Annotated in this window: 106 protein-coding genes and 1 riboswitch (1 of these 107 cut by a window edge); of the genes, 50 read left to right on the top strand and 56 right to left on the bottom strand. The window is 66.4% G+C overall.

Going from position 1 to position 112,852, the window contains the following annotated elements; translation table 11 throughout:
- The 4 genes from G568_RS0109635 to G568_RS0109620 all read left to right on the top strand — a co-directional run.
- Nucleotides 1-1,080: the 3' portion of an aminotransferase gene (locus G568_RS0109635; RefSeq protein ID WP_026757831.1), read on the top strand. It extends 132 nt beyond the left edge of the window; 1,080 of the gene's 1,212 nt are visible here — the last part of the coding sequence; the start codon falls outside the window, past its left edge; it ends in the stop codon at nucleotides 1,078-1,080.
- 47 nt (nucleotides 1,081-1,127) lie between these two features.
- Complete coding sequence (locus G568_RS0109630) at nucleotides 1,128-2,975, top strand: peptidyl-prolyl cis-trans isomerase (RefSeq protein WP_026757830.1); 1,848 nt, start codon at nucleotides 1,128-1,130, stop codon at nucleotides 2,973-2,975.
- Between the two features lie 12 nt (nucleotides 2,976-2,987).
- On the top strand, nucleotides 2,988-4,499 hold the full coding sequence (gene trpE, locus G568_RS0109625; protein ID WP_026757829.1) for an anthranilate synthase component I: 1,512 nt from the start codon (nucleotides 2,988-2,990) through the stop codon (nucleotides 4,497-4,499).
- A gap of 102 nt (nucleotides 4,500-4,601) precedes the next feature.
- A complete protein-coding gene (locus G568_RS0109620; protein ID WP_026757828.1) occupies nucleotides 4,602-5,156 on the top strand; it encodes a pseudouridine synthase in 555 nt (184 codons plus the stop codon).
- Between the two features lie 12 nt (nucleotides 5,157-5,168).
- Here G568_RS0109620 and G568_RS0109615 read toward each other — a convergent pair whose 3' ends face one another.
- Nucleotides 5,169-6,692, bottom strand: a complete 1,524-nt coding sequence (locus G568_RS0109615; RefSeq protein WP_157084361.1) for a divergent polysaccharide deacteylase family protein — start codon at nucleotides 6,690-6,692, stop codon at nucleotides 5,169-5,171.
- A gap of 154 nt (nucleotides 6,693-6,846) precedes the next feature.
- On the opposite strand from G568_RS0109615, the gene G568_RS0109610 reads away from it, so the two are divergent.
- From G568_RS0109610 to lexA, 6 genes are all read left to right on the top strand, one after another.
- Nucleotides 6,847-7,428, top strand: coding sequence for an anthranilate synthase component II (locus tag G568_RS0109610; protein WP_026757826.1), 582 nt, complete (start codon nucleotides 6,847-6,849; stop codon nucleotides 7,426-7,428).
- A complete protein-coding gene (gene trpD / locus G568_RS0109605; protein WP_026757825.1) occupies nucleotides 7,425-8,447 on the top strand; it encodes an anthranilate phosphoribosyltransferase in 1,023 nt (340 codons plus the stop codon). Before G568_RS0109610 ends, trpD begins: the two co-directional genes overlap by 4 nt.
- Nucleotides 8,444-9,256 (top strand): indole-3-glycerol phosphate synthase TrpC, encoded by an 813-nt coding sequence (gene trpC / locus G568_RS0109600; RefSeq protein ID WP_026757824.1) that lies wholly within the window; start codon nucleotides 8,444-8,446, stop codon nucleotides 9,254-9,256. Before trpD ends, trpC begins: the two co-directional genes overlap by 4 nt.
- Complete coding sequence (moaC, locus tag G568_RS0109595; RefSeq protein ID WP_026757823.1) at nucleotides 9,256-9,732, top strand: cyclic pyranopterin monophosphate synthase MoaC; 477 nt, start codon at nucleotides 9,256-9,258, stop codon at nucleotides 9,730-9,732. The genes trpC and moaC overlap by 1 nt, the downstream gene beginning before the upstream one ends.
- A complete protein-coding gene (locus G568_RS0109590) occupies nucleotides 9,729-10,901 on the top strand; it encodes a molybdopterin molybdotransferase MoeA (protein WP_026757822.1) in 1,173 nt (390 codons plus the stop codon). Before moaC ends, G568_RS0109590 begins: the two co-directional genes overlap by 4 nt.
- 81 nt (nucleotides 10,902-10,982) lie before the next feature.
- The gene (gene lexA, locus G568_RS0109585) at nucleotides 10,983-11,687 is read left to right on the top strand and encodes a transcriptional repressor LexA (protein WP_026757821.1); all 705 of its coding nucleotides are present in this window, start codon (nucleotides 10,983-10,985) and stop codon (nucleotides 11,685-11,687) included.
- Here lexA and G568_RS0109580 read toward each other — a convergent pair.
- The gene (locus tag G568_RS0109580; RefSeq protein WP_026757820.1) at nucleotides 11,681-13,705 is read right to left on the bottom strand and encodes a ComEC/Rec2 family competence protein; all 2,025 of its coding nucleotides are present in this window, start codon (nucleotides 13,703-13,705) and stop codon (nucleotides 11,681-11,683) included. The genes lexA and G568_RS0109580 overlap by 7 nt on opposite strands.
- Nucleotides 13,706-13,785: 80 nt before the next feature.
- On the opposite strand from G568_RS0109580, the gene gltX reads away from it, so the two are divergent.
- Nucleotides 13,786-15,186: a glutamate--tRNA ligase gene (gltX, locus tag G568_RS0109575; RefSeq protein WP_026757819.1), complete on the top strand. Its 1,401-nt coding sequence runs from the start codon at nucleotides 13,786-13,788 to the stop codon at nucleotides 15,184-15,186.
- Nucleotides 15,187-15,330: 144 nt separating this feature from the next.
- Nucleotides 15,331-16,626: a citrate synthase gene (gene gltA, locus G568_RS0109570; RefSeq protein ID WP_026757818.1), complete on the top strand. Its 1,296-nt coding sequence runs from the start codon at nucleotides 15,331-15,333 to the stop codon at nucleotides 16,624-16,626.
- 45 nt (nucleotides 16,627-16,671) lie between these two features.
- On the opposite strand, the gene G568_RS0109565 is transcribed toward gltA, so the two are convergent.
- From G568_RS0109565 to G568_RS0109515, 11 genes are all read right to left on the bottom strand, one after another.
- Nucleotides 16,672-17,382 (bottom strand): hypothetical protein, encoded by a 711-nt coding sequence (locus G568_RS0109565; protein WP_169576951.1) that lies wholly within the window; start codon nucleotides 17,380-17,382, stop codon nucleotides 16,672-16,674.
- 131 nt (nucleotides 17,383-17,513) lie between these two features.
- The gene (locus G568_RS0109560) at nucleotides 17,514-18,290 is read right to left on the bottom strand and encodes an enoyl-CoA hydratase-related protein (protein ID WP_026757816.1); all 777 of its coding nucleotides are present in this window, start codon (nucleotides 18,288-18,290) and stop codon (nucleotides 17,514-17,516) included.
- Between the two features lie 71 nt (nucleotides 18,291-18,361).
- Complete coding sequence (locus tag G568_RS0109555; RefSeq protein WP_026757815.1) at nucleotides 18,362-18,826, bottom strand: cytochrome c-type biogenesis protein; 465 nt, start codon at nucleotides 18,824-18,826, stop codon at nucleotides 18,362-18,364.
- Entirely contained in the window at nucleotides 18,823-20,796 is a 1,974-nt protein-coding gene (locus G568_RS0109550; RefSeq protein WP_026757814.1) for a heme lyase CcmF/NrfE family subunit, read from the bottom strand. Before G568_RS0109550 ends, G568_RS0109555 begins: the two co-directional genes overlap by 4 nt.
- A 75-nt stretch (nucleotides 20,797-20,871) precedes the next feature.
- Nucleotides 20,872-21,444 carry a holin family protein gene (locus G568_RS0109545; protein WP_026757813.1) on the bottom strand — a complete coding sequence of 191 codons (573 nt, stop codon included), beginning with the start codon at nucleotides 21,442-21,444 and terminating at the stop codon, nucleotides 20,872-20,874.
- Nucleotides 21,435-22,046 carry a holin-associated N-acetylmuramidase gene (locus tag G568_RS0109540; RefSeq protein ID WP_026757812.1) on the bottom strand — a complete coding sequence of 204 codons (612 nt, stop codon included), beginning with the start codon at nucleotides 22,044-22,046 and terminating at the stop codon, nucleotides 21,435-21,437. Before G568_RS0109540 ends, G568_RS0109545 begins: the two co-directional genes overlap by 10 nt.
- A gap of 86 nt (nucleotides 22,047-22,132) precedes the next feature.
- Entirely contained in the window at nucleotides 22,133-22,579 is a 447-nt protein-coding gene (ccmE, locus tag G568_RS0109535; protein WP_026757811.1) for a cytochrome c maturation protein CcmE, read from the bottom strand.
- A gap of 15 nt (nucleotides 22,580-22,594) precedes the next feature.
- Nucleotides 22,595-23,623, bottom strand: coding sequence for an N-acetyl-gamma-glutamyl-phosphate reductase (gene argC, locus G568_RS0109530; RefSeq protein WP_026757810.1), 1,029 nt, complete (start codon nucleotides 23,621-23,623; stop codon nucleotides 22,595-22,597).
- Nucleotides 23,624-23,712: 89 nt separating this feature from the next.
- Nucleotides 23,713-24,528 (bottom strand): glutamate racemase, encoded by an 816-nt coding sequence (locus G568_RS0109525; RefSeq protein ID WP_026757809.1) that lies wholly within the window; start codon nucleotides 24,526-24,528, stop codon nucleotides 23,713-23,715.
- A 22-nt stretch (nucleotides 24,529-24,550) separates the two neighbouring features.
- Nucleotides 24,551-25,459, bottom strand: a complete 909-nt coding sequence (locus G568_RS0109520; RefSeq protein WP_051202901.1) for a lysophospholipid acyltransferase family protein — start codon at nucleotides 25,457-25,459, stop codon at nucleotides 24,551-24,553.
- A gap of 345 nt (nucleotides 25,460-25,804) precedes the next feature.
- The gene (locus tag G568_RS0109515; protein WP_026757807.1) at nucleotides 25,805-29,230 is read right to left on the bottom strand and encodes an indolepyruvate ferredoxin oxidoreductase family protein; all 3,426 of its coding nucleotides are present in this window, start codon (nucleotides 29,228-29,230) and stop codon (nucleotides 25,805-25,807) included.
- A 169-nt stretch (nucleotides 29,231-29,399) separates the two neighbouring features.
- Between G568_RS0109515 and G568_RS0109510 the strand changes: the two genes are divergently transcribed.
- The gene (locus G568_RS0109510; RefSeq protein ID WP_026757806.1) at nucleotides 29,400-30,305 is read left to right on the top strand and encodes a LysR family transcriptional regulator; all 906 of its coding nucleotides are present in this window, start codon (nucleotides 29,400-29,402) and stop codon (nucleotides 30,303-30,305) included.
- A 215-nt stretch (nucleotides 30,306-30,520) separates the two neighbouring features.
- On the opposite strand, the gene G568_RS0109505 is transcribed toward G568_RS0109510, so the two are convergent.
- On the bottom strand, nucleotides 30,521-31,657 hold the full coding sequence (locus G568_RS0109505) for a M24 family metallopeptidase (protein ID WP_026757805.1): 1,137 nt from the start codon (nucleotides 31,655-31,657) through the stop codon (nucleotides 30,521-30,523).
- Nucleotides 31,657-32,676, bottom strand: a complete 1,020-nt coding sequence (locus G568_RS0109500; RefSeq protein WP_026757804.1) for a pyridoxal-phosphate dependent enzyme — start codon at nucleotides 32,674-32,676, stop codon at nucleotides 31,657-31,659. The genes G568_RS0109505 and G568_RS0109500 overlap by 1 nt, the downstream gene beginning before the upstream one ends.
- Before the next feature lie 365 nt (nucleotides 32,677-33,041).
- Here G568_RS0109500 and purL point away from each other — a divergent pair, with 365 nt between their 5' ends.
- The 6 genes from purL (at nucleotide 33,042) to G568_RS0109470 (ending at nucleotide 38,359) form a co-directional block, all read left to right on the top strand.
- A complete protein-coding gene (gene purL / locus G568_RS0109495) occupies nucleotides 33,042-35,201 on the top strand; it encodes a phosphoribosylformylglycinamidine synthase subunit PurL (RefSeq protein WP_026757803.1) in 2,160 nt (719 codons plus the stop codon).
- 61 nt (nucleotides 35,202-35,262) lie between these two features.
- Nucleotides 35,263-35,505, top strand: a complete 243-nt coding sequence (locus G568_RS0109490) for a BolA/IbaG family iron-sulfur metabolism protein (protein ID WP_026757802.1) — start codon at nucleotides 35,263-35,265, stop codon at nucleotides 35,503-35,505.
- A gap of 15 nt (nucleotides 35,506-35,520) precedes the next feature.
- Nucleotides 35,521-35,802 carry a hypothetical protein gene (locus G568_RS0109485; protein ID WP_026757801.1) on the top strand — a complete coding sequence of 94 codons (282 nt, stop codon included), beginning with the start codon at nucleotides 35,521-35,523 and terminating at the stop codon, nucleotides 35,800-35,802.
- 33 nt (nucleotides 35,803-35,835) lie between these two features.
- Nucleotides 35,836-36,201, top strand: coding sequence for a Grx4 family monothiol glutaredoxin (gene grxD / locus G568_RS0109480; RefSeq protein ID WP_026757800.1), 366 nt, complete (start codon nucleotides 35,836-35,838; stop codon nucleotides 36,199-36,201).
- 233 nt (nucleotides 36,202-36,434) lie between these two features.
- Entirely contained in the window at nucleotides 36,435-37,850 is a 1,416-nt protein-coding gene (locus tag G568_RS0109475; RefSeq protein ID WP_026757799.1) for a TrkH family potassium uptake protein, read from the top strand.
- Between the two features lie 44 nt (nucleotides 37,851-37,894).
- A complete protein-coding gene (locus G568_RS0109470) occupies nucleotides 37,895-38,359 on the top strand; it encodes a pyridoxamine 5'-phosphate oxidase family protein (protein WP_026757798.1) in 465 nt (154 codons plus the stop codon).
- A gap of 57 nt (nucleotides 38,360-38,416) precedes the next feature.
- Here the strand turns inward: G568_RS0109470 and G568_RS0109465 are convergent, their stop codons facing one another.
- Together G568_RS0109465 and G568_RS0109460 are read right to left on the bottom strand one after the other, a co-directional pair.
- A complete protein-coding gene (locus G568_RS0109465; protein ID WP_026757797.1) occupies nucleotides 38,417-38,812 on the bottom strand; it encodes a cell division protein ZapA in 396 nt (131 codons plus the stop codon).
- On the bottom strand, nucleotides 38,812-39,324 hold the full coding sequence (locus tag G568_RS0109460) for a hypothetical protein (RefSeq protein WP_026757796.1): 513 nt from the start codon (nucleotides 39,322-39,324) through the stop codon (nucleotides 38,812-38,814). Before G568_RS0109460 ends, G568_RS0109465 begins: the two co-directional genes overlap by 1 nt.
- A 192-nt stretch (nucleotides 39,325-39,516) precedes the next feature.
- On the opposite strand from G568_RS0109460, the gene tkt reads away from it, so the two are divergent.
- Complete coding sequence (gene tkt / locus G568_RS0109455) at nucleotides 39,517-41,535, top strand: transketolase (protein WP_026757795.1); 2,019 nt, start codon at nucleotides 39,517-39,519, stop codon at nucleotides 41,533-41,535.
- A gap of 486 nt (nucleotides 41,536-42,021) precedes the next feature.
- On the opposite strand, the gene scpB is transcribed toward tkt, so the two are convergent.
- The 6 genes from scpB to G568_RS0109425 all read right to left on the bottom strand — a co-directional run bounded on the left by scpB (nucleotide 42,022) and on the right by G568_RS0109425 (nucleotide 48,650).
- Nucleotides 42,022-42,699, bottom strand: a complete 678-nt coding sequence (gene scpB, locus G568_RS0109450; protein WP_026757794.1) for an SMC-Scp complex subunit ScpB — start codon at nucleotides 42,697-42,699, stop codon at nucleotides 42,022-42,024.
- A 4-nt stretch (nucleotides 42,700-42,703) separates the two neighbouring features.
- Complete coding sequence (locus G568_RS0109445; protein ID WP_026757793.1) at nucleotides 42,704-43,501, bottom strand: segregation and condensation protein A; 798 nt, start codon at nucleotides 43,499-43,501, stop codon at nucleotides 42,704-42,706.
- Nucleotides 43,494-44,501 (bottom strand): beta-N-acetylhexosaminidase, encoded by a 1,008-nt coding sequence (gene nagZ, locus G568_RS0109440; protein ID WP_037373963.1) that lies wholly within the window; start codon nucleotides 44,499-44,501, stop codon nucleotides 43,494-43,496. The genes G568_RS0109445 and nagZ overlap by 8 nt, the downstream gene beginning before the upstream one ends.
- Nucleotides 44,498-45,439, bottom strand: coding sequence for an SPOR domain-containing protein (locus G568_RS20690; protein ID WP_026757791.1), 942 nt, complete (start codon nucleotides 45,437-45,439; stop codon nucleotides 44,498-44,500). Before G568_RS20690 ends, nagZ begins: the two co-directional genes overlap by 4 nt.
- Nucleotides 45,440-45,519: 80 nt before the next feature.
- Nucleotides 45,520-47,265, bottom strand: a complete 1,746-nt coding sequence (gene argS / locus G568_RS0109430; RefSeq protein ID WP_026757790.1) for an arginine--tRNA ligase — start codon at nucleotides 47,263-47,265, stop codon at nucleotides 45,520-45,522.
- 218 nt (nucleotides 47,266-47,483) lie between these two features.
- The gene (locus tag G568_RS0109425; protein ID WP_026757789.1) at nucleotides 47,484-48,650 is read right to left on the bottom strand and encodes a deoxyguanosinetriphosphate triphosphohydrolase; all 1,167 of its coding nucleotides are present in this window, start codon (nucleotides 48,648-48,650) and stop codon (nucleotides 47,484-47,486) included.
- A gap of 79 nt (nucleotides 48,651-48,729) precedes the next feature.
- Here G568_RS0109425 and G568_RS0109420 point away from each other — a divergent pair, with 79 nt between their 5' ends.
- From G568_RS0109420 to G568_RS0109410, 3 genes are all read left to right on the top strand, one after another.
- Entirely contained in the window at nucleotides 48,730-49,053 is a 324-nt protein-coding gene (locus tag G568_RS0109420) for a HesB/IscA family protein (RefSeq protein WP_026757788.1), read from the top strand.
- A gap of 77 nt (nucleotides 49,054-49,130) precedes the next feature.
- Entirely contained in the window at nucleotides 49,131-49,910 is a 780-nt protein-coding gene (gene xth, locus G568_RS0109415) for an exodeoxyribonuclease III (protein ID WP_026757787.1), read from the top strand.
- 48 nt (nucleotides 49,911-49,958) lie between these two features.
- Nucleotides 49,959-50,453, top strand: coding sequence for a DUF2244 domain-containing protein (locus G568_RS0109410; protein ID WP_026757786.1), 495 nt, complete (start codon nucleotides 49,959-49,961; stop codon nucleotides 50,451-50,453).
- Nucleotides 50,454-50,633: 180 nt separating this feature from the next.
- Here the strand turns inward: G568_RS0109410 and G568_RS0109405 are convergent, their stop codons facing one another.
- Nucleotides 50,634-51,092: a GatB/YqeY domain-containing protein gene (locus G568_RS0109405; RefSeq protein WP_026757785.1), complete on the bottom strand. Its 459-nt coding sequence runs from the start codon at nucleotides 51,090-51,092 to the stop codon at nucleotides 50,634-50,636.
- A 201-nt stretch (nucleotides 51,093-51,293) separates the two neighbouring features.
- Here G568_RS0109405 and carA point away from each other — a divergent pair, with 201 nt between their 5' ends.
- Together carA and G568_RS18630 are read left to right on the top strand one after the other, a co-directional pair.
- The gene (gene carA / locus G568_RS0109400) at nucleotides 51,294-52,454 is read left to right on the top strand and encodes a glutamine-hydrolyzing carbamoyl-phosphate synthase small subunit (protein WP_026757784.1); all 1,161 of its coding nucleotides are present in this window, start codon (nucleotides 51,294-51,296) and stop codon (nucleotides 52,452-52,454) included.
- Nucleotides 52,455-52,634: 180 nt separating this feature from the next.
- A complete protein-coding gene (locus G568_RS18630) occupies nucleotides 52,635-54,542 on the top strand; it encodes a glycosyltransferase (protein ID WP_245582924.1) in 1,908 nt (635 codons plus the stop codon).
- Here the strand turns inward: G568_RS18630 and G568_RS0109390 are convergent.
- Nucleotides 54,476-55,129: a GntR family transcriptional regulator gene (locus tag G568_RS0109390; protein ID WP_026757783.1), complete on the bottom strand. Its 654-nt coding sequence runs from the start codon at nucleotides 55,127-55,129 to the stop codon at nucleotides 54,476-54,478. The two genes, G568_RS18630 and G568_RS0109390, sit on opposite strands and share 67 nt — an antisense overlap.
- Nucleotides 55,130-55,277: 148 nt before the next feature.
- Between G568_RS0109390 and G568_RS0109385 the strand changes: the two genes are divergently transcribed.
- The 3 genes from G568_RS0109385 (at nucleotide 55,278) to G568_RS0109375 (ending at nucleotide 57,590) form a co-directional block, all read left to right on the top strand.
- Nucleotides 55,278-55,922: a pyrimidine 5'-nucleotidase gene (locus tag G568_RS0109385; protein WP_026757782.1), complete on the top strand. Its 645-nt coding sequence runs from the start codon at nucleotides 55,278-55,280 to the stop codon at nucleotides 55,920-55,922.
- A 123-nt stretch (nucleotides 55,923-56,045) separates the two neighbouring features.
- The gene (locus G568_RS18625) at nucleotides 56,046-56,294 is read left to right on the top strand and encodes a hypothetical protein (protein ID WP_037373962.1); all 249 of its coding nucleotides are present in this window, start codon (nucleotides 56,046-56,048) and stop codon (nucleotides 56,292-56,294) included.
- Between the two features lie 93 nt (nucleotides 56,295-56,387).
- Nucleotides 56,388-57,590 carry a UbiH/UbiF family hydroxylase gene (locus tag G568_RS0109375; protein ID WP_026757781.1) on the top strand — a complete coding sequence of 401 codons (1,203 nt, stop codon included), beginning with the start codon at nucleotides 56,388-56,390 and terminating at the stop codon, nucleotides 57,588-57,590.
- Between the two features lie 91 nt (nucleotides 57,591-57,681).
- Here G568_RS0109375 and G568_RS0109370 read toward each other — a convergent pair whose 3' ends face one another.
- Together G568_RS0109370 and G568_RS0109365 are read right to left on the bottom strand one after the other, a co-directional pair.
- Nucleotides 57,682-58,140 (bottom strand): Lrp/AsnC family transcriptional regulator, encoded by a 459-nt coding sequence (locus G568_RS0109370; protein WP_026757780.1) that lies wholly within the window; start codon nucleotides 58,138-58,140, stop codon nucleotides 57,682-57,684.
- The gene (locus G568_RS0109365; RefSeq protein WP_026757779.1) at nucleotides 58,137-58,592 is read right to left on the bottom strand and encodes an Lrp/AsnC family transcriptional regulator; all 456 of its coding nucleotides are present in this window, start codon (nucleotides 58,590-58,592) and stop codon (nucleotides 58,137-58,139) included. Before G568_RS0109365 ends, G568_RS0109370 begins: the two co-directional genes overlap by 4 nt.
- Nucleotides 58,593-58,738: 146 nt before the next feature.
- Here G568_RS0109365 and ilvC point away from each other — a divergent pair, with 146 nt between their 5' ends.
- Together ilvC and G568_RS0109355 are read left to right on the top strand one after the other, a co-directional pair.
- Nucleotides 58,739-59,761 (top strand): ketol-acid reductoisomerase, encoded by a 1,023-nt coding sequence (gene ilvC, locus G568_RS0109360; protein WP_026757778.1) that lies wholly within the window; start codon nucleotides 58,739-58,741, stop codon nucleotides 59,759-59,761.
- A 172-nt stretch (nucleotides 59,762-59,933) separates the two neighbouring features.
- Nucleotides 59,934-60,866 (top strand): DMT family transporter, encoded by a 933-nt coding sequence (locus tag G568_RS0109355; protein ID WP_026757777.1) that lies wholly within the window; start codon nucleotides 59,934-59,936, stop codon nucleotides 60,864-60,866.
- On the opposite strand, the gene folP is transcribed toward G568_RS0109355, so the two are convergent.
- The 7 genes from folP to G568_RS0109320 all read right to left on the bottom strand — a co-directional run bounded on the left by folP (nucleotide 60,823) and on the right by G568_RS0109320 (nucleotide 70,115).
- Nucleotides 60,823-61,842 carry a dihydropteroate synthase gene (gene folP, locus G568_RS0109350; protein ID WP_026757776.1) on the bottom strand — a complete coding sequence of 340 codons (1,020 nt, stop codon included), beginning with the start codon at nucleotides 61,840-61,842 and terminating at the stop codon, nucleotides 60,823-60,825. The genes G568_RS0109355 and folP overlap by 44 nt on opposite strands.
- 29 nt (nucleotides 61,843-61,871) lie before the next feature.
- Nucleotides 61,872-62,795: a dihydroneopterin aldolase gene (locus G568_RS0109345; protein WP_026757775.1), complete on the bottom strand. Its 924-nt coding sequence runs from the start codon at nucleotides 62,793-62,795 to the stop codon at nucleotides 61,872-61,874.
- A 149-nt stretch (nucleotides 62,796-62,944) separates the two neighbouring features.
- Nucleotides 62,945-63,568 carry a cell wall hydrolase gene (locus G568_RS0109340; RefSeq protein WP_026757774.1) on the bottom strand — a complete coding sequence of 208 codons (624 nt, stop codon included), beginning with the start codon at nucleotides 63,566-63,568 and terminating at the stop codon, nucleotides 62,945-62,947.
- Between the two features lie 156 nt (nucleotides 63,569-63,724).
- Nucleotides 63,725-66,238 (bottom strand): putative PEP-binding protein, encoded by a 2,514-nt coding sequence (locus tag G568_RS0109335; RefSeq protein ID WP_245582926.1) that lies wholly within the window; start codon nucleotides 66,236-66,238, stop codon nucleotides 63,725-63,727.
- 207 nt (nucleotides 66,239-66,445) lie between these two features.
- On the bottom strand, nucleotides 66,446-68,605 hold the full coding sequence (gene glyS, locus G568_RS0109330; RefSeq protein WP_425423404.1) for a glycine--tRNA ligase subunit beta: 2,160 nt from the start codon (nucleotides 68,603-68,605) through the stop codon (nucleotides 66,446-66,448).
- 53 nt (nucleotides 68,606-68,658) lie between these two features.
- On the bottom strand, nucleotides 68,659-69,189 hold the full coding sequence (locus tag G568_RS0109325) for a DUF6446 family protein (protein ID WP_026757771.1): 531 nt from the start codon (nucleotides 69,187-69,189) through the stop codon (nucleotides 68,659-68,661).
- Nucleotides 69,186-70,115 (bottom strand): glycine--tRNA ligase subunit alpha, encoded by a 930-nt coding sequence (locus G568_RS0109320; protein WP_026757770.1) that lies wholly within the window; start codon nucleotides 70,113-70,115, stop codon nucleotides 69,186-69,188. Before G568_RS0109320 ends, G568_RS0109325 begins: the two co-directional genes overlap by 4 nt.
- Nucleotides 70,116-70,306: 191 nt before the next feature.
- Between G568_RS0109320 and G568_RS0109315 the strand changes: the two genes are divergently transcribed.
- The 3 genes from G568_RS0109315 (at nucleotide 70,307) to G568_RS0109305 (ending at nucleotide 73,890) form a co-directional block, all read left to right on the top strand.
- Nucleotides 70,307-72,115 (top strand): serine protease, encoded by a 1,809-nt coding sequence (locus tag G568_RS0109315; RefSeq protein ID WP_026757769.1) that lies wholly within the window; start codon nucleotides 70,307-70,309, stop codon nucleotides 72,113-72,115.
- 172 nt (nucleotides 72,116-72,287) lie between these two features.
- Nucleotides 72,288-73,472 carry a signal recognition particle-docking protein FtsY gene (ftsY, locus tag G568_RS0109310; protein ID WP_026757768.1) on the top strand — a complete coding sequence of 395 codons (1,185 nt, stop codon included), beginning with the start codon at nucleotides 72,288-72,290 and terminating at the stop codon, nucleotides 73,470-73,472.
- Nucleotides 73,465-73,890 carry a hypothetical protein gene (locus tag G568_RS0109305; protein WP_026757767.1) on the top strand — a complete coding sequence of 142 codons (426 nt, stop codon included), beginning with the start codon at nucleotides 73,465-73,467 and terminating at the stop codon, nucleotides 73,888-73,890. The genes ftsY and G568_RS0109305 overlap by 8 nt, the downstream gene beginning before the upstream one ends.
- A 70-nt stretch (nucleotides 73,891-73,960) precedes the next feature.
- On the opposite strand, the gene G568_RS0109300 is transcribed toward G568_RS0109305, so the two are convergent.
- Entirely contained in the window at nucleotides 73,961-74,440 is a 480-nt protein-coding gene (locus G568_RS0109300) for an MgtC/SapB family protein (protein WP_245582923.1), read from the bottom strand.
- Between the two features lie 66 nt (nucleotides 74,441-74,506).
- On the opposite strand from G568_RS0109300, the gene G568_RS0109295 reads away from it, so the two are divergent.
- The gene (locus G568_RS0109295; protein ID WP_026757765.1) at nucleotides 74,507-75,415 is read left to right on the top strand and encodes an EamA family transporter; all 909 of its coding nucleotides are present in this window, start codon (nucleotides 74,507-74,509) and stop codon (nucleotides 75,413-75,415) included.
- 15 nt (nucleotides 75,416-75,430) lie between these two features.
- Nucleotides 75,431-76,042 (top strand): inner membrane-spanning protein YciB, encoded by a 612-nt coding sequence (locus G568_RS0109290; protein ID WP_026757764.1) that lies wholly within the window; start codon nucleotides 75,431-75,433, stop codon nucleotides 76,040-76,042.
- A 6-nt stretch (nucleotides 76,043-76,048) separates the two neighbouring features.
- Here the strand turns inward: G568_RS0109290 and G568_RS0109285 are convergent, their stop codons facing one another.
- Nucleotides 76,049-76,756 (bottom strand): glutathione S-transferase N-terminal domain-containing protein, encoded by a 708-nt coding sequence (locus G568_RS0109285; RefSeq protein WP_026757763.1) that lies wholly within the window; start codon nucleotides 76,754-76,756, stop codon nucleotides 76,049-76,051.
- Between the two features lie 129 nt (nucleotides 76,757-76,885).
- Nucleotides 76,886-76,963, top strand: a riboswitch (SAM riboswitch).
- Nucleotides 76,964-77,040: 77 nt separating this feature from the next.
- Between G568_RS0109285 and metZ the strand changes: the two genes are divergently transcribed.
- From metZ to G568_RS0109255, 5 genes are all read left to right on the top strand, one after another.
- Nucleotides 77,041-78,234 carry an O-succinylhomoserine sulfhydrylase gene (gene metZ, locus G568_RS0109280; RefSeq protein ID WP_026757762.1) on the top strand — a complete coding sequence of 398 codons (1,194 nt, stop codon included), beginning with the start codon at nucleotides 77,041-77,043 and terminating at the stop codon, nucleotides 78,232-78,234.
- Between the two features lie 95 nt (nucleotides 78,235-78,329).
- Nucleotides 78,330-79,439: a GTP cyclohydrolase FolE2 gene (folE2, locus tag G568_RS0109275; RefSeq protein ID WP_026757761.1), complete on the top strand. Its 1,110-nt coding sequence runs from the start codon at nucleotides 78,330-78,332 to the stop codon at nucleotides 79,437-79,439.
- Between the two features lie 440 nt (nucleotides 79,440-79,879).
- Nucleotides 79,880-80,107, top strand: coding sequence for a hypothetical protein (locus tag G568_RS0109265; protein ID WP_026757760.1), 228 nt, complete (start codon nucleotides 79,880-79,882; stop codon nucleotides 80,105-80,107).
- Nucleotides 80,108-80,257: 150 nt separating this feature from the next.
- A complete protein-coding gene (locus G568_RS0109260; protein ID WP_026757759.1) occupies nucleotides 80,258-80,656 on the top strand; it encodes a hypothetical protein in 399 nt (132 codons plus the stop codon).
- 31 nt (nucleotides 80,657-80,687) lie between these two features.
- Nucleotides 80,688-81,716, top strand: a complete 1,029-nt coding sequence (locus G568_RS0109255; protein ID WP_026757758.1) for an alkane 1-monooxygenase — start codon at nucleotides 80,688-80,690, stop codon at nucleotides 81,714-81,716.
- A 1-nt stretch (nucleotide 81,717) separates the two neighbouring features.
- Here G568_RS0109255 and G568_RS0109250 read toward each other — a convergent pair whose 3' ends face one another.
- Genes G568_RS0109250 through yajC form a run of 5 tightly spaced genes read right to left on the bottom strand, consistent with a single transcriptional unit; the run spans nucleotide 81,718 to nucleotide 85,793 of the window.
- Nucleotides 81,718-82,083 (bottom strand): Mth938-like domain-containing protein, encoded by a 366-nt coding sequence (locus tag G568_RS0109250; protein WP_026757757.1) that lies wholly within the window; start codon nucleotides 82,081-82,083, stop codon nucleotides 81,718-81,720.
- An 18-nt stretch (nucleotides 82,084-82,101) separates the two neighbouring features.
- The gene (locus tag G568_RS0109245) at nucleotides 82,102-82,863 is read right to left on the bottom strand and encodes a sulfite exporter TauE/SafE family protein (RefSeq protein WP_026757756.1); all 762 of its coding nucleotides are present in this window, start codon (nucleotides 82,861-82,863) and stop codon (nucleotides 82,102-82,104) included.
- Entirely contained in the window at nucleotides 82,856-83,824 is a 969-nt protein-coding gene (gene secF / locus G568_RS0109240; protein ID WP_026757755.1) for a protein translocase subunit SecF, read from the bottom strand. Before secF ends, G568_RS0109245 begins: the two co-directional genes overlap by 8 nt.
- 1 nt (nucleotide 83,825) lies before the next feature.
- Nucleotides 83,826-85,490 carry a protein translocase subunit SecD gene (gene secD / locus G568_RS0109235; RefSeq protein ID WP_026757754.1) on the bottom strand — a complete coding sequence of 555 codons (1,665 nt, stop codon included), beginning with the start codon at nucleotides 85,488-85,490 and terminating at the stop codon, nucleotides 83,826-83,828.
- Nucleotides 85,491-85,511: 21 nt separating this feature from the next.
- A complete protein-coding gene (gene yajC / locus G568_RS0109230; protein ID WP_026757753.1) occupies nucleotides 85,512-85,793 on the bottom strand; it encodes a preprotein translocase subunit YajC in 282 nt (93 codons plus the stop codon).
- 499 nt (nucleotides 85,794-86,292) lie between these two features.
- On the opposite strand from yajC, the gene serS reads away from it, so the two are divergent.
- Both serS and G568_RS0109220 read left to right on the top strand, forming a co-directional pair.
- Nucleotides 86,293-87,585: a serine--tRNA ligase gene (gene serS / locus G568_RS0109225; protein WP_026757752.1), complete on the top strand. Its 1,293-nt coding sequence runs from the start codon at nucleotides 86,293-86,295 to the stop codon at nucleotides 87,583-87,585.
- An 81-nt stretch (nucleotides 87,586-87,666) separates the two neighbouring features.
- Nucleotides 87,667-88,413, top strand: a complete 747-nt coding sequence (locus G568_RS0109220; RefSeq protein WP_051202900.1) for a tryptophan-rich sensory protein — start codon at nucleotides 87,667-87,669, stop codon at nucleotides 88,411-88,413.
- A 59-nt stretch (nucleotides 88,414-88,472) separates the two neighbouring features.
- On the opposite strand, the gene G568_RS0109215 is transcribed toward G568_RS0109220, so the two are convergent.
- Both G568_RS0109215 and G568_RS0109210 read right to left on the bottom strand, forming a co-directional pair.
- The gene (locus G568_RS0109215) at nucleotides 88,473-89,369 is read right to left on the bottom strand and encodes a DMT family transporter (RefSeq protein ID WP_026757750.1); all 897 of its coding nucleotides are present in this window, start codon (nucleotides 89,367-89,369) and stop codon (nucleotides 88,473-88,475) included.
- Between the two features lie 286 nt (nucleotides 89,370-89,655).
- Nucleotides 89,656-90,309 (bottom strand): DUF2238 domain-containing protein, encoded by a 654-nt coding sequence (locus tag G568_RS0109210; protein WP_026757749.1) that lies wholly within the window; start codon nucleotides 90,307-90,309, stop codon nucleotides 89,656-89,658.
- A gap of 29 nt (nucleotides 90,310-90,338) precedes the next feature.
- Here G568_RS0109210 and G568_RS0109205 point away from each other — a divergent pair, with 29 nt between their 5' ends.
- Nucleotides 90,339-91,040, top strand: a complete 702-nt coding sequence (locus G568_RS0109205; RefSeq protein WP_026757748.1) for an endonuclease/exonuclease/phosphatase family protein — start codon at nucleotides 90,339-90,341, stop codon at nucleotides 91,038-91,040.
- 266 nt (nucleotides 91,041-91,306) lie between these two features.
- Here the strand turns inward: G568_RS0109205 and G568_RS18620 are convergent, their stop codons facing one another.
- Nucleotides 91,307-92,566 (bottom strand): DEAD/DEAH box helicase, encoded by a 1,260-nt coding sequence (locus G568_RS18620; protein ID WP_037373968.1) that lies wholly within the window; start codon nucleotides 92,564-92,566, stop codon nucleotides 91,307-91,309.
- A gap of 389 nt (nucleotides 92,567-92,955) precedes the next feature.
- Here G568_RS18620 and G568_RS0109195 point away from each other — a divergent pair, with 389 nt between their 5' ends.
- Entirely contained in the window at nucleotides 92,956-93,369 is a 414-nt protein-coding gene (locus G568_RS0109195) for a Fur family transcriptional regulator (protein WP_026757747.1), read from the top strand.
- Nucleotides 93,370-93,533: 164 nt separating this feature from the next.
- Here the strand turns inward: G568_RS0109195 and G568_RS0109190 are convergent, their stop codons facing one another.
- Complete coding sequence (locus tag G568_RS0109190; protein ID WP_026757746.1) at nucleotides 93,534-95,348, bottom strand: ABCB family ABC transporter ATP-binding protein/permease; 1,815 nt, start codon at nucleotides 95,346-95,348, stop codon at nucleotides 93,534-93,536.
- 90 nt (nucleotides 95,349-95,438) lie between these two features.
- Nucleotides 95,439-97,295, bottom strand: a complete 1,857-nt coding sequence (locus G568_RS18615; RefSeq protein WP_037373956.1) for a LysM peptidoglycan-binding domain-containing protein — start codon at nucleotides 97,293-97,295, stop codon at nucleotides 95,439-95,441.
- 103 nt (nucleotides 97,296-97,398) lie between these two features.
- Here G568_RS18615 and G568_RS0109180 point away from each other — a divergent pair, with 103 nt between their 5' ends.
- Nucleotides 97,399-97,995 carry an LOG family protein gene (locus G568_RS0109180; protein WP_026757745.1) on the top strand — a complete coding sequence of 199 codons (597 nt, stop codon included), beginning with the start codon at nucleotides 97,399-97,401 and terminating at the stop codon, nucleotides 97,993-97,995.
- On the opposite strand, the gene rarD is transcribed toward G568_RS0109180, so the two are convergent.
- From rarD to G568_RS0109145, 7 genes are all read right to left on the bottom strand, one after another.
- Nucleotides 97,911-98,837: an EamA family transporter RarD gene (gene rarD / locus G568_RS0109175; protein WP_026757744.1), complete on the bottom strand. Its 927-nt coding sequence runs from the start codon at nucleotides 98,835-98,837 to the stop codon at nucleotides 97,911-97,913. The genes G568_RS0109180 and rarD overlap by 85 nt on opposite strands.
- Nucleotides 98,838-98,929: 92 nt before the next feature.
- Nucleotides 98,930-99,388: a host attachment family protein gene (locus tag G568_RS0109170; RefSeq protein WP_310701859.1), complete on the bottom strand. Its 459-nt coding sequence runs from the start codon at nucleotides 99,386-99,388 to the stop codon at nucleotides 98,930-98,932.
- Between the two features lie 245 nt (nucleotides 99,389-99,633).
- Entirely contained in the window at nucleotides 99,634-100,233 is a 600-nt protein-coding gene (locus G568_RS0109165; RefSeq protein ID WP_026757742.1) for a superoxide dismutase, read from the bottom strand.
- 127 nt (nucleotides 100,234-100,360) lie between these two features.
- Complete coding sequence (locus G568_RS0109160) at nucleotides 100,361-100,942, bottom strand: sarcosine oxidase subunit gamma (protein WP_026757741.1); 582 nt, start codon at nucleotides 100,940-100,942, stop codon at nucleotides 100,361-100,363.
- The gene (locus G568_RS0109155) at nucleotides 100,935-103,955 is read right to left on the bottom strand and encodes a sarcosine oxidase subunit alpha family protein (RefSeq protein WP_026757740.1); all 3,021 of its coding nucleotides are present in this window, start codon (nucleotides 103,953-103,955) and stop codon (nucleotides 100,935-100,937) included. Before G568_RS0109155 ends, G568_RS0109160 begins: the two co-directional genes overlap by 8 nt.
- An 85-nt stretch (nucleotides 103,956-104,040) precedes the next feature.
- Entirely contained in the window at nucleotides 104,041-104,382 is a 342-nt protein-coding gene (locus tag G568_RS0109150; protein WP_026757739.1) for a sarcosine oxidase subunit delta, read from the bottom strand.
- A 73-nt stretch (nucleotides 104,383-104,455) separates the two neighbouring features.
- Nucleotides 104,456-105,700 (bottom strand): sarcosine oxidase subunit beta family protein, encoded by a 1,245-nt coding sequence (locus G568_RS0109145; RefSeq protein WP_026757738.1) that lies wholly within the window; start codon nucleotides 105,698-105,700, stop codon nucleotides 104,456-104,458.
- A gap of 194 nt (nucleotides 105,701-105,894) precedes the next feature.
- Between G568_RS0109145 and ccmI the strand changes: the two genes are divergently transcribed.
- From ccmI to kdsA, 5 genes are all read left to right on the top strand, one after another.
- Nucleotides 105,895-107,130 carry a c-type cytochrome biogenesis protein CcmI gene (ccmI, locus tag G568_RS0109140; RefSeq protein ID WP_026757737.1) on the top strand — a complete coding sequence of 412 codons (1,236 nt, stop codon included), beginning with the start codon at nucleotides 105,895-105,897 and terminating at the stop codon, nucleotides 107,128-107,130.
- 11 nt (nucleotides 107,131-107,141) lie between these two features.
- Nucleotides 107,142-107,615: a Holliday junction resolvase RuvX gene (gene ruvX / locus G568_RS0109135; RefSeq protein ID WP_026757736.1), complete on the top strand. Its 474-nt coding sequence runs from the start codon at nucleotides 107,142-107,144 to the stop codon at nucleotides 107,613-107,615.
- Nucleotides 107,615-107,851, top strand: a complete 237-nt coding sequence (locus G568_RS0109130; RefSeq protein WP_026757735.1) for a DUF1289 domain-containing protein — start codon at nucleotides 107,615-107,617, stop codon at nucleotides 107,849-107,851. Before ruvX ends, G568_RS0109130 begins: the two co-directional genes overlap by 1 nt.
- A gap of 126 nt (nucleotides 107,852-107,977) precedes the next feature.
- Entirely contained in the window at nucleotides 107,978-108,958 is a 981-nt protein-coding gene (locus G568_RS0109125; RefSeq protein WP_051202896.1) for a KpsF/GutQ family sugar-phosphate isomerase, read from the top strand.
- A gap of 39 nt (nucleotides 108,959-108,997) precedes the next feature.
- Nucleotides 108,998-109,849, top strand: coding sequence for a 3-deoxy-8-phosphooctulonate synthase (kdsA, locus tag G568_RS0109120; protein WP_037373953.1), 852 nt, complete (start codon nucleotides 108,998-109,000; stop codon nucleotides 109,847-109,849).
- A gap of 223 nt (nucleotides 109,850-110,072) precedes the next feature.
- Here kdsA and G568_RS0109115 read toward each other — a convergent pair whose 3' ends face one another.
- The 3 genes from G568_RS0109115 to G568_RS20505 form a co-directional block, all read right to left on the bottom strand.
- On the bottom strand, nucleotides 110,073-110,897 hold the full coding sequence (locus G568_RS0109115) for a sulfite exporter TauE/SafE family protein (RefSeq protein ID WP_026757732.1): 825 nt from the start codon (nucleotides 110,895-110,897) through the stop codon (nucleotides 110,073-110,075).
- 55 nt (nucleotides 110,898-110,952) lie between these two features.
- Nucleotides 110,953-111,972 carry a tRNA dihydrouridine(20/20a) synthase DusA gene (gene dusA / locus G568_RS0109110; RefSeq protein ID WP_281168998.1) on the bottom strand — a complete coding sequence of 340 codons (1,020 nt, stop codon included), beginning with the start codon at nucleotides 111,970-111,972 and terminating at the stop codon, nucleotides 110,953-110,955.
- Between the two features lie 259 nt (nucleotides 111,973-112,231).
- Nucleotides 112,232-112,852, bottom strand: a 621-nt coding sequence (locus G568_RS20505) for a hypothetical protein (protein WP_026757730.1), incomplete at its 5' end; no start/stop codon positions are given.

Below are 112,852 nucleotides of genomic sequence, written 5' to 3'. Positions count from 1 at the left end.
GATCCCCCGCCCGAGGCCCTGCGCCGCGCAATCGCCGAGGCCGCGATGACCGATCCGCAGGCGCATCTATACGGCCCTGTCTTGGGCCGTGCGGACCTGCGCGAAGAGGTCGCGTCGCAATGGGCGCAGGCCTATGGCGGGCCGGTATCGCCCGACAACGTGGCGATCACCTCGGGCTGCAACCAGGCGTTTTGCGCGGCCATCGCGTCGCTCTGCGGCGAAGGCGACGAGGTGATCGTGCCAACGCCGTGGTACTTCAATCACAAGATGTGGCTGGACATGTCCGGCGTGGGGGTGGTCGCGCTGCCCACCGGCGATAGCCTTTTGCCCGACCCGGAGCGGGCCAAGGCGCTGATCACGCCGCGCACCCGCGCGATCGTTCTGGTCACGCCCAACAACCCGGGCGGGGTTGAGTACCCCCCTGCCCTGATCCGTGCCTTTTACGATCTTGCACACGCGCAGGGCATCGCCCTGATCGTCGATGAAACCTACCGCGATTTTCACAGCAGCCCGGATGCGCCGCATGATCTGTTCACCGACCCGGATTGGGACGAGACGCTGATCCAGCTTTATTCGTTCTCCAAGGCGTACCGCCTGACCGGGCACCGCGTGGGCGCGATGGTCACCAGCGCCGCACGGCTGGCGCAGGTCGAGAAGTTCCTTGATACCGTCACGATATGCCCCAACCAGCTTGGCCAGATCGCCGCGCTGGAAGGGATGCGCAGCCTGCGCCAGTGGCTGTCCGGCGAGCGCGCCGAAATCCTGGCCCGGCGCGCGGCGATCGAGGCGGGCATGCCGCCGCTAGCAGATGCCGGTTGGCAGCTACTGGGCGTGGGCGCGTATTTCGCCTATCTGCGGCACCCTTTCGCGATGCGCTCGGATGATCTGGCGCGGGAATTGGTCGGCAAGGCGGGTGTTCTGGCCCTTCCGGGCACCATGTTCACCCCGCAGGGAGATGCCGATGGCGCGGCGCAATTGCGCATCGCCTTCGCCAATGTCGATGCGGCGGGAATTGCGCAGCTTTTCCAACGCCTCGGTGCGCTTGAGCTGCCCCTTGCTCCGCCATCCGTCAGCGCGTAGACACAAGCGCCAGAAGGCCCGGAAATTTCCACGCAAAGGACACCCACATGGCAAGCGGCGGCGGCAGCATCACCAAAACACTGGTCTGGATCCTGATGGGGATGCTGATTCTGGGCCTCGGCGGCTTTGGCGTGACCAACCTGTCGGGCTCGGTGCGCTCAATCGGCACCGTGGGCGAGCAGGAGATCAGCATCGACAAGTACGCCCGCGCCCTGCAAGAGGAAATGCGCGCATTCGAGGCGCAGACCGGCCAAAGCATGACCTTTCAAAAGGCGCGCGAGTTTGGCATCGATCAGGCGGTCCTGGCCCGGCTGATCGCCGCGACGGCGCTGGATCATGAGACGACGCGCATCGGCCTGTCGATGGGTGATGCCAACCTGCGCGAACAGATCGTCGATATCGGCGCGTTCCAGGGGGCGAATGGCAGCTTTGATCGCGAGGCGTATAAATTCGCGCTGGAACAGGCGGGCCTGACCGAGACCGATTTCGAGCGCGATCTGCGGCTGGAAACCGCGCGAACCCTGCTGCAAAGCGCGGTCATGCAGGGCGCGAGCCTGCCCGACACCTATGCCGATACCATCATCGGCTTTGCCGCCGAACGACGCGATTTTGTCTGGGCCACGCTTGAGGCCGCCGATCTTGACGCGCCCCTGCCGACCCCCAGCACCGAGCAATTGCGCAGCTATTACGAGGCGAACGAGGACCAATTCACGACGCCCCCCTCCAAGCGGATTACCTACGCGCTGCTGACGCCCGAGATGCTGATCGACAGCGTCGAGCTGCCCGAAGAGGACCTGCGCCGCGAATACAAGGCCCGCGAAGACACCTATATCCGCCCCGAAAGGCGGCTGGTTGAGCGTTTGGCCTTCCCCGACACGGAGGCGGCCCGCGCCGCGCTGGACGCGATAAAGGCGGGCGAATCCACCTTCGAATCCATTGTCGATGAGCGCGGCATTTCCCTGTCCGATATCGATCTTGGCGACGTGACGCGCGGCGATCTCGGCGACGCGGCCGAGGCGGTGTTCAACGGCGAGGCGGGCAGCGTCGTCGGCCCCGCGCAAACCAATTTGGGCCCTGCCCTGTTCCGCATCAACGGCGTGCTGGAGGCACAGGAGACCTCGTTCGAGGACGCCCGCCCCGAGCTGCGCGAAGCGCTGGCCGCCGATCGCGCCCGCCGCATGATCGAAACCCGCATGGAAGAGGTGGATAACCTCCTCGCGGGCGGCGCCACCCTTGAAGAGCTACGTTCCGAGACTGGCATGGAAGTTGGCGAGATCGTCTGGAACGAAACCGTCGATAGCGGCATCGCCGCCTACGCCGCGTTCGACGAGGCCGCCGCCGAGATCACGGCCGAGGATTACCCGGAGGTCAAGATGCTCGACGATGGCGGCATATTCGCCCTGCGCCTCGACGAAAACCTGCCCGCTTCGGTACAGCCGTTCGACACCGTCCGCGACGCCGCCGCCGAAGGCTGGCGCAACCGCGAATCCATCGCCCGCCTCAAGGCGCAGGCCGAGGCGTTGTTGCCCGATCTGGCAAGCGGGGCGGGCGCGGCCGAGCTGGGCGTGACCCTGGTCGAGGAAACCGGCATCACCCGCAACCGGTTCATTCAGAACACCCCCGAGGACATGGTCAGCACCGTCTTCGAAATGCAGACCGGCAAGGCGCGCCTTGTCACCGGCCAAGACCGTGTCGCCATCGTGCGCCTTGACGCGGTGCGCGGCCCCGATGAGACGTCGCAGCAGGTCAAGCAAATGCGCGCGCGGCTCAATCAACAGGCCGGTGATGCGTTGGCGCAGGACCTCTATGCCGCCTTCGCCGACGCGATCCGCGCGCGGGCTGGCCTGACGCTCAACCAAGAAGCCATCAATGCCGTGCACAACAACTTCCAATAGCAGGAGCACGGCGTGGACCTGACCCCATCCTTCAGCGACTTCGCCCGCGCCTATGAGGCCGGCCAAAACCAGATCGTCTATGCCCGTCTCGCGGCGGACCTGGATACCCCGGTTTCGCTGATGCTCAAGCTGGCGGGCGCGGCACGCGATTCCTTCATGCTGGAATCCGTCACCGGCGGCGAAGTGCGCGGGCGCTATTCCATTATCGGCCTTAAGCCCGATCTGATCTGGCAATGCCACGGCACCACCAGCCGCATCAACCGCATGGCCCGCTTCGATCCCGACGCATGGGAGGCGCAGTCGGACGCGCCGCTGACCGCGCTGCGCAACCTGATCGCCGAAAGCCGCATCGATCTGCCCGATGACCTGCCCGCCGCCAGCGCGGGGCTGTTTGGCTACCTTGGCTACGACATGATCCGGTTGGTCGAACATCTGCCCGATATCAACCCCGATCCGCTGGGCCTGCCGGACGCCACGATGATGCGCCCCTCGGTGGTGGCGGTGCTTGACGGGGTCAAGGGCGACGTGACCATCGTCGCCCCCGCCTGGGTCAGCGCCGGACAATCCGCGCGCGCCGCCTACGCCCAGGCGGCCGAGCGCGTGATGGACGCGCTGCGCGACCTCGACCGCGCCCTGCCACAGGCCACCCGCGAGATGGGCGAGGCGCAGGATGCCGCCGCGCCGGTGTCGAACTTCGCCAAGCCCGATTACCTGGCCGCCGTCGAGAAGGCCAAGGAATACATCCGCGCCGGCGACATCTTCCAGGTGGTCCCGTCGCAGCGCTGGCATCAGCCGTTCACGCTGCCGCCGTTCGCGCTTTATCGTAGCTTGAGGCGCACCAACCCCTCGCCGTTCATGTTCTTCTTCAACTTCGGCGGCTTCCAACTGGTTGGCGCCAGCCCGGAAATCCTGGTGCGCGTATTCGGCCGCGAGGTCACGATCCGCCCGATCGCCGGCACCCGCCCGCGCGGCGCCACCCCCGATGAGGACAAGGCGCTCGAGGCCGAGCTGCTGGCCGATCCCAAGGAACGCGCCGAGCATCTGATGCTGCTGGACCTGGGCCGCAACGACACCGGCAAGGTCTCGCGCATCGGCACCGTCCGCCCGACCGAGCAGTTCACCATCGAACGGTACAGCCACGTGATGCATATCGTCTCGAACGTCGTGGGCGAACTGGCCGAGGACCAGGACGCGCTCAGCGCCTTTTTCGCGGGCATGCCCGCCGGCACCGTCAGCGGCGCCCCCAAGGTCCGCGCGATGGAGATCATAGACGAGCTGGAGCCAGAAAAGCGCGGCCCCTACGGCGGCGGCGTGGGGTATTTCAGCGCCGGCGGCGACATGGACATGTGCATCGCCCTGCGCACCGCGCTGGTCAAGGATGGGCTCTTGTATATCCAATCCGGCGGCGGCGTCGTCCACGACAGCGACCCCGAGGCCGAGTTCCAGGAAACCGTTCACAAATCCGGCGCGATCCGCCGCGCCGCCGCCGACGCGGCCCGGTTCACCGATGGCGGCAACGGCTAGGGGCTGCATCCTTCATCTTGCCCCCAATACTCCGGGGGGAGGAGGCACCGCCGACGGGGGGCAGCGCCCCCTACCCCGCGCCGATAGCCCAGAAGAGGCCCCATGCCCCGCTTGATCCTGTTCAACAAACCCATGGGCGTGCTGTCGCAATTCACCGATCGAGGCACCACCGGCAGCGCCCGCGCCACCCTCTCGGACCATATCGACATCCCCGGCGTCTATCCCGCCGGCCGGCTTGACCGCGATAGCGAGGGGCTGCTGTTGCTGACGGATGACGGTATGCTACAGGCCCGCATCGCCGATCCCCGCCACAAGATGGCCAAGACCTACCTGGCCCAGGTCGAACGCATCCCCGATGACGCCGCCCTCGCGGCGCTGGCGCAGGGCGTGCGCCTCAAGGACGGCATGACCCGCCCCGCCGAGGTTACCCGCATCCCCGCGCCCGATTGGCTCTGGCCGCGCACGCCGCCGGTACGCTACCGCAAAAGCGTGCCGGATGCCTGGCTGCGACTTGTCCTGCGCGAGGGGCGCAATCGGCAGGTGCGGCGGATGACGGCCCATGTCGGCCACCCCACGTTGCGCCTTGTCCGGCTATCGATCGGCGCGTGGTCCCTCGGTAATCTGGCGCCCGGCGAGTGGCGCGAAATCGAGGTCTGAGCGCCCCCGCCCTTACTGCGCCTGTTCAGCCCGCAACAGCGCCGAAACCGGCGCCGGGGCGACGGTGCCCGACTGATCCTGCAACCCCCACAGCAGCAACGCCGAGATCGTGTCGGGCCGCAGTCGCCCGACCATCACGACGCCCTCGTCCTGCTGGCGGGCGCGAAATGCCGCGCGGTCCAGAAATCGGCGGATCGTCGCCGCGCCCTCGCCCTCGGCATCGAAATCGCGAAACACCGTCGCCGCCGGAACGCCCGCCTTCCCCGCCAGCTTGCGCGCCGTGTCCAGTCCCTTGGGAAACAGGATCAAGCCGTGACCGCTTTCGGCAAGAATTTCGCCGATCTGCTCGGCCACGGGGCGGCTGAGTTGCAGGCTGCCGGGTGTCTTTTCCATCACCGCTACGACCTCGGGCATGGCGCGCAGATAGCTGGCCATCGCGACCTCGGTATCGGCGGGCGTCGCCCCTTCGGGCAGGCCGATGCGCGCGATCACCTCGAAGCCCGCCGCGCGGTAGCGGGCCATTGCCTCGGCCGCGTCGGGGCGGCTGGCGTCAACGGCAAAGCTGAGGGGGTATGGAAACGCCGATAGCGCCTCCAGCCCGATCGGGCTGTCGCCCCCGTCGATCAGGATGATCGACATCAGCGGAACGCCCTCGGGCGCCTCGAAATCGGCGGCGTATTGCGTGATCGCCGGCGGCGGGCCAGAGCCGTCTGTTCCCTCTGCGCCCTCTGCCTCATCGGCGTCGCCAACCGTCGGCAGGCGGCTTGCCTCGTCCCGGTCGGTCAGGCGCGTGGCCGGGGTGCCGACGCCCGGCTTGTCGCTGTCCACCTGCGCACCGGGCTGTGTGGCGGCATCCGCTTCGGGATCGTCCGGCAGGGCGGCGTCGCGCTGACCGCTGTTCCCGGCTACGCCCGGGGCCTCGACGCCGGGCACGGTAGTGCCCTGCTCGGCCTCCGCCTGGGGCGGGATCAGCGGCTCGGGCGTTTGCGCGGCGGCGTCGCTGTCGGATGGGAAAGCGCCCTGCTCCACACCCGCGTCGCCGTCGGTTTCACGCTCCTCGGCAGGCAGGGCTGCCGTCACATCTGGCGTCGGCCCCTCGTCCACCGCGGTGTCTGGGGCGCTTGGCCGCGGCGCGGCGTGGTCGCCCCGGCCCACGGGCGCATCGCCATCCGATGCCATCGCGGGCGCATCCGCCGCGCCCTGCGGCGCCGGCGCGGCCATTGTTGGGTCGTCCTGCGCCGCATCCGGCGCGGCTCCGGGATCGGTGTCTGCCCCCGCCTGCGGGCTCAGATCATCCGGCATCGGCGCCGCCGCGCGCGGCGCGTCCAGTGCGGGCGACGGGGCACTGTCGCCTTCAGGCAGGTCCGCCATGCGATCCTCGCCCGCGCGATCGAACTCCGAGCCCGGCGGCACCTCAAGCGATGTCGCCTCCGGCCGCGGAAAACTGACCGGCCCGTTGATCAGCGATACGCTCGCCGCCACCAGCCCCGAGACGATACCGCCCCAGATCACACCGCTTATCACTCCGCGTGCCACTGCCTTGCCTCCCGGGTTTTGTTTCTGCCCCTGCCGCCTGAATTCACGGGGTGCCCCTCTTGACGCTCAAGCGCAAGCCTGAACAAGTATAACGCGACCATGATGCGGGCCTCCAGCCCCGGAAATCAACACGCAACCACAAAAGATTGGCCTGATGCTGCTTCTGATCGATAACTACGACAGCTTCACCTATAATCTCGTGCACTATGTGGGCGAGCTTGGCGCCGATGTGACGGTGCGCCGCAACGACGCATTGGATGTGGCGCAGGCCATGGCCATGCGCCCGGCGGGGATATTGCTGTCGCCCGGCCCGTGCGACCCCGATCAGGCCGGTATCTGCCTTGAGCTGACCCGCGCCGCGGCCGAGGCGCAGATCCCGCTCCTCGGGGTGTGCCTTGGCCATCAGACGATCGGCCAGGCGTTCGGCGGCAAGGTGGTTCGCGCGCACGAGATCGTACATGGCAAGATGGGCCAGATCCGCCACCACGGCCAAGGTGTGTTTGGCGGCCTGCCCTCGCCCTTCGCCGCGACGCGCTATCATTCCCTGATCGTGGAGCGCGACAGCCTGCCGGAGTGCCTTGAGATCACCGCGGACCTGGAGGATGGCACGATCATGGGCCTGCAACACCGCGAGTTGCCGATCCAGGGGGTACAGTTCCACCCCGAATCCATCGCGTCTGAGCATGGCCACCAGTTGTTGCGCAATTTCCTTGAAATGATGAAGGTGCCGGCATGAGCGACGCGCTGAAGCCCCTGATCGGCGCCGCCGCCGACCGCCCCCTGAGCCGCGCCGAGGCCGAGGCCGCCTTCACCATCCTATTCGAGGGCGAAGCCACCCCCGCGCAGATTGGCGGGCTACTGATGGCACTGCGCACGCGCGGCGAAACGGTCGATGAATACGCCGCTGCCGCCGCAGTGATGCGCGCCAAGTGCAACAAGGTCACCGCGCCCGAGGGGGCGATGGACATCGTCGGCACCGGCGGCGACGGCAAGGGGACGCTCAACATCTCGACCGCTGCCGCGCTGGTGGTGGCGGGCGCGGGCGTTCCGGTGGCCAAGCACGGCAACCGCAACCTCAGCTCCAAGTCGGGGGCGGCGGATGCGCTGACTGAAATGGGCGTTAACGTGATGATCGGCCCGGAAGTTGTTGAAAAAGCGTTGGAAAAGGCCGGTATCGCTTTTATGATGGCCCCCATGCACCACCCTGCGATGGCCCATGTCGGGCCCAGCCGTGCGGAGTTGGGCACGCGCACGATCTTCAACATCCTTGGCCCGCTGTCCAACCCGGCCGGCGTCAAGCGACAGTTGACCGGCACCTATAGCCGCGCGCTGATCCGGCCGATGGCCGAAACCCTTGGCCAGCTCGGCAGCACGCGGGCGTGGCTGGTCCATGGCAGCGATGGCACCGATGAAATGACCATCACCGGCGTGACATGGGTCGCCGCCCTCGAAGAAGACGGCAGCATCCGCGAGGTCGAACTGCACCCCGAGGATTTCGGCCTGCCGGTTCACCCGTTCGATGATATCCTTGGCGGCACGCCCAAGGAAAACGCGCGCGCCCTGCGCGATCTGCTGTCGGGGGCGCCGGGCGCTTATCGCGACGCGGTGCTGCTCAATTCGGCGGCGGCGCTGGTGGTGGCCGGACAAGCGGGCGATCTGCACCAGGGGGTCGAGCAAGCCCGCGCCAGCATCGACAGCGGCGAAGCGCGCCGCAGGCTGGACATCCTGGCCATCGTCACCAAGGAGGGGACATGAGCGACACCATTCTGGACCGCATCAAGGCCTACAAGCTTGATGAAATCGCCGCCGACAAATCCGCCAAACCGCTTGAAACGGTCGAGGCGGAGGCCCGCGCCGCATCCCCCGTCCGCCCGTTTGCCGAGGCCTTGCACAAGGCGGCCCTGAAGGGCTATGGCCTGATTGCCGAGATCAAGAAGGCAAGCCCCTCCAAGGGTTTGATCCGCGAGGATTTCGATCCCGAAGCGCTGGCGCAGGCCTATGCCTCGGGCGGCGCCGCGTGTCTTAGCGTGCTGACGGATACGCCCAGCTTCCAGGGCGACAAGAGCTATCTTACCAAGGCGCGCGCCGCCTGCGATCTGCCGGTGCTGCGCAAGGATTTCATGTATGATCCCTATCAGGTGGCCGAGGCCCGCGCGCTTGGCGCCGACTGCATCCTGATCATCATGGCCAGCGTCAGCGACGCCCAGGCGCGCGAGCTGGAAGACGCGGCCACCAAATGGGGCATGGACGCCCTGGTCGAGGTGCACAACGCCGAAGAGCTGGAGCGCGCGGCCGAGCTATCTTCGCGCATGATCGGCATCAACAACCGCGATCTCAATACCTTCGAGACGTCGCTCGACACCACCCGCCATTTGTCGCGGCAGGTTCCGACAGATCGAATGATCATAGCCGAATCCGGCCTCTCTACCCCTGAGGACCTGGCCGATATGGCCCGCTATGGCGTGCGCTCCTTCCTGATCGGCGAAAGCCTGATGCGGCAAGAGGACGTCACCCACGCCACCCGCAGTTTGCTTAGCAATCCCCTGACGCCCGGGGGCATGTGATGGCCGGGCTGACCCATTTCGACGAAACCGGTCAGGCGCACATGGTCGATGTCTCGGGCAAGCCCGTGACCGCCCGCGTCGCCACCGCCGAAGGGTGGATTAAGATGGCGCAAGAAACCCTTGATATCATTCAAGAAGGCCGCGCCGACAAGGGCGATGTACTAGGCGTTGCGAGGCTGGCCGGGATCATGGGCGCGAAACGCACCTCCGACCTGATCCCACTTTGCCATCCCCTGCCGATCACGCGCGTCGCGGTGGACCTGACCCCGGACGATAGCCTGCCGGGCATCCGCATCTCGGCCACGGTCAAGACATCGGGGCAAACCGGCGTCGAGATGGAGGCCCTGACCGCCGTCAACACCGCCGCGCTGACGGTCTATGACATGGCCAAGGCGGTGGACCGCGCGATGGAAATCGGCGGCATCCGCGTGACCCTGAAAGATGGTGGCAAATCAGGAAGGTACGAGGCGGAATGATCACCGTAGATGAAGCGTTGGAGCATCTCTTTGCCCTGGTCGGGCCGCTCGATGTCGAAGAGGTGCCCTTGGGCGACGCGGCGGGCCGGGTCCTTGCCCGCCAGCAAACCGCCCGCCGCGATCAGCCCCCCTTCGCCGCCTCCGCGATGGACGGCTACGCGATCCGCGCCGCCGATCTGGCCCCCGGCGCGCGCTTTGACGTGGTCGGCGACTCCGCCGCTGGCGCGCGGTTCGACGGCTCGATATCCCCGGGCCAAGCCGTACGCATCTTCACCGGCGCCCCGATGCCCGAAGGCGCGGACCGCGTTGTAATACAAGAGGATTGCACCCGCGAGGGCGCCGCCATGACGATCACCGGCACCCCTGGCGACAACAGGCACGTGCGCGCCGCCGGCGCCGATTTCACCATCGGCCACGTCATGGACGCCCCCCGCCGCCTAAGCCCGGCCGACATCGCCCTTCTGGCCGCGATGAACGTGCCGCGCGTCCCCGTCACCCGCCGCCCCGAGATCGCCCTGATCTCGACCGGCGATGAACTGGTCATGCCGGGCGAGGCACCGGGCCCTGACCAGATCATCGCATCCAACACCTTCGGGCTCAAGGCGCTGGCCGAGGAGGCGGGCGCACATGCACGGCTTCTTCCGATCGCGCGCGATAGCGAGGAATCGCTGATCACCGCCTTTGACCTGGCGCGCGGCGCGGACCTGGTGGTGACGATCGGCGGCGCCTCGGTGGGAGATCACGATCTTGTCGGCAAGGTGGCCGCCGATCTTGGCATGGCACGCTCGTTCTACAAGGTCGCCATGCGGCCGGGCAAACCGCTCATGGCCGGGCGGCTTGAGGGCTCGGCGATGCTGGGCCTGCCGGGCAATCCGGTCTCGGCAATCGTGTGCGGCGTTCTGTTCCTGCGCCCGGTGATTCACGCCATGCTGGGCCTGCCGCCCCGCGCGCCCGCGCGCCTGCACGCCACGCTTGAGGGCAGCGTGCCGGAAAACGGCCCGCGCCAGCACTTCATGCGCGCCCATGTCAGCGAGGGGCGCATCACCCCCTTCCCGACCCAGGACAGCGCCCTGCTTAGTGTTCTGGCACAGGCCAACGCACTTTTGCCGCGGCCGATAGGCGACGGCCCCCGCAAGCCCGGCGAGCGAGTGGAGTACATCCCGATCTGATCGAAAACGGCGAAATAGTTGACACAAAACGGGAACATGCGTAGAACAAAGCAATACTGATGTCCCCGAGGATGCGATGCCATGCTGACACGTAAACAGATCGACCTGTTGAATTTCATCCATCAGCGCGTGCAACGCGACGGCGTTCCGCCAAGCTTTGACGAAATGAAAGAGGCGCTCAACCTGCGCTCCAAATCCGGCATTCACCGGCTGATCACGGCGCTTGAGGAACGCGGATTCATCCGCCGCCTTGCGCATCGCGCGCGGGCGCTGGAGATCGTCAAGCTCCCCGAGATCTTGTCGGGACAGGCCGCAAGCGGCTTCACCCCCGAGGTGATCGAGGGCGACGCACCAAGCGCGCCGCACCCCGGCGATGCCATGCCGCTTGAGACCGCGGCGATGGCGCGCGACCTGCCGGTGATGGGCCGTATCGCCGCCGGTGTCCCGATTGAGGCAATTAGTAACGCCGAGCGTAGCATCGCCGTCCCCGACGCCATGCTGGGCGCGCAGGGCGATCATTACGCGCTTGAGGTGCGCGGCGATTCGATGATCGATGCCGGCATCAATGATGGCGATGTCGTGGTGATCCGCGAAACCGCCACCGCCGACAACGGCGATATCGTCGTGGCCCTCTTAGACGATCACGAGGCGACGCTTAAGCGGTTCTTCCGCCGTGGCGGCGCCATCGCGCTGGAGGCCGCGAACCCTGCCTACGAGACGCGCCTTCTGCCCGAGGACCAGGTCAAGATACAGGGCCGTCTCGTCGGGCTGATCCGCACCTACTGATCACCCTGCCGCGACCAAAGGCGCAGACCCGCCACGTCATTCGCGCGGCGGATTTCCCCCCACGTGTCGCCCGCCCCAAGCGCCAGCGCACCGCTTTGGCGAAGGGATTTGGCGTCGATCACCCGGCACGGCAGATCCCGATTGGACGCGGGCACGTTTAGCACGGCCCAATCCCCGGCGTCGCAGCTCAGATCCCGCGCGCCGCGCTTGCCGCGCGCATGGATCAGCCGCCCGCCGCCCGGCACAGCGACCCGATCGCTCCAGCGCGCGGCGGCGGCGGCCTGATCGGCGGTGTCGCCATCGTTCTCAAGCCAGTTGCGCGCGACAAAGCCGCTGCCCCGCTCCCGGCTCAGGGCGCGACCCTGCGGTGTCATCACCCCGACCAGCCCGCCATCGCCCGAGATCAGGATCATCGGCCGCTCCGCCTGCGTCCACAAGGCCAGCGCCGCCACCATCGGCGCGAGCCCCACAAGCCGCACGCGCCCCTGCCACAATATTCCCCACAGCGCACCAACCGCCAGTAACGGCAACACGCCCGCGCCGGGCGAGACGACCGCGCCGCGCGCATGCGGCAGCGCCGCAATCCGGTGCGCCAGCTCCAGGATCCAATCCAGACCGCCGCCCATGACCCAAAGCGCCGGCGCCTCCAGCCCCAGCGGCATCAGCGCTGCCGCAAGCACCGCCGCCGGCATCACCAGCGCGCCCATCATCGGCACCGACAGCAGGTTGGCCAGCAGCCCATAGCGCGCGAACTGATTAAAATGCGCGGCCGCCACCGGCGCCGTCGCCAGCCCCGCGACCGCCGAGGACAGAACTACCGCCAACACCGGGCGCGCCCACCCGGGGCCGCGCCCCGGCGCGCGGCCCCGCAGCCAGCCGAACACCGCCACCAGGGCCGTCGTCGCGGCAAAGGACATCTGGAACCCCGGCCCAAGAAGCGCCTCGGGCCGCAACAGCAACACCACGATCGCCGCCACTGCCACCGCGCGCAGGCTGATGGCGCGGCGGTCCACGATCACCGCGCATAGCATCACCGCCACCATGACAAAGGCGCGCTCGGTCGCCACGTTGCCGCCCGACAGGGCCAGGTACCCCGCCGCTGCCAACAGCGCCCCGCCCGCCGACAGTTTGCGCGCCGGCACCCTCAGGCCGACCACCGGCACCGCCGCGAATAACAGGCGCAACGCGCTCAGGACCACGCCCGCCAGCAGGCCCATGTGCAGCCCCGAAATCGCGAGCAGATGCGCCAGGTTCGAGATGCGCAGCGCTTCCAATGTCTCCTGCCCGATCCCGGACCTGTCGCCGGTCATTATCACGGCGGCAAAGGCGCCGGTCTCGCCCGGCAGGGCGGCCTGTACCCGCGCCGAAAGCGCCATCCGCGCCCGCGCCAGCACCATCGCCCCGCGCGGCGCCGGCCGCATCAGAACCGCAGGCGCGCGGGTATACCCGATCGCGCCCAGCCGGGCGAACCACGCATGGCGCCGAAAATCAAAGCCCCCCGGCTCGACCGCGCCGGAGGGCGGCGCAAGATGGCCCGTCATCGCCACGCGCTGCCCCGGCTCGGGCACGAAATACCCCTGCTGCCCATGCAGCGAAACGCGCACGCGGCGCGGCGTGCGCCCCGGCGGTGTATCCTCCAGCACAACGCCGTCCAGCGTCAGGCGCACCGCGTCCGAGGAAGACCGGTCAACCGCCACGATCCGCCCCGCGATCGGCCCGTAATAGCGCCATTCCAGGACCGGCGCGGCCACCATATGCGCCCGCGCGCCCGCAAGGCACAGCCCCGCCAGGATCAGCGCCAGCGCGATGAGGATCGGCGCCGCCTCCGGCCCGCTGCGCCACGCCAGAACCGCCAGCGCCATCGCCCCCACGGCCGCGGCAGCATAAAAAACCGCGCCCGGCTCTGAGGGGGCGGCGAAATAGCCCCCGATCCCGACCGCCAGGCACACCGGCGCCCACGGAAACAGGTGCCCGCGCTGGCGCAGGAACGCGGATCCGATCGCAGCTGATATCCGCACCTCTTGCCCCCGCTCCGGCGCCTCGCTAGACAGACGTCCACGCTACGCGCTACACCCTTACCGAAAGGTTAATCCGCCCCATGCCCGATCAGGTCGTCACCCGTTTTGCCCCCTCTCCCACCGGATTTCTGCATATCGGCGGGGCCCGCACGGCGCTTTTCAACTGGCTTTTCGCGCGCGGACGGGGCGGCAAGTTCCTGTTGCGGATCGAGGATACAGACCGCGCCCGCTCGACCCCCGAGGCGACGCAGGCGATCTTGACGGGGCTGAACTGGCTTGGCCTCGATCATGACGGCGATGTCGTCAGCCAGGCCGCCGGCGCCGAGCGCCACGCCGAAATTGCCGAGCAGCTTTTGGACGAGGGCAAGGCCTACAAGTGCTTTTCCACCGCCGAGGACATCGCCGCCTTCCGCGAAAAGGCCCGCGCCGAGGGGCGATCAACCCTTTTCCGCAGCCCCTGGCGCGACGCCGACCCGGCCACCTACCCCGACGCGCCGTTTGCCATCCGCATCAAGGCCCCGCGCGAGGGCGAAACCGTGATCCGGGACCAGGTGCAGGGCGATGTGCGCATCCGAAACGATCAACTCGATGACATGGTGCTGCTGCGCGGCGACGGATCGCCGGTCTACATGCTGGCGGTCGTCGTCGATGATCACGACATGGGCGTGACCCACGTGATCCGCGGCGATGATCACCTCAACAACGCCGCACGGCAGATGATGATCTATCAGGCCATGGGCTGGGACGTGCCGGTCTGGGCGCATATCCCGCTCATCCACGGCCCCGACGGCAAGAAGCTCAGCAAACGCCACGGCGCGCTTGGCGTCGAGGAGTATCAGCAAATGGGCTACCCGGCGGCGGGGATGCGCAACTATCTCGCGCGCCTGGGTTGGAGCCACGGCGATGACGAGTTTTTCACCGACGCGCAGGCGATCGAATGGTTCTCTCTTGACGGAATTGGCAAATCTCCGGCACGCTTTGACTTCAAGAAACTGGGCAACCTCTGCGGGCAGCACATGGCCGCGATGGACGATGCTGCGCTGCTGCATGAATTGCAGGATTTCCTGCGCAGCACCGGGCAACCCCCGCTGGATGACGCCAAGGCAGCGTTGATGAAGCAGGCCATACCATGCCTCAAAGAGCGCGCGAAGACCTTCCCGGAACTACTTGAAAAGGCTACATTTGTCACCTCAACCCGACCCATTGAACCAGACGAGAAGGCGCAGAAATCCCTCGATTCTGTATCCCGTGGTATACTGGGGGAATTGACGCCGCAGATGCGAAATGCTAACTGGACGCGCGAAGACCTCGAAGCTGTCGCAAACGCGTTCGCCAACGACAAGGGAATGAAATTCGGACAACTGGCCGCCCCGTTGCGGGCGGCATTGGCCGGGCGGAGTGCGACCCCGAGTGTCTTTGACATGATGCTGGTTCTCGGACGGGACGAGACCATCGCCCGCCTGAACGACGCGGCCGCCTGATCGGGGCGAAGCGCGCAAGGAATGCCAGCGTTTTGGCGCACCGGAAACGATGCGCCCGGACGCGACACCACCACCCGTGCCGCTTGTGCACGACAACGCGTACCCCATGCGATCCGCGCATGTGGCCAGTGAGAGGGAATTCGCATGCCAGAATCAACAAAATCCGCCACCCTGAGTATTGACGGAACGCAGGTGGACCTGCCGATGTTCACCCCCTCTGCGGGCCCCGAAGTCATCGATATCCGCAAGCTTTATGCCCAAGCCGGGGTGTTCACCTATGATCCCGGCTTTACCTCGACGGCAAGCTGCGACAGCACCATTACCTATATCGACGGCGACGCAGGTATCTTGCTGCATCGCGGATACCCGATCGACCAGTTGGCCGAGAAATCCCATTTCCTCGAGGTGTGCTACCTGCTGCTTTATGGTGAGCTGCCGACCGCCACGCAGATCGAGGATTTTGAGCATCGCGTGACCCATCACACGATGATCCACGAGCAGATGCACAACTTTTTCCGCGGGTTCCGGCGCGATGCGCACCCGATGGCGACGATGGTCGGCGTGGTCGGTGCGATGTCGGCCTTCTACCACGACAGCACCGATGTCAGCGACCCCTGGCAGCGCGAGGTTGCCTCGATCCGCCTGATCGCCAAGATGCCGACGATCGCCGCGATGGCCTACAAGTATTCCATCGGGCAGCCCTTCGTGTATCCGCGCAACGATCTGGATTACGCGGCCAACTTCCTGCACATGTGCTTTTCGGTGCCGGCGCAGACCTACGAGGTCGATCCGATCCTGGCCCGCGCGATGGACCGCATCTTTACCCTGCATGCCGATCACGAGCAGAACGCGTCGACTTCGACGGTGCGCCTCGCGTCCAGCTCGGGTGCGAACCCGTTTGCCTGCATCGCGGCCGGCATCGCCTGCCTGTGGGGGCCGGCGCATGGCGGCGCCAACCAGGCCTGCCTTGAAATGCTCAAGGAAATCGGCAGCGTCGATCGCATCCCCGAGTTTATCGAGCGCGCAAAAGACAAGAACGACCCGTTCCGCCTGATGGGGTTCGGCCACCGCGTCTACAAGAACACAGATCCGCGCGCCAAGGTGCTCAAGCAATCCGCCGACGAGGTGCTGGACCTGATGGGCGTCGAGGATAACGAGCTGCTCAAGGTCGCCAAGGAGCTGGAGCGCATAGCCCTCAATGACGACTACTTCATCGAGAAAAAGCTGTTCCCGAACGTCGATTTCTATTCGGGCATCATTCTCGAGGCCATGGGCTTCCCCACTTCGATGTTCACACCGATCTTCGCACTGGCGCGCACCGTCGGTTGGGTCAGCCAGTGGAAAGAACAGATCGCCGATCCGCAGATGAAGATAGGTCGCCCCCGGCAGCTCTACCTCGGCGAGTTGCAGCGCGACTACGTGGATGTCGAAAACCGCTGATGCGGCCATCCGGCGGGGTCATGCGCCCCGCCGGATCTGTCCCCCCTAGCGCCAGGTCGTATAGCCGATCTTCAGGGTCTTGGGCGAGCCGCCGGTCACGCCGTTGACGCGAAACTGGCTGATCCGGCCCTCGTTGGTGCGCACGCAAATATATGACCCGACAGGAATATCGCGCAGCGACACCCGGTCCCGGGTGAACCGTGCCGAGGAACAGCCCGCGTAGCCCCGGTTCGACCGATCGCCAACGCCAAGCCGCGCGCCGTTGCGCGGGGCGACATACAGAAGATCCGCGGTTTCGGCCTGGAACCAGATGTCGGCGGCATTGCCCGCCCCGACCGATCCGCGATCCAGGTCGGCCGTATAGGTCTGCGGAATATCAAGCGCCGACGTCGTAAAGGTCTGCGGCCCGGCCGATGCGGTTTCGCACTCGAACGCGCCGCCACTCGTGCTGCAGGTTGCCCCCTCGGGCGCATAGCGCTGAATGCTGCCCGCCGGCCCGTAAAGGCACTGCAGCGCCTTCTTGCCGCCAATCGTGATGACACGCACATCGGTCAGGGAATTAACGATGGGCGTGTTCCACCAACCGGACGGCAACGCGGTTGTCACTTCGCGGCGGATCTTGGATTGCGGGCACTCGATGCGCTCGGCGCTGGCGCTTTGCGGCGCAAGTGCGGCGACAGTTGCAAGACCCGCGACCATTGCAGCGCCAGGTAGTGCAGCACCAAGGGAGAGGATGGAAAACATGCGACCAATCATGGGAATTCTCCGATAACAAAATTGCGAGAATACCCCATTCTTATGGCCGCGACCCGATTCTGACCACGGCCCCGCGATCGCGTCACCAGATGAGCGAAAATTTGCTTGTTGCCGAACGGGTGCTTTGCCCCTCAGCGCCCCTCGTATTTCGGCGGGCGCTTTTCGAGGAACGCCAGAACGCCCTCCTTGAAATCGCGGCTTTGGCCGCAGGCGCCCTGTGCGCGGCCCTCCAGGGCCAGTTGATCGTCAAGGCTGTTGTCCCAACTGCCGCGGATCGCCTGCTTGACATGCGCATAGGCCAGCGTCGGCCCCTTGGCCAGATGCGCCGCCCGCGCCCGCCAGACCGCGTCGAACTCGGCGTCGGGCACCGCTTCCCAGATCATACCCCAATCGTCGGCCTGCCGGGCGCTGATCTTGTCGGCGAAAAGGGCCGCGCCCATGGCCTTGGCGCTGCCCATGTTGCGCGTCAGCCAATAGGTGCCGCCCGCGTCCGGGATCAGGCCGATCCGTGTGAATGCCTGCAGGAAATAGGCGCTTTCGCTGGCGATCACCACGTCGGCTGCCAGCGCGATGTTCGCCCCTGCCCCCGCGGCGGCGCCGTTCACCGCTGAAATGGTCGGCACCGGGCAGTCGAAGATCGCGCGCAGCATGGGCGCGTATTCGTCGCGCAGCGTCCGCTCCAGATCCAGGTTATCGGCATTGGCCCGGTCGCTCAGGTCCTGCCCCGAGCAAAACGCACGCCCCGCCCCGGTCAGCACCAGGACACGCGCGTTCTTACCTGCCTCGGTGGCCGCATGGGCGATCTCGGCGCGCATCTGCGCGTTGAGCGCGTTCATCTTGTCCGCACGATCCAGCGTCAGAACCGCCACATCGTCGGCGATCTCCAGCGATATCGTCTCATAGTCCATTTCGGGCCTCCCATTCCGGTCTCAGCCGCAGCATAACCGACCGCACGGTAAGGAAAAGGGCAAACCCCGCGTCACTCGTCAAGAATTTCGCGCAGACGCGCCTGCTCGCCCTCGCTCAGGTCCTGTTGCGCGGGCTCCTGCGCGCGTGCGCGGCCGCGCAGGTACACAGCCCCCGCGCCAAGCGCGAACAACAGCATCAAGGGCCCCGCCGCCCATAGCAGCCAATTGCCGCCGGTCATCGTCGGCTTGAGCAGAACAAATTCGCCGTAGCGCGCGACGATGAAATCGACGACCTCCTCGTTGCTGTCGCCCTCAAGCAGCCGCTCGCGCACCAGCAGGCGCAGATCGCGCGCCAGTTCGGCGTTGGATGCATCGATATTCTCGTTGCGGCACACAAGACAGCGCAGGCCTTCTGATATATCGCGCGCGCGCTGCTCCAGCTTGGGATCGTCCAGGATCTCATCGGGTTGCACCGCAAGCGCCGGCATTGCGAACATCGCCAACGCCAGCGACAGGATCAGGGCCAGCCGTTTCATTCCGCAGGCACCCCGCGCGCCTGCACGGCGGCCTTGCGCGCGCCCGCCGCCACGCGGTAGCGGCGGTCAGACAGGCTAAGAAGCCCACCAATCGCCATCAGGATCGCGCCGCCCCAGATCCAATTGGCCAGCGGTTTGAAGTAGGTCCGCACGGCCCATCCGCCGTTCTTTTGCGAATCGCCGATCACGACATAGACATCGCGCAGCAGCCCGTTATCTATCGCCGCCTCGGTCGTGGGCATCTGCTGCACCGGGTAGACGCGCTTTTCGGGGTGCAGCACACTGATTTCCTTGCCATCCTGCGACAACAGAACCTCCGCCATGGTCGAGCGGAAGTTCGGCCCCTGCACCTGCCGCACATCCCTCAACGTCAGGGTATAGCCCGCAACCTCGAACGGCTCGCCCACTTGCGCGACGCGGATATCCTCCTGCTCCCACGCCATCAGCCCAGCAATGGCGAACATCGTGACGCCGAGGCCGCTATGCGCAACGGCCTTGCCCCAATCGGCACGCGGCAGACGCGCAAGGCGCGCGATGCGGTTGCCGCCCCGGCCCGTCTTGGACCAGATATCAACCGCCGCCCCCATGACCAGCCACGCGCCCATGAACACCCCCACGGGGCCAAGCGCGCTGCGCCCGGTCTGCATCGCAAAGGCCAGAGCCATCAGCGCCACCGCCAGCGCCAGCGGCACCCGCAGCGTGCGCAAGACGCGCCCCACCTTGCCGCGCTTCCACGGCAGCATCGCGCCCACCGGCAGGACCAGCCCCAATACCACCATGAACGGCGTGAACGCCATGTTGAAAAACGGCGCCCCCACAGACAGCTTACGACCAAGGATCAACTCGCCCACGAGGGGCCAGATCGTGCCGACGAACACCACGAAGGCGCTGACCGCCAGCAGGATATTGTTCAGCACCAAGGCACTCTCGCGGCTGACCGGGGAAAAGACGCCGCGCGCCTCCATCGCGCCCGCCCGCGCCGCATAAAGGACCAATGCGCCGCCCATGAACACCGCAAGGATCAGCAGGATGAAAACGCCCCGCTCGGGGTCATTGGCAAAGGCGTGCACCGACGTGATCACGCCCGAACGCACGATGAACGTGCCAATCAACGAGAACCCGAACGCCAGGATCGCCAACAAGATGGTCCAACTCTTTAGCGATTCGCGTTTCTCAACCACCACCGCCGAGTGCAGCAGCGCCGCCGCGATCAGCCAGGGCATGAAGCTGGCGTTCTCGACCGGATCCCAGAACCAGAACCCGCCCCAGCCCAGCTCGTAATACGCCCACCAACTGCCAAGAGCGATCCCGACGGTCAGGAACATCCACGCCGCGAGCGTCCAGGGCCGCACCCACCTGGCCCACGCGGCATCGACGCGCCCCTCGATCAACGCCGCCACGGCAAATGAAAACGCCATGCTCAGGCCGACATAGCCGAGGTACAGAAACGGCGGATGAAACGCGAGGCCGGGATCCTGCAACAGCGGGTTCAGATCGCGCCCGTTCATCGGCGGCACGGCCATCCGCTCGAACGGGTTCGAGGTCAGCAGGATAAAGCCATAGAACGCCACGCCGATCGCGCTTTGCACCGACAAGACCCGTGCCTTCAGCGTCGGCGGAAGGTTCCCGCCGAACCACGCCGCCGAGACGCCGAACAACGTCAGGATCAGCACCCACAACAGCATCGAGCCCTCGTGATTCCCCCAAACCCCGGTGATCTTGTAGAGCAACGGTTTGGCGGTGTGGCTGTTGTTGACCACCAGCTTGACCGAGAAATCCGAGGTGACGAACGCATAGGTCAGCGCCGCGAACGAGAACGCGACCAGCAGGAATTGCGCGTTCGCCGCCGGGTCCGCCACCGCCATCCAGCCGGGCCAGCGTTTGTGCGCGCCGATCAGCGGAACGATGACCTGCACGCAGGCAACCAAGGCGGCAAGGATAAGGGCGAAGTGACCGAGTTCTGTAATCATGCGGCATATATATCGCTTAACGCCAAACAGGCCAATGCGAATTCGTGCGCGCTTTGTATCAGATTGTCGCGCCCGTCACCGCCCCGCCCGGCGGCGCCAATCGCTTAGCGCGGGGTTGGTATCGGGGCGCAGCGCCTGCAGCGTCAGCGCGGCATCGGGGCCGCTATCGGCCGCGGCGGGGCTGCCCGGTCCGCGTGCGGCCTCTTCGGCCCCTGCAAACTCGCGCATCGCCGCCTGCCCCATGCGCAAGGAGCGGCGAAAATCGTGCCCCTTGGCCTGGTAGCGGGCGCCGAAATAGAACGAAACGATCGCCCCCATCAGCCACCAAAGCGGCTCGGGCACCATGGCCAGCCCCGCCATGCGCGCGGCAAACCACGTCGGGTCGAACATCGCCGCCGCGAAAAGCGCCAGCGTGCCAAGCGCCATCGCCGGGCGCGGCACCCGGTTCAGGGCATCCATCACCCGGTCGAACCGGCCGCGCCGGGGGGCGGTGAACTCGGCCTCGAACTGCGCCAGCGCGGCCTGTGCGCGGGCCGCGTCCCGCGCCGCCATGGCGTCGGCGCCCGGGCGAAATACATGCGCCGTCTCGCGCAGCACGTTGCGCCCCGATCCGAACAGGATACGTACAATCGCCTCGATCAATCCCATGCCTTGACCCTTTCGTAAAATTCCGCGGCACTCAGGTGATAGCGCGGCGCGATGAACGCCTCCGCCCGCCTGATCCAGCCGCCCTTGCCCCCCGCTCGCGTGCGGGCATATTTGCGCGAGGCCGGGCGCCGATCAGCCAGCCGCAGGTAATAGCTGCGCCGCGCAATCCCGTAGGCGTCGCGCACATGCCCCGGTGCCGCCTCGTAGGCGGCGCGCGAGGCCTCGGCCGTTTGCGGGCCAATCACCCCGTCCACCGCCACCGTGTGCCCCATTTCGCGCAAGAGCCGCTGCAGGATGCGCACCGCGTTGGCGCCCGCGTTCACATACATGTCGAACACCGTATCCTGCAGCGCGCCGGGCAGCCGCCCGATCCCCGGCCTGTGGAAATAATGCGTGATGAAGATTTTAACCGCCTGCGCACGGCTCAACGCCCGCACATCGGCCACGTCCACGGCGCTATCGCCGGTCACGTCCAGCCCCAGCCGCCGCAGGGTGTGGATCGTCACACCGTGGTTCGTGGCGCCGCCCGGATCATCCGGGTCGTTCACGAACCCGCCCTCGCGGCCCACGATCTCGCTTGCAATGTCATGGATATCCCGCACGCCACATCCTTTCCCGCAATCATCGCGAGGAAAGGCTGCGGCGCGTGGGTTAACGCGGCGCTACCGGCGCGCACGGCGGCGCGCACTCAGCCTTCTGGCGGCCCCTCGTAAACGCCTTGCTCCTTGAGTGCGTCCACGACCTCTTTGGGCATGTAGGACTCGTCATGTTTGGCAAGTATTTCAGAGGCTTCAAAGGTGCCGTTAATGTAGCGGCCAGTGCCGATCATGCCCTGGTTCTCGGCGAAAAGATCGGGCAGAACGCCCTTGAACACCACCGGAACCGAGGCGCCGCCATCCGTTACGGTAAACGAGATCACCTCGCTCTCGCCTCGCTTCAGGCTGCCCTCTTCGACCAGCCCGCCGATGCGAAACACCTCCGACGGCGCGGGCGGCTCGGCAACCACCTGACTAGGCGCGCGGAAAAAGTTGATGCCATCGCGCATCGCGTAGCCGATCAACGCGGTGGACACGATCAACGCCACCACGGCCAGCATTATGACCTGTATTCGCCGCTTCTTTTTCAGGCCCCGCATCGGTTGCTCCTGTCCTCAGGGGAAACACGGCGCCAGCATCAGCCCCGTCGTCTCATCAAGATTTAACATCAGGTTGGCGTTCTGCAAGGCCTGCCCGCTGCTACCTTTTGTCAGGTTGTCCAGCGCCGCGATGACAATCGCGCGCCCCGCCGTGCGGTCCGCCGTCACCCCGATATGGCAAAAATTGCTGCCCCGCACGTGCCGCGTGCTGGGCTGCTCGCCATATGGCAGCACCTGCAGGAACGGCTCATCGGCATAGGCATCGGCCAGCACCTGATGGATTTGCGCCGCGTCGCCGTGCACATAGGTCGTCGCAAGGATGCCGCGATTGGCCGGGATCAGGTGCGGCGTGAACTGCACCGCCACCGGCCGCCCCGCCAGCGCCGAGAATTCCTGGTCGAACTCGCCCATATGCCGGTGCACGCTGCCCACGGCATAGGCGTGATAGCCCTCGCTCAGCTCCGCATGCAGCAGGTTCTCGCGCAGGCTCCGGCCGGCGCCGGACACCGCGCATTTCAGATCCAGCACGATATGATCCAGATCGATCGCATCCGCCGCGATCAGCGGCCGCAGCGCGTATTGCCCGGTTGCCGCGTTGCACCCGGTTCCGGCCACCAGCCGCGCGGTGGCGATTTGGTCGCGGTAAAACTCGGTCAGCCCGTAAACCGCCTCTTTTTGCAGCTCCACTGCCGCGTGCGGGTTGCCGTACCACTTCTCGTACTCGGCCGGATCGCGCAGCCGGAAATCGGCGCTCAGATCCACGATACGCAGATGCGATGGCAGCGCGCTGATCACCTCCTGGCTGGTCTTGTGCGGCAGCGCGCAAAAGCACAGGTCGATGCCGCTGAAATCGATCTCGTCGATCTTGCTCAGCATCGGCAGGTCCAGGTGGCGCAGATGCGGAAACACCGAGGCCATCGATTGCCCCGCTTTCGAGTTGGCCCCCAACGCGGCGATCTCCATGCCCCCATGGGTGGCAATCAGCCGGATCAACTCGGCCCCGGTATAGCCCGAAGCGCCCAGAATGGCGATTTTATGCGTCATCTCTTGTCATCCTTTCCACCCCTGCCAATGGCGCCGGGCGGTATTCCATGTGTCATATCCCAAGGGGCAGGCCGCCGCCCGGGCCCCGATCAAGCCGCTGTGTCAAACGCGATGCGTCGTCGCAGGAACTGCGTCGCGCGGTCCGACACGCGGCGCGTGTCTCCCGTGGTCAGAAACCGGCTGTCGTCGCCCGCCCCGGTCATGCCGGGGTGCCGCCCCAGGTAATCGGCCAGGCTTTCGGCCACCAGGTCGGGTTGGCTGTACACCTGCACATCGGGGCCGAGCGCGTCCTGGAACACGTCCTGCACCAGCGGGTAATGCGTGCAGCCCAGCACCGCCGCCTGCGGCTGCGGCATCTTGCGCCGCAGCGCGTCCACGTGGCTGCGCACCAACGCCTCGGCCAAGATCATGTCGCCCTCCTCGATCGCGTCCACCACCCCGCCGCAGGCCTGCGCCTCGACATCGACGCCGATCGCGCGGAACGCCAGTTCGCGTTGAAACGCGCGGCTGGCCACAGTGGCCGGCGTGGCAAACAGCGCGACATGCTTCACTGCCACCTCGCGCGGCGGGCTGTTGTCGCCCCATTGCCGCTCGGTCAGGGCCTCGATCAGGGGCACGAACACGCCCAGAACCCGCTTGCCCGGGGGCACGCCCGCCTCCTGCATGCGGCGCAGAGCGGCGGCGCTGGCGGTGTTGCACGCCAGCACCACCAAATCGCATCCCTGATCCCACAGTGTATGCACCGCCGCATTGGTCAGCTCGTACACGTCCTGCGCATCGCGCACCCCGTAGGGCGCATGCGCGTTGTCGCCGTAATAAACCAGCGGCAGGTCGGGCATGCGCGCCTGCACGGCGTTCAGTACGGTCAACCCGCCCAGCCCGGAATCGAATATGCCAACCGCCATGGTCCTGCCCGCCTGTTGGGCGCTACGCCCTGTGCCTGTCCTCGAACTCGAATCCATACTCGTAGGATTCGAGCGGTGTCGGCGATAGCTCATACGTGGCTTTGCGCAGGAAATCCATCATTGCTTTGGTGTCGCTGGCATGGGCGCGGATCTGCGCGGCCTCGATCGGGGCGCCGATGGAGACACGCACCGGCGTGTCCACCCGTTTGGCGAATTCCTTGATCAGCAGTCCCATGCGCAGGGTCTGGTGCATATGGCTGGCGATCTGGAACAGGCGGCTGGTGTGCCCGTCGAAACAGATCGGCACGACAGTCGCGCCCGATTTGGCCACCATCCGCGCCGTGAACGCGCGCCAGCCCGGGTCCATCGGCCGCGCCATCGGGCGCGCGGCGGTGGACACGGTGCCGCCCGGGAAGATTCCGATCGCGCCGCCGCCGCGCAGATACTCCAGCGCTGCGCGCCGCGTCTCGACGTTGCGCAGCGCCGCGTCGCGCGTGGCGTCAAAGGAAACCGGCAGGATTACCCTCGCAAGATCGGGCGCCTTGCGAAACACGTGGTGCGCAAGAATGCGAAAATCGCCCCGCGCGCATGACAGGATATGGCCCAGCATCAGGCCGTCCAGAATGCCATAGGGATGGTTGGCGATCACGATCAGCGGCCCCTGTCGCGGGATCGCCTCCAGCGCGCCGCACGCGATGTCCAGCGACAGGCCATAGCGCTCCACCATCACCTGCCAGAAATCGCGCCCCTCGGCGATCTCGCGCTCATAGCCGCGCGCGCGCCGAATGAGGCCAATCCGCCCGGTGACGTTCTCCATCGCGCGGATCATCACCCGCCCTCCGCGCGTCTGCGCCGAATGGGCATAGCTGATATCGCGCGCGATCTCGCGCGGCGCGGGCACAGGGCCGGGTGCGCGGGGGTCGAGTGTCATTGCGAGCCTTGAGTGTGTATTGTCCCGATGACGCGATCATGACACGCGCCGATGACCGCAATATGACATGCTCCGCTCCGGGACCAGCCAGATTGCGGGAGGTGTCTTGTCGCAACCGGCCTGGAGCGGCCCCTCGGACAAAGTGCCCCGCCCGGAATCGAGGCGTGTAGCGCCGCCGCGCCGCCCTCCGGCCCGGCGATATGGCTGCCACCGGCGCAACGCCCAAAGGTCATGCGGGTTTGGCAAACATAAAGTGACCCGCACCAACGTAGGATCGCCGCACCGCGGCCGGTCGATGCGCAGCTACTCAGCCGGCTTTCCAACACCCGCAACAAACCACCCCCGCTATTCCGCCGCCTGCGCCATGTCGGGGCCACCGTTGCGGATGGTGGCCAGCAGCTCTTCGCGCCGCTTGGCTGCCTTGGCCTCGTTCTCTTCCTTGATCGGGCCGAAGCCACGGATCTGCAGCGGCAACTCGGCCAGCGCGACCACCGCGTCCATCGTCTCGGGCGCGGCCTTGGGCAGGACCTCGGCCATGTCGGCCTCGTATTGCTTGATCAGCGCGCGCTCCATCTTGCGCTCGGTTGAGCGCCCGAAAATGTCCAGCGGCGTGCCCCGCAGCACCTTCAACCGCGCCAGGATCCCGAACGCCCGCAGCATGATCGGCCCGTACTGCTTCTTCATCGGGCGCCCGTTGGCCCCCGTCTTGGACAGGATCGGCGGCGCCAGGTGGAAGGTCATCTTGAAATCGCCGTCGAATTGCTCGGCCGCCTTGGCGCGCGTCTCAAGATGCAGGCGCGCCACCTCGTATTCGTCCTTGTAGGACAGCAGCTTGTGATAGCCCTTGGCCAGCGCCTCGCGCAGGCGGGTATCCTCGACGCTATCGACCAGCTTGCGGTATTTCTTGGCTAGCCGCTTGCCCTGGTAGGCGACAAGGTGATCGGCGCGGTACGCGATCTTTTCCTCAAGGTTTTTGGGCTTTTCGCTCACGTTCGGGGTCGTCATCCGCGCCGCCTGATCGGGGTTAAGCGCCGCCCAACGGCCAATCTCGAACGCGCGCAGGTTGCGCTCCACCGCCGCACCGTTCAATTCGATCGCCGCCGCCAGCGCGTCATAGCTCAGCGGGATCAACCCGCGCTGCCACGCCGCGCCAAAGATCATCATGTTGGAAAAGATCGAATCGCCCAGCGTCACCTTCGCCAGATCCGACGCATCGAACAGCAGCGCGCGCTCCTTCATCCGCGCCTCCAGCGCCAGTTGCAGCCGCTCGGTCGGCAGCTTGAACCCGGGATCGCGGGTGAAATCGCCGGTGATGATCTCGTGGCTGTTGACCACTGCGCCGGTGCGTCCCCCTCGCGTCAGGCCCAGCGTCTTGGCCCCCGCCGACACCACCAGATCGCCGCCGATCAACGCATCCGCCTCGCCGGTGGCCACGCGTACCGCGTTGATGTCCTCGGGGCGCTCGGCGATGCGGCAATGGATGTGCACCGCGCCGCCCTTTTGGGCGAGGCCTGCCATCTCCATCATGCCGGCGCCCTTGCCGTCGATCTGCGCCGCTTGCGCCAGAACCGCGCCGATGGTCACAACCCCGGTGCCGCCGACGCCGGTGATCACCACGTTGAAGGTGCCGTCGATGGCCGGCAATTCGGGCTGCGGCATGTCCTCGGGCAGCTCCAGCGCCGTGGTCGCGGCCTTCTTGGGCGTCGCCCCTTCCAGCGTCACGAAGGACGGGCAGAACCCGTTGAGACAAGAGAAATCCTTGTTGCAGGCGGATTGATCGATCGCCCGCTTACGGCCCAGCTCGGTTTCCTCGGGCACGATCGCAACGCAGTTGGATTGCACCCCGCAATCGCCGCAGCCCTCGCACACGTCGGTATTGATGAACACGCGCTTGTCGGGGTCCGGAAACAGGCCACGCTTGCGGCGGCGGCGCTTCTCGGCCGCGCAGGTCTGCACGTAGAGGATCACCGACACACCGCTCAGCTCGGCGTATTTCTCTTGTACCCTTGGCATTTCCTCGCGCTCGAACGTCTCGACGCCCTTGGGGAACCGGCTCAGGTCCACGTCTTCCTTCTCGTCGTAGACCACCGCGACGTTGCGCACGCCCATGGCGCGCACCTCGTCGGCGATGCGGTAGGCGTCCAGACCGCCCTCGTTTGCCTGCCCGCCGGTCATCGCCACCGCGTCGTTGTAAAGGATCTTGTAGGTCATCGTCGTGCCCGCCGCCTGCGCGGCGCGGATCGCTTGCAGACCCGAGTGGTTATAAGTGCCATCGCCCAGGTTCTGGAACACGTGGCCCCGCTTGGAAAACGGTGCCTCCCCGATCCAGTTGGCTCCCTCACCGCCCATATGGGTAAACCCGGTGGTGTTGCGATCCATCCACTGCACCATGTAGTGACAGCCGATGCCCGCGTAGGCGCGGCTGCCGTCGGGCACCTTGGTCGATGTGTTGTGCGGGCACCCGGCGCAGTAATACGGCAGACGCGCGGCGATATCCTCGGCGTTGTCGCCCGCGCGCGCCTCGTTCAGCGCATTCAGCCCGGCCTTGATCCCGTCGGTATCGCGCCCCTCCTCGATCAGGATCTCGCCCAGCTTTTCCGCGATCCAGATCGGATCGAGCGCGCCGCGCGTCGGGAACAGCTCCTCGCCATGCATGGACCCGGCGCCGCCGCCCTTGTGCCATCCGTAGACGCGCCGCCCGCGGCGGTCGTCGAAAATCGCCTCCTTGATCTGGATCTCGATCAGCTTGCGCTTTTCCTCGACCACCACGATCAGGTCTAGCCCCTCGGCCCAGTCGTGGAACCCCTTCATGTCCAGCGGGAAGGTCTGCCCCACCTTGTAGGCGGTCAGGCCCAAACGCTCGGCCTCGGCGTCGTCGATGTTCAGCAGGTCCAGCGCATGCACAAGGTCCAGCCAGTTCTTGCCGGCGGCGACAAACCCGATCTTCGCGCCCGGCTTGCCAATCATCCGCTTGTCCATGCCATTGGCGCGCGAGAATGCCTCGGCGGCAAAGCGCTTGTAGTCAATCATCCGCGCCTCTTGCGCGTGCGGCGTATCGATCAGACGGATGTTCAGCCCACCCTCGGGCATGTCGAACGGCGGATTGACCAGTTGCATCCGGTCGGGCCGCCCATCGACGACCGCCGTTGCCTCGATCGTGTCCTTCATCGTCTTCAGGCCCACCCAAAGCCCCGAAAACCGGCTCAGCGCATAGCCGTATATCCCGTAATCCAGGATCTCCTGCACCCCTGCGGGGCTGACCACGGGCATGTAGGCATCGACCATCGCCCATTCGCTCTGGTGCAACACGGTCGAGGATTCGCCGGTGTGGTCGTCGCCCATGGCCATCAGAACCCCGCCATTGGGGCTGGTGCCGGCCATGTTGGCGTGCCGCATCACGTCGCCCGAGCGGTCCACGCCGGGGCCCTTGCCGTACCACAGGCCGTAAACGCCATCGAACTTGCCCTCTCCGCGCAACTCGGCTTGCTGCGCGCCCCACAGGGCGGTGGCGGCCAGGTCCTCGTTCAGGGCCTCCTCGAAGGTGACATCGGCCTCGGTCAGGAACTTCGCGGCGCGGTTCATCTGCATGTCCACCGCACCAAGGGGCGATCCGCGATAGCCGGTGACATACCCCGCCGTGTTCAGCCCCGCCGCGCGGTCGCGCGCCTTTTGCATCAGCATCAACCGCACCAGCGCCTGTGTCCCGTTCAGCAGAACAGGCGATTTCTCCAGGTCGAACCGATCATTTAGCGAAATTTTCTGTGTCGTCATCGCGCGCCTCCCTTCGCAGGATATACCTGCTACGTTATGCTACAAGGATAGGTCACAAAGAGTGACCTACAAAGGGAAATTTCAGACTTTTTCGGGCAACCATGCGATGCTCTTGATGTTTTTTTGAGTATTTCATGTAAAACGACGAAAAGAATAGAAAGATGCGGACATGGATTGGGACAAGCTCAGAATATTTCACGCCGTCGCGGATGCAGGCAGCCTCACGCACGCGGGTGAGGCGCTCCACCTGTCGCAATCGGCGGTCAGCAGGCAGATTCGCGCCCTCGAGGAAGGGCTCAACGCCACCCTGTTCCACCGCCACGCGCGCGGGCTGATTCTCACCGAGCAGGGTGAGCTTCTGTTCGACGCGACCAGCGCCATGGCCAAGCGCCTCGATGCCGCCTCGGCCCGTATCCGCGACAGCGAGGAAGAGGTGTTCGGCGAATTGCGCGTGACCACCACCACCGGCTTTGGCACACTGTGGCTGGCGCCGCGCCTGTCGCGGCTCTACGAGAAGTACCCCGACCTCAAGATCGATCTCATGCTCGAGGAGCGCGTGCTTGATCTGCCCATGCGCGAGGCCGACATCGCCATCCGCATGAAAGAGCCCAGCCAGGCCGACCTGATCCGCAAGCGCCTGATGAACATCCGCATGCGCCTCTATGCCTCGCCCAGCTACGTCGCCAAGCACGGGGCGCCGCAGGAGCTATCAGAAATCAGCGGCCACCGCCTGATCTGTCAGAACCTCAAGACCGCGCAGGTCGGCGCGGGTGCCTCGCTGGTGCAGCAATTGCTGGCGCAGGATATCCGCTCGACGCTGACGGTGAACAACTACTTCGGGGTGCTGCAGGCGGTGCTGCACGATCTCGGAATCGGCGTTCTGCCGCACTACCTGATCAACGATTTCCCCGACCTGGTGCAGGTGCTCCCCGATGTCGAATCGGTCGAAGTGCCGGTGTTCCTCGCCTATCCCGAGGAATTGCGCCATTCCAAGCGGATTGCCGCCTTTCGAGACTTCGTTCAGGAAGAAATTATCAGTTATCGCAAACAGACCAAAAATCAGGCATTTGCGTAAGGGTTTGCCGCGTCATGCAGCATGCGCATACCGGGCATGCTGCGATCGCAGCATAAAAGCGCTTGAACGTTTCAGTAACGATGCCTATTTCACCTCTCGACGATGATGTTGATCACTATCGCATCATTTTCATACCTCCCTGTTGGACTATGGCCGGACTTCGTGTCCGGCCTTTTTTTTGGCGCACACAGTTTGGGCAAGAAGGTCAGGACCGCTCAGACCTCCGGCATATCACTGCCCGCCCAGGGCGACAGGACCTCGGCCGCGCCCTCGCGGATCACGATGTTCTCCTCGTGCACCATTCCGCTGCCAGCGCTCAGCGCGATCCATGGCTCCAGCGTGATCACCATTCCCGGCTCCAGCACCGTCGGATCCCCCTCCGACAGCGACAGCCCCTCGGTCAGTTGCATGCCCAGACCATGCCCCAGCCGCCCGGCGCGCGCGCCCGTGACCGCCGCCATCGCCTCGAACAGGTCGCACGCACGCGCGCCCGGCTGCGCCAGCGATAGCCCCGCCTCGCATGCGTCCATCAGGCACGCATGCGCCCGCCGCACCGCATCGGGCACCGGGCCGACGGCAAAGTTTCGGTCGAAATCGCAAAAATACCCCCCGCGCACCGCGCCGGTATCCAGCATCATCACGTCCCCCGCCGCCAACCGCCGCGCGCCTGCGGGCGATATCACGTCGCCATACCCGTCCGGCCCCGCGCCGCCCGCGAGGTAGGGTACCCAGTCGGCGCCTTCCTCAAGCAGGAGACGCTGAAAATCGCGAAACACCTGATCCAGCGGCACGCCCGCCGCCGCGATCTCGGGCACCCGCGCGAACGCCCGCCCGGCGACGGCGCAAACCTCGCGGATGCGGGCGATCTCGGCCTCGGACTTGATCGCACGCAGCGCCGCCATGATCCCCGCGTCATCGCCAAAGCGCAGCCCACTGCGCGCCTTCAGCCGCTCGAAATCCGCCAGAGGCATGCGCAGGTGCGTCTCGGGGCCCATCGGCACCCCGATCTGCCCCCTGCCCGCCACCTCGCGCAGCGCCTCGGCCAGAAGCGCCGTGCCGTCATCGGCCGGATCGGGCGCCGGCCATGTGCGAATATCGGTCAACCCCGTGCGCGCCATCAGCGGCGCGCCGATCTCGGGGATCACCGCCACCGGCGCCCCTTGCGCAGGCACCACCAGGTACCAAGGCCTGCTCGGGCTTTCCCAAAACCGCGTCAGGAAGCCGGTGAAATACCGCACCTCCGCCTCGGTGCTCAGCAGCAGCGCGCCGATCCCGGCGCGCGCCATTTCCGCCTGCGCTCGCGACAGGCGCGCGGCATATTCGCCCGGCGCAAAGGCCCCCGGCACGTCCATCATGACGCCTCTTCGCTCAGGATGCACAAAACCTGCGTATCGGCCCCCGCACCCGGCACCCCGGCCAATGCCGCCGCCACGCCCGCCGCACCCGATGCGCTACTGGCGAATCCCGCGCCCTCCAGCAGCGGCAAGGCCTGCGCCGCCTCTTCCTCGCTGATCAGGGCAAAGGCGTCGGCATCGCGCGCCAGCCCCTTGAGCGCGATCAGCGACGGCACCTTGCAATCAAGCCGCCCCATGGCCGACACCGGCCCCGTTGCAGCGACAGCTTCGCCCGCCTTGATGCTGCGCCATAGCGCCGGCGCGGCGGCGGGTTCGACCACCACGATGCGGGGCACATCGCCCCAGACATGGCGCAGGTAGGCGGCGACCGCGCCCGCCATGCCGCCGACACCGGCCTGCAACAGGACCACGTCGGGCGGCGTCGGCATCTGGCGGGTGATCTCGACCGCCATCGCGAGGTACCCCTCCATCAACCGGTGCGGTAGCTCAATATACCCAGGCCAGGACGAATCCGACAAAAGCACCCATCCATGGGCGCGCGCGGCCTCCTCGGCGGCCTGCATGCTCGCCTCGTAATCGGCGCCCGCGCGGACCACCTCGGCCCCCTCTCTGCGCAGCCGCGCGGCAAAGCTTTCGGGCACGGTGTCGGCCAGGTAGATCACCGCCCGCGCCCCGAACACCCGTGCGCCCGCCGCCACCGACAGGCCGTGATTGCCCGCGCTTGCGGTCACGTATGTCCGCCCCTCCAGCGGCCCCGCCTGCGCCGCGTGGGCAATGACATAGGCCGCGCCAAGCGCCTTGAAGCTGCCCAGCCCCATGCGCCCGCGCTCGTCCTTGACCCAGATCGCGCCAACGCCCGCCCGCTGCGCCAACCCCGGCGCGGGTAGCAGCGGCGTCTCGCCATGCTTGGGGCAGCGCTCCAGAAGCGACTCGGGCGCATCCGCGTCCACGCTCGGCATCGGCACACCGCCGAGCGACAGCCCACTGCCCCGCCACGGGTTCTCCATCCACTCCATCGCACTCTCCCTTTGCCCGGGCCGCACTCGGCCCCAAATGACCTGAGCCGATCCCGCCGCGCCGGTCAATCCTCAGGACGCGCATGGAAGCACAAGCCGCGCATCGCCGGGCCGCGGTGCGGCGATCCTACGTCCGTGCGGTGCACTTTATGCCAGCCAAACCCGAAGAACCTCAGAGCATTTCGCCGACATCAGCCAAATCGCCGTGCCGGGGGGGGCGGCCCGGCGATGCGCGGCGCCCTGCGGGCGCTATTCGCGCGGGACCGCCCCTACACCGCCACTCCCTCGCCAAAGCCCCCTTTCCCCCCGCGCTCGCATCGCATAAACAGGCGCCAGCGCATCACCGCGAGGGGAACACAGAGAACATGCAAGATCCGGCCATCACGCCCGACCTGATCGCCGCCCACGGCCTGAGCGACGAAGAATACGACCGCCTTCTCGGCATCATCGGGCGCGAGCCCACCTTCACCGAACTGGGCATCTTCTCGGCCATGTGGAACGAGCATTGTTCCTACAAATCCTCCCGGAAATGGCTCCGCACCCTGCCCACGGACGGGCCGCAAGTGATCTGTGGACCGGGCGAGAACGCCGGCGTCGTGGATATCGGCGACGGGCAGGCGGTGGTGTTCAAGATGGAAAGCCACAACCACCCCTCCTATATCGAGCCATACCAGGGCGCGGCGACCGGCGTGGGTGGCATCCTGCGCGATGTGTTCACCATGGGCGCGCGGCCCATTGCGGCTATGAATTCGCTCAGCTTCGGCAGCCCCGACCACCCAAAGACCCGGCAACTGGTGCACGGCGTGGTTGAGGGCATCGGCGGCTATGGCAACTGCTTTGGCGTGCCCACCGTGGGCGGCGAGGTGCGCTTTCACACCGCCTATGACGGCAATTGCCTGGTCAACGCCTTCGCCGCTGGCCTGGCAGATACCGACAAGATCTTCTACTCAGCCGCCAGCGGCGTCGGCATGCCCGTGGTCTACCTGGGCGCCAAGACGGGCCGCGACGGCGTCGGCGGCGCCACCATGGCCAGCGCCGAGTTCGACGAGACGATCGAGGAAAAGCGCCCCACCGTGCAGGTCGGCGATCCGTTCACCGAAAAGCGCCTGATGGAGGCCACGCTTGAGCTGATGGCCACCGGCGCCGTCATCTCGATCCAGGACATGGGCGCCGCGGGCCTGACATGCTCGGCCGTAGAAATGGGCGACAAGGGCGGCCTCGGCGTGCAGCTCAACCTCGACGAGGTGCCCTGCCGCGAGCAGGCTATGACCGCCTACGAAATGATGCTGTCCGAGAGCCAGGAACGCATGCTGATGGTCCTGCGCCCGGAAAAAGAGGCCGAGGCGCGCGCCGTATTCGAAAAATGGGACCTCGATTTCGCCATCGTCGGCGAAACCATCCCCGAGGACCGCTTCCTCATCATGCAGGGCAATTCCATCAAGGCCGATATCCCGCTCAAGGCGCTGGCCGAAAACGCCCCCGAATACGACCGCCCATGGGAGGCCGCCGACACCCCCGAGCCATTGGGCGAGGTGCCCGCCATCGATCCCATCGACGGGCTGCGCGCCCTGCTGGGCAGCGCCAACTATTCCTCGCGGCAATGGATCTACGAACAATACGACACCCAGGTCATGGCCGATACCGCCCGCGGCCCCGGCGCGGGCGCGGGCCTTGTGCGCGTGCACGGCACCGACAAGCTGCTGGCCTTCACCGCCGATGTCACGCCCCGCTACGTGCGCGCCAACCCCCACGAGGGCGGCGCGCAGGCCGTGGCCGAGGCGTATCGCAACCTCTCGGCACTGGGTGCCAAACCGCTGGCCAGCACCGATTGCCTGAACTTCGGCAACCCCGAGAAACCCGGCATCATGGGGCAGTTTGTCGGCGCGATCAAAGGCATCGGCGCGGCTTGTGCGGCGCTGGACATGCCGATCGTGTCGGGCAACGTCTCGCTCTATAACGAGACCGATGGCACCGGCATCCTGCCCACCCCGACCATCGGCGCCGTCGGCCTGATCGATCACGCCGATCACGCCATCACCGGCACCGCGCGCGACGGGCACGTGGCCTTGCTGCTCGGCCCCGTCGGCAGCCACCTGGGCCAATCTGCGCTGCTATCGGAGGTGTTTAACCGCGAAGAGGGCGACGCCCCCCACGTGGACCTGGACCTTGAGCGCCGCAACGGCGAGTTCATCCGCGACAACCACGCCCTGATCCGCGCTTGCACCGATCTGGGTGATGGCGGCCTCGCGCTGGCCGCGTTCGAATTGGCCGAGGCCGCCCAGACCGGCGTTCACCTCGACAGCGACGACATGCACGCCCTCTTTGGCGAGGACCAGGCGCGCTACCTCGTCGCCTGCAACTTCGATCAGGCCGAGGCGCTGATGATCGCCGCCGGTCAGGCCGGCGTGCAAATCCACAGCGTCGGCAAGTTCGGCGGCGACACCGTCCGCTTTGGCGCGTCCGAGGCGCCGCTGGCCGAGCTGTCCGATACCTTCCGCCGCAGTTTCCCTGACGCCTTCGCCTGACCCCTTGCAGCAAAGGCGCATCAGGCCTACCTGTTTCACGGTAACGAAAACGGAGTCCCCAATGGCCATCGAGGCACAGGAAATCGAGGAGCTGATCCGCGACAGCTTCCCGGATGCGGCGATCACCATCACCGATCTGGCAGGCGACGGGAATCACTACGCCGCCGAGGTGGTGGACGAATCCTTTCGCGGCAAGAACCGCGTGCAGCAGCAGCGCGCCGTCTATGCCGCGCTCAAGGGCAAGATGGATGGCCCCTCAGGCGCCCTGCATGCCCTCGCCCTGACCACCAAGGCTCCTGACTGATCGGAAGGCCGCCCAATGGATGTCCGCCTGATTGCAGGCCTGTTACTGTCGCCGTTCCTCATCGTGTTCGTCTACGCAATGTGGAGCGAGCTACTGCGTTGGAAATCCGAAGGGCGCGCGCAGTACGGCCTGACCTATAACGAGGAAACAGGCACCACCCACGTCACCGCCCTGGAAGAGGAAGACGCGGGCTTTGATCCCGAGACCTTCGATCCTGACATCGCAAACGAACACTGGGAAGACAGCGGCACACCCGACAGCGACGATGACACCGACACCCAGACGCGCGGCACCTGACACCCGCCAAACACGAACCACAGGAAAGACGCCATGACCAACGATGCACAAACCCAGATCAAGGATACCGTCACCGCCAACGACGTGGTGCTGTTCATGAAAGGCACCAGCGACGCACCGCAATGCGGCTTCTCCAGCCGCGTCGCCGGTGTGCTCAACTACATGGGCGTCGCCTACAAGGACGTGAACGTGCTGGCCGACGAGGCGATCCGCCAGGGCATCAAGGACTACTCCGACTGGCCCACCATCCCGCAGCTTTACGTCAAGGGCGAGTTTGTAGGCGGCTGCGACATCATCACCGAGATGACCCTGTCGGGCGAACTGGACCAGATGTTCGAGCAAAACGGCGTCACCTACGACAAGGACGCCGCCGAAAAGATCCGCGAAGCCAACGCCTGACCGGCACGCCTGCATCTCCGCGCGGGGTGGGCGACACAGCCCATCCTGCAGCGGTCGATGACCTTGATTTTCGGTTTATTTTTTAAAAGCAATACTTTACCCAAACCACCCCAATGCGGAACACCCAAACACCCAGCCGCCCTATCATATGCATGATTGCCTGCGCCCGTCAGGCACGCTATCCCCTGTCAGACGCCCGCCGGAGCTAGCCGGCGCATGCTCAGGGAGCGCGCATGAACTTCGTGGTCTTCGTCAATGGGCTGATCCTGCTGTTCATGGCCGGGCTGATGCTGACAAACGCGGTGATCTTCCCCGCCACCTCCGAGGAATTCGGCACCTCCGCCCTTATCACCGGCATGGTCGGCACCGCCCTCACCATTACCACCCGCAGCGCCTTTACCGGGCTGCGCCGGCTGCAGACCTTCCTGCTGACCTCAAGCGTGTGGCTGACCGCCGCCCTCGCGGGGGCGCTGCCGCTCTACCTGTGGTCGATGACCCCGGTGGACGCGCTGTTCGAATCCATGTCGGGCATCACCACCACCGGTTCCACCGTGATGACCGGGCTGGATGACACCCCGCAAGGCATCCTGATGTGGCGCGCCATGATGCAGATGCTGGGTGGCGTCGGCTTCATCGTCGTCGGCATTGCCCTGCTGCCGATTCTCAAGGTCGGCGGGATGCAGCTTTTCCGCACCGAAAGCTCCGACAAGAACGACAAGGAGCTGGGCAATGCCGCCCGCTTCGCCTTTGCCACCCTGTCGGTCTATAGCGGACTCATGGTGCTTTGCGCCGTCCTCTACCGCCTGGGCGGGATGAGCGTGTTCGATGCCGCGGCCCATGCCATGACGACGGTCTCGACCGGCGGCTACTCGACCTCCGATGCCTCGTTCGGACAGTTCGACAGCGCCTTCCTGCAATGGACGGCGGTCTTTTTCATGATCATGGGGGCGTTGCCCTTCGCATGGTATATCCGGGTGCTCTATCGCGGACGTCTGCGCAGCGAACAGGTGCTGGCCCTGCTCTGGACTCTGGGCCTCGTTATCGCCTGCGTCAGTCTGTGGTTGACCCTGACCACCGGCACGCCGCCCCTCGACGCGCTGCGGCTGGTGGCGTTCAACGTGGTCTCCGTTGTCACCACTACGGGGTATGCCACCACCGACTATACCCTTTGGGGGCCATTCGCCGTGGCGGTGTTCTTCTTGCTCACCGCGGCCGGCGGCTGCACCGGCTCCACCTCGGGCGGGGTCAAGGCGATGCGCTGGATCATCTTGCTGCGCGCTGCCCGCGCAGAGATCCGCAAGATCTCGCTGCCCAATGCCGTCTCGACCATCCGCTACGAGGGCCGCAAGGTCGAAGACGACGTTATGACCGGCGTGATCTCTTATTTCACCTTCTTCGCGCTGACCTTGGGCTGCCTTGCCTTCGCATTGGGCCTGCTCGGCCTGGACTTCCAGACCGCGCTCAGCGGCGCGCTCACGGCGGTGGCCAATGTCGGCCCCGGCATCGGCCCGGTGATCGGACCGGCCGGCAACTTCGCGCCCCTTGGCGACGCGGCCAAGCTGGCGATCGTGGTGGGCATGTTCCTTGGGCGGCTTGAAATGCTGACGGTGCTGGTGCTGTTCAGCCCCGCCTTCTGGCGCGAGGCCTGAGCGCCACATTTGCCGCGCCCCCCGCGCCGTGCCATGCTGCGCCCATGACAATGCACCCTTTCCCGCCCGAGGCCGTGCTGCACAAGCCGCTGATGGCCAACCTCGCGACAACCGCGCAGGACGGCGCGCCGCGCAACGCGCCCGTGTGGTTCCTGTGGGAGGATGGCGCGCTATGGATGCCCACGACCGACGGCAGTAGCTCCGCCCGCCGCCTTTCGCACGATCCGCGCTGCGCCGTGGAGGTGGTCGAGTTCGACGGCCCCGGCGGCATCCTGCTGCATCTCGGCCTGCGCGGCCGCGCCGAGGTGGTGGCGATGCGCCCTGCCCTGTTCCGCCGCCTGCTGCGCAAATACCTCGGCCCCGAGGAGGATTGGAACCCGTGGTTCATCGACACCATCGCGCGCATCGACGCACCGGGCGGGCGACTGATCCGGTTGGCACCTGACAGCACTTTCACCAACAACGTATCCTATTTCCGCACCGGCCCGGACCTCGCGTTCGCGCCCTGACGGGCCCGCGCGCCGGAGTAGATACGAACCGCGCGGTCAAAGGCGCCCCCAGACCGCTCAGGCCTTGGCGGTCTCCTCGACCCGGTCGGCCAGCGCCTCGGCGCGCGCCGCCAACTCGGCCAGCGTATCGGTCACATCGCCGGGAACAACGGGCACTTCCACGCGCTCCGGTTCGGGCGCGGGGGTGCTGCGAAGCTTCTCAAGCTCGGCTTCCAGCTCTTGGATCTTCTTGTCCTTTTGCTTGACGCTGTCCTCGATCCCGGCGGTCTTGTCGGCCAGCATGAGACCCGCCATCAATAGCATCCGGGCTTCCGGCAGCCGACCGATCTGCCGGGTCAGAACCGACGCCTCGTTGTCCAGCATCGCCGCCGCGGTGTGCAGGAACTGCTCCTCACCCTCCTGGCAGGACACATCAAACCCACGTCCCCCGATCTGAATCTCGATCTCCGGCATCACTTGCCCCCCTTCGCATCGCTGGTCAGCAACGGCTCAAGCGCGGCCTTGATCGCTCGCGCCTCGGACTGCTCTGCCGCGCGTGCGGCGCGCATCGTGTCCAACTCCGCGCTGAGACTGGCGTTGATCATCTCCGCGCTCGCGGCCCCGCCGGCGGATCGCAGGGCTTGCGCATCCTCTTGCAGCGCGGTTTCGGATTTCTTGAGGCTCTCAAGGGCAGCGCCCATTTCCGATAGGGCCTCGCGGGCCTCGGTCAGGTCTTTTTCCAACGCCGCGACCCGCTCGTCATGCTTGCGGTGAAGCGCCTTGATCCGCTCTTCGAGCTGCGCCGTCACAAGGCGCTCATCCTCTAGGTCCTGGCGCAACTTCGCCACGTCCTCCGCGTCGGTATCGACTGCCGGCGCATCGGGGGCGCTTGGTGCCGCGTCACGTTCCGACAGCCCCTCCAGACCCTTCCCGATACGGTCCATCGCCGCCGTCAGTCTGCGTTCAAGTTCGGTGATCTCGCTCATCTTCCTCAAACCCCGTTTTCTTGCGCCTCGCTCAGGCCCGAATCAACCCTGACGCTATTTGGTCCCGAGTTTATCCAATGCTGGGACAAAATGCGCCCCCTTTGACGCCAATGGCTTAGCCCCGTGCTTGATCTTCACCGCTAGGCTGATATGCAGCAGCCAAGCATAGCCATATCAAAGGATGCCAAGCCCGTGGATATCACTGCCCTGCGCACATCTCACCCCGATCACTGGACCAAGTCGGCGGCGATCCGCGCCTTGACGCTCGATGCGGTCCACGCCGCCAATTCCGGCCATTCCGGCATGCCGATGGGCATGGCCGACGTGGCGACGGTTCTTTTTGAGAAACACCTCAAGTTCGATGCCGCCGATCCAAGCTGGCCCGACCGCGACCGGTTCATCCTGTCGGCGGGGCACGGCTCGATGTTGCTGTATTCGCTACTGCACCTGACCGGCTATGCCGACATGACAATGGACGAGATCCGCAACTTCCGCCAATGGGGCTCGCGCACGGCGGGGCATCCCGAATATGGCCATGCCAGCGGGGTCGAGACCACCACCGGCCCGCTGGGACAGGGGATTTCCAACGCCGTCGGCTTCGCCATCGCCGAGGAGGTTCAGCGCGCCCGCTATGGCCGCAAGGTGGTCGATCACATGACCTACGTGATCGCCGGCGACGGCTGCCTGATGGAAGGGGTCAGCCACGAGGCGATCGGCCTTGCGGGGCGGCACCGCCTGGGCAAGTTGGTGGTGCTGTGGGACAACAACAGCATCACCATCGACGGCAAGATCGATCTGGCCGACCGCACCAACCAGATCCAGCGGTTCCGCGCCGCGGGTTGGCATGTGCAGGAAATAGACGGCCACGATCCCGACGCGATCGATGCCGCGCTGACCGCCGCCAAGGCCGCGCGCAAGCCGTCGATGATCGCCTGCAAGACGCATATCGCGCTCGGATCGGCGGCGCAGGATACATCAAAAGGGCATGGCGCGCTGACCGACGAGACGCTGATCGCGGACACCAAGGCCGCCTATGGATGGACGGCGCCGCCGTTCGTGGTCCCGGATGAGATCAAGGCCCAGTGGGAAGAGATCGGCCGCCGCGGCGCGCCCGAGCGCGCGGCATGGCAAGAGCGCCTCGCCACCCTGTCGCAGCGGCGGCAGGACGAGTTTGCCCGCATCTACGCCCGCGAGGCGCCGCGCAAGCTGTCGGCGCGGATCAAGGCGCTGAAAAAGCAGATCAGCGCCGAGGCGCCCAAGGTGGCCACCCGTAAATCCAGCGAACTGGTCCTCGAGGTCATCAACCCGGTCACCCCGGAAACCATCGGCGGCTCGGCCGACCTGAGTGGGTCGAACAACACCAAGACGCCCGATCTGGGCGTGTTCGACCTGGACAACCGCAAGGGCCGCTACATCCACTACGGCGTGCGCGAGCATGGCATGGCGGCGGCAATGAACGGCATGGCCCTGCATGGCGGCGTGCGGCCCTACGGGGGCACCTTCATGTGCTTCACCGATTATGCCCGCCCGGCGATGCGGCTGTCGGCGCTGATGGGGGTTCCGGTGACCTACGTGATGACCCATGACAGCATCGGATTGGGCGAGGATGGCCCCACCCACCAGCCGGTGGAGCACCTCGCGATCAGCCGGGCCACCCCCAACACCCGCGTGTTCCGGCCCTGCGATACGGTCGAGACGGCCGAGGCATGGGAACTGGCCCTGACGGCGAAAACGACGCCCTCGGTTCTGTCGCTGACGCGGCAGGGGGTGCCGACGCTGCGGACCGAGCACCGCAACCGCAACATGGTGGCCAACGGGGCCTACGTGATGGCCGAGGCGACGGGCAAGCGGCAGGCGATCGTGATCGCGACCGGCTCGGAGGTGGCCATCGCGATGGAGGCGCGCGCGCTGCTGGAAGAGGCCGGGATCGGCACGCGGGTCGTGTCGATGCCCTGCATGGAATTGTTCGCCGAGGCCGACGAATCGTGGCGTAAGAAGGTGCTGCCCGGCGGGGCCGTCCGTGTCGGCGTCGAGGCCGGCATGCGTCAAGGATGGGACCGCTGGCTATGCGGCGAGAGGGGCCGCGAGAGCAAGGCCGATTTCGTCGGGATGGACAGTTTCGGCGCCTCGGCCCCGGCGGGGGTTCTGTACGAGGAATTCGGCATCACCGCGCAGGTCGTGGTTGACCGGGTGCGGGCGCTTTTGGCTTGAGGCTCCGGGGGCCGGCCCACTGTGGAGCACATGGGCAAGTCTTTGATATTTATGTGTCAACGACTTCTTCGTGACGCATGGCGCGACCGCCCCGGCGTGATTGGGGCGGTGGTGCTGCGAGCGGCGTGAAGGGTGCGTTTATGCGCGCGGCTTGGGTGTTCGGCCCTGACTTCAAAGGATCAACGTTTGCAATTTTCCACCGGGTCGCGCAGCGATCCGGTTCGCGCCCGACCCCGCCCCCAGGGCGGGCGCGAATTGGCTCAACGTTACAACAAGCCGCAGCGTTGGTGATTTGCCTAGACCGTTCACCAAGCCTTACCGCGCCCACCCTCGGGGCCGGGCGCGAACCTGACGGTGTGGCCATTTCAATGGCACCCCCCATTCAATCATTTTGAGTCAGCCCGGGTCGCTCTGCAGCCCGGGCATGCGCCCGCCCGCCCCAAGGCGCGCGCATGCCCTTTTTTTGTAAGCAGGAGGCGTACCTGTTCAATCCTCGAACAGCTCGCTTTGGCCCTCTAGGGTTTCTTCATCGTCATCCTCGCCCTCGCCCATTTGCGGCAGGCTGCCCGGTGGCGGGCGGTTGTCCAGAAGGCCGGCGGCGCGCAGCTCTTTCAGGCCGGGTAAGTCGCGGGCACTTTCCAAGCCGAAGTGATCGAGAAACCCTTGCGTCACGACGAATGTCACCGGCCGGCCCGGCGTCATCTTGCGACGGCCAAAGCGTATCCATTCCATCTCGATCAACTGATCGACGGTGCCGCGGCTGACGGAAACGCCGCGGATTTCCTCGATCTCGGCGCGGGTGACGGGTTGATGATAGGCGATGATCGCCAGCGTCTCGATCGCGGCGCGGCTGAGCTTGCGGGTTTCGACGGTTTCGCGGTGCATCAGGTGGCCCAGATCGGGCGCGGTGCGCATCGCCCACGCATCGCCTACCTTGACCAGCCGCACGCCGCGCCCCTCGTAGCGGCGACGCAGATGCGCCAGCGCCTCGGCCGGATCGCAGCCATGCGGCATCCTGTCGGTCAGCTCGGCCACCGTGACCGGCTCGGCGGTGGCGAAAAGGATCGCCTCGACCATGCGCTCCTGCTCGCCGATCGGTGGGGCCTCGAACAGGCTTTCGCCGGTGTCTTGGTTTTCTTCGGTGTCCTTATTCTCGTCGCTCATCATCCTACTCCTTGCGGCGCATCTGGATCGGCGCGAAGGTTTCGCTCTGGCGTAGCTCGACGCTGCCTTCCTTGACCAGTTCCAGCGAGGCGGCAAAGGTCGAAGCGGTGGCCGAGCGCCGCCGCGAGGGGTCTTCTGTCCAGCCATCCGGCAGGAAGCCGGCGATATCCGTCCAATCGGCCGAATAGCCGATCAGCCCACGCAAGCGATCAAGCGCCTCTTCCATGGTGAACACAGCGTCGCGGTCCATCACGTAGGGGCGAAATTCATCGCGGGTGCGCAGCCGCGCATAGCCCTGCATCAAGTCCAGCAGCGTCGCGGTGTAGCGCACCTTGCGGATGCGTGTCATATCCTCGGGCAGGCCGCGGGCAAAGATGTCGCGGCCCAGCCGGTCGCGCGCCATCAGCTTGGCCGCCGCATCGCGCATCGCCTGGAGCCGCTCCAGCTGAAACGCGAGGTGGGCGGCCATTTCCTCGCCCGAGGGGCCCTCTTCTTCAGGGTCGGGAGGCAGCAGGAGGCGCGATTTGAGATAGGCCAGCCACGCCGCCATCACCAGGTAATCGGCGGCCAGCTCCAGCCTGAGCTGCTTGGCGCGCTCCACGAAGGTCAGGTACTGGCGCGCCAGTTCAAGAATCGAGATGCGGCGCAGGTCCACCTTTTGCGTGCGCGACAGCGACAGCAGCAAATCGAGCGGCCCCTCGAACCCATCGACATCGACGATCAACGCCTCGGCTGCCAGCCGCGCGGCGACGGCGCCTTCTGCCTGCTCGGCGGTATCCTCCTGGAATGTGTCGTCAGCCATGCCTGCGCCCGTTGCCAAGCGTCTCAAGCTGCGCGGTGAGCGCGCTTATGTCAACATCATCGGGCGTGTGGCGGGCGGCAATCACGGCCTCGGCACGGCGTAGGGCGGCGCCCGACAGGCGCCCGGCGGCGGCGGCCACGGCGCGTTTCTCGTCCAACGCGCCGTTGCAGTGCAGCACCACGTCGCAGCCCGCCGCAAGGGCAGCGCGGCCTAGGTCGGCGGGCGCGCCGCTCAACGCTTTCATCGAGATGTCATCGCTCATGATCAGGCCGTCAAAGCCGATATCGTCGCGGATAAGCGCCATCACCACCGGCGACAGGGTGGCGGGCAGATCGTCAAGCGCCCGATAGACGACATGCGCCGTCATCGCCATCGGCAGGTCCGACAGGGCGCGGAACGGGGCAAAATCCACTTGTTGCAGGGTCTCGGCCTCCGCGTCGACCATAGGCAGGGTCTCGTGACTATCGACGACCGCGCGGCCATGGCCGGGAATGTGTTTGAGCACCGGCAGCACGCCGCCCGCCATCAGCCCATCGGCCACCGCCCGTGCCAGTAGCGCCACCTGCCCCGGCGCATCGCCGTAGCAGCGGTTGCGCAAAAACGGGTGCGTGCGCGGGCCGATCACGTCGGCCAGCGGGGCGCAATTGCTGTCGATGCCAAGCACGCGCAGGTCATGCGCAATGATGCGGGCGCGCAGGTACATCGCAACGCCGGCGTCCTGCCCCGCGCGCTCGATCTGGTCCAACGCGGGGGGCCAGTCATGCGCAAGAGGCGGGTGCAGGCGCTGCACACGGCCCCCTTCCTGATCGATGGTGATGGGGGCGTCGCGGCCGACGCAATCGCGCAACTCGGCGCAAAGCGCGCGCAGTTGCGCGGCGTCCTCGATATTGCGGGCGAATAGGATAAAGCCGAACGGGTCCACGGCGCGAAAAAACGCGCGCTCCTCCGCGCTCAGCCGGGGACCGAGCGGGTCGAGGATGACCGCACCGGGCGCGCTCACCGCGTGACGACCGGGATGCAATCGGCGTTCTCGGCCACCAGGGCCGAGCAGAACCGCCGCGCATCCCCCAGGTCGGCAAAGCCCATGGCCCTGAGCCGGTAGAAGGTGCGCCCGCCGCTTTCGGCGCGCTGGATCACGCGCCTCTTGCCGGTAAGGTAATCGCCGAACCGCGCCGACAGGCGGGTCCATTCGCTGCGCGCCACGTCGGGGCTGTCGAAGGCGCCAAGCTGCACCAGGCGGGTGCCGGGCGCGATGGTGGCCGGGTCCACGTCGACGGGGCCGCTGCCCGGGTTGACCGCCGCGTCGGTTGAGGCCAGCCGCGCCACCACCTGTTCGGGCCGCACGCGCGGGCGCAGCGAAATGGCCAGGCCATCGGCGACCTCGGGTGCCGTTTCAGTGTCGGCTGCGGCGGCGGTTTCCTCGGCCGGTTCTGGGGCGGGTTCGGGCGCGGCCTCGTCGGTTTTCGCCAGCGGCTTTGCCTCGGCGGTCAGCTCGGCAAGCAGGGCCTCCATGCCCGCGTCTTGGGTGGTCTCGCCTGTGGTCTCGTCGGTGGCCGTTTCCTGCGGCTGCGCGGCTTTTTCCTCGGTCAACTTGGCCGCCGGGGCGTCCTCTTCGGTCAGGTCCAGCGGCGGCGGCGCCAGAACAAGGCGGTCCGCCGGCGCCTCGGCCGCGCCTTCGGCGGCGACGGTGTTCACCGCCAACCCCATGTTTTCCGCAAGTTTCCCGCCCGGATCGTCGGGTTGCACGCGCATCGGCCCGCTGGCCGCGCGGATCACGGGCACGCCGCTCACGTCGCGCACCAGCAGGCGGTAGCCCCATGTGCACACCCCCACGATCAGCAGCAGCGATACCGCTGCCCCGATCCAGTTCACGACTGTCTTGATGCTTTGCCCGTCCCGGGGCGCGTCAATGCGCCCTGTTGCCTGAATATCCGCCATAGTCGCCTTTCTGCGCCCGGATGCGTGATGCACCGGGTGCGTCCTGCTCTGCCTTCCGGCCGGCGGCTGGCGCCTTATGTTCAGCGCATTTCTTCCACCGGCGTAACTCCAAGAATACCAAGGCCAGCGGAAATAACAACGGTCACGGCGCGGGCCAGCGCCAATTTCGAGCGTGTTGTGGCCTCGTCACCATCTTGGACGAATCGCAAGGCGGGCTCTTCGTTGCCGCGGTTCCACAAGCTGTGGAACTCGCTGGCAAGGTCGTAGAGGTAGAAGGCGATGCGGTGCGGCTCGTTGGTGCGGCCGGCGATCTCGACCATGCGGGGCCACTCGGCCAGCTTGCGCGCAACGGCCAGCTCGGACGGATGGGTCAGACCGCTCAGGTCGGCGCCGGCAAGAGCGGCGTCATCGACGTTCAGCCCCGCCTCGCGCGCCTTGCGCTGTGCACTGCACACCCTCGCATGGGCGTATTGCACGTAGAACACCGGGTTTTCCCGGGTTTGCTCAAGCACCTTGGCAAAGTCGAAATCAAGCGGCGCGTCATTCTTGCGGGTCAGCATGTGAAACCGGGTCACGTCGGGTCCGACCTGATCGACCACGTCGCGCAGGGTCACGAAATTGCCGGCCCGCTTGGACATCTTGAACGGCTCGCCGTTCTTCCACAGCTTGACCAGTTGGCACAGCTTCACATCCAGTGGCACGCGCCCCTCCGACAGGGCCGAAACCGCGGCCTTCAGTCGTTTGACATAGCCGCCGTGATCAGCGCCCAGCACGTCAATCAGCAAATCGAACCCGCGCTCGATCTTGTCGTGATGGTAGGCGATATCGGGGGCGAAATAGGTCCACGCGCCATCGGATTTCATGATCGGGCGATCCACGTCATCGCCATGCGCGGTAGAGCGGAACAGCGTTTGCTCGCGCGGCTCCCAATCCTCGGGGCGCTTGCCCTTGGGCGGCTCCAGAACGCCACGATAGATCAGATCGCGCGCGCGCAGGTTCTCAATCGCCTCTTCGATCCGGCCGGTGCCGTAGAGGGACTTTTCGCTAAAGAACACGTCCATCTCGATGCCGAGCGCAGCCAAATCGGCGCGGATCATGTGCATCATCGCGTCGGTGGCGAAATCACGCAGATCGTCAAGCCATTCGGCCTCGGGTTTGCCGACCAGCGCGTCGCCGTATTGCGCGGCCAGCGCCTCGCCCACCGGGATCAGGTAATTGCCGGGATAGGTGCCATCCTCGAACGCAACTTCCTGGCCGTTGGCCTCAAGGTACCGCAGGTAGACCGACCGGGCCAGCACATCCACCTGCGCGCCGCCATCGTTGATATAGTATTCGCGCGTCACCTCGTAGCCCGCGAAATCCAGCAGCGCCGCCAGCGCATCACCGAACACCGCGCCGCGCGTGTGGCCCACGTGCAGCGGCCCGGTGGGATTGGCGCTGACGAACTCAACGTTCACGCGCTTGCCCTGGCCAAGGTCGGAGCGGCCGAAATCGGGGCCGGTCAGGATCGCGTGGCGCACGGTGTCCTGCCAGACGGTATCGCTCAGCGCCATGTTGATGAACCCCGGCCCGGCCACGTCGACCCGCGCGATACGGGTGTCCGCGCTTAGCCGGGCGGCAAGCGCCTCGGCGATATCGCGGGGCTTGCCACCGGCGGGCTTGGCCAGAACCATCGCCGCGTTGGTGGCCATGTCGCCATGCGCGGGATCTCGGGGCGGCTCGACCGCGACGTTGCCAGTATCCAGCCCCGCAGGCAGCGCGCCCTCGTCCATCATGGCCGAGAGGCTGTCCAACACGAGCGCGCGAATGTCGGTGAAGAGGTTCATCAAGGTATCCTTTCAGCTTGCGCGCGGGTTTACCACGCGCGCGGCGAAGGTCAACGCCTCTTGCCCGGGGGCGGGGCGTGTGATGGGTGCGCCCCCTACCCTATTCCCCCCACCGGATCGCCCCGCGACCCGGCTCGCGCCCGACACCGCCCGGCGGTGCCGCCGGGCGGGCCGCGTATCCGCCATGTTGCGCCCAGCCTTGTAGCGCCCTGCCCGCCTCACACCCCCGAGCGGGGCAGCGCGGCGGGTTTGCCGGTCAGGCGCGCGTGCTCGTCCAGAGCGAAGCGGTCGGTCATGCCGGCGATATAGTCGCTGACCGTACGCGCAAGGGGCTGCGCGCCGGTGCCATCGCCGACCTGCGCGCGCCATTCGGGCGGCATCAGGCCCGGGTCATTCATGAACAGGGTGAACAGCTCGTCCACCACGACGGTAACCCGCGCGCGCATCTCCATCACCGCAGGCGCGCGGTACATCCGTCTGAACAAAAACGCGCGCACCACCTTCAGATCGGCCCATATTTCGGGCGAAAACCGCGCCACCATCGCGGGCGCGGCGCGGATATCGGCGGCGCAGTGCGGGTCAAGCCGGTCCAGCGCCGCTCGCGTGCAATCGATCACGTCGCCCACCAGGATGCCAAAAAACCGGCGCAACACCTCGTGCTGGCGGCGCGGCGGTTCAAGGTTCGGGTGGCGGGCGTCCACCTCGGCAAAGCAATCGCGCAGCATCGGCAGCTCGGCGATATCGGCCATCGTGAACAGCCCCGCGCGCAGCCCGTCATGCAGGTCGTGGTTGTTGTAGGCGATATCATCGGACAGCGCGGCAACCTGCGCCTCGGCATTGGCGTTGGTCGACAGCTCAAGATCATGGCGCGCATTGTAAGCGGCCAGTGCCCAGGGCACGGGAGCCTCGACCGGCCCGTTATGCTTGGCGATGCCCTCCAGCGTCTCCCATGTCAGGTTGAGCCCATCCCACGTCGCGTAATGCCGCTCAAGCGCGGTGACGATGCGGATCGCCTGCGCGTTGTGATCAAAGCCGCCATAGGGCTGCATCCGCGCGGCAAGCGCATCCTCGCCGGTATGGCCAAAGGGCGTGTGGCCCAGGTCATGCGCCAGCGCAACCGCCTCGGTCAGTTCTTCATTGAGGCCAAGCGCCCCCGAGATCGTGCGCGCTACCTGCGCGACCTCGATCGAATGGGTCAGGCGGGTGCGGAAATAATCGCCCTCATGCTCGACAAAGACCTGCGTCTTGTGCTTGAGCCGCCGGAAAGCGCTGGAATGGATGATGCGATCGCGATCGCGCTGAAACGCGGTGCGAAAGGTGCTTTCCTCTTCGGGATAGAGCCTGCCCCGGCTGAGGGCCGGATCGGCAGCATACGGCGCAGTCATTTACGGTGATCCTTGTCCCTGATACCCCCCGCTCATATATTCCATTCATGACAAATGCGAAACCGTCAGGAGAGCAGCCATGCAACTTCCGCCCAAGGTGACAGACCGCGCCTATGCTCGATTGTGCGAGATTGGCGCCGCCGATCAGGGGCAGGCCCTGCGCGTCGCGGTCGAGGGCGGGGGCTGTTCGGGGTTCCAATACGACATCCGGCTGGATCAGCCGGCAGACGATGACGTGGTCCTGGAAAAGGACGGTCAGCGCGTGGTGGTCGATTCCGTCTCGATGCCCTTCCTGGCGGGGGCGACCATCGATTTCACCGAAGAACTGATCGGCGCGCGGTTCACCATCGACAACCCCAACGCCAGCAGTTCCTGCGGCTGCGGCACGTCGTTCTCGATCTGACCCGCCAGCGCCGGGGCGGTTGCACGTCGCGCACGCCTGCCCGATAACAAGGGGCACGCGACAACAGGATGCCGCCCATGAAAATCGCCACATTCAACATCAACGGGATCAAGGCCCGCTTGAACGCCCTCACCGATTGGCTGCAGGAGGCGCAGCCCGATGTTGCGCTGCTGCAGGAGATCAAGACCGTCGATGAAGGCTTTCCCGCCCAGCATTTCGAGGACATGGGTTACAACGTGGCGACCCACGGGCAAAAGGGGTTCAACGGCGTTGCGATCCTGTCGAAACTGCCGCTGGAAGACATCAGCCGCGGCCTGCCGGGCAATAACGAGGACGAGCAGGCCCGCTGGATCGAGGCCACGGTCGTCGGGACCCGCGCGCTGCGCCTGTGCGCGCTTTACCTGCCCAACGGCAACCCCGCGCCGGGGCCCAAGTTCGATTACAAGCTGGCATGGATGGCGCGTCTGAAGGATCGCGCCGCCGCCCTTCTGGACAGCGAAGAACCAGTGGTGATGGCGGGCGATTACAACATCATCCCCCAGGACGAGGACGCCAAAAACCCCGAGGCCTGGGCCGACGATGCGCTGGCCCTGCCGCAGGCGCGCGACGCGTTCCGCCGGGTGCTCAACCTTGGCTTCACCGACGCGTTCCGCGCCCGCACCCTGGGGCCGGGGCACTACACGTTCTGGGATTACCAGGGCGGCGCGTGGCGGCGCGATCACGGCATACGCATCGACCACATCCTGCTTAGCCCGCAAGCGGCCGACCTGCTGACAGAGTGCCGGATCGACCGCGATATCCGCGACCGCGAAAAGCCGTCGGATCACGTGCCGATCTGGGTCGAGCTCGACGCCTGACCGGCCCCGCGCCCTTTCCCGCCGCCCAGTCAACGCTAAAACATCCCTATGCCCTATGAATGGACAGATCAGCCCACGACGGGCACCCGGCGCCTGACGCTCTGGCCGCACCGCTCGCTGCCGCGGCGGGGATTCGCGGCCTTTATCCTTGCGACATTCGCCCTGATCACGGTGCCGCTTTACCCGCTTTTGGGCACGGTGCTTCTGTGGGGGCTGCTGCCGTTCGTGCTGCTGGCGGTGGCGGGACTGTGGTGGGGGCTGGAGCGGTCCTACCGCGATGCCGACATCCGCGAAGAGCTGACCATCGGGCCGCAGGACATCCACTTGCTGCGCACCGAACCGCGTGGCCAGCGGCGCGAATGGGACTGCAACAGCTACTGGGCGCGCGCAACGCTGCACGCCACCGGTGGCCCGGTCGCGCATTACCTGACCCTCAAGGGCGAGGGCCGCGAAGTGGAAATCGGCGCGTTCCTGTCCGAGGACGAGCGCAAGGCGCTTTATGGCGAGCTGTCGGACGCCCTGCGCACGGCGCGCGGCGCCTGACGGCACTCAGCCCGACAGCGCAGCGCAGGCTGGGCCGCCGGATGCCTTCGGCGAGGATATTTATGGCCAGAAGAAGCCCCTTGGAGCTTTCTTTGTATTTCTTCTGGCCTGAAATATCCCGGGGGAGGCGCCGGAGGCGGCGGGGGCAGAGCCCCCATGTCGCGCGCGGTGGCCGCTGGCTTAGCTCAGGCGGTCCTTGACCATCGGCCCGACGACGCCGAAATCCATTTGCCCGGTATACCGCGCCTTGAGCGCTGCCATCACCTTGCCCATGTCGCGGATCGAGCTGGCGCCGCAAGCCGCGATTTCCTTGTCGATCGCCTCGGCGATTTCCTTGTCGCCCAGTTGCCGGGGCAGGAATTCCTCGATCACGGCGATTTCCGCGCGCTCGGATTCGGCCAGGTCGAGGCGGCCACCCTCCTCGTAGGCGCGGACGCTTTCCTGGCGCTGTTTGACCATCTTGCCAAGGATTGTCAGTATCTCGCTATCGCCAATGGCGCCGTCGCCATCGCCGCCGCGCGCGGCGATCTCGCGGTCCTTGATCGCCGCATTGATCAGCCGCAGCGTTGACAACCTGTTGGTCGCCTTGTCCCGCATGGCCTGTTTCAGGGCCGTGCTGATCCGGTCTCGCATGTCCATCGTGATCCTATCCCATCAGGGTTTTTCCGAGACCGCCGACAGTATCCAATGCGCGGCCGGGTTTCAACAGGCCGCGAGGCGGCGCAGCCCCTTGTTATAAAGCGCCCCGGGAACGTGCGCGGGCGCGCGCGGGCCCTTGACCCCGCACGCCCGCGCACGTAGGAGACGGCAAACCGCCACGCACGCCCCCGGAGATCTGCCATGGCCCAATCCCAGAAATCCCACCCGACCGCTTGCCTTGCCCTTGCTGACGGCACGCTGTTTTACGGATACGGCTTTGGCGCCACCGGCCAAACGCAGGCCGAGCTGTGTTTCAACACGGCGATGACCGGCTACCAGGAAATCATGACCGATCCGTCCTATGCCGGGCAGGTCGTGACGTTTACCTTTCCGCATGTGGGCAATGTCGGCGTGAACCCCGACGACGATGAAACCGCCGAGCCCGTCGCCGAAGGCATGGTGGTCAAGTGGAACCCGACCGAGCCGAGCAACTGGCGCGCGACCGAGACGCTGTCGGCCTGGCTGGCGCGGCGCGGGCGGATCGCGATCGGCGGCGTTGACACCCGGCGCCTGACCCGCGCGATCCGGCAGCAAGGCGCGCCGCATGTGGCGCTGGCGCATGACCCTGAGGGCAATTTCGACATCGCCGCGCTGGTCGCCGCCGCACGCGGCTTTGCCGGGCTGGAGGGGGTCGACCTGGCGCGCGAGGTGACTTGCGCGCAGAGCTACCGCTGGGACACCACGCGCTGGGCCTGGCCAGACGGATTCGGCCGGCAGGAGGCGCCGCGCCACCGCGTCGTCGCCATCGATTACGGCGCGAAACGCAACATCCTGCGCTGCCTTGCCTCTGCGGGGTGCGACGTGACGGTCCTGCCCGCCACCGCCAGCGCCGAAGAAGTTCTAGCGCATGAGCCCGACGGCGTATTCCTGTCCAACGGGCCGGGCGATCCGGCGGCGACCGGCGCCTATGCTGTGCCGATGATCAACGCCGTGCTGGAGCGCGGCCTCCCGGTGTTCGGGATCTGCCTTGGGCACCAGATGCTGGCGCTGGCGCTGGGGGCGAAGACGGTCAAGATGAACCACGGCCACCACGGCGCCAATCACCCGGTCAAGGACCTGGAGACCGGCAAGGTCGAGATCACCAGCATGAACCACGGCTTTGCCGTGGACAGCCAGAGCCTGCCCGACGGTGTCAAGGAAACCCACGTGTCGCTGTTCGACGGATCGAACTGCGGTTTGCGCCTGACCGACCGGCCGGTGTTCTCGGTGCAGTACCACCCCGAGGCCAGCCCCGGCCCACAGGACAGTTTCTACCTGTTCGAGCGGTTTACCGCCTCGATGGCCGAGCGCGCGCCGGCCTAAAGAGTGGCCTCCAAGTTCCTGTTAACACTGCATTAACCATTCTGCCTCAACCTTTTGGTAACCCGTTCACTTTGAAACGGCACCGAAGAGACAGGCAGGATGACCCGCGCGCAAACCCTAACAAGCCCTCTTTCGCAGCCCTCAGCCTCCCCGCCGCGGGCCGCCCTGCCCGCGCCGCGCGTGCAGCCGCCGCTGGCGCGGGTTCTGGTCGATCACGGGGTCCTGAGCGCGGCGCAGGCCCGGGCCGCGCGGGCCGAGGCGGCGCGCCTTGGCTGTACCTTGTCGGATGTCCTGATCGCGCAGGGGATGGTCGCGGCGGATGACTTGCACAGGGCGCAGGCGATATGGCTGGACACGCGGGTCAGCGCGCTGGCGATGGATGTGCCCGCGCGCGGCCTGATGCGGCAGGCGCCGCCGCGCGTGTGGCTGCGGGCCGGGCTTCTGCCGCTGGGATGGGGCGCGGATGGGCGGATGAGAATCGCCACCGCGCATCCCGAGGAATTCGCCGAACGGCTGCGGATGCTGCCGACCGTCTTTCACGGCGCCGCGCCGGTGATCGCGCCGCAGCGGCGGATCGAGGCGATCCTTGCGCAGCTATATCGCCCGGCGCTGACCTGCGCCGCCGCCGCGCGGGTGCCCGAGGGCGAAAGCTGCCGCCGGTGGACGGGCGGCGGGCGGCGGCGCATGGGACTTACCGCTGCTGCGTGCCTGTCGCTGGGGGCCGTGGTGGCGGCGTTTCCGGTTCAGGCGCTGACGGCGTTGATGCTGTGGGCGTGTTTCACGCTGATTGTCGGGGCGGCGATGAAATCGGCGGCGTTCGTGTCATGGGCGACGGCACCGCGCGGGCCTGCGCCGCGCGATGATACCGCCGAAGCCGCACACGAAGCCGCCCTGCTACCTCGCGTATCGATCCTGGTGCCGCTGTTTCGCGAGACCGAGGTGGCGAGCGCGCTGGTCGCGCGGTTGGCGCGGCTGCGCTATCCCAAGGCCCTGCTTGAGGTGGTTCTGGTCCTTGAAGAGACCGATACCCTGACGCGGCAAACGCTGGCGGGGGCAAACCTGCCGCCGTGGATGCGCATGATCGTGGCGCCCGATGGCCAGCCGAGAACCAAGCCGCGCGCGATGAACTATGCGCTGGATTTCTGCCGGGGCGATATCATCGGCATTTTCGATGCCGAGGATGCGCCCGCCCCCGACCAGATCGACCACGTGGCGCGCCGCTTCGCCGATGCGCCGCCCGGCCTGGTGTGCCTGCAAGGGGTTCTGGATTACTACAACCCGCGCCAAACATGGCTGGCGCGCTGTTTCACCGTGGAATACGCGACGTGGTTCCGGGTGATGATGCCGGGGATGCGGCGGCTGGGCTTTGCCATACCGCTGGGCGGCACGACGCTGTTTTTCCGGCGCTGTGCGCTGGAGCGTCTGGGCGGATGGGACGCGCATAACGTGACCGAGGATGCCGATCTTGGCTTTCGCCTGGCGCGGCACGGCTACCGGACCGAGATGATCGCCACCGCCACGCACGAGGAGGCGGCCTGTCATCCGCGGGCATGGGTCAAGCAACGCTCGCGCTGGCTCAAGGGGTACATGGTGACCTACCTGGTCCATATGCGCCGCCCACGCACCCTCCTGCGGGAACTGGGGGCGTGGCGGTTCATGGGGTTCCAGACGCATTTCATCACAGCGCTGTCGCAGTTTTTCCTGGCGCCGCTTCTGTGGTCATTCTGGCTTGTTTTCCTTGGGTTGCCGCACCCGTTCGCAGGCGTGTTGCCCGGGGCACTGACCGCGGCGCTCTGGCCTCTTTTCATCGGGATCGAGACGATCACGATCATCGCCGGCCTGGTGGCGGTCTCGGGCCCCGCGCACCGGCATTTGCTGAAATGGGTGCCGAGCCTGCATTTCTATTACCCGCTGGGAGTGCTGGCGGCGTACAAGGCGCTCTATGAATTGGTCGCCGCACCGTTCTACTGGGACAAGACGCAGCACGGTCATTTCCTGCAAAGCGCGGGGTCGATCCGGCCTCAGTCCAATGCGCCAAGCGCCCCTGAATCGAGCTTGAGCCGCGTCACGAACGCCTTGGAAATATGATCCTTGAGGGCGGTATAGGCGCGCTCCTCGTCGCGGGCCTCGAACGCGGCGACAATGGCGTCATGTTCGGCCAGCGCCTTTTCGCCGCGCCCCTCGGCGGCCAGCGAGGTGGTCGCCATCAGCGCCATCGAGCGGTGCACGAGGTCAAGCTGCTGCACCAGGTACCGGTTGTGCGAGGCAAGGTGGATCTGCTTGTGAAACCGCCGGTTGGCGCGCGCCAGGGCGCTGGGATCATCCAGTAGCGCGCGATCCTCTTCGACCATGTCGCGCAGCACGCGCACCTCTTCCTCGGTGGCGTGGCGCGCGGCCAGGCGCGCGGCGAGGCCCTCCAGCTCGGCGCGCACGACGTATAGCTCGCTGAGCTGGTTGTGATCGAGCGACGCCACGATCAGGCTGCGCCCGTCGCGCGTGAGCAGCGATTGCGTCTCAAGACGCTGCAACGCCTCGCGCACGGGGGTGCGCGACACCCCGAACCGATCGGCCAGATCGCTTTCCACCAACCTGTCGCCGGGGCGGTATATGCCGGTATCTATCGCCTCCAGGATAAGGGTATAGGCGTCTTTTTGCACGGTTCCGTGATCTTTCATGAGGGGCGTCTCCGCTTGAACGCCTCACCCTAAGGCCCCCTTGAGGGGCAATCAACCCGGATATCGGGCGCGGCGCGGAATGCGGGGTGTATGCGGGGGGTATGTGCGGGGGCTTCAGGTTTGCATTCGGGTGCGCTAACGTGCCGCCATGCCAAGGCAGGATTTCTCACATGTGACCGGCTGGGTCTTTGACCTGGACAACACGCTCTACCCGCCGCGGGCGCGGCTCTTCGACCAGATCGAGACACGCATGACCGCGTTCGTGATGCGAACGCTGGGCGTGCCGCGCGAGCGCGCCGATCACCTGCGCCACACCTATTGGCGGGACTACGGCACCACGCTGGCGGGATTGATGCACGAGCATGCGCTGGACCCGGCCGAGTACCTGGTCGAGGTGCACGACATCGACCTTGGCGCGCTGACGCCCGATCCGGACCTGGCCGCGCGCATCCGGGCCCTGCCGGGGCGCAAGATCGTCTACACCAACGGCAGCGCGCCCTATGCCGAACGGGTGGTGGCGGCGCGGGGCCTGTCGGGGGTGTTCGATGCGCTCTACGGGGTCGAGCATGCCGGGTTCCACCCCAAGCCCGACCCGCGCGCATTCGGCGCGGTGTTCGCCCGCGACCGCCTGCGCCCCGAGACCGCCGCGATGTTCGAGGACGACGCCCGCAACCTGGCCGCACCGCACCGGTTGGGCATGCGCACGGTGCACGTGGCCGACGCGCCACTGGGGGCGCCGCATATCCACCACCATACCAATGATCTGAGCGGGTTCCTGGCGCGGCTGGTCTGAGGCAGATCGGGCGCGGCCCCGTCCCCCTGCGCGCATTGTCGCACTGCGGCAAGATGCGCCTTTTCCTTGACCGTTAACTTGTTATCTGGGGCGCATGCAGTTTTCCCTGAAAGGACCCCGAAAATGAGCAAGATCGACCCGGCACTGACCCCCGACAGCACCGTTGACACCGCCCCCGGCGCGCAGCCCGCTGCGCACGGCGCACAAGACAGCACCACCCGCCGCGACGGGTTTATCATCCTTGCAGTGCTGGGGTTCCTGGCGCTGTGGGGCGGCTCGGTCGCGCTGTGGGGAATCCCCGGCCTTTACCTGCCTGCGGTGGCACTGGTGCCGGTGATCTGGACGCTGCTGCTGCTGATCACCCGGGGCTGAGCGCCGCGCGCCCTATTGCGCGGCTTGCGCTTGGCTCGGCGCGCGCGGCGCGCTACATCTCGGGCTCAGGCTTTGCGCAGGAGGGCACGCACCATGCCAGGCACGGATCATGACATCGTCATCTCGGGCGGCGGCGTTGCCGGGCTAAGCGCGGCGGCGCTGTTCGGCACGGCGGGATTTCGCGTCCTCTGCGTCGATCCCGCCCCACCGGTGACCGAGCGCGACGCCGCCGGATCGGACTTGCGCACGACCGCGTTCCTGCAACCCGCGCAGGCGCTTCTGGACCGCGCGGGCCTGTGGCCGCGCCTTGCGCCGCATGCGGCCGAACTACGAACCATGCGCATTGTCGACGCCGGGGGCGAGGCGCCCGAGCCGCGCCTTGTGCGCGATTTCAATTCCTCCGACATCTCGGACCGGCCATTTGGGTGGAACCTGCCCAACTGGCTTTTGCGGCGCGAGATGGTTTCGCGGCTGGACGAGTTGCCGAACATCGATTTCCGCCCCGGTACCGGCACCCGCGCCCTTTTCACCCGCGAGAGCGAGGCCCGCGTCACCCTTGACGACGGGCAAATCACGCGCTGCAAGCTGGTGATCGCGGCGGATGGGCGCGCCTCACCGATGCGACGGGCAGCCGGGATCGACGTGAGCACGACCCGCTACGGCCAAAAGGCGCTGGCGTTTGCCGTCACCCATCCGATCCCGCATGACAACGTCTCGACCGAGATCCATCGCTCGGGCGGGCCGTTCACCCTGGTGCCGCTGCCCGATCACGAGGGGCTGCCGTCGTCGGCGGTGGTGTGGATGGAGGACGGGCCCGAGGCCCTGCGCCTTGCAGGCATCCCGGTGCCCGAGTTCGAGGCCGAGATGAGCGCCCGCTCGGCGCATCTATACGGGCCGCTTACACTGGCGTCGCGGCGCAGCGTATGGCCGATCATCACGCAGGTGGCCAAGCGGATGTCGGGGCAGCGCGTCGCGCTGGTGGCCGAGGCGGCGCACGTGGTGCCGCCGATCGGGGCGCAGGGCCTGAACATGAGCCTGGCCGACATGCGCGCCCTGCTGGAACTGGCCGAGGCCGCGCCCGCGCGGCTGGGCGACGGCGCGATGATGGACGCCTACCACCGCCAGCGCCACGCCGAGGTCTGCGCCCGCGCCGCCGGGATCGACCTGCTGAACCGCGCCTCGCAGATGCACGCGCGGCCGTTGCGGGATGCGCGCGCGATGGGGCTCAACGCGATCTATTCGCTGGCCCCGGTGCGCCGCGCGATGATGCAGATGGGCCTTGGCGCGCGGGTTTAGGGGCTTGCGAGCGGGCGGCGCGTGTGGCGGACGGCGGACGCCTCCGGCGGGAGTATTTCGGGCAAGATGAAGTGCAGGGTACTGTCCTGTCTCAGGCGATGGGGCCGGGGCGGCGTTCTTCGGTCAGGAGAACATTGGCCTCCACGTCGCCTACGCCCGGCAGCGTCATGATGCGCCGGCGCAAGACCCGTTCGAAATCCGAGATGTCGCGCGCCACCACCCGCAGGCGGTAGTCATAAAGGCCCAGGATATGCTCGACCGTCTGCACCTCGGGGATGGCGGTGACCGCGCGCTCGAAATCCTCAAGGCTGACGCGCCCCTTGGTGGCCAGCTTCACACCCAGGAACACGGTCACACCAAAGCCCAGCTTTTCGCGGTCGAGCAGCAATTGCCGCCCCTTGATCACGCCGGCGTCCTGTAGCCGCCGGATGCGCCGCCATGTCGCCGGCTGCGACAGGCCCAGCTTGCGCCCAATCGCGCCCGCGCCTTGGGTGGCGTCCACCACCAGCCGGCGCAGGATCGCGCGATCCATGTCGTCCAGATCAATCATACCGGCAGCACCTCGTCGGACTTGATCCGCGCCACGTGCATCAGCGCCTCGATATCGGCGATATGCGGCAGGGTCAGGATATGATCGCGATAGAGGCGCTGATAATCGGCCATGTCGCGGGCAATCACCGAAAGGCGCAGGTCCACGCGGCCAAGGAATGTCTGGATTTCCAGGACCTGCGGGATCTCGCGCGCGGCGGCCAGGAATTCGTCAAAGGCGCGCGGCGCTGTCTTGTCGAGGGTGATGCGCAAGGACACTTCCACCTCGTAGCCCATGGCACGCCAGTCGATCACCGCCTGCTGACCACGGATCACGCCCGCCTCCTGCATCCGCTCCAGCCGCCGCCAGCAAGTCGCCTGCGTGATCGCACAGCGCTCGGCCAACGCCGAGAGGGTCAACTCGGGCGCGCGCTGATACTGGCGCAATATGCGCCGATCCACATCATCCAGCATGATTTTTCCGGTACTGCCAAGTTTCGCGCATTGTTCTTCTTGAAATCGCACAATATCCTAAAAATACGAAATCGCAATCGCCGCGCGCAGGCGTAGCGTTGGCGCAAGACGAACACCCAACCCGAAAGCAGACCGGAGGAAAACCCATGCGCGTCTATTACGATCGCGATTGCGATATCAACCTGATCAAGGACAAGAAAGTTGCCATTCTCGGCTATGGTAGCCAAGGCCACGCGCACGCGCTGAACCTGCGCGACAGCGGCGCCAAGAACGTCGTCGTCGCCCTGCGCGAGGGGTCGGCATCGGCGGCCAAGGCCGAGGGCGAGGGCCTCAAGGTCATGGGCATCGCCGAGGCGGCCGCGTGGTGCGATCTGATCATGTTCACCATGCCCGACGAATTGCAGGCGGAAACCTACCGCAAGTATGTCCATGACAACCTGCGCGAGGGGGCGGCGATCGCCTTTGCCCACGGCCTCAACGTGCATTTCGGCCTGATTGAGCCCAAGCCCGGCGTCGATGTGCTGATGATGGCGCCCAAGGGCCCCGGCCACACCGTGCGCGGCGAATACGTCAAGGGCGGCGGCGTGCCCTGCCTGGTCGCGGTGGAAAACGACGCCACCGGCAAGGCGCTTGAGCTGGGCCTGAGCTATTGCTCGGCGATCGGCGGCGGCCGTTCGGGCGTGATCGAGACCAGCTTCCGGCAGGAATGCGAAACCGATCTGTTCGGGGAACAGGCGGTTCTGTGCGGCGGCCTGGTCGAGCTGATCCGCATGGGCTTCGAGACGCTGGTCGAGGCGGGATACGAGCCCGAGATGGCCTATTTCGAGTGCCTGCACGAGGTCAAACTGATCGTCGATCTGATCTACGAGGGCGGCATCGCCAACATGAACTACTCGATCTCGAACACCGCCGAGTATGGCGAGTATGTCAGCGGCCCGCGCATCCTGCCCTATGACGAGACCAAGAAGCGCATGAAAGAAGTGCTGAGCGACATCCAAAGCGGCAAGTTCGTGCGTGATTTCATGCTGGAAAACGCCGTCGGGCAACCCAGCTTCAAGGCCACGCGCCGCCTCAACGACGAGCACCAGATCGAGCAGGTCGGCGCCAAGCTGCGCGAGATGATGCCGTGGATCGGCGCGGCCAAGATGGTAGACAAGTCGCGCAACTGATCGCCGCTTGCGCATGAACAACCGGAGCGGCCCGTGCTGGGCCGCCCCTTTTTCACCCGCACGGGGTGTCGGTGTTTCTTCAGGCCCAAAATATCCCGGGGGAGACGCCGCAGGCGGCGGGGGCAGAGCCCCCTGAGGACATCCCGGCGGCGCCATACCCTTATCGAGCATCATGACAACGCACCCCACCCTCTCCAACTGGCTATCCATCGCCGCGCTCGGCCTGATATGGGGCGGCACGTTCATGGTGGTCAGCATCGCGCTGGAGGGGTACGGGCCGCTGACGGTGGCCTGCGCGCGCACCTCGCTGGGGGCGCTGGCGCTGCTGGGGCTGATGCGCGCGCGGCGGCGGCCAATGCCCACCGGGGGCGCGCGGCTTTGGGCATACCTTGCGGCGATCGGCGTGATGGCCACGGCACTGCCGTTTTTCCTGCTGAGTTGGGGGCAGCAATACGTGCCCTCGGCCTTTGCAGGCATTTCGATGGCGGCGATGCCGCTTTTCGTGCTGCCGCTGGCGCATGTGTTCTCGGACGAGCCGATGCACCTGCGGCGCATCATCGGCGTGTGCACCGGCTTTGTCGGGGCGGCGGTTCTGATCGGGCCGGGCCTGCGCGCCATCGGCAGCGATATCTCGGTGCTGGGGCAACTGGCCTGCATCGGCGCCGCGCTCAGCTACTCGATCGCGTCGATCCTGACGCGGCGCTGCCCGCCGGTGGACCCGCTCACGATGGCGGCGGTGACGCTGAGCGTGGGCGCGACGGTGATGATCCCGACGATGCTGCTGGTGGAGGGTGTGCCGGACTGGACCGGGCCGCGCAGCGGGCTGGCGATCGTGTTCCTGGGGCTGGTGCCCACGGCGCTGGCGACGTTGCTGCGGGTCAACGTGATCCGTAGCGCCGGATCGGTGTTCATGACGCTGGTCAATTACCAGGTGCCGCTGTGGTCGATGGTGTTCGGCACGCTGCTACTGGGCGAGGTGCTACCGGCGCGGTTCTTCGTCGCCCTGGTGCTGATCCTGACCGGCCTCGCGATCAGCCAATGGAACAGCCTGCGCGCCCTCTTCAGCGCGCGCCGCCGCCCGCCTCAACCGCCTGCCAAAGGTTAAGCGCCGAGCGCGTCTCGCCCACATCGTGCACGCGCAGTATCTGCACCCCCTGCGCCACGCCCGCCAGCGCCACCGCGATCGAGCCATGCACCCGCGCCGCCCCCGGCGCCGCCGCTCCGATATCGCCGATGAACCGCTTGCGCGAGGCACCCAGAAGCACCGCACAGCCCAGCCCGTGAAACACCGACAGCCGCGCCAGCAGGGCAAGGTTATGTGCCTGCGTCTTGCCAAAGCCGATGCCCGGATCGACCACGATACGCGCGCGCGGAATGCCCGCCGCCACCAGCGCGGCAACCCGGTCCGCCAGGAAATCATAGACATCCAGAACCACGTCGCCGTAGCGAGGATCGCGCTGCATGGTTTGCGGATTGCCCTGCGTGTGCATGGCGCAGACCGGCAGGCCCGCCTCGGCGCAATAGCCCGCAAGGGTTTCATCGAATGTGAACCCGGACACGTCATTGACCAGGTCCGCGCCCGCCGCCACGGCGGCCTGCGCCACCGTGCGTTTGCGCGTGTCGATCGAGATCGGCGTGCGCAGGCCCGCCGCGCGCATCGCCGCGATCACCGGCGCGGTGCGGCGCTGTTCCTCGTCCGGCGCGATCTCGTCGGCGCCCGGGCGGGTCGATTCGCCACCCACGTCGATGATGTCCGCGCCCGCCTCCGCCATTGCGCGCGCGTGCGCCTGCGCGGCGTCAGGCGCGAAATGCGCGCCCCCGTCCGAGAAGCTGTCGGGGGTGATGTTGAGGATGCCCATCAGGCGCGGCGCATCCATCGCCATGCCCGCGATCGCCTCGCGCGGGGCGCAAAGCCGGGCGCGCGCGCCGTCCGGCAGATCGGCGGCAGGGATCAGGCGCGGCGGCGCCTCGCGCGACAATACCTCGACCCGGTCGAACCAGGTCCAGCCCCCCGCCAGCGTCATTGCGCCCGCGGGGCGGTGCGGATCGGTTTGTGCGATGGGGCGGTAATATTGGCTCATGCGCGTCTCTTGCCCGTTTCGCGCGGGCGTTACAACACCCGCACGTCCGCGCCCACGGCCCGCAGGGGCAGGTCCGGCGCATCGGGCAGTTCCTCGCCGATCACAACCATGTCGGCGGCCTCCATCTGCCGCGCCAACCACAGCACCAACGCCAGCGCGTCGCGCGGGCTGGCCGAGGGGCCATCGACCGCGTCCAGCACGATCTTGGAGGGGGCCCAGACGCTGATCTGGTCATGGCGCATGGACCAGTCCAGCTCGGTCCGCGAATTGACCACGACGCAGCGCGCATCGCGCCCCGCCAGGACCCAGGCGTTCTGCTCGATCGCCAGCAGGTCGATCCGCCGCTGCGCCATCGCCGCGCCCGCCTGCGGGGCGGGCACGTCCGCCGGGCCCACGCACAGGATGGTGGGGCGGTGCTCGGCCTCGAGCTGATCGATCCAGGCGCCCAGGTGCGGCGAGGCGATGGCCGCGTTGGACAGGTAAACCAACTGCGGGTGGGGCCGGTCATCGGGCAGCCCGGCGGGCTGCTGTCGGCCCGCCTCGCGCACGATCTCGACGCCAAGCGCGCCGGGGCCGCGATCAAGCTTTTCAATCCGCACGAACAGGCGGGCGGCTTGTGGCTCTTGCAAGATCCGCTCGGCGACACGCTCGGCTAGCGTCTCAAGAAGGTTCAGGCGTTCCTCGGCCAGTTCATGCGCAATCGCCTCGGTCACCTTGTCGTAGGACAGGATGCGATCCACGTCGTCCTCCGCCCCCCCCGCGGGCATCGGGCGCACCTCGACCACGATGTTGAAGCAAATCCGCTGCGTTGTGCCGCGCTCGGCCTGGAAGGCTCCGATCTCGACCTCGACGATATGATCGCGCAGGGAAATCCTGTCCAGCATGGTACTATCCGCGGTCGCCTCGGCCCGTTCCGCGGGGTGGCCGAAGGCCCATTTAATCTCGTTGCTCATGGCGGCCTCCGGTCGCGCGCCCGGTGCATGGGTGGGGGCGCAGGGGTCAGTGCGTTGGTTTGGCCGCACCCTACTGCCCACGCCGCGCACGGCAAGACCCTTTGCGGCGCAAGAAGCCGCAAATGCGCCACTTGCCGCCCATACCGGGCCTAGTTTTGCGAGATTTCCAGCGCAGGCTTGTAGAAATGATGCACGCCGATCGTCGCGGTGCGTGCAAACTTGCGCGACCAGCGCGGCGAGACCCACTTGGCATGGTAATACGTCGCCCCCTTGGTCAGGGGGCGCGGGCCGCCATCAACGATGATGCGCGCGATCTTGCCAGCACGTTTCACCGCCTCGGCCTCGGACATGGTTTCGGGTCGGCCGTCGCAGGCATAGCTGAACTGGCAGCGGTTCACGCCGCGACCGGCGCCCTGCTTGACGACGCCGCAGACGCTCCCGGGGAAACGGCTGCTTTCGGCGCGGTTCATGATCACCTCGGCAACGGCGAATTGCCCCATGACGGTTTCGCCGCGCGCCTCGAAATACAGCGCCTCGGTCAGGCATTGCCATTGCTGGCCGCCCTTCGCCGCCGGCTGCTTGTCCAGCCAGCCCTGCGAGTAACGCGCGCCTGCCGGCCCTTCGTCGCGCAGCAGCATCTGCTCAAGAAGCGCGCCACGCATCGATTTCAGGCCCTGTTTTTCCTTGAGCAACACGTCGGTCAGTGGCGTTTCCGCCAACGCACCGGACGTCCCCATGACCAGCGCGAAAAGCGCCGCCAAACCCATGCGCATGCCAACACCCCCCCTTGAGGTTCGTCATATACCCGTGACTGCAGCCTATCTTGGTAGCGAAAATCGGGCGCCAAGTCCACCATCGCCCACGCCTGCACGCGCGGCGCATTGTCGCTGCACCGCGAAAAGCCCTGTCCTGCCGGGGTTTTCGCCCCGTCAGCCGTGTTTTTCCAGCAGCGCAAGTTGCGCCGCCGCCAGGCGCGCCACCGGCACGCGGAAGGGCGAGCAGGACACGTAGTCGAACCCCGCATCGCGGCAAAACGCGATTGATTCGGGGCTGCCGCCATGTTCACCGCAGATCGACAAGACCAGATCGGGCCGCGCGGCGCGACCCCTTTCCGCCGCGATCTGCAACAATTCGCCGACCCCTTCGGTATCGAGGGTATGAAACGGGTCCTCGGGGAACACGCCCTGCTGCACGTAGGTGGACATGAACCGCCCCGCGTCGTCGCGCGACAGGCCATATGTCATCTGGGTCAGGTCATTGGTTCCGAACGACAAAAACGACACGTGCGGCGCGATCTCGGCCGCGCGCAGCGCCGCGCGCGGGGTTTCCACCATGACACCCAGCCGATAGGTGAAATCGCGCCCCGTTTGCGTGCGCACCTGCGCCGCGACGGCATCGACGCGGGTCTTGACCAGTTCGACCTCGCGCTTGGCCGAGACCAGCGGGATCATGATCTCGGGCACCACCGGATCGCCCTCGCGGCTGGCCTCGATGGTGGCTTCAAAAATGGCGCGCGCCTGCATGTCGTAGATCTCGGGCACGGTGATCCCCAGCCGCACGCCGCGCATGCCCAGCATCGGATTGTATTCGCCCAAGGCCTCGACCCGCCGCGTCACGTCCGATAGCGGCAGATCCAGCGCCTCGGCCAGTTCCAGATGCCCCGCCCTGTCGGAGGGCAGAAACTCGTGCAAGGGCGGGTCGAACAGGCGAATGCACACCGGCTGCCCCTGCATGATGCGGAAGAGAGCGATGAAATCCTCGCGCTGCATCGGCAACAGCCGCTCAAGCACCGCGCGCCGATCCTCGGACGCATCGGCAAAGATCATCTCGCGCATCACCGTCAGGCGGTCGGTCTCAAAGAACATATGCTCGGTCCGGCACAACCCGATACCCTGCGCCTTGAAATTGCGGGCGGTCTGCGCGTCGGCAGCGGTGTCGGCATTTGCGCGCACGCCGATGTCCCGCTCGGCATCGGCCCAGGCCATGAAGGTCTGGAACGCGTCGCCCTGCGCCGCCTCCAGCATCCGCGCCTCGCCCGCGATCACCGCACCGTTGGTGCCGTCGATGGTGATCACGTCGCCCTCGGCAAAGCGGCGCCCGTCGGGTGCACCCAGCGTGCGCAGCCGCAAATCAAAGGTCAGATCGCTGGCGCCCACCACGCAAGGCAAGCCCATGCCCCGCCCGATCACCGCCGCGTGGCTGGTCATGCCGCCGCGCTCGGTCAGGACGGCAACCGCCGCATGCATGCCGCGGATATCCTCGGGCGAGGTCTCGCGCCGCACCAAAACGCAAGGCTCGCCGCGCGCGGCCGAGGCCTGCGCATCGGCGGCGGTGAACACGATCCGCCCCGACGCGGCGCCGGGGCTGGCGGCGATGCCGTGGGCGAGGATATCGCATTCTTCCTCCGGATCGATCTGCCGGTGCAGCAGCTCATTGAGCGAACGCGGATCGATCCGCATCAACGCCTCCTGCCGTGCGATGATCCCGTCCTCGGCCAACGCCACCGCGATCGACACCGCCGCCCGCGCGCTGCGGGCCACGCGCACCCCGTCAAGGATATGCACCCGCCCGTCCTCGATGGTGAACTCCACCTGCATTTCCTCGCGCAGGCGCGCGCGCATCAGGCCGGCGTGCTGCTTCAACTCGGCAAACGCCTCCGGCGCCCGCTCCTCCAGCGAGGCACCGCGCGCGTCCCGCTCCAGGAACAGCGCGGCATCGCCGCCCTGCAACGCATCGCGCCCCTGGCTTTGCGGCAGGTAGCGGCCGGTGATCTGGCGCAGCCCGGTCTGCGAATTGACCAGTTGCATCACCCCCGATCCGCATTCCCCCTGCCCCATGCCAAACGCCATCGCCTGCACCACAAGGCCCAAACCGGCATCGGCCGGCGCTCCCTTGGCCTGCCGGAGCAGTCGCGCCGTCGTCCCCGCCCAGGCCCGCGCCATCGAGCGTAGAACCTCGGCCAGCTGCACCTGCGGCTCCTGCGGGAACGGCTCTTCGGTCTCCAACTCATAGGCGCGCAGCACCTCCGCCAGGCCCTCTGGCCCATCCTCACCGATGTCCTCGAACATGTCCGGATCCAGCCGCGCCACGTGCACCGCGTAGGCCTGCACGAACCGCTGATAAAGCGCCGCCGCCGGCGCGCGGCCCAACTGCTCGGACAACACCGCATAGCGCGCTTCGTTCATCCCGATGTTCAAAACCGCCCCCGGACCACCCCAATCGGGGTCCTCCGACGACGGCCGCACACACAAAAGCGGCGCCGCCCCGAACGGCGCCAAAAGCGCACCCATGTCGGGCATCTCGCCGCCCGCGATCCGGCGCACCGCCTCAAAGCTTAGCGCGACGGTCCGCGGCACCGGCAGATCCAGCCGCACAAGGCGTTGCAGGCATTTCGCCCGCCCGCCATGGGTGGTGGCATCGATCGGCGCATCGGCCGTGACCATCGTGATATCGGGGTCGTCTTGCTGCACTGCGGCACCTATCTGTTCACGCGCAGCATAACCGCGCTGAACCGCAAGGCAAGCCCGCTCTGGGTCACCATCAAAGCCCCCGCAAAGCCGCCCCATGCTTCATCTTGCCCAAAATACTCCGGGGGGCCGCGCCCCGGCGCGGTGGGGGCAGCGCCCCCTCACACGGGAAACGCCCGTGCCCTACCCTTCGACGCGGGTCAGATCGGCCACCGCCAAGCAGATTCCCCGGATCTGTCCCAGCAGGTTCAGGCGGTTGCGCCGCACCACCGGGTTTTCGGCATTGACCTGCACCGCCTCGAAAAACGCGTCCACCGCCGGGCGCAGCGCGGCCATCGCGGCCATGGCGGCGGCGAAATCCTCGGCCTCCATCGCGGGTTTGATCGCCCCGTCCGCAGCCTTGAGCGCGTCGAACAGCGCGCGCTCCTCCTCGACCTCGGCGAATTTCACGTCCGCGCCAAACGAGTATTCGACGCCGTCCTTCTCCTCGGCCTGGGTCAGGATGTTGTTGGCCCGCTTGAAGCCTTGCAACAGGTTCTCGCCATCGTCGGTCTTGAGAAACTCCGCCAACGCCTCGGCCCGCTTGACCAGCAGCGTCAGGTCGTCGTTGCCGTCCATCGCGAGGCAGGCATCGATCACGTCATGCCGAATACCCTCGTCGCGCAGGTGCACCTTGAGCCGGTCGTGGAAGAAGGCGAGGAGGTCGTCAACTGCTGGTACATCTTCGGTTCCTCCTTCTTTTGACTCCTGGTACCGTTCTACCAAACCGACCTTATCAAAGCTCAGTTCTGGGAGGTTTAGTTCTTCAGCTGGAATAGCTCCGTGTCGTTCCAAAGCTGCACGAATGTTTTGGTGATATGGTCTAACAAGCGTGCTAGCCAACTCAACCCGCAACCCGTTCGCCAACACCAACCGAATAACCCCCAAGGCCGCACGGCGGAGCGCGTAGGGGTCTTTGCTGCCGGTCGGTTTCTCGTCGATCGCCCAGAACCCCGTCAGCGTGTCGATCTTGTCGGCCAGCGCCACCGCCACGCTCACCGGCTCGGTCGGCACCGTGTCCCCCGGCCCCAAAGGTTTGTAATGCATCTCGCACGCCTCGGGCACGCCATCGTCGTGGCCGGCGGCCTGCGCATAGTAGCGGCCCATCACGCCTTGCAACTCTGGAAACTCGCCCACCATTTCCGATTGCAGGTCCGCCTTGCAGATCTGCGCGGCCTCGGCGGCCAGGTCGGGTTTGGCGCCCACCATCGGCGCGATCTCGCGCGCCAGCGCGGTGATCCGCGCGACGCGATCGGCCTGCGATCCCAGCTTGCGGTGGAACGTGACATCAGACAGCCCCTCGGCCATGCCGGTCAGCCCCTTGTCGCGCACGATGCGCAGGTCGTTCTCCCAGAAGAATTTCGCATCCGCCAGCCGCGCCGACAGCACCTTTTGGTTGCCCGCAAGGATCGTCGCGCCGTGATCGGGCGTCTCGATGTTGGCAACCGTGATGAACCGTACAATTCCGCCCGCCGAATCGCCGTTTTGTACGTTTCTTACCGAAAAGAACTTCTGGTGCTCCTTCATAGAGGTTTGCAGCACCTCCGGCGGCAGGTCGAGGAATTCCTCGTCGATCTCCCCCATCAGCGTCACAGGCCATTCCACCAGGCCCGCGACCTCGGCCAGTAGGCCCTTGTCCTCGACCACTTCAAGCCCTTGGGAAAAGGCGATATTCTGCGCTTCCTGCCAGATGTGGCCGGCACGTTCATCCGCGTCCAGCATGACGCGCGCACGGCGCATCTTGGCGGTGTAATCGTCATACGAGGTGACGGCAAAGCCGTCGGGCGCCATGAAACGATGCCCATATGTGGTATCGCCCGCCTTGATACCGTCGATATCCAGCGGTACAACCTGCGCCTCACCGCTGTCGGCAGTCAGGATGCACAGGATGGAATGCAGCGGGCGCACCCATTTTAGGCTCCCGGCTCCCCACCGCATCGATTTCGGCCAAGGGAAGTTTCGCACAACGTTTTCAAGGGTTTCTGCGATGATCTCGGCGGCGGGGCGGCCCGGATGCTCGATCACGGCGAAATAGACGCGGCCCTTCTTGTCGTCACGCTCTTGCAGTTGCGAACGGTCGATCCCGGCGCCGCGCAAGAACCCCTCGACCGCCTTTTCGGGCGCATCCACCCGGGGGCCTTTGCGCTCTTCCCGCAAGGTGGGGCTTTGGTCCAGAAGCCCTTGAACGGAAAGGACAAGCCGCCGGGGCGTGTGATGCGCGACGGCGCCTGCGTAGGTCAATCCGGCCTCCACGAGGGCGTCGGTCATGCGCGCCTTCAGGTCCTGCGCGGCGCGGGCCTGCATGCGGGCGGGGATTTCCTCGGAAAACAGTTCGATGAGAAGATCAGCCATGTCAGTCAGTACCCTTCGGGCGGAGTTGGGCAGTCGGCAGGGGCCGGTTTGCCTTCGAAAACTTCGGCACCGCAATGGTTTATCTGGTGCCAGACATATCCGCGCCCGTCGCGCGTGACAGCAACGACGCGGTCGATGCCATACTCGATGTTGCGCTCGCCCAGGAACGCGAGCGCCTCGCCCTCCTCCAACTTCTCGCCGATCTCCTGCGCGTCGAAGCATTCGAACCACCCCGGCGCGTTCAGCGGCTCGGCCCCTTCGATGTAGGGCGCGTAGGTCTCGGACAGCATGGCAAGGCTGGACGTGGTGGAAAAACAGGCGCGGTAGCGGATCGGACTGCTATCCGCATCGATCGCGCGGAAGTCGTCATAAAGGATCGGCTCGGGCGCGGCGGCGGTCAGCGACGTCATTTGCACGTCATCCGCCCCGCTCGGCGCGACGGTGTCGTAATAGGCATAGACCTGCAGGTAATAGAGCGCGGCGCCGCCCACTGCGGCAGTCAGAACAATCATGGCGGCGAGTATCTTTCCGATCATGCGGCATGGCCCCCCGCATCGGTCTGCACGAAGGCATCGGCGCACATCCGGGCCAATGCGCGCACGCGGCCGATATAGGCCTGGCGCTCGGTCACGCTGATCACGCCGCGCGCGTCCAGCAGGTTGAAGATGTGGCTGGCCTTGATGCACTGGTCATAGGCGGGGTGCGCCATGACGATGCGTTGACCGGTTTTCGGGTCATCGTGGGGTTGATCGAGGATCGCGGCGCATTCGGCCTCGGCCTCTTCGAAGTGGCGCAGCAGGACCTGCGTGTCGGCCACGTCGAAATTCCAGCGCGAGTATTCCTGCTCGGTCTGGCGGAACACGTCGCCGTAGCTCAGCGCAATGGGCGCGTCGGGGTCATTATAGGGCATGTCCATCACATGATCGATGCCCAGCACATACATCGCCAGCCGCTCCAACCCGTAGGTCAGCTCGCCCGAGACGGGGTGGCAATCATGGCCGCCGACCTGTTGGAAATAGGTGAACTGGCTGACTTCCATGCCGTCGCACCACACCTCCCAACCAAGGCCCCAGGCGCCCAATGTGGGGCTTTCCCAGTCGTCCTCGACAAAGCGGATATCGTGCAGCGCCATGTCGATGCCGATCGCCTCGAGCGAGCCGAGGTAGAGCGCCTGCAAATCCGGCGGGCTGGGTTTGATCAGAACCTGGTACTGGTAGTAATGCTGCAGCCGGTTGGGGTTTTCGCCATAACGCCCGTCGGTGGGACGGCGCGAGGGCTGCACATAGGCCGCCGCCCATGGCCGCGAGCCGAGCGAGCGCAGTGTCGTCGCCGGGTGGAAGGTGCCGGCGCCGACCTCCATGTCGTAGGGCTGCATCACGGCGCAGCCCTGGGCGGACCAATAGGCCTGTAGCCTCAGGATAATTTCCTGGAAACTGCGCGGTTTGGTGTCTTTGCTGCTCATGATCCCTGCCCCGTCCGGCCGATTGCGGCGGCCTTTGCGCCGCCACCTGAAACGCGGCCTCTACCTACGGCGCGGCGCGGGCGGGGTCAATCGCGGGAAAATGCAATAATCTGGTTCACTGCTCTTTGTATTTCGTTAAAAATCGGCCAGATTGGCGAAAATAAATACCGTAACAGGGGAAGTGTACCAAGATGTCCAGAGTTCTAGTCGTCGCGTTGATTTGGGTCCTGCTCGCGTCACGTGCCGTTATCGCGCAACAAAACGTGGTCTGGGTGCAGATCGAAGCGGCGGATACCCTCAACGCCGCGCAGGCGCGCGCGCGCAGCTATTCGGCGGAGTTGCCGGATGTGAATGGCTTTGTCCTGACCAACGGCTCTTACGGCATTTCGCTGGGGCCCTATACGCGCGGGGATGCCGACCAGGTGCTACGCGCCTACCGGGCCGAGGGGGTGATCCCGGATGACAGCTTCCTGATCGGTGCGAACGCCTTTCGGCAGCAATTCTGGCCGCGCGGGGCGAACCTGCTGAATCTGCCGCCGGTCAAGCCGGGCCAGAGGGACGGGCAGCAAGACCAGGTAGCGGAGGCGGAGGCCGAGATTGAGACCGAGGTCGCGGCCGAAACCGAAGCCAAGCCCGAGGTCACCCAGCAGGCGCAGGTGGACACCACGATGGAGCCGGTCGAGGAAACCCCGCGCGAGGCGCGGGCAAGCGAGGCCCGGTTGGATGCGGAAGAGCGCAAGGCGCTGCAAATCGCGCTGAAATGGGCGGGGTATTATGAATACGGCATCGATGGTGCCATCGGCCCCGGCACCCGTGCCGCCATGGCCGAGTGGCAGCGCAACAACGGGTATGAGCCGACCAGCATCCTGACCACGCGCCAGCGCGAGCAATTGCTGGCGCAGTATAACGCCGTTCTTGAGGGGCTGGACCTGCGGATGGTGCGCAACGACGATGCGGGAATCGAGATGAAGCTGCCGATGGGCGTGATCGAGTTCGACCACCTTGAGCCGCCGTTCGTGCACTACACCCCAAGCGGCGAAATACCCGCGCGGGTGCTGCTGATCAGTCAGCCGGGCGACCGCGACACGCTGTTTGGCCTCTATGACATCATGCAGACCCTTGAAATCGTGCCGCCCGAGGGCCCGCGCGAGCGTGGCCGCGATAGCTTCAGCCTCGTCGGGATCGGCGACGAGTTCATCTCCCACACCGAGGCAAGCCTGCAAAACGGACAGATCAAGGGCTTTACCCTGGTGTGGCCGGCGGATGATGACGCGCGCCGGGGGCGGCTCCTTCGGGAAATGCAGACCAGCTTTGCGCGCATTGACGGCGTGCTGGACCCGGGGGCGGGCGCCAATACGCTGCAGGATGTGGACCTTGTTTCGGGGCTGGAAGTGCGCAAGCCGCGGCTGACGCGTTCGGGCTTTTACATCGGGCGCGATGGCACCGTGGTCACCACCACCGAGGTGGTGCAATCCTGCGGGCGCATCACGCTTGGCGAACAGGCCGAGGCGCGCGTTGTGCACAGCGATCCGGAGCTTGGCGTCGCGATCCTCAAGCCCGTCACCCCGTTGACGCCAATGGCGGTGGCGACGCTGCGCGCCACTGCGCCGCGGTTGCAATCCGAGGTCGCGGTGTCGGGCTTTTCCTATGGCGGTGTCCTTGGCGCGCCGACGATGACCTTTGGCAAGCTGGCCGATGTAGACGGCCTGTCGGGCGAGGAAAACCTCAGCCGCCTGGCGCTGACGGCGCTGCCAGGCGATGCGGGTGGGCCAGTGGTCGACGCCGGGGGTACTGTTCTGGGCATGTTACTGCCGCGTCAGGACGGCGCGCGCAAATTGCCCGATGACGTGCAGTTTGCCGCCGACGCGGGCGCCATCGCCGCGCTGCTGGAGGGGTTGGACGTGACCCCCGACCGGGCCGACGCCCTGCCCCGGATCGCGCCCGAAGACCTGACCGATCGCGCCGCGGCGATGACCGTTCTGGTCAACTGCTGGGAGTAATCCGAGCGCCCACTATCACATTGCCGGAGCACGGGAAGTTTGCCCGTGCTCCGGCAGGCAATCGCGGACGAACGGCGAAAAACGGCACCGACAATCGCGCGCGGGGCCTTTCAAATCCCCCGCGAAATGGCTAGGTGAAGAGAAACGCACCCACAGGCTGCCAGAGATCGCCATGTCCTTTTTCGGGAAACTCAAGAATCGCATGTTCAAGTCCTCTTCGCGACTGGAAGAGGGGCTTGATGCCATCGTCGAGGAGGGCGCAGAGCCCGAAACGCCGCCCGAGCCGCCAGAGCATCCCGCGCCGCAAAAGGATCCGGAGCCCGCAACCCCGCCGCGCGAGATCCCCGCCGAGCCGGAAGAGGCCCCCGTGCCAACCCCCGGCGAAGTGCCCCTGCCCGAGCCGGAGCCGGAGGCGCCGCCGACACCGCCCGAGGTGCCCGACGCGCCGGAGGGCGGCGAGGCACAGGCGCGGGGTGGGTTGCTGGGCCGTCTGCTGGGCCGTGCGGGCGGGCGTCCGGTCATGCGCCGCACCCTTGACGACGCGATGCTCGAGCAGCTCGAAGAGCTTCTGATCACCGCCGATATGGGCGTCGATACCGCCCTGCGTGTCACCGCCAACATGGCCGAGGGGCGGATGGGCCGCAAGCTTTCGACCGACGAGATCAAGGGCCTGCTGGCCGACGAGATCACCCGCATCATGGAACCGGTGGCGCGGCCGATGCCGCTTTACCCGTCCAAGCCGCAGGTGGTGTTGGTGGTGGGGGTCAACGGCTCGGGCAAGACCACGACCATCGGCAAGCTGGCCTCGCAGTTCAAGGCCGCGGGCAAGGATGTCGTGATCGCCGCCGGCGACACGTTTCGCGCCGCCGCGGTCGAACAATTGCAGGTGTGGGGCGAACGCGCCGGCGTGCCGGTCCTGACCGCGCCCGAGGGCAGCGACCCCGCCAGCCTGGCGTTCGACGCCATGACCAAGGCCGAGGCGGACGGCGCCGATCTGCTGATGATCGACACCGCCGGTCGGCTGCAAAACCGCGCCGACCTGATGGAGGAACTCTCCAAGATCGTGCGCGTGATCCGCAAGAAAGACCCCGAGGCGCCGCATAACACGCTGCTGGTGCTGGACGCGACAACGGGGCAGAACGCCCTGCGGCAGGTCGAGATTTTCCGCGAGCTGGCCAACGTGTCGGGTCTGGTGATGACGAAACTGGACGGCACCGCACGCGGCGGCGTTCTGGTCGCGCTGGCCGATCGCTTTGGCCTGCCGATCCACGCCATCGGCGTGGGCGAACAGATCGACGATCTGGCCCCGTTCGACCCCAGGGATTTTGCAAGGGCGCTGACGGGTCTCGATGCTTGAGCTTTGCCGAACAACCGAATTTCGCGGCGATCAAATGGATATCGTCGAATTGCTGGACGTGGCGCGACTGACGCCGCCGCCGGTCGATGAGGGTGCAGACCCCGCCGCGCCCCAGCATCCGCCCTATGCCGAATGCGTGCTGCTGGACGCAGGCCGCGTGGTGGGGTTCGGGCGCCTTGTCTGGAGCGGCAGCGCGGATGAGCTACCGCAGATCCGGGATCTGGCCGTGGTGCGCGCGCATCGCACGCCGTTCATCATCCAGGCGATGGAAGAAGACCTGATTGACGAGTATGCGCTAAACGCCGAGGGCGGGGTGATCGTCCTTGATCACAGCAATCGGCAGATTGACATCTCTCCGCGCCTGCATGCGCAGATGCGGGCGCAAAGCGGGCATATCCCCGGCAGGTCGAAGGGATGAACGCGCCGCATCTCGGCCATTGCTACGGCGAACGCGGGCAAGGCCACGCGCGCGAGGCGACCGGTCGGCGCTATCGCTCGACCAGTCGCACGCCATACAGCACCAGCAAAACAATTCCCGTCGCCATAGCGGCAAGCGGCATCTGCCCCGACCCGCAAGCCAGCCCGATGGCGCCCACCAACCACATGGACGCGCCGGTGGTGATGTTGTGCACCGAGCCGCCCGAGGTGAAGATCGCTCCCGCCGCCAGAAAGGCGACGCCGGCGGTCACCGCCTCGATCAGGCGCAGGGGATCAACACGCATCGCGTCTTGTGCGCCAAAGGACAAGGCGGCCAATTGCTGGCTGACCAGGATGAACAGGCAAGCCGCCATTGAAACCAGCATGTGGGTGCGCAGCCCCGCCGGTTTCTGCTTGCTTTCGCGTTCGAGCCCGATCACCCCCCCAAAGATCAGTGCCGCAACAAGCCGCATTCCGGCAATAAGAGGCGAGACAGCACTGAACGTGCCCGACAACTCCTGGGCAATGGCGTCCACAATGTGTTGTTCCATAGCGCCCTTCCCTGACCGTTGCCCAAAACGTAGCACGATCCACCCATTTGACACGAGACGCGCGGCATGAGCGCGTGGCTCCTTTCGCTGGAAGGCACGCCGGCGGGGCATCAGCTGGCGATGGCGCTGGCCTTGCTGGCGGCGGTGCTGCACGCGGTGTTCGGCGCGCTTCAGAAGGGGCGGCACGACCCGTGGCTGACGCGCGGCGCCATCGACATCAGCTATGGCCTGATCGCGGCGCCGCTGGCGTTGTTCGTGGTGCCGTGGCCGGCGCCGAACATGTGGCCCATATTCGCGGGCGCCTTTGTCATCCACACCGCCTACAAGCTGTTGCAGGCGATGGCCTATACGCGCGGCGCCTACACGGTGGTCTACCCGGTGGTGCGCGGCACCGGGCCGCTGTTCACTGTGATCGGCGCTTGGCTGTTGTTTGGCGAAGTGTTCACGCCGGTGCAATGGCTGGGCGTGGCGGTGCTGCTGGCGGGGATCTTCGGGCTGGCCGTTTACAACCTGATCCACATCACGCTGGAGCGCGAGACGCTCAACATGGCGCTGGCGCTGGCGGTGTTCACGGGGTTGTTCGTGGCGCTCTATACCACTTATGACGCGTATGGTATCCGCGCCACGCCGGACCCGTTCACGTTCCTGATGTGGTTTTTCATGATCGACGGTGTCGCGATGCCGGTCCTGGCGGCGCTGCGCTGGCGGTCGATGGCGCCGCCGGTGCGCCCGCCGTTGCCTCCGCTGATGGCGCGCGGGGCGATCGGCGCGGTGGTCGCGTTCTTCAGCTTCGGCGCGGTGATGATGGCGACACGGCTGGACAAGGTCGGCGAGGCGGCGGTACTGCGCGAGACCTCGACCGTGTTCGCGGCGCTGATCGGGTGGCTGGTGCTGCGCGAAACGGTGGGCCCGCGCCGGATCGCGCTGATGTCGCTGATTGCGCTCGGCGCGATAATCGTAGAAATGGGTGGCTGAAGGAAAGGCGTGACCATGAGCCGAGACAAGATCAACCCGATGCTCAAGACCGGCCTGGAACTGGGGCCGATCGTGGTGTTTTTCGTGGCTTACGTGCTGCTCAAGGACAACGTCTATAGCATAGGCGGGCGGACCTATGACGGGTTCATATTGGTCACGGCCGGGTTCATCCCGCTGCTAACCCTCACCACGGCGGCGCTGTGGCGGCTCACAGGCAAGCTATCGAAGATGCAGCTTGTCACGCTGGTGCTGGTGATCGTGTTCGGCGGGTTGTCGGTGTGGCTGAACGATGATCGCTTTTTCAAGATGAAGCCGACGATGATCTACCTGATCTTCGGCGGCATCCTTGGCGCGGGGCTGCTGCGCGGGCGGTCCTACCTGCAATCGGTGATGGACGAGGTCATGCCGCTGCAGCGCGAGGGATGGATGATCCTGACGCGGCGGCTGATGATCTTTTTCTTCGCACTGGCCATCGCCAACGAGGCGGTCTGGCGCCTGATGAGCACCGAAGCGTGGGTCTATTTCAAGACCTTCGGCCTGTCGGCGGCGGTGTTCGGGTTTTTCATCACGCAAGGGCGCGTGTTTTCCGATTATGGCATCGACGAGGGCGGCGGCGGCGACAAGTAACGCCGCCTATTTCTGACCGAACAGCACCTTTTGCGCGGCCTTGTCCTGCTGCAGGTTGCCGCGTTTCTCGGCAAACAGGGCGCGACCGGCCTGCACGCCGGGGCGCGCGCCCACCTGGTCAAGCCAGCGGGCAAGGTTGGGCTTGTCGTCCAGCGTCTGCTCCTGCCCCTCCCACAGCGAAGCCCAAGGCCAGATCGCCATGTCCGCGATGGAATAGAAATCGCCCGCCACGTAGTCGTTCGCGGCCAGTTGCCCATCCAGCACGCGCAGCAGGCGCGCGGTCTCACCCCGGTAACGGTCCTTGGCATACGGTAGGTCCTGCGGCGGGTCCATCGCGGGCGCGTATTTCAGGAAATGATGCGCCTGCCCCGCCATCGGGCCCAGCCCGCCCATCTGCCACATCAACCACTGATCAACGGCGATGCGGGCGCGCTCGTTGGGGCCGGTGAACAGGCCCGTCTTGCGCGCGAGGTATTGCAGGATCGCGCCGGATTCGAAGATCGAGATCGGTTCCCCGTCCGGGCCATCGGGATCAATGATCGCGGGCATCTTGTTGTTGGGCGAGATCGCCAAAAACTCTGGCTTGAACTGATCACCGGCGCCGAGATCGACGAGGTGCACGGTGTACGGCAGGGCCATCTCTTCGAGGGCAATGGAGATTTTCCAGCCGTTCGGCGTGGGCCAATAATAGAGATTGATCGGCGCTTGGGTCATCGGGTGTCCTCTCGGGCTGCGGCGGTGCTCGCCTGGGGGCCATGATGGCGCATTTGCGCCCGCGTGCAAGGGGGCCACACCGCCCGTCGCCCTGCGCGACGGTGTTGACCCGGCGACGTGGCGGGCATATCAGACGGGCGTGGTGAGTTGTGACCGGATTGCGGGCCACGTTAAAGAATCCGCTAAAGAGGCGAAGCACGAAGGAGCCCCCTTTCGCTTGGCCGCGACCGGGGGTTTTTTCATGGGCGGGCGGCAAACGCGCCCTGCCCCAAGGAGTGAGAGCGATGACAGATGGCTGGAAAGCACGCACAAAGGCAGTGCATGGCGGCACCCGCCGCAGCCAGTATGGCGAGGTAAGCGAGGCGCTGTTCCTGACGCAGGGCTTTGTCTATGACAGCGCCGAAGCGGCCGAGGCCCGGTTTATCGAGTCCGGCCCGGACGAGTTCATCTATGCACGCTACGGCAACCCGACCGTGGCCATGTTCGAAGAGCGGATCGCGGCGCTGGAGGGTGCCGAGGACGCCTTTGCCACCGCCAGCGGCATGGCGGCGGTGAACGGGGTGCTGACGGCGCTGCTGCGCGCGGGCGATCACGTGGTGGCGGCGAAGGCGCTGTTCGGCTCGTGCCTGTATATCCTCGAGGAAATCCTGCCGCGCTTTGGCGTTGAGGTTACTTTCGTGGACGGTGTGGACCTTGACCAATGGCGCGCGGCGGTGCGCCCGGACACGCGCGCGGTGTTCTTCGAGACGATTTCGAACCCGACGCTTGAGGTGATCGACATCGCGGCGGTGGCCGAGATCGCGCATGCCGCGAGTGCGGCGGTGATCGTGGACAACGTCTTTGCCACGCCGGTTTATTCGCGTGCCCTATCGCAGGGCGCCGACGTGGTGGTCTATTCCGCGACCAAGCACATCGATGGGCAGGGGCGCACGCTTGGCGGTGTGATCCTTGGCAGCCGCGAGTTCATTCGCGGCACGGTTGAGCCCTACATGAAGCATACCGGCGGCTCGATGTCGCCGTTCACCGCGTGGGTGATGCTCAAGGGGCTGGAGACGCTGCATTTGCGGGTACGCGCACAGGCCCGCACCGCCGTGCAACTGGCCGAGGCGCTGGATGGCCGCGATGAGCTGTCTCGGATGATCTACCCCGGCCATATCAGCCACCCGCAGCACGCGCTGTGCGATGCGCAGATGGGCGCCGGCGGAACGGTTATCGCGCTGGACCTGGCGGCGGGGCAAAAGGCGGCGTTCGCGTTTTTGAACGCGCTGTCGGTCGTGGTGATCTCGAACAACCTGGGCGATGCCAAATCCATCGCGACGCACCCGGCCACCACAACGCATCAACGCCTCCCCGAGGCCCGCAAGCAAGAGCTTGGCATCACGCCGGGCCTGATACGGCTAAGCGTGGGGCTTGAGGATGCGCAGGACCTGATCGCGGACATCACCGCCGCGCTGGACGTAGCGCGCGGAAATTCATGATCCGAAATGTCGTTTCCCGCGTAATTTCCTTCGAGATTGGAAAATGATCGCCTTCAGCATAAGTTATGAGGCGAGAGCACGCGAAAGGGCCCGAGATGAACATCCACTCGCCTGAGATTGATCGCCAACCTGACCACGACGACGCCGCCGAGGCGCTTGAACGGTTGCGGACCTGGGCCGCGCAGGCCACCGAGCAGGAGATTGCCGCGCTCGATCCGGCGCTGCTGCAGCTACTTGCGCCCAAGGGCAAGGCACCCGGGCCGGCCTATCCGGAACTGGTGCGCAGCTACCCCGAGAAGTTCGTCGCCAGCGACGCCTACAAGGCGACAATGCCAGACCTGCAAAACGGCCCCGCCAGCCTGATCCGCGGGGCGCGCCAGCAGATACAGCATGTCGGCATCTCGAATTTCCGGCTTCCGATCCGGTTTCACACCCGCGACAACGGCGATCTGTCGCTTGAGGCGCGTGTGACCGGCACGGTCAGCCTTGAGGCCGACAAAAAGGGCATCAACATGTCCCGGATCATGCGCTCGTTCTACAAGCACTCGGAAAAAACCTTTAGTTTCGGGGTGATCGAGGCGGCACTTGACGATTACAAGGCCGATCTTGGCAGTCTTGATGCGCGGATCCAGATGCGCCTGTCCTACCCGGTCAAGGTGCCATCGCTGCGCTCGGGGCTGGAGGGGTACCAGTATTACGATATCGCGCTGGAGCTGATCGAAACCGGAGGTCAGCGCAAGAAGATCCTGCATCTGGACTATGTCTATTCCTCGACCTGCCCCTGTTCGCTGGAGCTGAGCGAGCACGCCCGGCGCGAGCGCCTTCAACTGGCGACGCCGCATTCGCAGCGCTCGGTAGCGCGCCTGTCGGTGGTGATAGAAGGGGCGCAACTTCTGTGGTTCGAGGACATGATCGACATGGCGCGCACAGCGGTGCCGACCGAGACGCAGGTCATGGTCAAGCGCGAGGACGAGCAGGCCTTTGCCGAACTGAACGCCGCCAACCCGATCTTTGTCGAGGACGCGGCGCGCCTTTTCTGCGATCAGCTCAAGCGCGACGCGCGGGTCGGGGATTTCCGCGTGATCGCCAGCCATCAGGAAAGCCTGCACAGCCACGACGCCGTCAGCATCCTGACCGAGGGACCGACCTTCGCGTCAGAGAGCCTCGACCCGAGGCTTTTCTCGACGCTGTTCCATGTCGGCTGATGCCGCAATGCAGAAAGCGCAGGCCTGACTTGCGTTTTTAGCAGTGGTAATGGGCATTTATGGGAACTATCTGGGCCATATTACGACCCGCCGAAAATCTAGCATACAGGTGCCCCATGCCGATACACAGCACGACCTACACCATGGATATCTTCGACTATGCCGCTGCGTTCATCAGTGGCATCAGGCTGGGTATTGTCCGTACCATCGATCACCTCGCCGATCGCTAAGCGGATAGGCATCGTCCCTCGCGATGCTTCCACCCATGCACGACAGGCCGCCCCCGCCGGGGCGGCCTTTTGCGTTTGTGGGGTGTGCCGCATGGGTGCATGCGCTCCATGCAAGCCTGATATACCCGATTGGGCATTGTAACGTCATACACGCTGACCTACCTTCAAGCGCATGGGAGGAAACCAGACAAGGTCAAGCGAGGTTTCCAAATGACGACGCAAACAACTGATATCACCTTTGAAAAATCCGCCCTGAAAACGGCGTTCGACGCAGTGTTGAACGCAATCGGCCGGGGCATTCGCAACTACATGCATCAACGCTCGCGCGTCGATCAGATCGAGGCGCTGCAGGCCAAGTCCGATGCCGAGTTGGAACGCATGGGCGTGGCCCGGGACGACATCGCGCGCTACGTGTTCCGCGATACCTTCTATATCTGAGCGCTACACGGGGCGCGGCGGCCAGTGATGGCGGCGCCCCGGCGCGCCCGCCCGGCCCCGCGGGCAGCGCCCCCGGCCCCGAGCATTTTTCGCGCCCCGGCTGTGCGAACGCTCTGGTCAAGCGGCGCGGGGATAAGGCACACTGCGCGCATGAAACACATCGCCCTCGCGCTCGTCTTTCTGCTCGTGCCCCTGCCCGCCTTGGCGCAAGACAGCCTTGATGCCGGCGAATTCGATGCATACACGCGCGGCAAGACATTCTACTACGGCACCGAATCTGAGCCCTATGGCGCCGAGGAATACCTGCCGAACCGGCGGGTGCGCTGGTCGTTCCTGGATGGCAAATGCAAGGCCGGGCGCTGGTACCAGCAGAACGATCAGATCTGTTTTGTCTACGAGGACAACCCGACGCCGCAATGCTGGAGCTTTTACAAGGGACCCGATGGGCTGGTGGCGCGGTTCGAAAACGATCCGGCGCAAACCACCCTCTACGAGGTCGAGCAATCCACCGAACCGATGACATGCCTTGGCCCCGAGGTGGGCGTTTGATGCCCCTTCGCCAGCAGGAAACACCACCCGCATGCTGTTTTTCAACCTTGCCACGCTGACGCCCGTTGCGCTTCTGTCGATCGCGGCGCTGCGCGGCGGGGCGTGGGTGCTGGCGGCGCTATTGTGGATCACGGTGGTGACATGGGCGATGGATCACCTGATCGCGCGGGCCGCCGCGCGCGCGGCCCCCGGCACCGAGTTTCCCAGCGGCGATTGGCTGGCGATTGCCTTGGGGGGCGCGCATCTGCTGCTTCTGGCGCTGGCCGTTTGGGCAGTTGGCGGGCCAAGCGACCACGGCGGATGGGAACGGGCGGGCCTGTGGGCGGCGTTCGGCCTTTTCTTCGGGCAGGTCGGCCATCCCAATGCACATGAGTTGATCCACAAATCCACCCGCTGGCGGCGGGCGCTTGGCAAGGCGATCTACGCCGCGCTGCTGTTCGGGCATCACGCTTCGGCACATGTGCGGGTGCATCACCTGCATGCGGCCACGGCGCAAGACCCCAATTCGGCCCCCGCGGGGCAAGGGTTCTGGCGATTCGCGGCGCGGGCATGGCCGGGCTCGGCCATCGCCGGATGGCGCGCCGAGACGGCCCTGCGCGCCCGCGCCAGAACCCCGCGCCGGTGGTGGAGCCATCCCTATATGGGCCATATCGGCGGGGCTATCGCGACCGTGCTGATCGCGGCGCTTATCGCCGGGGGCGGCGGCGTTCTGGCGCTGCTGGCGCTGGCGGGCTATGCTCAGTTGCAAATATTGCTGTCGGACTACGTGCAACACTACGGGCTGCGGCGCGCCACGCGCGATAACGGCCAGCTTGAGCCGGTCGGCCCGCAGCATTCATGGAACGCGCCGCAGTTCTGGTCGTCGGCGATAATGCTCAACGCGCCGCGCCATTCCGATCACCACCTCAACCCCGCGCGCCCGTTTCCCGCGCTGCGCCTTGGGGACAACATGCCGGTATTGCCCCATTCGTTACCGGTGATGGCGGTGATCGCGCTTTGGCCGCGCCTGTGGCGCCGGGTGATGGATCACCGGCTGGCGCGTTGGCAATCCGCAGGCTAGCTCAGTTCCCCTTAACCACCGGCAGCAGGGCTGCGGCGACGCGCCGCCCTTCGGACAGCAGGACGTTGTAGGTGCGCGCGGCGGCGGGCGAACTCATGACCTCAAGGCCGATGCCCGCCTCTTCTACAGCGTTGCGAAACTCGGCGGGCAAATGCGCGATCTCGTCGCCCATACCGACAAAGATCACGTCGGCCTGCTCGGCCAGCGCGATCAGCGGCTCGGCATCCGATAGCCCGCTCCAGCCCTGCGCGCGCTCGGCAGTGACGATCACCGCGCCCTCGACCACCTGGCCGCCGACCCGGAAAAACCCGGGGCCGTAGCCATCGATCGGCACCACGCCGGAAAAGTTGATCTCATTGAGTTCCATCTCGCCTCCTTGCCGAGTTTAACCGAAGGCATCCCATACCGGCAATCCACCCATGGCCGACATCACGATCAGGCCATAGCCCGCCGCCTGGTATAGGCGCGCCCGTTCGGGGCGGAAAATAGCGGCGCCCGTCACGTTGCCAATCACATTTGGCACCGCCAACATCAACCCGATTACCACCGCCGCGCCCTCGATCCGCCCTTGCACGGCCAGCACCGCCAGCAGCAGCAGCGTGTAGGCGAACAGGAACAGCATGTTGTTGGCCCGCACGATGCGAACCGGATCGCCCGTCGCCATGTACAAAAGGATCACCGGCGGCCCCGACAGGCCCGACACGCCCCCCAGGAACCCAGCCGAGAGCCCCGTGCCCAGCAATAGCCCCTGCCCTGGCGTGCGGCGCAGGCGCACCCCCGTCATCAGGGTGAACGGCACCGAAAGCGCCACGATCGATACGGCATAACGAAACACCACGGGCGACACCGCATAGAGCACCGACAACCCCACCGGCAAGGCCACCGCCGTCCCCGCCAGCAGCCAACCCAGATCGCCCATGCGCCCGTCGCGCACGGCGCGGCGCAAGTTGGGAAGCGGACCAAAGGCATCCATCACCACCAGCGCAATCAGCGCCCAAACCGGCGACAGGAACAGCGCCGCCACCGGCAGGAACACCATCGCGGTGCCAAAGCCCGCAAAGCCGCGCACGGCCCCGGCGGCAAACGCCCCCAGCATCAGCCACACCAGCCCGTCATGGGCCAGCGCGGCACTGATCGCTTCAGGCATCCACGTTGGCGAACTGGTTCCCGGCGTTGGCGTCGGGCTTGGACCAGTCGCGCTTGACCCCAAGCTTGAGCAGGATCGCGGAGGCCACGAACACCGAGCTGTAGGTGCCGACGATCACCCCCCAGAGCATCGCGAACACGAAGCCCCGGATCACGTCGCCGCCCAGCACGATCAAAGAGACCAGCGCGATCAGCGTCGTGACCGAGGTCATCACCGTGCGGCTCAGGGTTTCGTTGATCGAGATGTTCATCACGTCCTTGAGCGGCTTTTTCTTGTACTTGCGCAGGTTCTCGCGCACCCGGTCAAAGACGACCACGGTATCGTTCAGCGAATAGCCCACGATCGTCAGAAGCGCCGCGATGATCGCCAGGTCGAACTGTATCTGCAACTCGGAAAACACGCCGATGGTCAGGACCACGTCGTGCACCAGTGCCGCCACCGCGCCGAGGGCGAACTGCCATTCGAACCGCAGCCAGATGTAAACAAGCACCGCCGATATCGCCAGCAACACCGCGATCACGGCGGTCTGGATCAACTCGCCCGACACTTTCGGGCCGACCGATTCCACCGACAGGAACCGGATATCGGGCACCGCCTCGCGCAGGGCCGCCTCGACCTCGGCCACCACCTCGGCGGTCACGGCCTCTTGGCCCTCCTGCGCCTGGATGCGCACCATGGCGACGTTCTGATCGGGGCCGAAGGTGGGATCGAACACCTCGCTGATGGAAATATCGCCCAGGCCCAGGCTCCCGACCGCGTCGCGATACTCGGCGATGTCGATCGTCTCGGCGCTTTCGGTGCGGATGGTGGTGCCGCCGCGGAAGTCGATGCCGAAATTCAACCCCTGCAAGAGGAACGAAATCAGTGCCAGCACCATCAATACCCCGGAAATCCCCAGCGTCAGCGTCGGGCGGGCGAAGAAATCCCAGTTGGTGTTCTGGGGGACGAGTTTCAGGCGCATCTCACACCTCCAGCTTTTTGGGGCGGCGGCGCTCGAACCAGATCACCATGATCAACCGCGTGACGAAAATCGCCGTGAAAACCGACGTCAGAATGCCCAGCCCCAGCGTGATGGCAAAGCCCCGCACCGGACCCGAGCCCATGGCGAACAGGATCACCGCCGTGATGAAGGTGGTGATGTTGGCGTCCAGAATGGCCGAAAGCGCCTTTTCATAGCCCAGCTCGATCGCGCGGGAGGGGCCCTTGGCGGTGCGCGCCTCTTCGCGGATGCGCTCGAACACCAGTACATTGGCATCCACCGCCATCCCGATGGTCAGGACGATCCCCGCGATCCCCGGCAGTGTCAGCGTCGCCCCGATGAGCGACAGCAGGCCAAAGATCAGCCCGACATTGAGCAGCAGCGCGGCATTGGCAAACAGCCCGAACGTGCCATAGCTCAGCACCATGAACACCAGCACCGCTATGAAGGCCACGATGCAGGCGATCTTGCCCGCCTCGATGCTATCGGCGCCCAGTTCCGGCCCGATGGTCCGCTCCTCGAGGAAGATCAGCTCCGCCGGCAGCGCGCCCGCGCGCAGAAGCACGGCAAGCTGGGTGCTTTCCTCGACGGTGAAATCGCCCGTGATGATGCCCGATCCGCCGGGAATGTGGCTTTGGATCACGGGGGCGCTGATCACCTCGTCGTCAAGGACGATGGCAAAGGGGTTGCCGATGTTCTCGGCGGTGTAATCGCCGAACTTGCGCGCGCCGGACGTGTTGAACCGGAAATTCACCGCCGGCTGACCGTTCTGATCGAACGAGGGTTGCGCATCCACCAAGGCTTCGCCGCTGACGACCGGGGCGCGTTCAAGGATATAATACTGCCCCGGCGTATCCAGCGATGGCAGCACCTCGTTGCCCGCGCCCGGCGAGGCATCCTTGTCCGAGGTGCGGCTGACCACCGGCTGAAACGTCAGTTGCGCGGTGGTGCCGATGATTTCCTTCAACTCCGCCGCCGATCCCACGCCGGGCACCTGGATCAGGATGCGGTCAGAGCCCTGCCGCTGAATCGTGGGCTCGCGCGTGCCGACCTCGTCGATGCGGCGGCGTACGATCTCCAGCGCCTGCTTGACGGTGCGCTCATCTGTGGCGCGGCGCTCGGCCTCGCTCAGGCGCACGACAACGTCGGCGCCGTCGGTTGATACCTCGATATCGCTGGCCCCGGCGCCCGTGACGCTGGTCACGGGCCGGGCAAGGCCGCGCACGATCTCGGCTGCGGCCTGCACCTGGTCGGGGTTCTGGTTCAACCGCACGCGCAACGTGTCCGGCTCCGAGGGTTGCAGGCGGATCGTGCCGATGCGATCGCGTTCCTCGCGCAGCAGGTCGCGCACCTCGGGCCACATCGCCTGCAGCCGGGTCTCGTATACGTCCTCGACCTGCACCTCGGCCAGCAGATGCGCGCCGCCGCGCAAATCCAGCCCCAGGTTCACCAGCCCCGAGGGCAGGAACGCCGGCCACATCGCCGCCTGCTCCCTGAGCGCGGGATCGCTGGCGCCGGTCTCGATCGCGGCGGTCGCGTCGTTCGCGGTTTCAACGCGGGTGTAGAAGGCATTGGGCAGCGCCAGCAACAGCCCGAGCGCGCAAAGCGCCCAGATCACCACCCGTTTCCAGAGGTCGATTTGCAGCATGACGCCTGCCTTTTCAGTAAGTTAGGATTCGGCCGGCTCGGTCTTGCTGGTCACCTGGGCAACGGTGGATTTGACCACGCGCACCTTGATGTCCTTGGCCAGTTCCACCTCGATCTCGTTGTCGTCCTTGACCTTGGTCACCTTGCCGATCAGTCCGCCTTGCGTGACCACCTGATCACCGCGGCGCAGCGCCTCGACCATCTTCTGGTGATCCTTCAGTTTCTTCTGCTGCGGCCGGATCAAAAGGAAATACATGATCACGAAAATCAGGATAAGGGGAATGAACTGTCCAACGGCTTCCATAGGGTCTGTCCTTTTGTTGCACCCGGCGGCAGGGGCAGACCCCCCGCGAATTGGCCGGAACCTATGGCCGCGATGGCACATTTGCAAGACGCGAAAGCGTACGCAACGTCCGGATCGTACGGGAGAAGCGTACAAATGCGCGCGCGGCTTGACCTGCAGGCGGGACCCGCGCCTTGACGAGACTCAGTATCCGCCCGAATAGCGCCGAGAGGCGCCGGGCGAGCGGTCATGCCACAGGCATGCTTCCAGCATGACCCGTCCCGGCGGGCTGGCGCTTTGGCGGACGGGCACTGCCATTGATCCGTTGGAGGCATGTGGCGGGATAAAGCGCGCAGCCAAAGCGTTGCTGCGCCATCCCACGGGCAGGCGCGCGCCCGGCTTGCGCTATAATGTCACCGCCTGTGTGTGGCCCGCACGCGGTCTGACGCCCACCCTACACTCGGCGCGAAAACTGTTGCATAAGACCGGGCAAAGCCGACTCATCAACAGGGGCCACCCCATGCACGACATTCGCGCCATTCGAGACAACCCTGACGCCCTTGACGCCGCCCTTGCCCGCCGGGGCGAGGCGCCCGCCGCCGCCGAGATCGTCGCGCTGGACGAGGCGCGCCGCGCCAAGATCCACGCCGCCGAAACCGCGCAGGCCGAACAGAACAAGGCCTCCAAGGAGGTCGGGCGCGCCAAGGCCTCGGGCGACGAGGCCGAGTTCGAGCGCCTGCGCGCGCTGGTCTCCGACAAAAAGACCGAGGTCGCCAACATGCAGGCCGAGGCCAAGGAGCTGGACCGCGCATTGACCGAGCGGCTGATGACCGTGCCCAACACGCCGCTGCCGGACGTGCCCGACGGCGCCGACGAGGACGACAATGTCGAGCTGCGCCGCCACGGCACGCCGCGCGCCTTTGATTTCACCCCGCGCGAGCATTACGACATCGCCGGCGTGAAACCGGGGATGGATTTCGAAACCGCGGCCAAGCTCAGCGGCTCGCGCTTCGTGGTGCTGTCGGGCGCGGTGGCGCGCATCCACCGGGCGCTGGCGCAGTTCATGCTGGACGTGCACGTTGACGAGAACGCCCTGCGCGAGACATGGACGCCGGTGCTGGTGGTGGACGAAATGATGCGCGGCACCGGGCAGTTGCCCAAGTTCGGCGAGGACAGCTACCAAACGCGCGAGGGCTGGTGGCTGGTGCCCACGGCCGAGGTGACGCTAACCAACACGGTGGCGGGCCTGACGCTGGAGGCGGGCGATCTGCCGAGCCGGATGGTGGCGCATACGCAATGCTTCCGCTCCGAAGCGGGCAGCGCCGGGCGCGATACCGCCGGCATGCTGCGCCAGCACCAGTTCGAAAAGGTCGAGATGGTCTCGATCACCCACCCCGACAGCAGCGAGGCCGAGCACGCACGCATGACCCGCGCCGCCGAGGATATCCTTGAGCGGCTTGAGCTGCCCTATCGCACGGTGGTCCTGTGCACCGGCGACATGGGTTTTGGCGCGACGCGCACCCACGATATCGAGGTGTGGCTGCCCGGGCAGGATAGCTACCGCGAGATCAGTTCCGTCTCGGTCTGCGGCGATTTCCAGGCCCGGCGCATGAACGCCCGGTTCAAACCCGAGGACGGCGGCAAGCCGCAATTCGTGCACACGCTCAACGGCTCGGGGCTGGCAGTGGGACGGTGCCTGATCGCGGTGCTGGAGAACGGCCAGCAGGCCGATGGATCGGTCGATCTGCCCTCTGCGCTGCACCCTTACTTGCGTGGCAAGACGCGGCTGACGGCGGGCGGCACCCTGGCCTGAACCGCGCGCGCCCCTTGCCCTACCTGCGCCCGCGCTTATCTTGGGGGAAGGCAAGGAAGGATCGCCGCAGGAGGGCGCACCATGGCACGGCTGGAGCCAAGCGATGACAGGCGCGACACCGATCGCCTGATGGCCGCGCTGGTGGCGGTCGGGGCGCTCGCCTTTGCCGCCTCCCCGCTGCTTAGCCCCGGGTTCAACGGGTTCACGCCGGGACAGTTCCCGGTGCCGCAAACCGATCCGCCGGTGCAGCCCGCGGGCTATGCCTTTGCCATCTGGGGCCTGATCTACCTGTGGCTGATCGCGGGGGCGGTGTTCGGCCTCGTGCGGCGCGACGCCGATCCGGCCTGGCGCGCGATGCGCCCGCCCCTGCTGCTCAGCCTCGCGGTCGGGGCGGCATGGATCCCGGTTGCCAACCTGTCACCGGTCTGGGCGACGGCGCTGATCTGGGTGATGCTGGCCGGCGCGATCCTGGCCCTCATGCGCGCGGGGCCTTCGGACCGACCCTGGATGCGCAGCCCGGTCGCGTTCTATGCCGGGTGGCTGACGGCGGCGTCTTGCGTGGCGCTCGGGATGGTGTTGGCCGGGCAAGGCATACTGGACATGCAAATCGCGGCGCTGGCGATGATCGCGCTGGCGCTGGCCATCGCGCTTGCGGTGCTGGCGCTGCGCCCAGATGCGCCCGAATTCGCCGTCTCGGTGATCTGGGCGCTGGCGGGGATCATCGCGGCCAATGCCGCCCCCCTCAACCTTGCCGTCGTCATCCTGGCGGCAGCGGGTATCGTTTTGCTGATCTGGCAGGCCTGGCGCGGCGCCGCCCGCGATTACTAACCGCCATCAGGGCTTCATCTTGCCAAAAATACTCATTTTTCCGCGCTCGCCCGCGCCGCTCATGTCGGGGGCCTTACCCCGCGCTTGCGGTTGATCAGGACGATCCCGATCGCCACCAGTATCAGCGCGACGATCACGTTCGCCCCGATCCGCTCGCCCAGCAGGGCCCAGCCCAGCCCGACGCTCAGCACCGGTGTCAGGAACGAGAAGCTGGCAACACCCGAGGCGGGATAGATCGACATCAGGAAAAACCAGAACAGAAAGCCAAAGCTCGCCACCGCGAAGATCTGGTACAAAAGCCCGGCGAAATGCCACGGCCCCGGCGCGCGCAACAGCTCGCCAAACAGCGGCGCCGCCGCCATCAGCAGCACCGAGGAAACCGCCAATTGCCACCATAGCTGCATCTCGGGGGCGACGCGACTAATCCCCGTCAGCCGCACGCACAGCGCGATCCCCGCCCATCCGCAAGCCGCGGCAAGCGCCGCCACGTCGCCCGCGATGCTGGCCTGCCCGCCCTGCCGCTCGGCCAGGACCAGCACCACGCCCGCCATCGCCAACACAAGCCCCACAAGCCGCCGCAGCGTCAGCCGCTCGCCCGGCAGCACAAAATGCGCCGCCAGCGACAGGATCACCGGCATCGAATAAAACAGGATCGACGCCCGCGCCACCGAGGTATGATCGAGCGCCCAGAACAGGCACACGAACTCGAACGCGAACAACACGCCCAGCAACAGCCCCGCCCGGCGCGTCCCCACCCGCAGATCCAGCGCCACACCGCGCGCCCGCATCCAGATCATCAGCACCGCCAGCGCCCCGACCGAGCGCAGCGCCGCCATGAACACCGGCTGAAAGCCGCCATTGCCCAGCTTGATCACCACTTGGTTGATCGCCAGCATCCCGGCAAATCCCACCAGCGCCGCCGCACCGGCCGCGTCTATCGCATCACGTCGTTCCATGGGCGCCGTTAAAGCATCTTCAGAAAGGAGGTAACAGGGCTTTTTCAGAACGAAAACGCGCCGCATCAACCAGTTATGATACCCGGTGCCGGGGACGGTGATGGCCTGATGCTGCCGTTGAGGCCTGGCCCAATGCGCGGAATAGAGGCGCGCTTGCGCGCCGCCGCGCAGCGCCCGACCGCCCCCCTCGGGCGGGCGCTGCGCGGCTTCTCACCCAGCCCCCCAATGTCAGCAACAGGCCACTCATACCCCGCCACCGCATAACCCGCGTCACGCGTAGCCGACCCTAGCGCCGCCCCCCGCCGCCGCGTCGGAACAGGCGCGGGTTGCGGCGCACGAACTCGTCTATGATGCCCGGTAAACCACCATATTCCAGCCCCTTGAGATAGGCGAACCCCGATGCCGCCCCGATCAGGGCGCCGCCCACGTCAACCATCAAGTCGCGCATCGTGTCATCCAGGCCCGTGCGCTGCATGTCCATGCCAAAGAGGCTGTCCATCCCGTACTCGAAAATCTCCCACAGCGCCCCCATCGCCAGTGCAAAGCAAAACGAGAAGAACGCCATCGCGATCGGCGGCGCGGCATAGCGATCGCCCTGGAACATCATGAAGATCATCACGAACCCCACCAGGCCCAGCCCGATCGCGCTACCGCCATGCATCGCCACATCCCACCACCAGAACCTGTCGTAGAAATCGAACACCTCTCCCAAAAACAGGGTCGATCCGACGAACAGCACGATCGCGGTGATGAACGACGGCGGGATCACGATCTCGGCCCACCGGGCCGCGAACACCGGCGCCAACGACAGCGTCAGCGTCGCCAGCGCCACCGCCGCCAGCGGCCAGTTGCCTTGGATCAACGCATCCAGCACCGACAGGCCCAAGGCGCCCCATATCAGCTTGGCCAACAATGTCTGATCGGCAAACACGCGTGACATTCCCCCCGGATCGGTGCAGGTATTCCATGATGAAGCCAGCCACACTGAGAATTGCAACCTATAACCTGCAAAAATGCGTCGGGCTGGACCTGCGGCGCAGGCCCGACCGCTCGCTCGAGGTGATCGAGGCCCTCGGCGCGCAGATCGTCGTGTTGCAGGAAGCAGACAAGCGCCTGCCGCCGCGCCCCGCCGCCCTGCCCGCCTTCATGGTCGAGGATGCGGGCTGGCGCGTGGTGCCGGTGGGCGGGCCGGGTGGATCGCTCGGATGGCACGGCAATGCCATGCTCTTGCGTCCCGGCATCGGGGTCGAGGCCACCGACGGTATCGAACTGCCCGGGTTCGAGCCACGCGGCGCGATCCGCGCCGATCTTGATACGCCGCTGGGGCCGCTGCGGGTGATCGGGCTGCACCTGGGCCTCAGGCGGCGCGACCGCCTGCGCCAGATCGCCGCGATCGAGCGGGCCCTGCACCACCTGCCGCCCCGCCCCACCGTCCTGGCGGGCGACTTCAACGCCTGGGGGCGCGCCGCGGCGCTGGATGCCACCGCACATTCGGTGCGCTTCATCCACGGCCCTGCCAGCTACCCGGCGCCACGCCCGGTGGCCGCGCTGGACCGCTTCGCGCTCTCGCCGCAGCTGCACGCCACGCGCGTCGGCAGCACACGCGCGCAACCGGCGCGCGTGGCCTCGGATCACCTGCCGGTCTGGGCCGACCTGGAGCTAAGCGCCTAGGGTCTGAACTAGGGCGCTGAACCTGAGTCGTAGACATCTGATACAAGGTGCCGTGACGTTGAGGCATAGCGCCCTGCGCGGAATCAAGGGCGAAGCCCGCCGCGCATCGCCGGGCCGACCCCCGGCACGGCTATATGGCTGACACCTGCGCAACGCTCTGAGCGTTTTTCGGACTCGGCTGACATAAAATGCCCCACACCAACGGAAGATCGCCGCACTGCGGCCCGACGATGTCCGGCTCCTCAGCCGGCCGCCCGTCCGCGCGCTTACGCCGCCTGCGCACCCCGGCCGCGGCCACGGCCGCCGCCGCTCCGGCGCCGGCGTCCGCCGCCCGCACCGCCCGGTTTGCCACCGCCGCCACGCGGGCCGCGACCGCCGCCTTTCTTGGCCCCGGCGGGGGCGTCGATGGCCTCCCACGGGCGGCCCGAAGCGACGGGGATCGACAGTTTCATGACCTTCTGGATGTCGCGCAATTCGCCCATCTCGTCCGGCGCGCAGAACGCGATCGCGGCGCCATCCTTGCCTGCCCGTGCGGTGCGGCCGATCCGGTGAACGTAGTTTTCCGGCACATTGGGCAGATCAAAATTGTAGACGTGCTTCACGTCCGGGATATCCAGCCCCCGCGCCGCGACATCGGTCGCCACCAGAACGCGGGTCTGGCCATTGCGGAACGCCTCCAGCGCGCGCTGGCGCTGCCCCTGGCTCTTGTTGCCATGGATCGACGCGGCGGCGAACCCGGCCTTGTCGAGCTGCTTCATCAGTTTCTCGCAGCCATGCTTGGTGCGCCCGAACACCAGCGCCAGCTCATCGCGGTGCTTGTCCAGCAGCTCGATCAGGAGGCTGGTCTTTTCCGACTTGGCGATGAAATGCACCTTCTGGGTCACCTTGTCGGCCACCTTGCCCGGAGGCGACACTTCGACCCGCACGGGATCGGTCAGGTAGGCCGCCGAAATCTCGGTCATCTGCTTGGGCATGGTTGCCGAGAACAGCATCGTCTGACGCTGCTCGGGCAACAGACCCGCGATCTTGCGCAGCGCATGGATAAAGCCCAGGTCAAGCATCTGGTCGGCCTCGTCCAACACCAGGAACCGCGTGTCGGCGAGGCTCAGCGCGCGCCGGTCCAGCAGATCGATCAACCGCCCCGGCGTCGCCACCAAGATGTCGGTGCCCCGCGCCAGCCGCCCGGCCTGCGCGTTCAGGGACATGCCGCCCACCACCAGGTTCACCTTCATCGGCGTGCCTTTGACATAGGTGCCCAGGGTGTCGGAAATCTGCTTGGCCAACTCGCGCGTCGGCGCCAAGATCAGCGCATGCACCTTGCGCGCCTCGGGCTTGCCGCCCGCCGCCATCATCTGCGCAATCAGCGGCAGGCCAAAGGCGGCGGTCTTGCCGGTGCCGGTCTGCGCCAGGCCCATCACGTCGCGCCCGTCCAGCGCATGGGGAATCGCCCGCCCCTGGATCGGGGTCGGCTCGGAAATGCCCTGCTGGGCAAGGGCGGCAACAAGCTTGGCAGGCAAGCCCATCATTTCGAATTGGTTATTGGTCACTCTCGTATCCTCTCGCCCGCGCACGGGCCCTTTGCCCTGCACGCGGATCATTATCGCACAGCCCGTCGCAACAGGCCGGCATCGTGGTTAGCGCCCGGTCGCCACCTTGCGGGCCACATGCCCGTCAAAGCCGCCAAAGCGTCGATCCCCACGCGTGATCTTGGGAAAACTGCTGCACCTGCCCTGATCCGCCCGGACCTTTATCGCTCCGGGGCTTGCGTATCTGCTCACGCGGCAGAAGGGCGGTGCGTGCCTTGCACATGATGGCATTCGCATCACAAGTCAACCCACGGGTGCGAAAACGTCTGGAAATGGGCGTCGGCAGGCGTTAAAACGCCCCTCCACAGCAAGCACGAGCCGGGGGCTTCATGACCGAGACAATCATCGCCCGCTGCGAGGCAAAGGGCCTGCGCATGACCGATCAGCGCCGGACCATCGCCACCGTGCTGCACGAGGCCGACGATCACCCCGACGTCGAAGAGCTGTACGCACGCGCCTCGGCGCGCGACCCGCGCATCTCGATCGCCACGGTGTACCGCACCGTGAAACTGTTCGAAGAGGCGGGCATCCTCGACCGGCTGGAATTCGGCGACGGGCGCGCCCGCTACGAGGACGCCGAGCGCGACCACCACGACCACCTGATCGACATCAACTCGGGCGCGGTGATCGAGTTCTGCGATCCCGATATCGAGGCGCTGCAGGAACGGATCGCCGCCAAGCTGGGCTACCGGCTCAAGGGGCACCGGCTGGAGCTCTTTGGCGTGCCGCTGCGCAAGGACTGAGCGGCGCGCGGGGCTGCTGGCGCCGGCCGCCTCCGGCGGGAGTATTTTGGGCAAGATGAAGCCCCGCCAAAGGGCCCTTTCAGGGGTTTCTTCTGGCCAAAAATATCCCGGGGGAATCGCCGCAGGCGATGGGGCAGCGCCCCCTGCCCGCGCGCGGATCTGGCTCAGGCGGCGCCCTGTTGCGCCTGCTGTCGCTGCCAAAGGGTGTGATAGCGCCCGCCGCGGGCCAACAGATCGCTATGGGTGCCTTCCTCGACAATGCGGCCCTCCTCCAGGACAATGACGTGATCGGCGCCGGCCACCGTGGACAGGCGGTGCGCGATCATCAGAACCGTGCGCCCTTCGGCGGCGCGGTCGAGCGCGTCCTGGATCTCGCGCTCGGTCTCGGTATCCAGCGCGCTGGTCGCCTCATCGAGCAGCAGGATCGGCGGGTTCTTGAGCAGCGCGCGCGCGATCCCGACGCGCTGCTTCTCGCCGCCCGACAGCTTCAGCCCCCGCTCGCCCACCTGCGTGTCATAGCCCTGCGGCAGCGAGGTGATGAATTCGTGGATCTGCGCCGCGCGCGCGGCCTGGTGGACCTGCGCATCGGTGGCGCCATCACGGCCGTAGGCGATGTTGTAGCGGATCGTGTCGTTGAACAGGACCGTGTCCTGCGGCACCACGCCGATCGCGTCATGAAGGCTGTCTTGGGTCACATCGCGCAGGTCCTGCCCGTCGATGCGGATCGCGCCGCTGGCGACATCGTAGAAGCGGAACAGAAGCCGCCCGATGGTGGACTTGCCCGAGCCAGACGGCCCCACGATGGCCACGCTGCGCCCCGCGGGCACCGTCAGGTTGAGGCCGCGCAGGATCGGGCGCTCGGCCTCGTAGCCAAAGGCGACATCGTCGAATTCCACCGTGCCGCCCCGCACCTGCAACGGGCGCGCGCCCGGCTTGTCGCTGACCTCGACGGGTTGTTCGAGCAGATCAAACATCTCGCCCATATCGACCAGCGCCTGCCGGATCTCGCGGTAGACCGAGCCCAGGAAATTGAGCGGCATGGTGATCTGGATCATGTAGGCGTTGACCATCACGAAATCCCCCACCGTCAGCGTGCCCGCCTGCACGCCGGTCGCCGCCATCACCATCACCACGATCAACCCCGCCGTGATCAGGAACGATTGCCCGAAATTCAGCATCGACAGCGAATAGGCGGTCTTGAGCGCGGCATCCTGGTAGCGGCCCATCGAGGCGTCATAGCGCGCCGCCTCGCGCGCCTCGGCGCCGAAATACTTGACCGTCTCGAAGTTAAGAAGGCTGTCTATGGCCTTTTGATTGGCCTCGGTATCCTGGGTGTTCATCTCGCGGCGCAGCTTCACGCGCCATTCGGTCACCTTGAAGGTAAAGGCGACATAGATCGCGATGGTCACGCCCACCACAGCCAGGTAACTGAAATCGAACAGGAAAAACAGCATCCCGGCGACCATCAGCAATTCCAGGACCAGCGGCCCGATCGACAGCAGCAGGAAGCGCAGGAGGAACTCAACGCCCTTGACCCCGCGCTCGATCACCCGGCTCAGGCCGCCGGTGCGCCGCGTCAGGTGATAGCGCAGCGACAGGCGGTGGATATGCGTGAACGTCTCAAGCGCCAGCGCCCTGAGCGCGCGTTGCCCCACCGCCGCGAACAGCGCATCGCGCAACTGCTGGAACCCGTTGGTCATCATCCGCGCCATGCCATAGGCCACGGTCAGCCCGACCGCGCCAAGCGCCAGCATCGGCACCCCCTCCCCCGAGAGCGCATCGACCGCGTGCTTGTAGATCACCGGCGTCGTCACCGCGACCACCTTGGACGCCAGAAGCGCCAGAAGCGCCAGTACCACGCGCCGTTTGACCCACGGCTGATCGTCGGGCCAAAGGTACGGGGCAACGCGGCGGATCGTGCGCAGGCCCGAGGCCTGATCAGCGGTCAGCGACGCATCGGTCGGGGTCAGTCGGCGCATAGGGGGCTTTCTCAAGTTGAACAGTGCGAGGCACAGATAGCCCCCCGCCGCCCCGATGACCAGCCTTGCCGCCGCGTTCGCCTGTGCCGATCACTCCTGCTCTGACTCGGGCTCGGTCTCTTGCTCCGGCTCGGGCACGGTGAACACCTGCCCCGGATAGATCAGGTCGGGATGGCGGATCTTGTCGCGATTGGCGTCGAACACCCGCACGTACAAGATCCCCTCGCCGTAGTTGCGCCGCGCGATCCCCCACAGGGTATTGCCGCGCTGCACCACCACGCGGCGCACCGCCGGGGCGGCATCATCCGCGGCACCTTTGGTCGTTTTCTCCAGCACGCGCGCCAGCTTTTGCTTGTCCTCGCGCTTGAAGGGCGTCTCGACCCGCTCCATCACCTCGCCGGCCTCGTCGATCTGGTCCACCCGCAGGGTATAGACCCCGGCATCGACATTGGGCAGCGTGCTGCTCCAGTTGCCATCGGGCGCGATCCGCGAGGTGGTGATCGGCGCGTTGTCCACGTAGACCCGGACAAAGCGCTCCCCCTCGCCGCGGCCGGCGATCTGCACCTCGCCGGTGTCGGAGTAGCTGATCGTGTCAATCGAAAGCTGCGCCATCGCCTCGGGCGTCTGCGCGCCGCCGCCCGAGGGCTGCATCAGGCGCACCCCGTCGCGCGTCGTCAACAGGACCGCGGGCGCCTCGGGCGTCGTGGCGGCGGCATCGGCCTGCGCGGTCATCTCGGGCACAGGCGCGGTTTCGGGCGCGGTTTCGGGCGCGCCGTCATCGCCAGCGATCGAGACCTCCGGCGCCTGCGCCTCCCCGGCCTGCGGCGGCGTGGCGGCGGCGGGTGCGCTTTCGGCCACGTCGGGCGCGGGTGCGGACGGCTCATCCTGCGCGGGCGCCATACCGGCCGCCGCGATGTATTGCGCCGGAACCCCGGCCCCGGCGGCGGGGACCTTGGCACGGGTGGGGGTGCCATCTGCCCCGGGTGCCCGGGCGGCGTCCATTGCCGTTGCATCCTCAACTTCGGGTTTCGCGTCCTCGCCTGCATCGGCCAGTTGCCGCGCCTCTGGCTCTGGCGCTGGCTCTGGCGCTGGCTCAGGTTTTGGCGTTGTCGTGGGCGCGGCGTCTGCCTGCTGGGGCGCCTCCTCAGACGTGGCGTCTGCCTGCTCCGTACCGGACGGCCCGTCCGTCTCGGGTGCCTCAACGGCTTGGGCCGTTTCAACCTCCGGCGCCTCGGCGATCTCGGCCTTGGGGGCCGCGTCAGCCTCGGTGGGCGCATCCTGTTGCGGCGCGGTTGTCTCGGCCGGCCCCGGTTCTCCGCTCTGCGCGTCCTGTTCCCCCGCATCGGCAACCACCATGTCATCGCCGGTGGCATCGGGTGCCCGCTCCGGGCTGGGCTCGGGCGCGGGCTCGGCGCCGAAGGGCGCGACGATCACGGCATCATCGGACGGGATCCTTTCGCCGTTCAGCTCCATCACAAGGCTCAGGACACGCGGCGATTGCGACGGCTCCAGCGTCAGGATCTGGGCGAATGCCCCGTCCGCACCGATATCCAGGTCCGACACCGCCTCGTCATCCAGCAGCACCTCAAGCGTCGCACCGGGGGCGCCGCGCCCGCCAATGACCGCCGTTCCGTCCGGCGCCACGCGCACGGTGTCGAAACTGGGCGGGCGCGGGGCGCTCGCCTCGGGCTTGTCGGTGCCCTCCGGCGCGGCATCCCCAACGGAAGGTGCGCCCTTGCTCTGCTCGCGCGCCTGGGGCGGGCGCTCATCGTCTTGGGTGGCTTCGCCGTCCCCCTCGGCCGGGGCCTGTTGCGACACAGGATCTTGCGGGGCGGGATCATCGCCGAAGCCGCCAAAGGTATAGACGCCGATCGCGGCAACACCCGCCACCACGATTCCGCTGATGGTCAGGGATTGTGCCCCCGCCAGTCCTGCCTTTCCGAACATTCGCTTCCCTTCCCTCCGGCCGTTTGTTCACGGCGGTTGAGTGACCTTATCAACAGGGCTATCAGGGGTCAAAAGCACGTTTGACAACATATCGGATGACCCAATGACACATACCACACCCCGCGCTCCGACCCGTCCCTCGGTATGCGTTTATTGCGGATCGCGCGCGGGCGCAAACCCTAGCTTCGAACGCGAGGCCCAGAAGTTGGGCCGCGCCATCGCCGGGGCGGGGTGGCAATTGGTCTATGGCGCGGGCGATATCGGCCTGATGGGCGCCGTCGCCCGCAGCGCCCAGGCCGTCGGCGGCGACACCTTCGGCGTGATCCCCGTGCACCTGCTTGAGCGCGAAGTGGGCAAGCGGGACCTGTCGCGCTTCGTCGTCACCGAAACCATGCACGAGCGCAAGAAGGTGATGTTCATGAACGCGCAGGCCATCGTGGTGCTGCCCGGCGGCGCGGGCTCGCTGGACGAACTGTTCGAGGTGCTCACATGGCGGCAACTGGGCCTGCACGCCAAGCCGATCTTCCTGCTCGATACCGATGGCTACTGGCAGCCGCTGCTGGCGCTTTTGCGCCACGTCATCGACCAGGGCTTTGCCGACGAGTCGCTGATGGGCTACCTCACCCCCGTCGCCACCGCCGAGGAACTGGCCCGCGCCCTACGCGCCGCCCTTTCGGCCCGCAGCGCGGTGAATGAATAGATCGCCAGAGCGGTCCAGATCAACGCAAACGCAGCCGCGTGCCAGGTGCCGAACGGCTCGCCGAACACGATCACGGCGCAGAAGAACTGCAAGGTCGGGTTGAGGTATTGCACCAACCCGACCGTCGCCATGCGCACCCGCCGCGTGGCGTAGGAAAACAAGATCAGCGGCGTGCCCGTCAATGGCCCCGAAAACGCCAGCAGCGCGCTGTCAGACACAGACGCGCCGAACGCACCGCCGCCATCGCCGCCGGTGTGAACGATCCACAACACCAGCAGCGCGATCGGTGACAGCAGCAGAACCTCGCCCGTGACCGATACAACCGGCCCCACCGAAATGTATTTCTTTACAAGGCCATACATGCCAAAGCTAATAGATAAGATGAGCGCAATCCAAGGCGCCACACCAAGCCCATAGGTCAACAGCGCCACCGCCATCGCCGCCAACGCCACCGCCACGGCCTGCGCCCGACCCAGCTTTTCACCGAACGCCACCATGCCGATCACCACCGCCACCAGCGGGAACAGGTAATACCCCATCGACGCCTCGGTCGCCTTGCCGATCTGGATCGACATGATGAAGATGAACCAGTTGGTCGAGATCATCAGCGCCGCAAACCCGATGATCACCGCCGCGCGCACCCCGCCAAGGGCGCGGCGCAACTCCCCCAACCGGCTTTGCAGCAGCAAAACACCGGCAAAGAACAGCATCGACCACAGCGTGCGATGCGCCAGGATCTCAATCGGCGGGATATGCGCCAACATCTTGTAATAAAGCGGCGACAGTCCCCAGATGGTGCAGGCCGCCACCATCGCCGCCACGCCCTTGGCCGCCTCGTTCATCACCACACTCGCCTCAGCCTATGCACGTATAATGCATAGCTGCCGCAAAGCGGCGGGCGGTACAATGGCTATTTCACGCTCCCGCTGGCGCGCTACAGCTCCGCCAGCGCGTCCAGCACCCGGCGCTTGATCTCGGGCAGGGGATGATTGGTCAGGGTCTTGGGGATCTCCGCGCATACGCGCGCCGTCGCCGCCTCGTGCAACTGGTCGCGCAACTCGCCCAACGTCCTGGGCGGCGCGACCAGGACGATCTCTTCGAACGCCCCTTTCAACGCCTCGCGGTTCAACGTGGCCGCAATCCCGGCGGCAAACCTGTCCTTGGCCAACCGGTGCCAGTCGGGCTCCTCCATCGCCGAGAACTGCCCCGCCCCGCTGTCGGGCATGCGCCCGGGCCGGTCGGCTGTCTGCTCACCCTGACGCGGATTTTCCTGCGACTCGACGCGCACGATCTCCAACTCGGGATGCGCCGCCCCCGCGGTGTTGCGCATGAACAGCGCCTTTTCACCGTCCGCCACCAGAACCCACGCCTTCTTCTGGAGTTTGGCCATCATCCATCTCCCATCGTTTCCAATTACACGCACTCAGGAAACCACAAAACAGCCCGCCAGCAAAACGATCCAGATCAAATAACGCAATATTCCGCGCCCCGGCTTCTTCTGGCCCGAAATATCCTGGGGGGAGCCGCCCACCGGGCGGCGGGGGGCAAAGCCCCCACCACTCCCGCGCGCCCAAACAAAAAAACGCCCCGCTGGCATGCAGCGGGGCGTCCCATCCTCTCGCGGCATTCGCGCGGCGCTTACATGCGCGCAGCCACGTTTTCCCAGTTCACCAGGTTTTCCAGGAAATTCTGCAGGTAGGCCGGCCGCTTGTTGCGGAAATCGATGTAATAGGAATGCTCCCACACATCGCATCCCAGCAGTGCCGTCTGACCAAAGCAAAGCGGGTTCACCCCGTTTTCCGTCTTGGTCACCTTGAGGCTGCCATCCGTATCCTTGACCAGCCACGCCCAGCCCGAGCCGAACTGCCCGGCGCCCGCGGCGGCAAAGTCCTCCTTGAACTTGTCAACGCTGCCGAACGCCTCGGTCAGCGCCTTTTCCAGCTCACCGGGCATCCCGGTCTTGCCCGGCCCCATCATTTCCCAGAACTGGCTGTGGTTCCAGTGCTGGCTAGCGTTGTTGAAAATACCGCTCTGCGCGACGGCCGACTTGTCATAGGTGCCCTTGATGATCTCTTCGACGGGCTTGCCTTCCCATTCGGTGCCAGAAATCAGCTTGTTGCCGTTATCGACATAGGCCTTGTGGTGAATATCGTGGTGGTATTCCATTGTCTCGCGCGACATGCCCAGGTCTGCCAGGGCGTCATGCGCATAGGGAAGATCAGGAAGTTCAAAAGCCATATCAGGCCCCCCTCGTTGTTCGTGCGTTGAAATTGTCTGGTACCGGATAAGTGGTCCGCCCGCAGCGGGGCGTCAACCCCGCCCGACCACGGACCGGGCAAATAGCGGCGCGGCGCCGACGGTCGGCTCAGGCTTCGAAATACCCCACCCGGCTGCCCGGCGCCGCAGAGGTGCATAGCAAATCGAACACGTATTGCGCCACCGAGCGAAAGCAGATCACGCGCATTACGCCTGCCTGCGGCATCCAGAACGCGCCGGGCACCTGCGCCAACCGCGAGCGCCGGAAATCGCCCGGCCCGAACGCCCCCGGCGACAGGTCCACCGGCGCCAGCTTGGCCAATACCTCGCGCACCGCCGCATCCTCGCCCGTCACCGTGAACAGCGCCCGCGCGTCCGACACGTTCACCGCCAGGTGGTGCTGCCCCTGCAACGCCGCCTCAAGCGCCGCGCAGGTGTCACCCGCGCGTGCGTGCGGCCCCAGAATCAGAACCTCGTCGGGCGCCATCCACGCCACCGCCGCATCGCCCTCAGCGGTGATCGCGCGCTGGCCGGGCATGTCGCAGCCCGACGCCTCACGCACCGCCGCGCGGATCGCCTCCGCCTCCAGATCGCCGCGCAGCGTGACCATGCCCTGAAGACCGGCATCGGCCACCCGCACCAGGCCACCCTCGTATGCCGCGCCGCTCAATGCGCTTGCCGCCTCAGACATTCTGCTTCTCCCCGTCCTTGTCGAACCAGACATGATCGACGATCTTTGCCTGCACGATGCTGCCGTCCAACCGCGGGAAATCCAGCACTTCGCCCATCCGGTCGGGCCCGTGCAGGACCAGCCCCATGGCGATCCCCCGCTCCAGGGTCGGGGAGTGGTAGGTCGACGTCACCCGCCCCTGCACCACGCGCTGACCGTTGGCATTGACGCCCTCGCCCACGGCATAGGCGCCATCGGGCAGCACGCTGCCATCCACGGTCTCAAGACCCACCAGCTTCCACCGCTCGGGGTTGGTCATGTAGCTGCGCGCCTGCGCGCGCTTGCCGATGTAATCCTCTTTCTTCTTGGATATCGCCCAGTTCAGGCCAAGGTCCTGCGGGATCACCGTGCCGTCGGTCTCGTCCCCGATCATGATGAAGCCCTTCTCGGCCCGCATGATATGCAGGGCCTCGGTGCCGTAGGGGGTCACGCCAAACTCTTTGCCCGCCTCCAGCAACTTGTTCCAGAAGGCGCGACCCATGCTGGCCGGCACCGCAACTTCATAGCTCAATTCGCCGGAAAAAGATATACGAAAGATACGGCTTTCGATCCCCGCAAGCGTGCCCTCGGTCCATTGCATGAACGCCAGCGCCTCTTTCGACAGGTCCACACCGCCCAGCTTTTCCAACACCTTGCGGGAATTGGGGCCAACCACGCCGAACTGTGCGTATTGCTCGGTCACGTTGGCGACAAAGATCTGCCAATCCCACCATTCGGTTTGCAGGAACTCCTCCATATGGGCATGCACCCGCTCGGCCCCGCCGGTGGTGGTGTGGCACAGCCAGGTATCATCGGACAGGCGCGCGACCACGCCGTCATCCATCAGGAACCCGTTTTCGCTGCACATCAGGCCATAGCGGCATTTTCCCACCGCCAGGTTGGACATCATGTTGGTATACATCATGTCCATGAACCGGCCCGCATCAGGCCCCTTGACGATCAGCTTGCCCAGCGTCGAGGCGTCCAGCAGGCCAAGGCTGTCGCGGGTGGCGCGCACCTCGCGCTGCACGGCGTCCTCGTGGCTTTCGCCCGCCTTGGGAAAGCAGTAGGGCCGCCGCCAATGGCCGACCGGCTCCATGTAGGCGTTTTGCGCCTCGTGCCAGTCATGCACGGTGGTGCGGCGGATCGGCTGGAACAGCGCGCCGCGCGCCTCGCCGGCAATGGCGCCCATGGAGATCGGGGTGTAGGGCGGGCGGAACGTGGTGGTGCCGGCCTGCGGTATCGGTTGACCCAATACATTAGAAAGAACCGCCAATCCGTTGATATTGCTCAGCTTACCCTGATCCGTCGCCATCCCTAGCGTGGTATAGCGCTTGGTGTGCTCTACGCTTTCATAGCCCTCGCGCGCGGCCAGTTGCACATCCGACACCTTCACGTCGTTCTGGTAATCCAGCCACGCCTTCATCCGTAGCTTGATATTGGCGCCCTGCGGCATCAGCCACACCTGCTCAAGCGGCGCCTCGTCCCCGGCGTCGCTGGCCTTGGGCGCGCCCTTGCGGCCCGGCTTGTGGCCGGTGGCGCGCGCCGCAGTTTGCCCGGCGGTGTTGGCATCTTTCAGGATCGCATTCAGCCCGAACTCGCCGTTGGCGGCGCCGCAGGCGGCGACAAAAGGCGCGCCGTCATGGCCAGTGGGGGCGCGGCCCGCGTCGGGGCGGAACATCGCCAGCGCGTCGTCCCAGTTGAGCTTGCCGCCGCAATGCGACCACAGGTGCACCACCGGCGACCAGCCCCCCGACATCGCCACCGCGTCGCAAGGCACCTCTTCCAATACCGCGCCCTCGCCCGCCTGCGCGCAGATCGCAACGCCGGTGACGCGGGCGCGGCCCTTGACCTTGGCAATTCCCTTTCCGGTCTCCACGCGGATACCCCGCGCGCGCGCCTCATCGGCCAGCGCCCCGCCTCCGCCTGCGCGCGCATCCAGTATCAGCGGCACGTTGAGCCCGGCATCCAGCAGCACCAGCGCCGTGCGGTAAGCGTCGTCATTGTTGGTCACGACGACCGTCCGGTCGCCCGCCGACACGCCCCAGTTGACCACGTAGTCACGCAAAGCCGAGGCCAGCATCACCCCCGGCACGTCGTTGCCGGCGAATGACAGCGGCCGCTCGATCGCGCCGGTCGCGGTGATCACCTGCCCCGCGCGCACCCGCCACAGGCGATGGCGCGGCCCGTCCGCACCCGGCGCGTGATCGCTCAGCCGCTCGTAGCCCAGGACATAGCCGTGGTCATAAACCCCCGCCCCCATGCAGCGCAGCCGCAAGGTGACGTTGTCCATCGCCTCCAACTCGGCCACCGCCGCGTCGATGAACGCCTCGGCCGGTTTGCCGTCCACCTCGCCGCCATCGACGGGCGCGCGCCCGCCCCAATGCGGCGTCTGCTCCATCACCAGGACCCGCGCGCCAGACCGGCCCGCCGCCAGCGCCGCCTGCAGGCCCGCGATACCACCGCCGATCACAAGGACATCGGTGTAGGCGTGGAAATGCTCATAGGTGTCGGCATCGCGCGTCTCGGCATCCGGCGCCTTGCCAAGGCCCGCGGATTGGCGGATGAACGGCTCGTAGACATGTTTCCAGAACACGCGCGGGAACATGAACATCTTGTAATAGAACCCCGCCGGCAGGAACCGGGCAAAAGCCTGGTTGACCGCGCCGATGTCGTAATCAAGGCTTGGCCAGTGGTTCTGCGACGCGGCGCTCAGGCCCTCGAACAGCTCGGTCGTGGTGGCGCGCTGGTTCGGCTCGAACCGCGCGCCTGTGCCCAGACCCACCAGCGCGTTCGGCTCTTCCGCGCCGCTGGCGACCACGCCGCGCGGGCGGTGATACTTGAACGAGCGGCCCATCATCACCTGGTCATTGGCCAGCAGCGCCGAAGCCAGCGTATCGCCGGCACAGCCCGTCATGCGCTTGCCGTTGAAAGTGAACGACACCTGCCGGCCCTTGTCGAGAAGGCGGCCGCCTGTTGCGAGTCGTGTGCTCATGCTCGGGTCCTCGTGTTGGCTTCGAGCGGCCGGGGGGCTGTCTGCCCCCCGGACCCCCCGAGGATATTTCCTGCCAGAAGAAGCCTCATTTGGCAGGGTCTGAGAAGCCGCGCCACGTCCAGCCGGGTCGCTTGGCGGTGATCGCCTTGCGGATGGCCTTGGGTGGCTCGGTGGTTTGCGCCGGGTAGGTGCCGAACACCTCGAGCGTGGCGGTGTCGCGCGCGGCGTGGAACCACTTGCCGCAGCCCTGAACGTGGCGCCAGCGCTCAAAATGCACGCCGCGGGGGTTTTCCTTGGCGAACAGGTAGTCGTGGAAGTCCTCGTCCGAAGAACCGGGTCCGTGGCGCGTCAGGTGCGCCTCACCGCCACCGTGCAATTCGGTTTCATCGGCCATGACGCCGCAATAGGGGCAGTGGAGGATTAGCATGGCATGGCTCCCTTGATCATGGTCCCGCGCGCCGCGCCGGGGCTGCGGGCGGGGGTTGGATATTCAAACCGCATCAGTGAGCCACCCCCGCGGCGACGCTCTCATCGATGAACTTGCCTTCCTTGAAGCGCCACATCGAAAACTCGTCGGTCAGCGGCGAGTGGCCCTTGGCCATCAGCTCGGCCATGGCCCAGCCCGATCCCGGCGTCGCCTTGAACCCGCCGGTGCCCCAGCCGCCATTGATGAACACCCCCTCGACGGGCGTCTTGGACAGGATCGGCGAGCGGTCGCCGGTCATATCCACGATACCGCCCCATTGGCGCAGCATCTTGAGGCGCGAGACCATCGGGAACGTCTCGACCAATGCGCGCACGGTTTCCTCGATATGATGGAACGATCCGCGCTGCGTGTAGTTGTTGAAGCCGTCCGCGCCGCCGCCGATCACCATTTCGCCCTTGTCCGACTGGCTCATGTAGCCGTGCACCGTGTTGGCCATCACCACCACGTCCATGCAGGGCTTGATCGGCTCGGACACCAGCGCCTGCAGCGCGACGCTCTCAATCGGCAGGCGGAAGCCGGCCCTCTCGGCCATCACGCCCGAGTTTCCGGCCACCACGATGCCCAGCTTATCGCAGTCGATCGCGCCCTTGGTGGTGTCCACGCCCACCACGCGCCCGCCCTCGCGGCGCACGGCGGTCACTTCGCATTGCTGGATGATGTCCATCCCCATGTCCGAGCACGCCCGCGCGTAACCCCACGCCACCGCATCGTGGCGCGCGGTGCCGGCGCGATCCTGCCACAGCGCGCCCAGCACCGGGTAGCGCGGCCCGTCAAGGTTGATGATCGGCACCAGTTTCTTGACCTCGGCGGGTTGAATGAACCGCGTGCTTACCCCTTGCAGCGCGTTGGCCTGCGCCGTGCGCAGGTAGCCGCGCACCTCGGCCTGCGTCTGCGCCAGCATCATCACGCCGCGCGGCGAGAACATCACGTTATAGTTCAGGTCCTGGCTCATCGTCTCGTAGAGCGAGCGGGACTTCTCGTAGATCGCCGCCGACGGGTCCTGCAGGTAGTTCGAGCGGATGATCGTGGTGTTGCGGCCCGTGTTGCCGCCGCCCAGCCAGCCCTTTTCGATCACCGCCACGTTGGTGATGCCGAAATTGCGCCCCAGGTAGAACGCCGTCGCCAACCCGTGACCGCCCGCGCCGACGATGATGACGTCGTATTTCTTCTTCGGTTCGGGGCTGGACCATGCCTTGCCCCAACCGCTGTGATAGCGCGCCGCTTCGCGCGCGATGGCAAAGGCTGAATATCGTCTCATGGGGCCCCCTCGCCTCGAATCCGGTCGCAGGCAACGCTGCCCCTGCTATCTGCACCCAAGCCGCGCCGCGCCCCTGTTTTGAAACGTCACATTGGGGCGTGGTTGCGACATGTGGTGCGGGTCGCGACAGTTTGCCCTTTTGCGCGGTGGCCCGGATGGCTACATGGGGGAGGGACCAATTCGAGGAGACGCCGATGCTGTTCTGGATCATCACGGGTGCGCTGGCACTGGCTGTCGCGGCAATTCTGGCGCTGGCGCTGCTGCGCGGACGCGCGGGCGACGTGCCGCCTGCCGCCTATGACCTGAAGGTGTATCGCGATCAGCTGCGCGAGATCGACCGCGACCTGGCGCGCGGCGCCGTTGCCAAGGCCGACGCCGAACGCGCCCGCGCCGAGGTGTCGCGCCGTATCCTTGCCGCCGACGCGGCGCTGCAACAGGCCGAGACCGGACAGGATCAGCCCCGCACCGGCGGCCGCATTGCCATCGCGCTGACCGCGGTGGTGTTGCTGGGCGGCTCAGTGGGCCTTTATCAATGGCTGGGCGCGCCGGGCTATCCCGACATGGGCCTGCAAAAACGCCTCGTCGCCGCCGAAGACGCCCGCGAAAACCGCCCCTCGCAGGCCGAGGTGGAGGCCGAACAGCCCGCCCGCATGCCGCCCGAGGTGGCGCCCGAGTTTGCCGCCCTGATGGACAAGCTGCGCGAGGCCGTGGCCAACCGCCCCGACGACGCGCGAGGTCTGCAACTGCTGGTGCGCAACGAGGCGAACATGGGCAACTTCACCGCCGCCTACGAGGCGCAGGAAAAGCTGCTGGCGCTGCGCGGTGACGCGGCCACCGCCACCGAGTACGCCGATTATGCCGAATTGCTGATCATCGCGGCGCAGGGCTATGTCTCGCCCGAGGCGGAAAAGGCCCTGCTGGCGGCGCTGCGGCGCGATCCATCGAACGGCGCGGCGCGCTATTACATGGGCCTGATGGCGGCGCAGACCGGCCGCCCCGACCGCACCTTCAGCGTCTGGCGCGCGCTCTTGGAAGAGGGACCCGCCGACGCCCCCTGGATCGCGCCGATCCGCGACCAGATCGAACAGGTGGCGCAGCGCGCCGGGGTCGAATACACCGCGCCCGCCCCTGCCCCCGCGGCCGGTGCGCTCAAGGGCCCGACTGCGGAAGACATGCAAGCGGCCGGCGACATGAGCGCCGAGGACCGCCAGCAGATGATCCGCAACATGGTCGAAGGCCTGTCCGATCGCCTTGCGACCGAGGGCGGAAGCGCCGCCGAATGGGCCCGCCTGATCGGCGCCTACGGGGTGCTGGGCGAGACCGAGAAGGCGCGCAGCATCTGGGCCGAGGCGCAACAAGTCTTCGCCGAACGGCCCGAGGCGCTGGCCCAGGTCCGCAATGCCGCCGGGCGCGCCGGCGTGCTGGACTGACGGGGCCCGCGATGATCCATGACGAGATCGAGGAGTTCGCCGCCGCCCTGCCGCCCATGGGTGCCCTGATGGGGCTGGACCTGGGCGACAAGACCATAGGCCTCGCCGTTACCGATCTGGGTCGCAGCGTGGCCAGCCCCCTGGAAACCATCCGTCGGCGCAAGTTCGGCCTGGACGCCGCGCGGCTGCTGGAGCTGGCGCAGGCCCGCGGAATTGCCGGCCTGGTCCTGGGCCTGCCGCGCAACATGGACGGAAGCGAGGGCCCCCGCTGCCAATCGACACGCGCCTTTGCCCGCAACCTGTCGCGGCTGACCGACCTGCCGATCGGGTTCTGGGACGAGCGCCTGTCCACCGTCGCGGCCGAGCGCGCCCTGCTCGAGGCGGATACGACACGAAAGCGTCGCGCCGAGGTGATCGACCACGTCGCCGCGTCCTATATCCTTCAAGGAGTGCTGGACCGCCTCCGCTACATGAAGGGCGCATGATGAGCGACGAGATCTGGAAACGCGACGAGGTCGAAAGCCCCTGCATCAAGGTCTGCGTGATCCATCCGCAGACGCGGCTATGCACCGGCTGCCTGCGCAGCATCGACGAGATCGCGCGCTGGTCCGCGATGCCACCACATGAGCGCCGCGCCGTCATGGCCGAACTGCCCGGCCGCGCCCCCCTTCTGCGCAAGCGCCGCGGCGGCCGCGCCGCCCGCCTCAAGCGCCAGGACTGAGCGCCATTGCCGCCGCCGCGCGCCCGCCTGCTATTCAGCCCTTGAGCATCGCGTGCCCCGGGGGGCATAGTGGGCCGCGCGCAACACGGACGCCCCCGGGGCGGCAAGAAGAGGGCAGAACCGCGAATGACTGATACCCCGACCACGGCGCTGGACCGCAACGAGGTGCTGGCCAGCGCCGCGCGCGTACTGCGCACCGAGGCAAGCGCGCTTATGGCGATGGCCGATGACCCGCCCACCGGCCTTGTCCGCGCGATCGCGCTGATCCTGGCGTCGGAGGGGCGCGTGGTGGTGTCTGGCATGGGAAAATCCGGCCATGTCGCGCGCAAGATCGCGGCGACGCTTGCCTCGACCGGCACGCCGGCGCTGTTCCTGCATCCGGGCGAGGCCAGCCATGGCGATCTGGGCATGGTCACCGGCGCAGATGTTTGCCTGCTGCTGTCGAACTCGGGCGAGACGCGCGAGTTGTTCGACCTGATGCAATACACGCGGCGCTTTGGTATCCCACTGATTTCGCTTACGAAAAACCCCCAAAGCACCCTGGGCCGGCAATCCGAGGTGTCGCTGATCCTGCCCGACCTGCCCGAGGCCTGCACCATCGGCATGGCGCCCACCACCTCGACCACGGCGGCGCTGGCGCTCGGCGATGCGATCGCCGTGGCGCTGATGGCGCAGCGCGGTTTCGCAGCGGATGCGTTCCACGTCTTTCACCCCGGCGGCAAGCTGGGCGCGCAGTTCATGCGCGTGGGCGACGTGATGCATGGCGGCGACAGCCTGCCGATCGTTACCGCCGACACCCCGATGGGCGACACCCTGGTCGAGATGAGCGCCAAGGGCTTCGGCATCGTCGCGGTGACCGACGGTGGCGCGCTGATCGGTGTCATCACCGATGGCGATTTGCGGCGCAACCTGACCGGGTTGCTGGATCTGTCCGCCGGACAGGTAGCCACCCGCAACCCGCGTGTCGCAAAGCCCGAGATGTTGATTTCCGAGGCGCTGCACATCATGAACACCAACAAGATCGGCGCGCTGCTGGTCGTCGATGACGATAATCAATTGTGCGGCGTGTTGCACATCCACGATTGCCTGCGTGTCGGCGTCGCCTGACCCGTGCCCGCTTGCGGCCCAAGAATGGAACCCTGCCCGATGCCCCACACCGTCGCCGTCACCGAGACCACCCGCATTTCCAATGCGCTGCCCTTCGCGCTGATCTCGGGGCCGTGCCAGATGGAAACGCTCGATCACGCGCGCCGGATCGCGGGCGCGCTGGCAGAGACGTGCGAGCGGCTGTCGATCCCGTTCATCTTCAAGGCCAGCTACGACAAGGCCAACCGCTCGTCGCTTTCGGGCGAGCGCGGGATCGGGATCGAGCGGGGCCTGGACCACCTGCACCGCATCCGCGACGAGTTTGGCTGCCCCGTCCTGACCGATGTCCACGAGGCCGGCCAATGCGCCCGCGCGGCGCAGGTCTGCGACGTGCTGCAAATCCCCGCCTTCCTCAGCCGCCAAACCGATCTGCTGCTGGCGGCGGGCGAGACGGGCCGCGCCATCAACGTCAAGAAGGGGCAGTTCCTTGCCCCTTGGGACATGGCCAATGTCGCATCTAAACTCGCCTCGACCGGCAACCAATCGATCATGCTGTGCGAACGCGGCGCAAGCTTTGGATACAACATGCTGGTGTCGGACATGCGCGCGCTGCCGATCATGGCCGAAACCGGCTACCCGGTGATCTTTGACGCCACCCATTCGGTACAACTGCCCGGTGGGCAGGGCACCGCATCGGGCGGGCAGCGGCAATTCGTGGCGCCGCTGGCGCGCGCGGCGTTGGCGGTTGGCTGCGCGGGGCTGTTCATCGAAACCCACGATGACCCCGATACCGCCCCATCCGACGGGCCGAACATGGTGCCGTTGGCCGACATGCCCGCGCTGCTGACCCGGCTGCGCGCGCTTGACGATCTGACCAAGCAGGCCGAGCAGGAAGAGCAAGCGCAAGGCTGACCGCCCTGCCCCGCGCGGCCAGCCTCGCCCCCGTCGCATCGCCCTATGGGCAAGCCCCAACATCATGCCTCCATCCGCCTGCGCCCAGTTCCATGATTCGGGCGGCCTGCAGATGGTGATAGCGCGGCGCGGGTTGCCGGGCGGTTAACGGCGCTGCGAAACCGTACGAACCGTGCGGTTCAGGCGCGCAACCGTCCGTTTCGGCGCAAGCGCCAATCGTTAACTACCAGCCCAGAGCCTTGCGCAACATGTTCAAAGCGACCAATGTCAGGAACACCGCGAACACCCGTTTGAGTGGCTTCGGGTCCATCGCATGCGCCAGACGAACGCCCCACGGCGCGGTGATCAGCGTCATCGCGATGGTCACGCCAAACGCCACCAGGTTGACCGCCCCCACGGTGAAAGGCGGCCGGAACGCCGGGTCTATTTCAAGCAGCAAAAAGCCCGCGACGGACGGCACCGCGATCAACACGCCAAACCCCGCCGCCGTCGCCACGGCGCGGTGAATCGGCGTGTTGTAAAGGCTCATCAAGGGCACGCCGAAACTGCCCCCGCCGATCCCCATCAGCACCGACATGAAGCCCATCAAGGGCGACAAAATCACCCGTCGCAGGCCCCCGGGCATGGCTTGGCCAAGGCGCCAATGACTGCGGCCAAGCCCAAGATACGCCCCGATGACAAGGCCCAGCACACCAAATATGCCCTGCAACGTGACCGACCGCAGCGATGCCGCCACCAGCACGCCCATCACGGCCCCCACCGCGATCCCCGGCGCCCAGCCCCGCAGGATGGCCCAATCCACCGCCCCCTTGCGATTATGGCTCAACACCGATCTGACGGATGTCACGATGATCGTGGCCAGCGACGTGGCCAAACATATCTGCATCAGTTGCGGGCCGTCATATCCCAGCGTCTTGAACGCGTAGAAGAACGCCGGCACCAGCACGATCCCCCCGCCCACGCCCAGCAACCCGGCCAGCACCCCGGCAAAGCCGCCGATCACCATCAGCATCGCCAGCATCTGCAACAGCAACGTCGTCTCGGGCATCGGTATGGTGGTCATGCGGCGCGGCTCCCGTGGTTGTGTATGGTCGCGCGCAGCCTTACACCGCCGTCGCCCCGGGGGCCAGTTCGATCTGCTCCAACCCCTGTTCCAACAGCTCGGGCCCGGCATCCGGCCGATGCGCCCCTTCGGACAGGATCCGCCGCCACGCCCGCGCGCCGGGACGCCCCGCGAACAGGCCCAGCATGTGCCGCGTGACCTGGTGCAGACGCCCGCCGGCAGCGATATGGGCGTTGATATACGGGATCATCGCGCGCGCGACCTCGACCGGGTCACTATCACTGGCGGCACCGAAAATCACCCTGTCCGCCGCGCACAGTATCTCGGCGGGGTGGTGATACGCCGCGCGCCCCACCATGACCCCATCAAGCCCCGCGTCCAGAAAACCGCGTGCCTGGTCAAGCGATGTGATGCCGCCGTTGATCGAGATGTGCAGCCCCGGGAAAAGCGCCTTCATCCGCAGGACCAGATCATGATCCAGGGGTGGCACATCGCGGTTTTCCTTGGGGCTAAGCCCTTGCAACCACGCCTTGCGCGCATGGATGATGACGCGGCCACAGCCCGCTGCGGCAACACGCGACAGGAACTCCGGCAGCACATGTGCGGGGTCCTGATCATCAACACCGATCCGGCACTTGACGGTCACCTCCACATCGGAGGCCTCGATCATCGCCGCGACGCATTCGCTCACCAGGGCGGAATCCTTCATCAGCACCGCCCCGAACGTGCCGGATTGAACCCGGTCAGACGGGCAACCACAGTTGAGGTTGATCTCGTCATACCCGGCATCCGCCCCCAACCGGGCCGCCTGCGCCAACTCTTGCGGGTCCGAGCCACCAAGCTGCAGGGCGACGGGGTGTTCCGCCGGATCGAACTCCAACAGATGCATCGCACCGCCGCGCACCAAGGCAGGCGCGGTCACCATCTCGGTGTAAAGCAGACTTTGGCGCGACAACAGGCGATGGAAGTACCGGCAATGCCTGTCGGTCCAATCCATCATGGGTGCAATGGAGAGTCGAGAGGCCCTTGGTATATCGTGTACCTTCTTTTTTTCAGACACTTGCAATCCCCTCAGCTCTGCCTTGTTCCCGATCGTTCTGTACCGGGAACGCCGCTTTCGACACTGGATCTGGTAGTTCGTACCAAATAGGAATCCCATGTCCCGATGTAGGACGCAACCATTGGCGCGATTACCGCGCGCAAACGCAAGGATGACAGCGCCGGTCAAATGGCGCGGCGAACACCCGCAGATCCGGCCAGCGCGCAAACGCGCGCTGGTTTTCGGGGCATCACACCCTTTGCCGGGCCACTCGATGCGGTCACTTCACCCGGATGATGTTTCGGGCCAGGACCTTCTGCCCCGAGACATCGAGAAACCTCAACTCGTAGGCGCCAGGCTCATCCGGCATGGTGATCTTGACCGGCGATTTGCCTTCGACCTTGATTGCCGAAACCCAGGTAAAGATCGCCTGGTTGGCGTGCGCCAGCGTAATGCGTTGATCGGCGCTCTCCTGGCTCGTGCTCCAGCTCACTTCGATCGTTTCGCCGGCGGCGGCGCTCTCGGGCGCCTTGAGCGTGGCACCGCTTTGCAGGGCGGCATCCTCGGCCAGAACCTCGACCGGCTGACGGGCCAGTGTGCGATGGCCCTCGTCCAGCACGTAGCGCACCTCGTAGAGGCCGGACTGCTTGGGCGCGGTCAACGCGTCCTCGCTCTTGCCACGCACGCGGAAATGGGTCTTTCGCGTGCCCTCGTCCGCGCCCATGGGCACGATGGTGATGTAGTCGCTGCCCGACACCGTGCCGGTCCATGTGATGCTCAGGGAATCCCCAGCCCGGATCTTCTCGGGCGCGGTCAGGGTCACCTCGGGTTCCGTCACTTCGATGGGCTGCGACGCCAGCGTGCGGTGACCCTCATCGAGCACGTAGCGCACCTCGTAAAG

This window comes from Sediminimonas qiaohouensis DSM 21189, assembly GCF_000423645.1.
GTDB classification, from domain to species: domain Bacteria; phylum Pseudomonadota; class Alphaproteobacteria; order Rhodobacterales; family Rhodobacteraceae; genus Sediminimonas; species Sediminimonas qiaohouensis.
This window is presented reverse-complemented; position numbering and strand designations above follow the sequence as displayed.

Bases quoted from the DNA above. Each gene is read 5' to 3' on its own strand.
- G568_RS0109630 (WP_026757830.1), top strand. From the start codon at position 1,128: ATGGCAAGCGGCGGCGGCAGCATCACCAAAACACTGGTCTGGATCCTG.
- G568_RS0109620 (WP_026757828.1), top strand. From the start codon at position 4,602: ATGCCCCGCTTGATCCTGTTCAACAAACCCATGGGCGTGCTGTCGCAA.
- G568_RS0109610 (WP_026757826.1), top strand. From the start codon at position 6,847: ATGCTGCTTCTGATCGATAACTACGACAGCTTCACCTATAATCTCGTG.
- trpD (WP_026757825.1), top strand. From the start codon at position 7,425: ATGAGCGACGCGCTGAAGCCCCTGATCGGCGCCGCCGCCGACCGCCCC.
- trpC (WP_026757824.1), top strand. From the start codon at position 8,444: ATGAGCGACACCATTCTGGACCGCATCAAGGCCTACAAGCTTGATGAA.
- moaC (WP_026757823.1), top strand. From the start codon at position 9,256: ATGGCCGGGCTGACCCATTTCGACGAAACCGGTCAGGCGCACATGGTC.
- G568_RS0109590 (WP_026757822.1), top strand. From the start codon at position 9,729: ATGATCACCGTAGATGAAGCGTTGGAGCATCTCTTTGCCCTGGTCGGG.
- lexA (WP_026757821.1), top strand. From the start codon at position 10,983: ATGCTGACACGTAAACAGATCGACCTGTTGAATTTCATCCATCAGCGC.
- gltX (WP_026757819.1), top strand. From the start codon at position 13,786: ATGCCCGATCAGGTCGTCACCCGTTTTGCCCCCTCTCCCACCGGATTT.
- gltA (WP_026757818.1), top strand. From the start codon at position 15,331: ATGCCAGAATCAACAAAATCCGCCACCCTGAGTATTGACGGAACGCAG.
- G568_RS0109565 (WP_169576951.1), bottom strand. From the start codon at position 17,382: ATGATTGGTCGCATGTTTTCCATCCTCTCCCTTGGTGCTGCACTACCT.
- G568_RS0109560 (WP_026757816.1), bottom strand. From the start codon at position 18,290: ATGGACTATGAGACGATATCGCTGGAGATCGCCGACGATGTGGCGGTT.
- G568_RS0109555 (WP_026757815.1), bottom strand. From the start codon at position 18,826: ATGAAACGGCTGGCCCTGATCCTGTCGCTGGCGTTGGCGATGTTCGCA.
- G568_RS0109550 (WP_026757814.1), bottom strand. From the start codon at position 20,796: ATGATTACAGAACTCGGTCACTTCGCCCTTATCCTTGCCGCCTTGGTT.
- G568_RS0109545 (WP_026757813.1), bottom strand. From the start codon at position 21,444: ATGGGATTGATCGAGGCGATTGTACGTATCCTGTTCGGATCGGGGCGC.
- ccmE (WP_026757811.1), bottom strand. From the start codon at position 22,579: ATGCGGGGCCTGAAAAAGAAGCGGCGAATACAGGTCATAATGCTGGCC.
- argC (WP_026757810.1), bottom strand. From the start codon at position 23,623: ATGACGCATAAAATCGCCATTCTGGGCGCTTCGGGCTATACCGGGGCC.
- G568_RS0109525 (WP_026757809.1), bottom strand. From the start codon at position 24,528: ATGGCGGTTGGCATATTCGATTCCGGGCTGGGCGGGTTGACCGTACTG.
- G568_RS0109520 (WP_051202901.1), bottom strand. From the start codon at position 25,459: ATGACACTCGACCCCCGCGCACCCGGCCCTGTGCCCGCGCCGCGCGAG.
- G568_RS0109515 (WP_026757807.1), bottom strand. From the start codon at position 29,230: ATGACGACACAGAAAATTTCGCTAAATGATCGGTTCGACCTGGAGAAA.
- G568_RS0109510 (WP_026757806.1), top strand. From the start codon at position 29,400: ATGGATTGGGACAAGCTCAGAATATTTCACGCCGTCGCGGATGCAGGC.
- G568_RS0109505 (WP_026757805.1), bottom strand. From the start codon at position 31,657: ATGGACGTGCCGGGGGCCTTTGCGCCGGGCGAATATGCCGCGCGCCTG.
- G568_RS0109500 (WP_026757804.1), bottom strand. From the start codon at position 32,676: ATGGAGTGGATGGAGAACCCGTGGCGGGGCAGTGGGCTGTCGCTCGGC.
- purL (WP_026757803.1), top strand. From the start codon at position 33,042: ATGCAAGATCCGGCCATCACGCCCGACCTGATCGCCGCCCACGGCCTG.
- G568_RS0109490 (WP_026757802.1), top strand. From the start codon at position 35,263: ATGGCCATCGAGGCACAGGAAATCGAGGAGCTGATCCGCGACAGCTTC.
- G568_RS0109485 (WP_026757801.1), top strand. From the start codon at position 35,521: ATGGATGTCCGCCTGATTGCAGGCCTGTTACTGTCGCCGTTCCTCATC.
- grxD (WP_026757800.1), top strand. From the start codon at position 35,836: ATGACCAACGATGCACAAACCCAGATCAAGGATACCGTCACCGCCAAC.
- G568_RS0109475 (WP_026757799.1), top strand. From the start codon at position 36,435: ATGAACTTCGTGGTCTTCGTCAATGGGCTGATCCTGCTGTTCATGGCC.
- G568_RS0109470 (WP_026757798.1), top strand. From the start codon at position 37,895: ATGACAATGCACCCTTTCCCGCCCGAGGCCGTGCTGCACAAGCCGCTG.
- G568_RS0109465 (WP_026757797.1), bottom strand. From the start codon at position 38,812: ATGCCGGAGATCGAGATTCAGATCGGGGGACGTGGGTTTGATGTGTCC.
- G568_RS0109460 (WP_026757796.1), bottom strand. From the start codon at position 39,324: ATGAGCGAGATCACCGAACTTGAACGCAGACTGACGGCGGCGATGGAC.
- scpB (WP_026757794.1), bottom strand. From the start codon at position 42,699: ATGAGCGACGAGAATAAGGACACCGAAGAAAACCAAGACACCGGCGAA.
- G568_RS0109445 (WP_026757793.1), bottom strand. From the start codon at position 43,501: ATGGCTGACGACACATTCCAGGAGGATACCGCCGAGCAGGCAGAAGGC.
- G568_RS20690 (WP_026757791.1), bottom strand. From the start codon at position 45,439: ATGGCGGATATTCAGGCAACAGGGCGCATTGACGCGCCCCGGGACGGG.
- argS (WP_026757790.1), bottom strand. From the start codon at position 47,265: ATGAACCTCTTCACCGACATTCGCGCGCTCGTGTTGGACAGCCTCTCG.
- G568_RS0109425 (WP_026757789.1), bottom strand. From the start codon at position 48,650: ATGACTGCGCCGTATGCTGCCGATCCGGCCCTCAGCCGGGGCAGGCTC.
- G568_RS0109420 (WP_026757788.1), top strand. From the start codon at position 48,730: ATGCAACTTCCGCCCAAGGTGACAGACCGCGCCTATGCTCGATTGTGC.
- xth (WP_026757787.1), top strand. From the start codon at position 49,131: ATGAAAATCGCCACATTCAACATCAACGGGATCAAGGCCCGCTTGAAC.
- G568_RS0109410 (WP_026757786.1), top strand. From the start codon at position 49,959: ATGCCCTATGAATGGACAGATCAGCCCACGACGGGCACCCGGCGCCTG.
- G568_RS0109405 (WP_026757785.1), bottom strand. From the start codon at position 51,092: ATGGACATGCGAGACCGGATCAGCACGGCCCTGAAACAGGCCATGCGG.
- carA (WP_026757784.1), top strand. From the start codon at position 51,294: ATGGCCCAATCCCAGAAATCCCACCCGACCGCTTGCCTTGCCCTTGCT.
- G568_RS0109390 (WP_026757783.1), bottom strand. From the start codon at position 55,129: ATGAAAGATCACGGAACCGTGCAAAAAGACGCCTATACCCTTATCCTG.
- G568_RS0109385 (WP_026757782.1), top strand. From the start codon at position 55,278: ATGCCAAGGCAGGATTTCTCACATGTGACCGGCTGGGTCTTTGACCTG.
- G568_RS18625 (WP_037373962.1), top strand. From the start codon at position 56,046: ATGAGCAAGATCGACCCGGCACTGACCCCCGACAGCACCGTTGACACC.
- G568_RS0109375 (WP_026757781.1), top strand. From the start codon at position 56,388: ATGCCAGGCACGGATCATGACATCGTCATCTCGGGCGGCGGCGTTGCC.
- G568_RS0109370 (WP_026757780.1), bottom strand. From the start codon at position 58,140: ATGATTGATCTGGACGACATGGATCGCGCGATCCTGCGCCGGCTGGTG.
- G568_RS0109365 (WP_026757779.1), bottom strand. From the start codon at position 58,592: ATGCTGGATGATGTGGATCGGCGCATATTGCGCCAGTATCAGCGCGCG.
- ilvC (WP_026757778.1), top strand. From the start codon at position 58,739: ATGCGCGTCTATTACGATCGCGATTGCGATATCAACCTGATCAAGGAC.
- G568_RS0109355 (WP_026757777.1), top strand. From the start codon at position 59,934: ATGACAACGCACCCCACCCTCTCCAACTGGCTATCCATCGCCGCGCTC.
- folP (WP_026757776.1), bottom strand. From the start codon at position 61,842: ATGAGCCAATATTACCGCCCCATCGCACAAACCGATCCGCACCGCCCC.
- G568_RS0109345 (WP_026757775.1), bottom strand. From the start codon at position 62,795: ATGAGCAACGAGATTAAATGGGCCTTCGGCCACCCCGCGGAACGGGCC.
- G568_RS0109340 (WP_026757774.1), bottom strand. From the start codon at position 63,568: ATGCGCATGGGTTTGGCGGCGCTTTTCGCGCTGGTCATGGGGACGTCC.
- G568_RS0109335 (WP_245582926.1), bottom strand. From the start codon at position 66,238: ATGGTCACGGCCGATGCGCCGATCGATGCCACCACCCATGGCGGGCGG.
- glyS (WP_425423404.1), bottom strand. From the start codon at position 68,605: ATGCAGGCCCGCGCCGCGCAGGACCTGAAGGCGCGCATGACCGACGCC.
- G568_RS0109325 (WP_026757771.1), bottom strand. From the start codon at position 69,189: ATGATCGGAAAGATACTCGCCGCCATGATTGTTCTGACTGCCGCAGTG.
- G568_RS0109320 (WP_026757770.1), bottom strand. From the start codon at position 70,115: ATGAGCAGCAAAGACACCAAACCGCGCAGTTTCCAGGAAATTATCCTG.
- G568_RS0109315 (WP_026757769.1), top strand. From the start codon at position 70,307: ATGTCCAGAGTTCTAGTCGTCGCGTTGATTTGGGTCCTGCTCGCGTCA.
- ftsY (WP_026757768.1), top strand. From the start codon at position 72,288: ATGTCCTTTTTCGGGAAACTCAAGAATCGCATGTTCAAGTCCTCTTCG.
- G568_RS0109305 (WP_026757767.1), top strand. From the start codon at position 73,465: ATGCTTGAGCTTTGCCGAACAACCGAATTTCGCGGCGATCAAATGGAT.
- G568_RS0109300 (WP_245582923.1), bottom strand. From the start codon at position 74,440: ATGGAACAACACATTGTGGACGCCATTGCCCAGGAGTTGTCGGGCACG.
- G568_RS0109295 (WP_026757765.1), top strand. From the start codon at position 74,507: ATGAGCGCGTGGCTCCTTTCGCTGGAAGGCACGCCGGCGGGGCATCAG.
- G568_RS0109290 (WP_026757764.1), top strand. From the start codon at position 75,431: ATGAGCCGAGACAAGATCAACCCGATGCTCAAGACCGGCCTGGAACTG.
- G568_RS0109285 (WP_026757763.1), bottom strand. From the start codon at position 76,756: ATGACCCAAGCGCCGATCAATCTCTATTATTGGCCCACGCCGAACGGC.
- metZ (WP_026757762.1), top strand. From the start codon at position 77,041: ATGACAGATGGCTGGAAAGCACGCACAAAGGCAGTGCATGGCGGCACC.
- folE2 (WP_026757761.1), top strand. From the start codon at position 78,330: ATGAACATCCACTCGCCTGAGATTGATCGCCAACCTGACCACGACGAC.
- G568_RS0109265 (WP_026757760.1), top strand. From the start codon at position 79,880: ATGACGACGCAAACAACTGATATCACCTTTGAAAAATCCGCCCTGAAA.
- G568_RS0109260 (WP_026757759.1), top strand. From the start codon at position 80,258: ATGAAACACATCGCCCTCGCGCTCGTCTTTCTGCTCGTGCCCCTGCCC.
- G568_RS0109255 (WP_026757758.1), top strand. From the start codon at position 80,688: ATGCTGTTTTTCAACCTTGCCACGCTGACGCCCGTTGCGCTTCTGTCG.
- G568_RS0109250 (WP_026757757.1), bottom strand. From the start codon at position 82,083: ATGGAACTCAATGAGATCAACTTTTCCGGCGTGGTGCCGATCGATGGC.
- G568_RS0109245 (WP_026757756.1), bottom strand. From the start codon at position 82,863: ATGCCTGAAGCGATCAGTGCCGCGCTGGCCCATGACGGGCTGGTGTGG.
- secF (WP_026757755.1), bottom strand. From the start codon at position 83,824: ATGCGCCTGAAACTCGTCCCCCAGAACACCAACTGGGATTTCTTCGCC.
- secD (WP_026757754.1), bottom strand. From the start codon at position 85,490: ATGCTGCAAATCGACCTCTGGAAACGGGTGGTGATCTGGGCGCTTTGC.
- yajC (WP_026757753.1), bottom strand. From the start codon at position 85,793: ATGGAAGCCGTTGGACAGTTCATTCCCCTTATCCTGATTTTCGTGATC.
- serS (WP_026757752.1), top strand. From the start codon at position 86,293: ATGCACGACATTCGCGCCATTCGAGACAACCCTGACGCCCTTGACGCC.
- G568_RS0109220 (WP_051202900.1), top strand. From the start codon at position 87,667: ATGGCACGGCTGGAGCCAAGCGATGACAGGCGCGACACCGATCGCCTG.
- G568_RS0109215 (WP_026757750.1), bottom strand. From the start codon at position 89,369: ATGGAACGACGTGATGCGATAGACGCGGCCGGTGCGGCGGCGCTGGTG.
- G568_RS0109210 (WP_026757749.1), bottom strand. From the start codon at position 90,309: ATGTCACGCGTGTTTGCCGATCAGACATTGTTGGCCAAGCTGATATGG.
- G568_RS0109205 (WP_026757748.1), top strand. From the start codon at position 90,339: ATGAAGCCAGCCACACTGAGAATTGCAACCTATAACCTGCAAAAATGC.
- G568_RS18620 (WP_037373968.1), bottom strand. From the start codon at position 92,566: ATGATGGGCTTGCCTGCCAAGCTTGTTGCCGCCCTTGCCCAGCAGGGC.
- G568_RS0109195 (WP_026757747.1), top strand. From the start codon at position 92,956: ATGACCGAGACAATCATCGCCCGCTGCGAGGCAAAGGGCCTGCGCATG.
- G568_RS0109190 (WP_026757746.1), bottom strand. From the start codon at position 95,348: ATGCGCCGACTGACCCCGACCGATGCGTCGCTGACCGCTGATCAGGCC.
- G568_RS18615 (WP_037373956.1), bottom strand. From the start codon at position 97,295: ATGTTCGGAAAGGCAGGACTGGCGGGGGCACAATCCCTGACCATCAGC.
- G568_RS0109180 (WP_026757745.1), top strand. From the start codon at position 97,399: ATGACACATACCACACCCCGCGCTCCGACCCGTCCCTCGGTATGCGTT.
- rarD (WP_026757744.1), bottom strand. From the start codon at position 98,837: ATGAACGAGGCGGCCAAGGGCGTGGCGGCGATGGTGGCGGCCTGCACC.
- G568_RS0109170 (WP_310701859.1), bottom strand. From the start codon at position 99,388: ATGATGGCCAAACTCCAGAAGAAGGCGTGGGTTCTGGTGGCGGACGGT.
- G568_RS0109165 (WP_026757742.1), bottom strand. From the start codon at position 100,233: ATGGCTTTTGAACTTCCTGATCTTCCCTATGCGCATGACGCCCTGGCA.
- G568_RS0109160 (WP_026757741.1), bottom strand. From the start codon at position 100,942: ATGTCTGAGGCGGCAAGCGCATTGAGCGGCGCGGCATACGAGGGTGGC.
- G568_RS0109155 (WP_026757740.1), bottom strand. From the start codon at position 103,955: ATGAGCACACGACTCGCAACAGGCGGCCGCCTTCTCGACAAGGGCCGG.
- G568_RS0109150 (WP_026757739.1), bottom strand. From the start codon at position 104,382: ATGCTAATCCTCCACTGCCCCTATTGCGGCGTCATGGCCGATGAAACC.
- G568_RS0109145 (WP_026757738.1), bottom strand. From the start codon at position 105,700: ATGAGACGATATTCAGCCTTTGCCATCGCGCGCGAAGCGGCGCGCTAT.
- ccmI (WP_026757737.1), top strand. From the start codon at position 105,895: ATGCTGTTCTGGATCATCACGGGTGCGCTGGCACTGGCTGTCGCGGCA.
- ruvX (WP_026757736.1), top strand. From the start codon at position 107,142: ATGATCCATGACGAGATCGAGGAGTTCGCCGCCGCCCTGCCGCCCATG.
- G568_RS0109130 (WP_026757735.1), top strand. From the start codon at position 107,615: ATGAGCGACGAGATCTGGAAACGCGACGAGGTCGAAAGCCCCTGCATC.
- G568_RS0109125 (WP_051202896.1), top strand. From the start codon at position 107,978: ATGACTGATACCCCGACCACGGCGCTGGACCGCAACGAGGTGCTGGCC.
- kdsA (WP_037373953.1), top strand. From the start codon at position 108,998: ATGCCCCACACCGTCGCCGTCACCGAGACCACCCGCATTTCCAATGCG.
- G568_RS0109115 (WP_026757732.1), bottom strand. From the start codon at position 110,897: ATGCCCGAGACGACGTTGCTGTTGCAGATGCTGGCGATGCTGATGGTG.